The organism is Sporosarcina sp. E16_3 (assembly GCF_017347125.1).
Classification (GTDB): domain Bacteria; phylum Bacillota; class Bacilli; order Bacillales_A; family Planococcaceae; genus Sporosarcina.
The window spans coordinates 1-115343 of sequence record NZ_JADPRX010000002.1 but is presented as its reverse complement, the minus strand read 5'-3'; the positions used below and the strand labels follow the sequence as shown (position 1 = coordinate 115343).

General features: G+C 37.1%; 88 protein-coding genes and 1 pseudogene (1 of these 89 running past the window's edge). 77 read left to right on the top strand and 12 right to left on the bottom strand.

Annotation, left to right across the window (positions count from 1 at the left end):
• The 3 genes from I2483_RS03025 to I2483_RS03015 all read left to right on the top strand — a co-directional run.
• Positions 1 to 530, top strand: the 3' portion of a protein-coding gene (locus tag I2483_RS03025) for a Gfo/Idh/MocA family protein (protein WP_207173880.1). Its footprint begins 556 nt before the window's first position; only the last 530 of its 1086 coding nucleotides appear in the window; its start codon lies off the left edge, out of view; its stop codon occupies positions 528 to 530.
• 240 nt (positions 531 to 770) lie between these two features.
• The gene (locus I2483_RS03020; protein ID WP_207173879.1) at positions 771 to 1739 is read left to right on the top strand and encodes a sugar phosphate isomerase/epimerase family protein; all 969 of its coding nucleotides are present in this window, start codon (positions 771 to 773) and stop codon (positions 1737 to 1739) included.
• A gap of 673 nt (positions 1740 to 2412) precedes the next feature.
• Positions 2413 to 3279: a sugar phosphate isomerase/epimerase family protein gene (locus I2483_RS03015; protein ID WP_207173878.1), complete on the top strand. Its 867-nt coding sequence runs from the start codon at positions 2413 to 2415 to the stop codon at positions 3277 to 3279.
• Positions 3280 to 3494: 215 nt separating this feature from the next.
• On the opposite strand, the gene I2483_RS03010 is transcribed toward I2483_RS03015, so the two are convergent.
• Positions 3495 to 4433 (bottom strand): Gfo/Idh/MocA family protein, encoded by a 939-nt coding sequence (locus I2483_RS03010; RefSeq protein WP_207173877.1) that lies wholly within the window; start codon positions 4431 to 4433, stop codon positions 3495 to 3497.
• A 517-nt stretch (positions 4434 to 4950) separates the two neighbouring features.
• Complete coding sequence (locus I2483_RS03005) at positions 4951 to 5844, bottom strand: AraC family transcriptional regulator (RefSeq protein ID WP_207173876.1); 894 nt, start codon at positions 5842 to 5844, stop codon at positions 4951 to 4953.
• A gap of 196 nt (positions 5845 to 6040) precedes the next feature.
• On the opposite strand from I2483_RS03005, the gene melA reads away from it, so the two are divergent.
• The 35 genes from melA (at position 6041) to I2483_RS02830 (ending at position 59325) form a co-directional block, all read left to right on the top strand.
• Positions 6041 to 7342, top strand: coding sequence for an alpha-glucosidase/alpha-galactosidase (gene melA / locus I2483_RS03000; protein ID WP_207173875.1), 1302 nt, complete (start codon positions 6041 to 6043; stop codon positions 7340 to 7342).
• 264 nt (positions 7343 to 7606) lie between these two features.
• Positions 7607 to 12328 carry an Ig-like domain-containing protein gene (locus I2483_RS02995; protein WP_207173874.1) on the top strand — a complete coding sequence of 1574 codons (4722 nt, stop codon included), beginning with the start codon at positions 7607 to 7609 and terminating at the stop codon, positions 12326 to 12328.
• Positions 12329 to 12816: 488 nt separating this feature from the next.
• Positions 12817 to 14217 (top strand): sulfatase family protein, encoded by a 1401-nt coding sequence (locus I2483_RS02990; protein WP_255550251.1) that lies wholly within the window; start codon positions 12817 to 12819, stop codon positions 14215 to 14217.
• Positions 14218 to 14265: 48 nt separating this feature from the next.
• A complete protein-coding gene (locus I2483_RS02985; protein ID WP_207173872.1) occupies positions 14266 to 15228 on the top strand; it encodes a formylglycine-generating enzyme family protein in 963 nt (320 codons plus the stop codon).
• Between the two features lie 82 nt (positions 15229 to 15310).
• Positions 15311 to 16969, top strand: a complete 1659-nt coding sequence (locus I2483_RS02980) for a DUF4091 domain-containing protein (protein WP_207173871.1) — start codon at positions 15311 to 15313, stop codon at positions 16967 to 16969.
• Between the two features lie 285 nt (positions 16970 to 17254).
• Complete coding sequence (locus I2483_RS02975) at positions 17255 to 18523, top strand: alpha-L-fucosidase (protein ID WP_207173870.1); 1269 nt, start codon at positions 17255 to 17257, stop codon at positions 18521 to 18523.
• Positions 18524 to 18654: 131 nt separating this feature from the next.
• Positions 18655 to 19713 carry a Gfo/Idh/MocA family protein gene (locus I2483_RS02970; RefSeq protein WP_207173869.1) on the top strand — a complete coding sequence of 353 codons (1059 nt, stop codon included), beginning with the start codon at positions 18655 to 18657 and terminating at the stop codon, positions 19711 to 19713.
• A gap of 186 nt (positions 19714 to 19899) precedes the next feature.
• A complete protein-coding gene (locus tag I2483_RS02965; RefSeq protein WP_207173868.1) occupies positions 19900 to 20907 on the top strand; it encodes a Gfo/Idh/MocA family protein in 1008 nt (335 codons plus the stop codon).
• The gene (locus I2483_RS02960) at positions 20904 to 21887 is read left to right on the top strand and encodes a Gfo/Idh/MocA family protein (RefSeq protein WP_207173867.1); all 984 of its coding nucleotides are present in this window, start codon (positions 20904 to 20906) and stop codon (positions 21885 to 21887) included. The genes I2483_RS02965 and I2483_RS02960 overlap by 4 nt, the downstream gene beginning before the upstream one ends.
• A 24-nt stretch (positions 21888 to 21911) precedes the next feature.
• Complete coding sequence (locus I2483_RS02955) at positions 21912 to 22082, top strand: hypothetical protein (RefSeq protein WP_207173866.1); 171 nt, start codon at positions 21912 to 21914, stop codon at positions 22080 to 22082.
• Between the two features lie 282 nt (positions 22083 to 22364).
• Positions 22365 to 23357: an asparaginase gene (locus I2483_RS02950; protein WP_207173865.1), complete on the top strand. Its 993-nt coding sequence runs from the start codon at positions 22365 to 22367 to the stop codon at positions 23355 to 23357.
• A gap of 833 nt (positions 23358 to 24190) precedes the next feature.
• Positions 24191 to 26557 carry a glycoside hydrolase family 95 protein gene (locus I2483_RS02945; RefSeq protein ID WP_207173864.1) on the top strand — a complete coding sequence of 789 codons (2367 nt, stop codon included), beginning with the start codon at positions 24191 to 24193 and terminating at the stop codon, positions 26555 to 26557.
• A 36-nt stretch (positions 26558 to 26593) separates the two neighbouring features.
• The gene (locus I2483_RS02940) at positions 26594 to 27763 is read left to right on the top strand and encodes a Gfo/Idh/MocA family protein (RefSeq protein ID WP_207173863.1); all 1170 of its coding nucleotides are present in this window, start codon (positions 26594 to 26596) and stop codon (positions 27761 to 27763) included.
• A gap of 94 nt (positions 27764 to 27857) precedes the next feature.
• On the top strand, positions 27858 to 28412 hold the full coding sequence (locus I2483_RS02935) for a hypothetical protein (protein WP_255550250.1): 555 nt from the start codon (positions 27858 to 27860) through the stop codon (positions 28410 to 28412).
• Positions 28393 to 30138 carry a glycoside hydrolase family 35 protein gene (locus tag I2483_RS02930; RefSeq protein WP_207173862.1) on the top strand — a complete coding sequence of 582 codons (1746 nt, stop codon included), beginning with the start codon at positions 28393 to 28395 and terminating at the stop codon, positions 30136 to 30138. Before I2483_RS02935 ends, I2483_RS02930 begins: the two co-directional genes overlap by 20 nt.
• 130 nt (positions 30139 to 30268) lie before the next feature.
• Entirely contained in the window at positions 30269 to 31135 is an 867-nt protein-coding gene (locus I2483_RS02925) for a metallophosphoesterase family protein (protein ID WP_207173861.1), read from the top strand.
• A 192-nt stretch (positions 31136 to 31327) separates the two neighbouring features.
• Positions 31328 to 32836 carry a sulfatase family protein gene (locus tag I2483_RS02920; protein WP_207173860.1) on the top strand — a complete coding sequence of 503 codons (1509 nt, stop codon included), beginning with the start codon at positions 31328 to 31330 and terminating at the stop codon, positions 32834 to 32836.
• A 42-nt stretch (positions 32837 to 32878) separates the two neighbouring features.
• Complete coding sequence (locus I2483_RS02915) at positions 32879 to 33721, top strand: glycoside hydrolase family 16 protein (RefSeq protein ID WP_207173859.1); 843 nt, start codon at positions 32879 to 32881, stop codon at positions 33719 to 33721.
• 56 nt (positions 33722 to 33777) lie between these two features.
• Positions 33778 to 35118 carry a sialidase family protein gene (locus I2483_RS02910; RefSeq protein WP_207173858.1) on the top strand — a complete coding sequence of 447 codons (1341 nt, stop codon included), beginning with the start codon at positions 33778 to 33780 and terminating at the stop codon, positions 35116 to 35118.
• Between the two features lie 407 nt (positions 35119 to 35525).
• Positions 35526 to 36641, top strand: a complete 1116-nt coding sequence (locus tag I2483_RS02905; RefSeq protein WP_207173857.1) for an ABC transporter ATP-binding protein — start codon at positions 35526 to 35528, stop codon at positions 36639 to 36641.
• A 13-nt stretch (positions 36642 to 36654) separates the two neighbouring features.
• The gene (locus I2483_RS02900; protein WP_218624842.1) at positions 36655 to 39636 is read left to right on the top strand and encodes an extracellular solute-binding protein; all 2982 of its coding nucleotides are present in this window, start codon (positions 36655 to 36657) and stop codon (positions 39634 to 39636) included.
• A gap of 85 nt (positions 39637 to 39721) precedes the next feature.
• Positions 39722 to 40624, top strand: coding sequence for a carbohydrate ABC transporter permease (locus I2483_RS02895; protein ID WP_481886310.1), 903 nt, complete (start codon positions 39722 to 39724; stop codon positions 40622 to 40624).
• Positions 40625 to 40626: 2 nt separating this feature from the next.
• Entirely contained in the window at positions 40627 to 41535 is a 909-nt protein-coding gene (locus I2483_RS02890) for a carbohydrate ABC transporter permease (protein ID WP_207173855.1), read from the top strand.
• A gap of 24 nt (positions 41536 to 41559) precedes the next feature.
• Entirely contained in the window at positions 41560 to 43716 is a 2157-nt protein-coding gene (locus I2483_RS02885; protein ID WP_207173854.1) for a YIP1 family protein, read from the top strand.
• A complete protein-coding gene (locus tag I2483_RS02880) occupies positions 43716 to 45950 on the top strand; it encodes a DUF5696 domain-containing protein (RefSeq protein WP_207173853.1) in 2235 nt (744 codons plus the stop codon). The genes I2483_RS02885 and I2483_RS02880 overlap by 1 nt, the downstream gene beginning before the upstream one ends.
• 1 nt (position 45951) lies before the next feature.
• Complete coding sequence (locus tag I2483_RS02875; protein WP_207173852.1) at positions 45952 to 46821, top strand: carbohydrate ABC transporter permease; 870 nt, start codon at positions 45952 to 45954, stop codon at positions 46819 to 46821.
• Between the two features lie 12 nt (positions 46822 to 46833).
• Positions 46834 to 47883 carry a carbohydrate ABC transporter permease gene (locus I2483_RS02870; RefSeq protein ID WP_207173851.1) on the top strand — a complete coding sequence of 350 codons (1050 nt, stop codon included), beginning with the start codon at positions 46834 to 46836 and terminating at the stop codon, positions 47881 to 47883.
• Positions 47884 to 48470: 587 nt separating this feature from the next.
• Positions 48471 to 49178 (top strand): response regulator transcription factor, encoded by a 708-nt coding sequence (locus I2483_RS02865; RefSeq protein ID WP_207173849.1) that lies wholly within the window; start codon positions 48471 to 48473, stop codon positions 49176 to 49178.
• A complete protein-coding gene (locus tag I2483_RS02860) occupies positions 49168 to 50541 on the top strand; it encodes a sensor histidine kinase (RefSeq protein WP_207173847.1) in 1374 nt (457 codons plus the stop codon). The genes I2483_RS02865 and I2483_RS02860 overlap by 11 nt, the downstream gene beginning before the upstream one ends.
• A 22-nt stretch (positions 50542 to 50563) precedes the next feature.
• A complete protein-coding gene (locus I2483_RS02855; RefSeq protein WP_207173845.1) occupies positions 50564 to 51340 on the top strand; it encodes a hypothetical protein in 777 nt (258 codons plus the stop codon).
• Between the two features lie 662 nt (positions 51341 to 52002).
• Positions 52003 to 53334: an ABC transporter substrate-binding protein gene (locus I2483_RS02850; protein ID WP_207173843.1), complete on the top strand. Its 1332-nt coding sequence runs from the start codon at positions 52003 to 52005 to the stop codon at positions 53332 to 53334.
• 92 nt (positions 53335 to 53426) lie between these two features.
• Complete coding sequence (locus I2483_RS02845; RefSeq protein ID WP_207173841.1) at positions 53427 to 54437, top strand: family 20 glycosylhydrolase; 1011 nt, start codon at positions 53427 to 53429, stop codon at positions 54435 to 54437.
• 450 nt (positions 54438 to 54887) lie between these two features.
• Positions 54888 to 56819 carry an ABC transporter ATP-binding protein gene (locus tag I2483_RS02840; RefSeq protein WP_207173839.1) on the top strand — a complete coding sequence of 644 codons (1932 nt, stop codon included), beginning with the start codon at positions 54888 to 54890 and terminating at the stop codon, positions 56817 to 56819.
• Between the two features lie 301 nt (positions 56820 to 57120).
• Positions 57121 to 57741, top strand: a complete 621-nt coding sequence (locus I2483_RS02835; protein ID WP_207173837.1) for a YesL family protein — start codon at positions 57121 to 57123, stop codon at positions 57739 to 57741.
• A 117-nt stretch (positions 57742 to 57858) separates the two neighbouring features.
• A complete protein-coding gene (locus I2483_RS02830; protein ID WP_207173835.1) occupies positions 57859 to 59325 on the top strand; it encodes an arylsulfatase in 1467 nt (488 codons plus the stop codon).
• Positions 59326 to 59383: 58 nt separating this feature from the next.
• Here I2483_RS02830 and I2483_RS02825 read toward each other — a convergent pair whose 3' ends face one another.
• Positions 59384 to 61426, bottom strand: coding sequence for an endo-beta-N-acetylglucosaminidase (locus I2483_RS02825; protein ID WP_207173833.1), 2043 nt, complete (start codon positions 61424 to 61426; stop codon positions 59384 to 59386).
• A 524-nt stretch (positions 61427 to 61950) separates the two neighbouring features.
• On the opposite strand from I2483_RS02825, the gene I2483_RS02820 reads away from it, so the two are divergent.
• Positions 61951 to 62952, top strand: coding sequence for a Gfo/Idh/MocA family protein (locus I2483_RS02820; protein ID WP_346267684.1), 1002 nt, complete (start codon positions 61951 to 61953; stop codon positions 62950 to 62952).
• Between the two features lie 81 nt (positions 62953 to 63033).
• Here the strand turns inward: I2483_RS02820 and I2483_RS02815 are convergent, their stop codons facing one another.
• The gene (locus tag I2483_RS02815) at positions 63034 to 63900 is read right to left on the bottom strand and encodes a Cof-type HAD-IIB family hydrolase (RefSeq protein ID WP_207173829.1); all 867 of its coding nucleotides are present in this window, start codon (positions 63898 to 63900) and stop codon (positions 63034 to 63036) included.
• A gap of 241 nt (positions 63901 to 64141) precedes the next feature.
• On the opposite strand from I2483_RS02815, the gene I2483_RS02810 reads away from it, so the two are divergent.
• The 19 genes and pseudogenes from I2483_RS02810 to I2483_RS02725 form a co-directional block, all read left to right on the top strand.
• Positions 64142 to 64489, top strand: coding sequence for a beta-galactosidase small subunit-related protein (locus I2483_RS02810; RefSeq protein WP_207173827.1), 348 nt, complete (start codon positions 64142 to 64144; stop codon positions 64487 to 64489).
• 418 nt (positions 64490 to 64907) lie between these two features.
• The gene (locus I2483_RS02805) at positions 64908 to 66068 is read left to right on the top strand and encodes an ROK family transcriptional regulator (RefSeq protein ID WP_207173825.1); all 1161 of its coding nucleotides are present in this window, start codon (positions 64908 to 64910) and stop codon (positions 66066 to 66068) included.
• Between the two features lie 297 nt (positions 66069 to 66365).
• Positions 66366 to 67658, top strand: coding sequence for a peptide ABC transporter substrate-binding protein (locus tag I2483_RS02800; protein ID WP_346267683.1), 1293 nt, complete (start codon positions 66366 to 66368; stop codon positions 67656 to 67658).
• Entirely contained in the window at positions 67655 to 68062 is a 408-nt protein-coding gene (locus I2483_RS19595) for a periplasmic substrate-binding domain-containing protein (protein ID WP_346267682.1), read from the top strand. Before I2483_RS02800 ends, I2483_RS19595 begins: the two co-directional genes overlap by 4 nt.
• A gap of 306 nt (positions 68063 to 68368) precedes the next feature.
• Entirely contained in the window at positions 68369 to 69268 is a 900-nt protein-coding gene (locus I2483_RS02795) for an ROK family protein (protein ID WP_207173823.1), read from the top strand.
• Positions 69269 to 69302: 34 nt separating this feature from the next.
• The gene (locus tag I2483_RS02790) at positions 69303 to 70586 is read left to right on the top strand and encodes a Gfo/Idh/MocA family protein (protein WP_218624841.1); all 1284 of its coding nucleotides are present in this window, start codon (positions 69303 to 69305) and stop codon (positions 70584 to 70586) included.
• A 272-nt stretch (positions 70587 to 70858) separates the two neighbouring features.
• The gene (locus I2483_RS02785) at positions 70859 to 71851 is read left to right on the top strand and encodes a substrate-binding domain-containing protein (RefSeq protein WP_207173821.1); all 993 of its coding nucleotides are present in this window, start codon (positions 70859 to 70861) and stop codon (positions 71849 to 71851) included.
• Between the two features lie 35 nt (positions 71852 to 71886).
• The gene (locus I2483_RS02780; RefSeq protein ID WP_207173819.1) at positions 71887 to 73062 is read left to right on the top strand and encodes an SIS domain-containing protein; all 1176 of its coding nucleotides are present in this window, start codon (positions 71887 to 71889) and stop codon (positions 73060 to 73062) included.
• A 52-nt stretch (positions 73063 to 73114) separates the two neighbouring features.
• Complete coding sequence (gene gatY, locus I2483_RS02775; RefSeq protein WP_207173815.1) at positions 73115 to 73972, top strand: tagatose-bisphosphate aldolase subunit GatY; 858 nt, start codon at positions 73115 to 73117, stop codon at positions 73970 to 73972.
• Positions 73973 to 74059: 87 nt separating this feature from the next.
• Positions 74060 to 74995: a hexose kinase gene (locus tag I2483_RS02770; RefSeq protein ID WP_207173813.1), complete on the top strand. Its 936-nt coding sequence runs from the start codon at positions 74060 to 74062 to the stop codon at positions 74993 to 74995.
• A 78-nt stretch (positions 74996 to 75073) separates the two neighbouring features.
• Positions 75074 to 76267 (top strand): N-acetylglucosamine-6-phosphate deacetylase, encoded by a 1194-nt coding sequence (gene nagA / locus I2483_RS02765; RefSeq protein WP_207173811.1) that lies wholly within the window; start codon positions 75074 to 75076, stop codon positions 76265 to 76267.
• 21 nt (positions 76268 to 76288) lie between these two features.
• Positions 76289 to 78025 (top strand): phospho-sugar mutase, encoded by a 1737-nt coding sequence (locus I2483_RS02760; RefSeq protein ID WP_346267681.1) that lies wholly within the window; start codon positions 76289 to 76291, stop codon positions 78023 to 78025.
• An 809-nt stretch (positions 78026 to 78834) separates the two neighbouring features.
• The gene (locus tag I2483_RS02755) at positions 78835 to 79863 is read left to right on the top strand and encodes a LacI family DNA-binding transcriptional regulator (protein ID WP_207173809.1); all 1029 of its coding nucleotides are present in this window, start codon (positions 78835 to 78837) and stop codon (positions 79861 to 79863) included.
• 34 nt (positions 79864 to 79897) lie between these two features.
• Positions 79898 to 81133 (top strand): ABC transporter substrate-binding protein, encoded by a 1236-nt coding sequence (locus I2483_RS02750; RefSeq protein WP_207173807.1) that lies wholly within the window; start codon positions 79898 to 79900, stop codon positions 81131 to 81133.
• 125 nt (positions 81134 to 81258) lie between these two features.
• Positions 81259 to 82125 (top strand): carbohydrate ABC transporter permease, encoded by an 867-nt coding sequence (locus I2483_RS02745; protein ID WP_481886309.1) that lies wholly within the window; start codon positions 81259 to 81261, stop codon positions 82123 to 82125.
• On the top strand, positions 82125 to 82943 hold the full coding sequence (locus tag I2483_RS02740; protein WP_207173803.1) for a carbohydrate ABC transporter permease: 819 nt from the start codon (positions 82125 to 82127) through the stop codon (positions 82941 to 82943). The genes I2483_RS02745 and I2483_RS02740 overlap by 1 nt, the downstream gene beginning before the upstream one ends.
• A 32-nt stretch (positions 82944 to 82975) precedes the next feature.
• Positions 82976 to 85165, top strand: a complete 2190-nt coding sequence (locus I2483_RS02735; RefSeq protein WP_207173801.1) for an alpha-galactosidase — start codon at positions 82976 to 82978, stop codon at positions 85163 to 85165.
• Positions 85166 to 85302: 137 nt separating this feature from the next.
• Positions 85303 to 86802, top strand: coding sequence for a glycoside hydrolase family 32 protein (locus I2483_RS02730; protein WP_346267680.1), 1500 nt, complete (start codon positions 85303 to 85305; stop codon positions 86800 to 86802).
• A 51-nt stretch (positions 86803 to 86853) separates the two neighbouring features.
• Positions 86854 to 87093: pseudogene (locus I2483_RS02725) on the top strand (family 4 glycosyl hydrolase); the annotation flags it as partial.
• A gap of 75 nt (positions 87094 to 87168) precedes the next feature.
• On the opposite strand, the gene I2483_RS02720 reads toward I2483_RS02725, so the two are convergent.
• Complete coding sequence (locus I2483_RS02720; protein WP_207173799.1) at positions 87169 to 88101, bottom strand: aldo/keto reductase; 933 nt, start codon at positions 88099 to 88101, stop codon at positions 87169 to 87171.
• An 18-nt stretch (positions 88102 to 88119) separates the two neighbouring features.
• Positions 88120 to 89112, bottom strand: a complete 993-nt coding sequence (locus I2483_RS02715) for a Gfo/Idh/MocA family protein (protein ID WP_207173797.1) — start codon at positions 89110 to 89112, stop codon at positions 88120 to 88122.
• 231 nt (positions 89113 to 89343) lie between these two features.
• Here I2483_RS02715 and I2483_RS02710 point away from each other — a divergent pair, with 231 nt between their 5' ends.
• The 4 genes from I2483_RS02710 (at position 89344) to I2483_RS02695 (ending at position 92687) form a co-directional block, all read left to right on the top strand.
• Positions 89344 to 89484: a hypothetical protein gene (locus I2483_RS02710; RefSeq protein WP_207173795.1), complete on the top strand. Its 141-nt coding sequence runs from the start codon at positions 89344 to 89346 to the stop codon at positions 89482 to 89484.
• Positions 89485 to 90248: 764 nt separating this feature from the next.
• On the top strand, positions 90249 to 91133 hold the full coding sequence (locus I2483_RS02705; RefSeq protein WP_207173794.1) for a PucR family transcriptional regulator: 885 nt from the start codon (positions 90249 to 90251) through the stop codon (positions 91131 to 91133).
• Between the two features lie 168 nt (positions 91134 to 91301).
• A complete protein-coding gene (locus I2483_RS02700; RefSeq protein WP_207173792.1) occupies positions 91302 to 92399 on the top strand; it encodes an ABC transporter ATP-binding protein in 1098 nt (365 codons plus the stop codon).
• 135 nt (positions 92400 to 92534) lie between these two features.
• The gene (locus I2483_RS02695) at positions 92535 to 92687 is read left to right on the top strand and encodes a YfhE family protein (RefSeq protein WP_207173785.1); all 153 of its coding nucleotides are present in this window, start codon (positions 92535 to 92537) and stop codon (positions 92685 to 92687) included.
• A 117-nt stretch (positions 92688 to 92804) separates the two neighbouring features.
• On the opposite strand, the gene I2483_RS02690 is transcribed toward I2483_RS02695, so the two are convergent.
• Positions 92805 to 93620 carry a S1C family serine protease gene (locus tag I2483_RS02690; protein WP_207173783.1) on the bottom strand — a complete coding sequence of 272 codons (816 nt, stop codon included), beginning with the start codon at positions 93618 to 93620 and terminating at the stop codon, positions 92805 to 92807.
• A 206-nt stretch (positions 93621 to 93826) separates the two neighbouring features.
• On the opposite strand from I2483_RS02690, the gene I2483_RS02685 reads away from it, so the two are divergent.
• The 3 genes from I2483_RS02685 (at position 93827) to I2483_RS02675 (ending at position 97141) form a co-directional block, all read left to right on the top strand.
• On the top strand, positions 93827 to 94915 hold the full coding sequence (locus tag I2483_RS02685; RefSeq protein WP_207173782.1) for a hypothetical protein: 1089 nt from the start codon (positions 93827 to 93829) through the stop codon (positions 94913 to 94915).
• Between the two features lie 173 nt (positions 94916 to 95088).
• Positions 95089 to 96432 carry an AAA family ATPase gene (locus I2483_RS02680; protein ID WP_207173781.1) on the top strand — a complete coding sequence of 448 codons (1344 nt, stop codon included), beginning with the start codon at positions 95089 to 95091 and terminating at the stop codon, positions 96430 to 96432.
• Complete coding sequence (locus I2483_RS02675; RefSeq protein WP_207173777.1) at positions 96419 to 97141, top strand: hypothetical protein; 723 nt, start codon at positions 96419 to 96421, stop codon at positions 97139 to 97141. The genes I2483_RS02680 and I2483_RS02675 overlap by 14 nt, the downstream gene beginning before the upstream one ends.
• Positions 97142 to 97294: 153 nt before the next feature.
• On the opposite strand, the gene I2483_RS02670 is transcribed toward I2483_RS02675, so the two are convergent.
• Positions 97295 to 98197: a TIGR01777 family oxidoreductase gene (locus I2483_RS02670; RefSeq protein WP_207173775.1), complete on the bottom strand. Its 903-nt coding sequence runs from the start codon at positions 98195 to 98197 to the stop codon at positions 97295 to 97297.
• A gap of 284 nt (positions 98198 to 98481) precedes the next feature.
• On the opposite strand from I2483_RS02670, the gene I2483_RS02665 reads away from it, so the two are divergent.
• From I2483_RS02665 to I2483_RS02635, 7 genes are all read left to right on the top strand, one after another.
• Entirely contained in the window at positions 98482 to 98814 is a 333-nt protein-coding gene (locus I2483_RS02665) for a hypothetical protein (RefSeq protein WP_207173773.1), read from the top strand.
• Between the two features lie 20 nt (positions 98815 to 98834).
• Positions 98835 to 99143, top strand: a complete 309-nt coding sequence (locus tag I2483_RS02660; protein ID WP_346267679.1) for a cysteine-rich CWC family protein — start codon at positions 98835 to 98837, stop codon at positions 99141 to 99143.
• A gap of 21 nt (positions 99144 to 99164) precedes the next feature.
• Positions 99165 to 99590 (top strand): DUF1801 domain-containing protein, encoded by a 426-nt coding sequence (locus I2483_RS02655; protein ID WP_186670795.1) that lies wholly within the window; start codon positions 99165 to 99167, stop codon positions 99588 to 99590.
• A gap of 223 nt (positions 99591 to 99813) precedes the next feature.
• A complete protein-coding gene (locus I2483_RS02650; RefSeq protein ID WP_207173770.1) occupies positions 99814 to 101256 on the top strand; it encodes a PTS mannitol transporter subunit IIBC in 1443 nt (480 codons plus the stop codon).
• 55 nt (positions 101257 to 101311) lie between these two features.
• Positions 101312 to 103435, top strand: coding sequence for a BglG family transcription antiterminator (locus I2483_RS02645; protein ID WP_218624839.1), 2124 nt, complete (start codon positions 101312 to 101314; stop codon positions 103433 to 103435).
• A 17-nt stretch (positions 103436 to 103452) separates the two neighbouring features.
• On the top strand, positions 103453 to 103890 hold the full coding sequence (locus I2483_RS02640; RefSeq protein WP_207173768.1) for a PTS mannitol transporter subunit IIA: 438 nt from the start codon (positions 103453 to 103455) through the stop codon (positions 103888 to 103890).
• 1 nt (position 103891) lies between these two features.
• Positions 103892 to 105046, top strand: a complete 1155-nt coding sequence (locus I2483_RS02635; RefSeq protein WP_207173766.1) for a mannitol-1-phosphate 5-dehydrogenase — start codon at positions 103892 to 103894, stop codon at positions 105044 to 105046.
• Between the two features lie 375 nt (positions 105047 to 105421).
• Here the strand turns inward: I2483_RS02635 and fdhD are convergent, their stop codons facing one another.
• Positions 105422 to 106231 (bottom strand): formate dehydrogenase accessory sulfurtransferase FdhD, encoded by an 810-nt coding sequence (gene fdhD, locus I2483_RS02630; protein ID WP_207173765.1) that lies wholly within the window; start codon positions 106229 to 106231, stop codon positions 105422 to 105424.
• Positions 106232 to 106477: 246 nt separating this feature from the next.
• Between fdhD and fdhF the strand changes: the two genes are divergently transcribed.
• Complete coding sequence (fdhF, locus tag I2483_RS02625) at positions 106478 to 109414, top strand: formate dehydrogenase subunit alpha (RefSeq protein ID WP_207173764.1); 2937 nt, start codon at positions 106478 to 106480, stop codon at positions 109412 to 109414.
• 6 nt (positions 109415 to 109420) lie between these two features.
• Positions 109421 to 109897: a helical membrane plugin domain-containing protein gene (locus I2483_RS02620; RefSeq protein ID WP_207173762.1), complete on the top strand. Its 477-nt coding sequence runs from the start codon at positions 109421 to 109423 to the stop codon at positions 109895 to 109897.
• 119 nt (positions 109898 to 110016) lie between these two features.
• Here the strand turns inward: I2483_RS02620 and I2483_RS02615 are convergent, their stop codons facing one another.
• A complete protein-coding gene (locus I2483_RS02615; protein ID WP_207173758.1) occupies positions 110017 to 110424 on the bottom strand; it encodes a DUF4395 domain-containing protein in 408 nt (135 codons plus the stop codon).
• 437 nt (positions 110425 to 110861) lie between these two features.
• Positions 110862 to 111017, bottom strand: a complete 156-nt coding sequence (locus tag I2483_RS02610) for a DUF1540 domain-containing protein (protein WP_082786555.1) — start codon at positions 111015 to 111017, stop codon at positions 110862 to 110864.
• Positions 111018 to 111230: 213 nt separating this feature from the next.
• Between I2483_RS02610 and purU the strand changes: the two genes are divergently transcribed.
• Positions 111231 to 112115, top strand: a complete 885-nt coding sequence (purU, locus tag I2483_RS02605; protein ID WP_481886308.1) for a formyltetrahydrofolate deformylase — start codon at positions 111231 to 111233, stop codon at positions 112113 to 112115.
• Between the two features lie 180 nt (positions 112116 to 112295).
• On the opposite strand, the gene I2483_RS02600 is transcribed toward purU, so the two are convergent.
• Positions 112296 to 112655, bottom strand: coding sequence for a collagen-like protein (locus tag I2483_RS02600; RefSeq protein ID WP_207173753.1), 360 nt, complete (start codon positions 112653 to 112655; stop codon positions 112296 to 112298).
• A gap of 498 nt (positions 112656 to 113153) precedes the next feature.
• On the opposite strand from I2483_RS02600, the gene I2483_RS02595 reads away from it, so the two are divergent.
• Entirely contained in the window at positions 113154 to 113420 is a 267-nt protein-coding gene (locus I2483_RS02595; RefSeq protein ID WP_207173752.1) for a phosphocarrier protein HPr, read from the top strand.
• Entirely contained in the window at positions 113420 to 115135 is a 1716-nt protein-coding gene (gene ptsP / locus I2483_RS02590) for a phosphoenolpyruvate--protein phosphotransferase (RefSeq protein ID WP_207173747.1), read from the top strand. Before I2483_RS02595 ends, ptsP begins: the two co-directional genes overlap by 1 nt.
• Positions 115136 to 115343 lie beyond the last annotated feature (208 nt).

Here is a 115343-nt window from a genome sequence, read left to right as displayed (position 1 = left end):
ATTTAGCACTAAATGCATTAGGTCATCCGAAGCCGTTAACAGTCTCGGCATATACGTCAAATCATTTTGGTACAAATCCTAAATATCATCCGCAAGCAGATAAGTTTGAGGTAGAAGATTTTGGTGTTGCCATGATTCGTTTGGAAGGCGGAATAATTTTAAACTTTAAAATTTCATGGGCTATGCATATGGATACGCTTGGACCCACATTATTCCTTGGGAAAGATGCCGGGTTAAAGCTAACAGTATCAGGTAGTGGTCCATGGAGCGGGGCATGGGATGGGGGCCTTGAATCAATTAATATGTTCCATGATATCGATGGCCAGCATACTGAAACAGCGATTCCTATACAAAATCATGGTATTAATATATTCGATGCAAAAGTACGAGACTTTGTTGTCGCAGTTAAAGAAGGTAAACCTGCACCTATTCCAGGTGAAGAAATCCTATACAACCAAGCAATCCTTGATGGAATATTTCGATCTTCAGAAATAGGGAAAGAAGTAGATATTCATATTCCAATAATTTAAGCTTGGTTCATGACCAATTCTCTGTATGAAAATAGGTAAGAGCTTGAAGGGAAATAGATTGCTAGTAACCAATTAGTAAAAGGATATTAGTAGTCTATTTTTTTATGTATTTGAGCTGAGAATCTAAGGCATATGTTGACAAGTAATTGAATTACTATTAAGATTAATGTAATCGTTTACACCATTGTTCACTTTAAAGTGAACTGAAAATAATAATATAAAATTGGAGGGATATTAATTATGAAACTAGGTGTATTTACCGTACTATTTTCAGAGAAGACATTTGAAGAAATGCTGGATCATGTCCAATCGGCAGGATTGCAAGCGGTGGAGATTGGTACTGGGGGATATCCAGGGAATGCCCACTGTAATTTAGACGAACTACTAGCAAGTGAGGAAAAAAGAAAAAACTATCTCGATCAAGTCCACTCACGTGGTTTAACAATTAGCGCATTTAGTTGCCATGGTAACCCAATTACACCGGAAGTAGAGTTTGCAAGAACTTCTGATGAAACGCTGAGAAAGACGATTAAACTCGCAAGTCTATTGAATGTACCAGTAGTTAATGCATTTTCTGGAACACCTGGTGACCATGAAGAGGCAAAATATCCAAATTGGCCAGTAACTCCATGGCCAACGGAATATAGCGATATCCTAACATGGCAATGGGAAGAAAAACTTGTACCCTACTGGAAAGAAATTGGTCAACTTGCAACGGAAAGTAATGTTAAGATTGGCCTAGAACTGCATGGTGGATTTTTAGTTCATACACCACACACGCTGTTAAAGTTAAGGGAATTAACCTCTCCTGCTATTGGTGCAAACTTGGATCCTAGTCATTTATGGTGGCAGGGGATAGATCCTGTTGGAGCGATTAAGATTTTAGGTAGAGAAAATGCAATTCATCATTTCCATGCAAAGGATACATTTATTGATCAGGAAAATGTGAATATGTATGGTCTAACAGATATGCAGCCTTACGGAAATGTGCAAACACGTGCTTGGACATTCCGCTCTGTAGGGTGTGGGCATAGTATCCAGGAATGGTCAGATATGATGAGTGCTTTACGCACATATGGTTATGACCATGTTGTAAGTATTGAACATGAGGATCCATTAATGTCGATTGATGAAGGTTTTTTACGCGCAGTGAAGAACTTGAAGTCAGTATTAATTATCGATCAGCCTACTGGTATGTGGTGGGCATAAGTGATGCAGTATTTATCCCGCATTAACGGGCAGTAAGACCCCCCTTCAAGTCTTTAAGGACACAAGAAGAATAAGTGGGGGTCAACCGCCAGAATGTTAGGGCTAACGCGGAGGAATTGCAGTTCATTCCTACCTGTAGGTTACGTAGGCTTTGCCACAGGACGTGGTGTTCTTTATCCTAAGTTTTTTAAACAATCAGTGAGGTATGAAGAACCCACTCTGATTGAAGATCAACTTAATATCAACAACTGCGGTAGCATAGTTTTTTAACATGGAACAGGGATTATACTCCGGGCGTCAGTCGCTCGGAGCATCAGCAGGTGCAAGTCACGCAGATCATAGAGAGTTGAAACTTCATAATTCATAATTCTCACGTGTATTACAAATGCCTACTAAGAAATAGCGCTTTTCTAATTAATTTCAAGTATAGTGTGAATAGATGCAATTGCTTTTTTTCTATTTGTTTTATTAAATGATTAAATTAAATTAATTAACTATGTATGTTAAATTATTGAATACGGTGTACTAACTGTGCATAGGCGTCTTAAAAGGTGCGCCTGAAGTCCTGAAACTAGTACATATGCGAATTTAATGGGATAATTTAATTTAATACATATTATTCTTGTTCATGTGCTTAGAGTGAAATAAAAACCTAGAAAAGGAGACATGTATCATGAAACTTGGCTTAAGTTCGTATAGTTTATTTGGAGCGTTAAATAGTAAAGAAATCACTATCATAGAGGCAATCCAGTGGGTGGCAGATCAAGGTGGAGAACATATTGAGCTAGTTCCAAATCTTGGATTCAATTTTGATGAAAATCCTGAGTTAATAGATGAAATTCGGCAAAAAGCAAGTGAGGTCGGGATTGAAATTTCAAATTACGCAATTGGTGCTAACTTTATTACGAAGTCTGAAGAGGATTTTCAAACGGAAATTGTCCGTGTAAAAAAAGAAGTGGATATTGCCAACCGCCTCGGTGTAAAGTTCATGCGTCATGATGTAGCATCACGTCCTACTTCTGAAACAACAATCAAACAATTTGAATTTGACCTACCTAAGTTGGCAGCGGCTTGTAGAGAGATTGCAGATTATGCTGATAAATATGGGATAACAACAAGTGTTGAAAATCATGGCTATTATATTCAAGCTAGTGATAGGGTACAGTCATTAATTAATCATGTAGACCGTCCAAACTTTAAAACAACACTAGATGTAGGTAATTTTTTATGTGTAGATGAAGACCCAGTAGCAGCTGTTAAGAATAACATCGCATATGCTTCTGTAGTTCATTTTAAAGATTTTTTCTATCGACCATCACATCTTAATCCAGGGGTGGGTTGGATGCATACGACTGCAGGTAACTTTATCAGGGGTACGATTGTTGGTCACGGTGATATTAACATGAGAGAGATTATTAAAGTAATTAAAGAATCTGGTTTTAATGGTTATATATCAGTGGAGTTTGAAGGAATGGAAGAATGCAAACAAGCTTCGAAGATTGGCATGGATAATGTTCGACGACTATGGGATGAAGCTTAAAGGGAATCGGTAAGGAGACTAGTAATAGATAATCAAAAGATTCTTCCGGATTAATCGGCAGTAAGAACCCCACTTCAAGGACACGAGAAGTGGGGTTCTTACTGTGCGTAATAGTCTGATTGAAGATTAACTATATTACGTGTAATTACTATTTTTTAATTTCATAATGCTTAAAACCCTAGTTGCACCAAGAGTAATCGTGTTGATTATTTAATTTAGACTAGGAGTTTTATGACATTCCTGGAGATTTCATGCGTATTAATTGCAGATTCTACCTGCTTATTTTTCACGCAATTAATAAACTCTTCAACTTCATAGTACATCGAATCATATTTATGCGTTACAGAAATATCCTCGACTTGACCATTATTATATTTAATACTAATTTGTTTTGGATCACTAATTTTATCAATTTCAATGACACCATTTTCACCTTGTATTTCATTAGGTAAATGTGAATCTGAAATTTTAGAATACATAATAACTGCTTCGAATTCATCGTAATTTAGGATCATACTTCCTTGTCCATCAGCACCAGTGGATAGTATATAAGTATTTTTGAGCACCGATTTCGGTTCGCCGACAAGATGGATAATAGGTGCGATACAGTAAACACCTAAGTCTGCTTTTGCACCATTCCCTAATTCTGGTTTAAAAGCATTTTCAATAATACCTTCCTTGTATTTATCATAACGTGAAGAGTATTGATTAAAATGGAATACGATACGTCGAAGTGACCCAATTTTATCTAGGTTTTTTTTCAAGCTGAGAAATGTAGGTGTAACCGTAGATTTCATAGCTTCCATAAAGGTTATTTGATATTCTGCAGATGCTTTAATTACCAGGTCCATTTCATTTAGAGAGGTTACCGCAGGTTTTTCACATAGAACATGGATGCCATTTTTCATGGCTAAAATACTTTGTTCCGCATGGAATGCATTTGGTGATGCAATATAGACAGCCTCAATATCTCCGCTTTGAAACATTTCTGACATATCCGTATAAATACTTTTCACTTCATATTTATCTGCAAATGCTCTACCCGTTTCCTCGTTCCTTGAAAAAATTGCCCCGATACTGAATTCTGGATGCTCTTTTGCGGCCTTAATAAATCTATCTGTAATCCAATTCGTTCCGATAATACCAAACTTCATAGTAATAACCCCTTTTATTTATCAATTATTTTGTTTCTAGCCACCCGTAAATACTTTTCACTCTACATAAAATGAAAAAAATGTCTGCTTTTGTATGCTTCAGAAGCAATTAGATTCAACGTTTGAGAAGCTTCATGATGCAAGGAAACAGAAAAGGCTTGCGATTCAGGGCAGACGCCAACTAATTCAAGCCCTTATTAATTGTAACATGATGAGTATGGATTGTTTCATCGAAATGGCCACATAAAATGAAGTATGAATGATTGGTCATAGAAAGTGCAGTCATTTCATCGGTTTTACATTAGTGAATAACAATAGGTTTATTATTATTTGTAAATGTATGGTAACCGCGACAACAAGATTGCTAGGGTACTCACCATCCTATCTAGACTGGTATATGTAAAATTTACACCAACTGTATCTGCTGTTTGAAAGGGGATTGATTACTAGATAACTGGATGAAATCCTTCCGAGCTCCCTGGAAATGATGGAAAGAGTGAAATAGATTGAACAGTTATTAATCGAAAATAAGGTGATCTATGGGGATGAATGATTTACTGTTTCTATATTTTCCAGGGGGTAACCCAAGAGATGCACGAAACACTTTGGTAAAGTAATTTCCGTTAGAAAAACCTACTTGTAACGCAATATCTTCAATTGTTAAATTGTTATTTTTTAGGAGTTCAATTGATTTTTTTATTCTTATATTTGTAAGGTGTTGTATCGGTGTTACATGTGTTTTTTCATGGAAAGTTCTAGTGAAATGATATTTGGAAACCCCAGACGATTGTACGATGTCATCAAGGGTGATAGGCTCAGCATAATTATTATTGACAAAGTGAATCGCTTTTGAAATTGATTCTGGTATTTCTATATTACTTTTAAAATTTAATATATAGCGCTGTAGCTCCATTAGAAAAGAATAGGAAAGCGCAGATGCTTCGTAAGCATCGTTAATTTGATTAGTAGATACTCTATTTATGAGTTCAAAGATATGTGTAATAGGTGTAGAGTATATGTCCAGTTTTAGTATATGTCCTATATTATCTGTAATAGCGTTATAACATCGGATAGCCTCTTCTCCAAATAAAGTTAAATGAACAAATTCCCATTCAGGGCTATCTGCAGGTAAATAATAGCGGTGATTACCTGGAATCCTGACGAAAAAAGCATCCCCAATTCCAAGTCGATATAAGCAATCATTAATCCTAATTTCACCTGCGCCCTTTAAGGTGTATTGGAAGACAATCACATCCTTTTCAGTTCGGAATTGTCCGTCCCAGTCGTAGGACGTACTCATTTGCTTTTCCAACCCAAGGGAATGAATTCCAGCAATTCTTCTTTGTTGATTTGATTCTTTAAAGTGAAAACCATATATACCGTATTTTATTGAGCGGAAATTAGACAGCAATATATTACCCTTCTTTCAATAAATATTCCCATTGTTTAAATTAATCGGAAACCATATGATTATTATAGCAGTCATTTGTGAAGTTTAGGGGTATTCATTGAATGAATATATGTATAAAAGAAATAAACCTAAATTGCTAGTAAATATTATCTAGTAGCAAAAAATGACTAGTAAAATATAGTAGGGGGTTTTACTTTTGTCCAAAATTACATTTCTAGGTGCAGGTAGTGCAGTTTTTGCGAAAAATGTACTCGGAGACTGCATGACAGTTCCCGCTTTACAGGATTTTGAAATTGCCTTATTTGATATTAACCATGAACGACTCAAAGAATCTGAACAAATGCTTAACAATATTAAAAAGAATTTAGGGTCAACAATTAGTATCGTATCCTACACAAATCGAAAAGATGCATTAAGAGATGCGAAATATGTGATTAATGCGATTCAAGTTGGTGGTTATAAACCAAGTACAATTATAGACTTTGAAATCCCTAAGAAATATGGGATTCGTCAAACAATCGCAGATACAATTGGAATTGGCGGCATTTTCCGTAGCTTGCGCACGATTCCTGTTATGATGGATTTTGCTAAAGATATGGAAGAAGTTTGTCCCGACGCATTGTTCCTAAACTATACGAATCCAATGGCTACGCTAACAGGGAGTATGCTTAGGTATAGTGGCATCAAAACTGTCGGTTTATGTCATAGTGTTCAAGTGTGTGCAGATGAATTATTAAGAGGATTGGATATGCCTACAGACAATGTCCAATGGAAAATAGCTGGGATAAACCATTTAGCTTGGTTGCTTGAGATTAATCGGGATGGGCAAGATTTGTATCCAGAGATTAAGAAAAGAGCAGAGGAAAAACAAAAGACAAAACATCATGACATGGTACGTTACGAACTCATGTCGCGGTTTGGCTATTATATAACCGAGTCTTCTGAACATAACGCAGAATATCATCCATATTTCATCAAGGGTCGATATCCAGAGCTAATCGAACGTTTTAATATTCCATTGGATGAATATCCAAGACGTTGTGTCAACCAAATTGAAGGATGGAAAAAGATGCGAGATGATTTAGTAAATGACCGTAATTTATCTCATGGCCGCTCAAATGAATATGGATCTCGCATTTTAGAAGCTATGGAGACAAATGTTCCTATTAAAATTGGTGGAAATGTGTTGAACACAGGTGGTTTAATAAGTAACCTGCCAAGAAATGCTGTTGTTGAAGTTCCTTGTCTAGTTGACGCTAGTGGAGTTACACCTACATATGTAGGTGATTTACCTGAACAATTAGCTGCGTTAAATCGAACAAACATTAATACACAGTTGCTCACAATTGAAGCTGCTATGACAGGCAAGAAAGAGCATATTTACCATGCGGCGATGTTAGATCCACATACTTCCGCAGAACTATCTATCGATGACATCGTTGCTATGTGTGATGAATTGATTGAAGCACATGGGGATTGGTTGCCGAAGTATAAATAATGATATCAAATCTACTAGACTTATCAGTGGTCTTCTATTGGATAGCGTAAGATAGGGTCCCCCTATTTTACGTTTTTTATATACGTTCTCAAATGATTAATTTTGAAAATAATTAAGGGATAGATTGATAAACTAAATTAGTCACTGGAAAATCTAACTATTAATGGTACTATAATAGTTAGAAATATAAAATAACAATGTATTCAGTAATAACGGTGAGGAATATTCTTATCTAGTACTTAAAAAATAGGATGTGTATATATAATGAAAAGAGATGTTACTCTACTAGCATCAAGTATTAATCCATCTTTATCTGTCCCGGAAATTGAATGTTCTTTTGCTTACGCTGGCCAAAGGCGAATTAACTTCAATGATGAATGGCGATTTCAAAGGGAAACAAACGAAAGTATCGTAAGTGTGCCGAACCCTAAATTTGATGATTCATCATGGCGACAACTAAATTTACCACATGATTGGAGTATCGAGTTGGAGTTTAATCCGAATTCCCCTGCGACACATGAAGCGGGATATTTGGATGGTGGAATTGGTTGGTATCGGAAAACGTTTACAATTCCATTATCTATGGAAGGAAAAAAAGTTTTCATTGATTTTGATGGCGTTTACATGGACAGCACTGCCTATCTAAATGGAGAGCTATTAGGGATATATCCCTTTGGATACAATGCTTTTTCCTATGATATTACTGATAAACTTCATAAAGACGGTAGGGAAAATGTGCTAGTCATTAAAGTGAATAACAAACAACCAAGTAGTCGTTGGTATTCTGGAAGTGGGATCTTTAGGAATGTATATCTAACGGTAACAAGCCCTATTTATGTAGCGAGATATGGAGTTTTTGTGACTACCCCAGACCTTTGTACGGCTTATGAACTAGGTAATGCAATGGTAAATATTAAGACGAAAATTAATAATGAGTCAGGTTCAGCTAACTCAGTAATAGTGAAATCGACTATTTATGATACAAATAGAAAGTTCATTTCAACTGTATGCTCAGCTGAGAAAATTGCGGCAGAGGATAAATCAACGCATTTTGAGGAAAATATAGTAATCAATTATCCTGAGCTGTGGAGTACCGAGAATCCATACAGATATATTCTTGTTACAGAGGTCTTGGTAGATGGAAAAGTTGAGGATACTTATGAAAATCAGTTTGGCATCCGATACTTTGATTTTGATGCAAATGAAGGCTTCTCATTAAATGGTCAGTACATGAAACTACATGGTGTTTGTATGCATCATGATTTGGGAGCATTGGGATCGGCTACAAATGCACGTGCTATTGAAAGGCAATTGAAGATAATGAAAGATATGGGAGTTAATTCTATAAGAGTAACCCATAACCCCGCTTCACCTGAGCTCCTGGAGGTTGCGAATAATCTAGGTCTTTTAGTAGTGGATGAAGCCTTCGACAGTTGGGGGCAAGGAAAGAAAACGTATGATTATAGCAGATTTTTTTCCTCTTGGGCAGAGCATGATATTAAGGAAATGGTAGACAGAGGTAAGAACGAGCCTTGTATTATTATGTGGTCAATAGGCAACGAGATTTATGATACAACAACCGAAAGTGGAGTTGCAATAGCTAGGAATTTAGTTCGCTGGGTTAAAGAGATTGATACTACTAGACCTACTACAATTGGTGAGGATAAAACGAGAGCGGATAAAGTGAATGTCACACCAATCAATAAGCATATCAAGGAAATATTTGATACGGTTGATATTGTCGGTTTGAACTACAGTGAGAATAACTATGCGGGCTACCACGAGCAGAATCCAAACTGGAAAATCTATGGAGCTGAAACTTCCTCAGCTACCCGTTCTAGGGGGGTATACACACATCCATATGATTACAATCTAAGTACACAGTATGAAGATTTACAACAATCGTCTTATGACAATGATTATGTAGGGTGGGGAAGAACAGCAGAAGATGCATGGAAATATGATAGAGACTTAAAACATATTGCAGGTCAGTATATTTGGACTGGCTTTGATTATATTGGTGAACCAACCCCGTATTACAACGCTTTCCCAGCTAAGAGTTCTTATTTTGGTGCAGTTGATACTGCTGGATTTCCAAAGGATATATATTACTATTACCAGAGTCAATGGAAAGATGAACCGATGGTGCATATTTTGCCACACTGGAACTGGGGAAAAGATGAAACTGTGAGGGTCATAGCCTATACAAATGCTTATAAAGTTGAGTTAATTCTGAATGGAATATCATTAGGTGAGCGTAGTTACGTAGTTAAGAAAACGCTATGGGGTTCGACTTATAAAGAAACAGTCGCAGGCGATACTTACCTCGAATGGTCGGTTCCTTTTGAGCCTGGTGTCTTGACAGCGGTAGGCAAGGATGAAAATAATCATGTCATTGCCATAGATCACGTAATTACTGCTGGTGACCCTGCAGGAGTGCGATTAACGGCGGATCGGCGTGTTCTAAGTGCTGATGGTAAAAATTTATCCTTTATTACCGTTGATATTGTTGATAGCGTAGGAAATATAGTCCCTACTGCAGATAACCTTGTTCAGTTTAGTATATCTGGGAATGGTGAACTGGTTGGAGTTGACAATGGCAATGCGGCTAGTATTGAGAGGTTCAAAGACAGTAAAAGACAAGCATTCAGCGGAAAAGCCTTAGCAATCGTTCAATCCAGTAAAATAGCTGGGATTATAACTTTGAATGCATCAGGAGCAGGGGTTATCGGAGATTCTATCAGATTATTTACTGTTTCTGCAGTTGATGAGGGGAAGAAGTCAGTTGCTGGCGTTGATATGATATATAGTGTCGTTGATATGGATAATGGGATTGATCTGCCATCGAGAATTAAGGTATTTTATTGTGATTCTTCAATTGAAATAAGAAATGTGATATGGGATGAAATAGATCCAATGCTTTGTGCAACAGTAGGTAAATTTAGCGTCGAGGGTAGCATTGAAGGGATAACTATCAAGGCAAATGCGCTAGTCACTGTCAGAGAGATTGTAGCGATAAAGTCTTATGCAACGGCTTCAAAGATTGGTATATGTCCAGAATTACCTTCTGAAATAACACTTGTTTATAGTGATGGGACTACATCTACAGCACATGTCGTCTGGGATATAATTCCGAATGAGGAACTAGATAGGGTGGGAGTATTTATTGTAGATGGTCATGTTACTGAGACTGATTTAAAAGCAAAAGCCTATATTAGAATTACAAATGAAAGCGATATAGGTGGAATAGCAGATCTTAGCATGATTAGCGTTAATGGTGAAGCACTAGAAAACTTCAATGCTGCAACACATTACTATGAGCTATTATTACCATATGGTAGCAAACTTCCAAAAGTAAAGGCAGTAGGACTAGCCAATGCATCTGTAACTATATTACCCGCCTATACATTTGCAGATATTTGGAAAGTATTTGTTACATCTGAGGATGGATTAGTAAGCTCCGAGTATAGCATTCAGATGATAACCGAGGAACCTAAGTTGCAATCTTTAGTATTAGGCGCAGATAGACATGTCATTATTCAAGACGATGTTATGGGTCTTAAGATTACAGGTCAGCTTGAAAATAATGAGGTTGTTGATTTTACAAGTGGAAAGCCAATCTATAAATTTGATAATAAAATAATTAAAATTGACAATAACAGACTCTATGCTCTTGAGGAAGGACAAGTAAACATAACGGCAACAATCACCCATAATGGTTTAAGTGTAACGACACCAAAGTTAAACATAACGATAGAAAAGAACTTGACGAAGAAATCCATTGTGAGGTTGGAAGTAGTTTCTGTTATCGCTTCTAAAGGTGAAGAATTATTTCTACCAGAAACAATCAGTGCACAGTATAATAATGGGATTTCGCGGGATGTTACTGTTACATGGGAAAGTATCGATCCTATGAAAATGGAGGAATTAGGTGATTTCATCATAATCGGTGGAGTCGGGGGAACAACAATGAAAGCAATAGCAGAGGTCACTGTCAAAGGTGTAGTAGCCATTAAGAATATCACGAAGGGGGTATTACGCAATCAACTGCCGGAGTTACCGAATGAATTAGAAGTATATTACAGTGATGGAACGGAAGGTCTGTTAAAAGTTAAATGGGAAGAGATACCATTAGATAGAATTGACATAGAAGGTATATTTGACTTGGAAGGATCTGTAGAAACAACACAAATTAAAGCGAAAGCACAAATTAGGGTAACAGACGAAGTTGGTGGAGAACAGAATATTAGCAGGGCCAAAAACGGTTATGACTATCCTAAGGCAGAAGCATCCTATACTAACAAGGAATCAAATTCTAAAGACAGAATTGAAGCAATTAATGACGATCTTATCTCTTATGCCAATGAACCACATAACAGATGGACAAATTGGCAAGAAAAACATCGTACGAATGACTGGGTTTCGGTAACTTTCGGAGACTATGAACCAGTTGACTATTATTTGGATAATATTGAGCTTCATTGGTACGCTGATAACAGATCATCACATCCAGATTCCATAAAAATCCAATATAACTCTGGGGGTATCTGGTTAGATGTACTAGACCTTCAGAGTAATCCATCAGCAATGACATTATGTAAAGCTAACGTGCATACCTTTAAGCCAGTACGGACATCGGCAATTAGGATTGATATGACTGCACAGACTGGAATGGCTATAGCTTTAACTGAGTTAAAAATACAAACGAAGTGGCCAAAACTTTATACCGAACCAAAGATTTCTACTATTAAGGTAGGGGACAAAAATATTCTTGAAGACTTTGTTCAACGTAATGGAAATTATGAATTTGAAGTCGAGTTAGGTGTTTTTGAAGAAATGCCAGAGATTACAGCAACGGGAGAAGATAATACGGGTATTACCATAGTACCAACTGTAACTGTACCTTCAACAGCTAAGGTCTTGGTGGAATCAGAGGATGGTAAAAAAACTAGGGTATATACTATTCATTTCATTTTTGATAAATAGTAAACCAAGTGATGCAAACGAGTAGACTACGATAAACCCTACAGGATTATATTCTGTGGGGTTTTCTTCTGTTATTTCCAACGTAAAAGAAATAGCGACAAGGTGATTGTGAATATATTGAATCACTTTGAGTAAGAAGTATTGATTACAGGTAGTTATTAATTTAGATCTTTATTCTTTTTGTTTATTTGGCAACAAATACTTGCTATAGTCAATTCTAGGTGGTTATAATGTTAGCAGTAAATTAAGATAATTAAAAAAGTTTTTCTTCTATTTTTTGTTAGAAGAGACCTCATTAGAAAAATGTGCTTAATGAAAAATGATTAATTTTTATAGTCTTATTGCTATATTAAACAACAAGGTGATGTCAATAATGAAAGTATTCTAAAGTTAATAGACAAGATTTATGAGTAAGTAAAGCTAGCATGAATGCCATCTATATTCTATTTCATGATTCAGCTGAAGTAAATAACGGGGGGGGAATAAAATTGGATACTAAACAAAAAAGGCCTAATATTATTTTTATTATGAGCGATGATCATGCTGCACATGCGATTAGTAGTTATGCTAGTAAAATAAATAAGACACCAAATCTAGACCGAATTGCTGACGGGGGCATGCGTTTTGACAATTGCTTTTGTACAAATTCCATTTGCGCACCAAGTAGGGCGGCTATTTTGACAGGTCGCTATAATCATATGAATGGTGTTAAAACGCTTGGTGATAAATTTGACAGTAGGCAACAAACTGTTCAGAAAATAATGCAGGATAAGGGGTATCAGACGGCACTTATCGGAAAGTGGCATCTTGGGCATGGGGGTATTCATAATCCAACTGGTTTTGACTACTGGAACATACTACCGGGGCAAGGGGATTACCACGAGCCGAAGATGTTTGAAATGGGGGAAGAAAAAAATTACCAAGGATATGTAACAGATATACTTACTGATCTTTCTTTAGAATGGATGACAAAACGAAATAAAGATAAACCATTTATGCTGATGTGTCATCATAAAGCACCGCATCGTCCGTGGGATCCAGATGAAAAACATGCACATATGTATAAAGATGTAGACATTCTCGAACCAGAAACATTCAATGATGATTATTCAAATCGTTCAGCTGCTGCAAAAGAAGCAGCAATGAGAATTGATCGTGATCTTACAATACGTGATTTTAAAGACGCCCCACCTGAAAATTTATCAGGGCAAGAATTAAAAAGTTGGAAATACCAACGCTATATTAAAGATTATTTACGTGTAATTGCGTCTATTGATGACAATGTCGGCCGCGTGCTCGATTATCTTGATGAAGAAGGATTAACGGAAGATACAATGATTATATATACATCAGATCAAGGCTTTTTCCTTGGTGATCATGGATGGTTTGATAAACGCTTCATGTACGAAGAGTCGCTTAGAATGCCTTTTCTGGTTCGTTATCCAAGAGCAATTAAACCTGGATCTACTACAAAAGATTTTGCAATAAATGTTGATTTTGCGCAGACATTTCTTGATTATGCAGGAATAGCAATACCTGCAGACATGCAGGGGACAAGTTTACGTCCAGTCATGGAAGCAAAAACACCTGATGATTGGCAAACATCCATGTACTATAGATATTGGGAACATTTAAGCAGCGAACATAAGGTTGGAGCACATTATGGTGTACGCACAACGAGGTATAAGCTTATATATTATTATGGTGAAGCACTTGGATCATCAGATGCGGTCGATGAATCTAGAACACCAGAATGGGAATTATTTGATTTAGAAAAAGATCCATATGAAATGAATAATGTGTATCATGAATCAGGTTATTGCGAAACAGTGCGAATGTTAAAAACAGAACTATATCGTTTGAAAACGAAAGTTTTAGATGAAGAATAATAACGGTTGACCATTCTTATCCTATTTAGAAGGAAAGTGGTGAATACAATGTCTATCAATACCGGATTAGCTTGTTGCTCTGCGACTAGGCCATTACTAAAAGAGAACCCCAAAAAGTCACATGTGAATACAGTGATAAAAAAAGAAAACTCTACTTTTGAAATGGTTTATTTATCAGGCGGAGAGTTTCGAATGGGGACGAACAATACTGATGGATTCCCAGCAGATGGGGAAGGTCCAATTCGAGAAGTAAACTTACAACCATTTTATATGGATAAGTACGCAGTCACAAATGCAGAGTACCTTGAATTTGTGACTGCTACAAATTATAAGACGGAAGCAGAACATTTTGGCTGGTCCTTCGTCTTTTATAGTTTTTTATCCAAACAAATGGCGAAAGATGTAAAGCAAACTGTTGCAGGTACTCCTTGGTGGGCCGTAGTGGAAGGGGCATATTGGGGACAACCTGAAGGGGCGGATTCCTCTATTGCTAATCGCTTGGAACATCCAGTTGTCCATATTTCTTGGAATGATGCATTGGCGTATTGTAAATGGATAGGAAAGCGTCTTCCAACAGAAGCAGAGTGGGAATATGCTGCTCGGGGTGGGCTTGAGCAAAATACATTCCCTTGGGGTAACGAATTAACGCCTAATGGTGAGCATCAATGTAATATTTGGCAGGGGGAATTTCCAAATATGAATACATCAGAAGACGGATATGCTGGAACAGCGCCCGTTGATACATATAAACCAAATGACTTTGGACTATACAACATGTCTGGTAATGTTTGGGAATGGTGTTCTGATTGGTTTGCAACAAGCATTCATAACAAAGGAGGGCTCAATAATCCAAAAGGTCCTCAATTTGGGAAATCAAAGGTAATGAGAGGGGGATCTTATTTATGCCATAAATCTTATTGTAATCGTTATCGAGTAGCGGCACGTAGTTCAAATACAGCAGATAGTTCAACTGGGAATATTGGATTTAGATGTGTCGTAGGTGATTTGTAAATATAGATTAATTAATTTGAATGAAGGATCATGCTGAAGCGTAAAGCGAGGAAAGAAATATAATTGGGGAGAAATAGTGAAAATGAGGAAAGTTGATAAAAAGCTTGAAACGCGTTGTTTAAGTTCATTGGCAAAAGTGTTTGCAGACAAGAAGATTGTAGATCCATCATTTAGCAAAGCTTCAGCCCTTTTAAATGAAATATATTCTTTTCAGGTCGCATATAAAGTGAATGAAAAAAACCTGGAAAACTTAAAAATTAGTATTGAAAGTGATTTGCACAACCTAATAACTAGTAGGGCAGTGGGGCTCGTCCCATCAGAATTTCCTATTTATGATGACCATGATGATCACATACTTAGGTCTACTCCAGGATTGTACCCTGATCCACTTTATCCATTAAATGAGAATGAGATACCTGTGATATATCAAAAATGGCATTCAGTTTGGATCACAGTCAAGCTGAATGCTGCTGTTAAAACTGGTTTACATCAGATTAAAGTAGTCTTCGAAGTAGAAGAGGGAGAAAAAATTGGTGAAGAAACGTTTGAACTTGAAGTGATTGATGCTTTACTCCCTGAACAAGAACTCATTTGTACGCATTGGTTTCATAGTGATTGCTTGGCAACGCGGTATGATGTTGATGTTTTCAGTGATGAGCATTGGAAACTGATTGATCAATATGTAAAAACAGCTGCAGACCATGGTATGAATATGCTGTTAACACCATTATTTACCCCGCCCCTTGATACTGAAGTTGGTGGAGAACGTCCAACAGTACAATTAGTGGACGTGGAAAAAGATGGAGATATGTATTTATTTAGATTTGATAAATTACTTCGTTGGGTAAAAATGGCTTCATGTAGAAAAATTAAGTACTTTGAGTTTTCCCATCTATTTACACAATGGGGTGCAAATCACGCACCAAAGATTATTGCAAAAGAAAATGGTGAATCAAAGCAAATATTTGGATGGGAAACAGATGCACATGGAGAAGCGTATAAACAGTTCCTTTCACAATTCTTACCTAGTTTAGTTAATTTTATTAAAGAACATCAGCTTGAAAAAAGTGTTTATTTCCATGTGTCAGACGAACCTGACACAAGTTCATTGAGCTCCTATAAAAAAGCGAGTGATTTGATTCATCTTTATTTATCAGATTATCCTGTAATAGATGCTTTATCAGATTATCAATTTTATAAAGAAGGACTCGTGAAAAGGCCTATTCCTGCTAATAATCATATAGGGCCTTTTTTAGAAAATAATGTACCAAATTTATGGACATATTATTGCTGTGCGCAGTATAAAGAAGTGTCGAACCGTTTCTTTAATTTCCCATCTGCTCGTAACCGTATTAGTGGTATACAGTTCTATAAATTTAATATAGCTGGCTTTTTACACTGGGGTTATAACTTCTGGTATTCAAGATTATCAAAAAATCAAATAGATCCATTTACTAATACTGATTCTGATAAGGGTTTTCCCTCTGGGGATGCTTTTCTTGTTTACCCTGGAGAAGAAGGACCTATTGAATCGATTAGATTAGAAGTATTTTACGAAGTACTGCAGGATTTAAGAGCATTACAATTATTAGAGAAATTAGTGGGAAAAGCGAAAGTGATTGAACTACTAGAAGAATCACTAGAAAACCCAATCACTTTTAGTGAATATCCTCGTGACAGTGAATGGTTGCTGGCTAAACGAGAAGAAGTAAACAAAGCAATTTCAGAGCTTACTGAATAACTAAAATTAAAAAGTTTATTAACCAGGGACAACAGGTTAATAAACTCCAGAGTAAATAGGTTAATTTAATTAATTACAAGGTGAAAGTTCTAGCCCGTCTTGTCTATCCAATATCTTAGCCTGTGTTTTCAACTTTTGAAAATGGCTTACTTAATATGAAATTTCATTCATAACGATTGTAATAATTTAGAATAAGGGCCAAATGGTTTATTGTAGCTTGGCTGCAAATTTGATTTTTACAATACACATGATTTTTGAAAGCAATCCTACATTGGGGGCAAAAGGATGACAACAATACAACGAAGTAAACCAACAGCACGGCAACTTGAATTTCAACAATGGGAGTTTGGACTCTTTATTCATTTTGGATTGCGGACCTTTTACGAAGGATATGTTGATTTTGATAAAAGACCGATGTACCCAACCGAATTTAATCCAACAAATTTAGATTGTCAACAATGGGTTAAGACTGCGAAGCAAGCAGGAATGAAGTACGCTGTTTTGACAGCAAAGCATCATGACGGCTTTTCAAACTGGCCTTCAAAATACACGGACTTTTCAGTTGTGCAGTCACCATGGAAGGATGGAAAAGGTGATGTTGTTCAAGAATTTGTGAATGCATGCCATAACCATGATATAAAGCCGGGTATATACTATTCCCCTTACGATGGTGCAGCTGACTTTTACAGCAACAAAGATGCAAAAGCATATGATGATTATTTTATCAATCAAATAACAGAGTTGTTAACAAACTATGGAGATATTGAAATACTATGGTTTGATGGTGCTGGATCTGAAAATCATGAATATGACTGGAAGCGTATTATTGCAACAGTTCGTTCATTACAACCAAACATACTTATATTTAATATAGCCGATCCAGATTTTAGATGGGTTGGTAATGAAGATGGTATCGCACCAATACCATGCTGGAACTTAGTGGATAGTATTGACTATTCTGTTTACAGTGAAGAGCAAAATAAATTAGCAGATCTTCTATGGTTACCGGCTGAATGTGATGTGCAAATGAGGGCAAATTGGTTTTATAGTGAGAATGATGATCATACAGTGAAAAGCTTAGGCGAGCTAATGGGGATTTACAATTATTCTGTAGGTCGGGGTGCTAATTTATTACTAAATATTGGTCCGAACAGAGAAGGGTTAATTCCAAAAAAGGATGAGCAACGTTTACTAGAATTCGGTAAAGAAATTAGTAGACACTTTGACAATCCAATAGCAAAAATAGAGGACTGTGAGTTTCGGGATGGTAAGTGGATTTATGAGGCAAGGGAACCTCATTTGATAGATCAAATTGTTGTTCAAGAGGATTTAAAAAATGGCGAAAGTGTCCAGAAATTTAGGATTACAATTATTACTGCGAAAACACAGCGACACATTACAGTTTATGAAGGTATAAACATTGGGAATAAAGCAATTATAAAGATTCCGATGGTTAGAATTAAAAGTGTTATTCTTGAAGTTTTAAAAAGTAATGGGGAGCCAATTATTAAGGAGTTATCGTTTCACTGCGTAGGAGAGCAGTTGCAATACTAAGCCCTTAACTTTAAATAGTTTTGTGCTTCAATGTTAAATAAGCGTGTTAGGGATCGTGGATAGAATTCTCTTTAATATGTGTAACGTTTTGTAAAGTGCTTCAAAATAAGATTCTCTGGGGGCAGATAAAGATGCGTAAATTGAAAATTGGTATTGTGGGTGCAGGTTCATTATCAGAAAGTCATCTAGGTGCTTATGCGAAAAATCCCAATGTAGAGTTAATCGCAATTTGTGATTTGATTGAGGAACGTGCAATAGCTAAAGCCACAACTTATAATATTAAGCACGTGTATACGGATTATCATGAAATGTTTCAAAATCCTGAGTTGGACGCAATTAGCGTTGTTACTTGGAATAATACACATAAGGAAATTTCTATAGCCGCACTTGATGCAGGTAAACATGTCCTGTGTGAAAAACCACTTTGTATGAATCACGGGGAGGCTTTAGAAGTTAAAGCGGCTACTGAGCGAAGTGATAAGAAGTTTATGATTGGCTATGTTCGCAGACATGCTTCAAGTGCAGTGGCATTAAAAGATATTATTAACAGTGGAACTTTAGGAGAAATTTATTATGCAAAAGCATCGATATTAAGAAGATTAGGAAATCCTGGTGGATGGTTCTCAGATAAATCCCGTTCTGGTGGTGGGCCGCTTATTGATATCGGAGTACATGTTATTGACTTATCGTGGTATTTGATGGGCAGACCAAAAGTGAAATCAGTGAGTGCAAATACTTACCATAAATTAGGCAATCGTTCAAATGTTAAATCACTATCCTTTTATAAAGCCGCTGATTATTCCCCGGAAAATAATGTTGAGGATTTGGCAAATGCTTTAATTCGTTTTGAAAACGGTTCATCGTTAATGGTTGATGTGAGTTTTGCCTTGCACATAAAAAATGATCAAAGTGGTGTTACTATTTTTGGTGATAAAGGGGGGGCAGAAGTAGAACCAAATTTAGTTATCGTACATGAGTCTAATGATATTATACTAAATAGCTTTCCACAAATTGATAACGCATCATTTGATTTTGGAGAAGCTTTTCAAAGTGAAATCAATCATTTTGTCAATTGCTGTTTGACTGGAGATGAACCAATTGGCGGAATTGATGATGGTGTGGAAATGATGAAAATATTAACAGCTATTTATAAATCGGCAGAAGAACAACAGGAAATAGTATTTGAATAATTAATACCCTTGAATGGCGATGAAACTGATGGATACTATGAGGTATGAAACTTGAAAAGCTCCAAGTTTCAAAGAAGAAATCTAATGTGCAGTCGTTCGGCTACTCCTTTTAAGGAGCCAATATTCGGGTTGTATACCGAATACAATTAGTCAATATATAGCTTTAAAGAAATGAAATTGGAGGGGATGAATAAAGTGAAGGTTGCAGTTATTGGTATTGGAAAGTTAGGGCTTAGAAATTTAAATATTTGGTCCCGACTAAAAGGGATTGAAATTGTAGGGATTATTGGCCGTGATCAGGAAAGATTACAAGAAGTGGGGGAGCAATTCGGAGCCGCTACATTTACTAGTGTTGAAGACTTGTTGTCACAGGCAGAGGTAGATACGTTTGATATTTGTACGCCAACTGACACGCACGCAGCGTTTGTAAACCAAATTGCACAAGCTAAAAAACATATTATTTGTGCAAAGCCCCTTGCCTTAACGAGTATAGAAGCAGAGCAAATGATAGCTATCTGTGAACAAAATAACGTTCAATTACTTGTTGGCCATACGCTTCAATTCTTCCCGGAATATGTAAATGCAAAAGAACAGTTTGAAAAGGGTGCGATTGGCCGGCCTGGTGTTATTCGTATGTCAAGAGGGGTGCCCTATCCATCGAAGGATAGAGAGTGGTATACGGATGAACAAAGAAGTGGCGGACTTTTCCTTGATTTAGGTGTACATGAATTTGAATGGATTCAATCGACTTTTGGGGAAGTTCAAAGAGTTATGGCCAAGCATGTGAAACATACACAACCAAACGAAAAGCCGATTGAGTATGGACTTGTAACGTTGAGAATGACTGATGGAACAATCGTTCATATTGAACTTTCTTGGGCTGAAACAAAATTCCGCTCCTCCTTTGAATTAACGGGAAACAAGGGAATGATTACATATAATCATGAGGAGAGCAATCCGGTAACACTAGCTATTCATGGGGATGTATCATCAGTAGTTATGTCGAAAAGTATGCTAAGAAGAGATCCATTCGCACGCCAACTGGAACACTTTGTAGATTGTTTAACTGGGAAAAAAAATCCGATTGTTTCGAGTTTGGATGCGTTACTGGCAATCCGTATTTCCGAAGCCGCTATCAAATCTGCTGCTGTGGGACAACCTGTTACATTGATTGAAGGAGGGCAAGTTAAATGAAATTTGGCATGATAAGTTTTGCTCATATGCATGCGTTAAGTTATGCAGGAATACTTCACAATCATGAAGACGTGGAATTAGCCTATATTTGGGATGAGGATGAAACGAGAGGAAAAGCAATGGCTGACCAATATGATTGTGAATATATTGCTGATTTAGATGATTTTTTAACAAGTGATATAAATGCAGTCGTCATTTGCTCTGAAAATGTGAATCATATAGCACATGTGATAAAAGCAGCTAAGGCTAAAAAGCACATCTTATGTGAAAAACCATTAGCAATAGAAGTTAAAGATGCTGAAGTGATGATTCAAGCATGTGAAGAAGCAGGCGTGATTCTGCAAGTTGCTTATCCCGTTCGATTTGCCCCGGTAATGGGAAATGTAAAAGCTCTGATTCAAAACGGTGCGATTGGAGAAGTACTTGCTATCAATGCAACGAATCATGGACTGATGCCAGGTGGCTGGTTTATCGATAAGGAGCTATCTGGTGGTGGATCCGCAACAGATCATATTGTGCATATTATGGATGTGATTCGTTGGATATTCAAAGATGAAGTGAAAAGTGTATATGCAGAACTCGACACAAGATTTTATGATATCGATGTAGAGGACTGTGGCATGGTTACACTTGAGCTTGAATCCGGGATGATTGTTTCCATTGACCCAAGCTGGTCTAGACCCAAAACATATCCAACTTGGGGTAATGTGGTGATGCACTTTGTTGGTACAAAAGGGAACTTAAGTGTGGATGCATTTAAACAACATTCACTTTATTATAATGACGATGCAGATAAAATTCAGGAACTGTCATGGTCTGAGGATATGGATGAAGGGTTACTTGCTGACTTTATTGACTGTGTTAAGTCTAATGGAACACCATCAATCACGGGTATGGATGGATTGCGTACATTAGAGGTGGTAAAAGCTGCTTATCAATCGAATGAATTAAAAAAGGTTGTCATGCTTGATCGCGTGTAAACTGCTTTTCAGAGATTGAGATACTTGACTGACTGTCAAATAGACATGATTATGGGTTGTCTGAACCATCAGCTACAAGGAATTGTAAATAGTAATTCAAAGTATAGTGCAGAAAAGTTATTGTTAGAGGAAGCGTTCAAGACCAAGCCGACTGATAGTATCCAAGAATTAATTGATGAATCTAAAAGGATTTAAAGGTGAGCGATTGACATTATTGATAGGGCAATTACGATCAATAATGTCAATTTTGTATTCAATACAGATACTGTTGTTTTAACCAGGAGTTTAATAGAAAATAATCCTGGAAGAAAAGATTGGGTAATTGCAAAATGCGGGAATCAGATTTAGTCACCTGCATTGATTACTGTTAAATTGCAGACAAGCAAGATAGGGATAAATGGCGTTGTCATTGGTGCAGCAATAGATGTAAGAGGGAATTTTATTGAAAACATACATATAAACTGAGAGGTGTAAATTATGACATATGCAGTAATTGTTGAAGAACATAGAGGTGGAAGAATAGAAAATATCCACCAAGGAATTATTTGTGTAGTAAATGATAAAAAAGAAGTTATTTATGAAAAAGGAAATATCGGGAGTCATGTATATTATAGATCAGCAATGAAACCAATCCAAGCTATCCCAATATTTCAGACAACAATTATTGAAAAATACAAGCTTAGTCTAGAAGAAGCAGCATTGTTTACAGCATCACAGCGTGGTGAAAAGTACCACCAAGAAGCACTCGTTAAGTTGATTGGGAAATTGGGGTTATCAGAGGAAATGCTCATTTGCGGCGCTAGTTACCCTTTAAATGATAAGCCGAAAGAACAGTATATTTGGGATCACAAGCCAAAGCGGAAATTACTCCATAATTGTGCAGGTAAACATTTGGGATTCTTGGCTTATGCAAAAGAGAAGGGATATGAACTCAGTAGCTACGCTGATCCTGAACATCCATTGCAAAAGGAAATCTTGATGCAACTTGTCAATCTGTCTGAAACACCAATTGACAACATCAATAGCGGTGTAGATGGCTGTGGTGTTCCAGTTTACGGTGTTCCACTTAAAAATATGGCGATTTCGTATTTGAAATTTGTTGCTCCCGAATTAATCGCAGATAAGCATTTAGCGCAGGTAGTTACTCAAATTGGTGAAGTAATGAATGCACATCCTGAAATTGTTGCATCTCATAACTTTATCTGTACGGTGTTACTCGAGGACAAGAACATTATTGCCAAGGGTGGTGCACAGGGCGTATATTGTCTTGCACTAAAGAAAGAACGAATTAGTATCGCTATAAAAGTGTTAAGTGGTTCTGAACTGGTCTGGCCAGTTTTAGTTGCAGAGCTACTAGAAAAGTTAAACTATAGTAATAAGGAAACAATTTTCCGATTACTTGCAATTCGTCCAAAAGCGATTATTAACGACAATGGTAAACCTATAGGTGAAACAAGGGCTACCTTGTAAAACGTTATTATCTAATTGGGTAATGTTGCAAATGACTTCCCCAGATGGAAATTCATATTGATGACAACATATTATTGAGAAAATAGGATTTTCAATCACGATTCATGAAGTAGTGAAAAGTGAAGGGGGAGCCAATTATTAAAGAATAAGATTTGATCGTTTAAGGAATGTATGTAGTGGTTTTTTTGAATACCGGCGGGTTATGTTGGAGATTTGAAATGTATAAGTCCATCATCCCTGGGAATGGTGGGACTTACGTAATATAATGAAAATTCCGCTGATTCTACATGGCCAGTCATCTCGGTTTGTGGTAGGATAATTAGTAAATATTTTATTTGTAATTAATTCGAATTTTAACCAAACAATCTATTAATCTAATTCAATATTATGTTGTTATAGGGGATTTTATGAAATTAGAATGATCTAATTTTAATACATATTACTCTAACATCTTTATTAATTATATTAATTAATTACATTATATGCACTCACTTATATCTATTTTTGGGGAGCTCCTTTGTGTAAGAATCTTAATCGCTTTTGTATTGTTAAAACATGAAGGAGAAATGTATTTGATTTTACGGTTAATGAACGTCAGATAGTTACATTAAATTACTATAGTTAGCAATATTATAGTAATTTAATGAAATCTCATTGGATAGGAACCAATTAGAAATGTATACGCATACTAATTATTAACTCCGCACCTAAATATGGATAACGGTTCCAGTTTTCGGTTTTAAGTAAGTATTTATAGTCCGATTATTTCCGAAGTTCAATTTTTCGTGAGTACAGGACTTGAATACTATATTAGACGGTAGGGAGATAAAAAGATGAATATATTATCATATAAAAAAGCTGCTAAGAGATGGTCAGAAGCCCTACCTTTAGGTAACGGCAGAATTGGGGCGATGCATTTTGGTGGAATTGAGGTAGATCGATTTCAATTAAATGAAGATACATTATGGTCAGGTCCACCGAAAAGGATAGTGAAAAAAAAAGATGAAGAATCTCTTCATAAGGTTAGAAAGTTAATAGAACAAGGACAGTATGAAGAGGCAACCCACGAAACCAAAAATATGCTTGGTCCTTATACGCAGGGCTATATGCCATTAGGGGATTTAACGATAAATTATCTTCACGGGAATGTTGCCAAGGAATATAAGAGAGAATTAAATATTGAGAAAGCCCTTTCTTCTGTCAAATATACTGTTGGTAAAGTTGAATATACGAGGGAAGCTTTCATATCCCATAAACACCAAGTACTTGCCATTAAATTAACAAGTTCAGTAGAAAAAGAACTTAATGTAAGGATTACATTAGATAGCTTATTGAAAAGTAAAACGGTACACATGAAGGAAGAATTGACGTTACAAGGAATCTGTCCTGAAAGTAGTGCGCCAGTTTATCATAATGGAAATGCACAACCGATTAGATATGGGGAGATTGGCAAAACCAAAGCCATTCATTTCGAAGGTAGATTAGGTGTTGTTGTTGAAAGTGGTCAAGTAGAATCGCTGAACGGGAAACTCACAATACAATATGCTACAAAAGCTGTAATCTATTTAGCTGTTGCGACATCATTTAATGGTTTTGATAAGTTGCCTGGTCGAGATATGAATGTTTTAACAGACCAAAATGTTATGTGTTTATCAAATGCGATGAGCATACCCTATGACCATTTAAAAGATGATCACATTCGAGATTATCAGAGCCTCTTCAATCGTGTTGGATTATCCCTTGGGAAAGAACGCGCAAAGGTATTCCTTGATACAGATGAAAGGGTTAGGAAATTTGGAAGAGATGATTTAGGTATGGTGGAACTATTATTTCAATACGGTCGCTATTTAATGATTGCTTCTTCCCGAGAAGGTACACAACCAACAAATTTACAAGGAATATGGAATGACTCGACACGTCCCCCTTGGTCTTCTAATTATACAATAAATATTAATACTGAAATGAATTACTGGCCTGCAGAAGTAACCAATTTAGGCGAGTGTCACCGCCCATTATTGAAGTTGATAAAAGAGTTAGCAGTGAACGGCGAGAGAATGGTTAGTGAACGTTATGGCAGAAAAGGATGGACAGCACACCATAACACAGATTTATGGAGACATGCTGAACCAGTTGGTGATAGGGATGGTAATCCAATTTGGGCTTTTTGGCCAATGTCAGGACCATGGCTGTGTCGCCATTTATGGGAGCACTTCGAATTCTCAATGGATAAAGTTTATCTAGCAGAAGAGGCATTTCCACTCATGAAAGGAGCAGTAGAATTTTGCCTTGATTGGTTAGTTGAACATGAAAATGGCTATTTAATTACATCACCGTCAACTTCTCCGGAACATACATTTATATCGGAGGATGGACAAGTTGGATCAGTGACTAAAGGTGCAATGATGGATCTACAAATCATTTGGGATTTGTTCACAAACAGTATAGATGCAGCAACTGTTCTTGGTGTTGATGATGATTGGGTTAATCAAATGAGAGAAGCTAAAGAACGTTTGCATCCGTTAAAAATTGGTAAATATGGGCAGTTGCAAGAATGGCTGATTGACTATGAAGATGTTGAACCTCAACATCGACATGTATCCCATCTGTATGGTGTCTATCCAGGAAATCAAATTTTAGAGGGGCCATTGTTAGATGCTGCCCGGCAAACGTTAAATATTCGCGGAGATTCGGGTACTGGCTGGAGTCTGGGCTGGAAAATGAATCTATGGGCTAGGCTGAAAGACGGTGAACGGATAAATAAACTACTCCATGAATTATTTAATATTGTCGATGACAATAAAGAATATGTCACAGGTGGAGGATTGTATCCCAATCTTTTAGGAGCACATCCCCCATTTCAAATTGATGGTAATTTCGGCTATACCTCAGGTGTTATTGAAATGATTATCCAATCTCATAAAGGATATATTGAATTACTACCGGCACTTCCATCGACATGGTTAATAGGAACTTTAGCTGGTGTTCGTGTAAGAGGCGGATTTGAAATCGATATTTCCTGGGATTGTATGAAAGTTAGTGAATTAACTGTAACTTGTAAGTGTGATAATAATTTGGTAATTAAAACAAATGAAGCAATCATACTCCGTGAAGAAGGAAAAGAAGATACTCAAATAAGTGCTGTGGATGGATTTATATCACTGGAGATGAGTGAAGATCAAAAGTGTAAAATTTTATTTTAAAGGACCATATTTGCTAAAAAAACAGGGGTGATAGTTATGGCACAGGTAAGAATGGGTATTATCGGACTTGGTGGAAGAAGCTCTATTATACATTATTGGCATAAACCGAGCGGGGATTCAGTTGTGGTAGCAGGTGCGGATGTGTCGCTAGATAAGTTAGAAAAATTTAAAAATGATATTAATGATGAAGTATTTATTACAACAGATTATCTACAACTACTAGCGCGAGAAGATATTGATGCGGTTGCTATTTTTACGCCTGATTATTTACATGAAGAACATGCAATCGCTGCGTTACGAGCAGGTAAGCATGTTTATTGCGAAAAGCCACTAGCAATAACTGCTGAGGGATGCGACCGGATTTTAGATGAAGAAAAGAAATCAGGCAAGCATTTAATGATTGGATTCAATATGCGTTATATGAGTATGTATCAAACAATGAAAGAGATTATCGATTCTGGTCTGATTGGTGATATTAAAGCGGTCTGGGTTAGACATTTTGTGGGACTAGGTGGCTACTTTTATTATCATGATTGGCATGGTACTGCGGCAAACACAACATCACTGTTACTACAGAAAGCATCACATGACTTCGATGTTATTCACTGGTTAACAGGCAACTATGCAAAAAGAGTCTCTGCAATTGGGAGTCTAGATTACTATGGTGGTAATAAGCCTAATGATCTGCATTGTCCGGATTGTGGTATTAAAGATACTTGCCCAGAAGTTAGTTTAACAGGTCTTACGCAATGTGCATTTAGAAAAGAAATCGATGTGGAAGATAATAACATGGTCATCATGGAATTAGAAGGCGGCATTAAAGCATCATACTTGCAATGTCATTTTACACCAGACTATTCCCGAAACTATACATTTATCGGGACAAAAGGTCGCCTCGAAAATGACGATGTGAATGATAAAGTTCATGTGAAAACAAGGAAGTCTGGATCATGGCATGAAATGAGTGATATTACGTATGACATTAAGAACATGTCAGGATCACATGGTGGTGCAGATCCCCGTATCTGTCAAGATTTCATTTCACTTATTTTATATGATAAAGCACCATTAACAACTACTTTTGCAGCCCGAATGAGTGTTGCGGTAGGATGTGCAGCAACAGAATCAATTAGGTCTGGTGGTAAAGTATTGGAAATCGACCAAGGAAGACATAAATTTGTGTCATCAGTTGGCGAAAAAGTGTGAACGCGTAAGTTCATATGGATCACTCATGCATTTTCGTGAAGAAAATAGTCCAGAGGGTGCCCCGTAGAGATGCTTGGATGGATGTCCTGCAGAATTGACTTGTCCGTTCCATGCCGGACTGTATTATCTTGGAGAAGGAAAAGGCTGGGCAAGAAAGTTTACCGAAGATGATTCACGTGAAGGTATTATCAAAGCACTTAATGAAACATCTTATGGGAAGTGTGTGTTCAGATCAAATAATGATGTTGTTGATCACCAAGTTGACAATATGGAGTTTGAAGACGGGGCAACAGCTACATTTAGTATGTCTGGATTTACCCGTGAACAAACACGTATGGTGCAAATTATGGGGACAAAAAGCGAAATACGTGGAAATATGGAGGGAAACAGTATTTCGATTTATGATTTCCTAACGAAACATGAAACCATTATTAGGTTTGATAACCCAGTTGGAGGCCATGGTGGTGGCGATAATGGAATTGTCCGCTCTTTCTTACGGGGTATTGATAATGTAGGGGTAAATGAGAATATATCCTCTGCCGCTGTTTCATTTAGAAGTCATTTAATGGCGTTCGCAGCTGAAGAATCTAGAGTAAATAAAGGGAAATCACTAAAAGGAGTTGTTTTTCTTGTCGAATTTAAAAGTTGAGGATGGCCAATTTATTATTAACAATGAACCAATCCAATTTATTTCCGGAGCTATTCATTATTTTAGGGTTGTACCAGAGTACTGGGAAGATCGTTTACTAAAATTAAAGGCTTGTGGTTTTAATGCGGTTGAAACATATGTACCGTGGAATTTACATGAGCCGAAAGAAGGTAAATTCAGTTTTGAAGGTATTGCAAATATTGAAGAATTTATCCAAATCGCAGGTCGTATCGGACTGCATGTAATTGTTAGACCAAGTCCATATATTTGTGCGGAATGGGAGTTCGGTGGTTTACCATCATGGTTAATCGCTGACAGTAATATGAGGCTTAGATCACATTATGAACCCTTTTTAGAAAAAGTGGACAATTATTTTGATGTTTTGTTGGCGAAACTAAAGCCACTTTTACAAACAAATGGTGGACCAGTTGTTGCGATGCAAATAGAAAATGAGTATGGTAGTTTCGGCAATGATAAACAGTATTTAAATCATATAAAAGAAGCAATGATCGCTAGAGGAATAGATGTCCTATTATTTACTTCTGATGGTCCTTCTGATTTAATGTTCCAGGGCGGCACAGTTGATAATGTATTAGCAACAGCTAATTTCGGTTCAAATCCTGCTGGTGCATTTGAAGTACTACAGAAAAACTTCCCTAACTCACCAAATATGTGTATGGAATTCTGGAATGGTTGGTTTGACCACTGGGGGGAAGAACATCATCAGCGGGACCCAGGTGATACGGCTGCAACATTAGCAGAAATGCTTGAACGTGGTGATTCCGTTAACTTCTATATGTTCCATGGTGGTACGAATTTTGGTTTTTACAATGGTGCTAACTATGGTAATGACTATCAACCAACAGTTACGAGTTATGATTATGACTGTCCGGTGAGCGAAGTTGGTGATATAACGCCTAAATATCTTGCAGTACGTGAGGTAATTGCCAAACACAAAGATATTGGTGAATTAATATTGCCTGAGCCGATTCCGAAAATGAATTATGGGGCAGTTGCAATGACTGAGTCGATTCAATTATTTGATGCTTTAGGAATGATTAGTGAACCAATACAAAGAGCAAACCCAGAAACAATGGAGAAGATTGGCCAAGATTATGGTTTCACACTTTATCGTACATTTTTAAAAGGACCTCATGGTGAGGCCCCGTTAAGTATTCAAAATGTTCATGATCGTGCACTTGTTTTTGTAAATAAGGAATATAAAGGTGTAATTGATCGTTGGGAAAACCAAACAATTTCCTTTGCAGTACCTGAAGAAGGCGTTCAGATTGATATTTTAGTTGAAAATATGGGGCGCATTAATTATGGACCAAGGATGATGAATGATCCAAAAGGTATTACCGAAGGTGTTCGATTCCAGTATCAATTTTTATTCAATTGGGAAATCTATCCGTTGCCGATGGACAATCTTCAATCTCTATCATTTAACGAGAACAACGGAGAAAACAGTGGACCTGCATTTTACAAAGGAGCATTCAATGTAGATGAAGTTGGCGATACATTTGTTGAATTGCCAAACTGGGTAAAAGGTTTTGTCGTTGTGAATGGTTTCAATATCGGTAGGTACTGGGAGATAGGGCCGCAAGAAACATTGTATTTGCCTGGCCCGTTATTGAAAAAAGGTGAAAATGAGATTGTTGTTTTTGAACTACATGGAACAAAACTGCCCAAAATTTCGTTGATCGATACCCACAAGCTAGGTTAAATGATAGGGCAGTTCTAGAACTGCCCTATCACAATTTATGTTTAAAAACTAGGTATTGCAATGGTTATAGCAAATGATAAAGCAAAAAAGTAGCGGGTACCAACTATAACTAGTTTAGGAGTGGTTATTAATGACTAAACCAATATTTTCTTTTCCGGTAATCAGTGATGTTCACATAACAAATACCGATGAAAAATCACATCATAAACTTGAGAAAGCTTTAAAAGATTTGCATGAAGTATCACCTGATTATGATGTAATCATTTTTAATGGAGATATGATCAGCGACGGTAGGCAAGAAAGCTACAATAAACTGAAAGAATTAGTAAATAATAATCTTCAGAAGGAAGCTTTTTTTACAATCGGAAATCATGAATTTTTCAAGAATGATGGGAATGAAGCAGCAATCAATCGATTCCTGGATTTTTCGGATGAAAATAACGTGTTTTACGAAAAAAGTATAAATGGCTATCCCTTCATTTTCCTAGGTACTGAGAGTTGGGGACCAATTGGTGCACCTACAAAGGACTCTGCCGTGCTATCAAAGGAACAATTAGACTGGTTGGAAGAAAGTTTAATAAAGCATGCTAAGTCAAGATGTCCTATTTTTGTGTTCCTACACCAGCCAATCCCATATACATTAACAGGGACAGATATCCGGTATTATGAAAATTGTATAATTCAATCTAAAGAATTGATGGATATATTGAACAGATTCCCACAAGTTTTCTATTTTTCTGGACATACACATTGGGATTTACGTATGCAAGGAATGTTTCTTCAAAATAATTTTACGATGGCAAACACTGGAAGCGTTTATAATACATGGGGGCCTGATGAACAAGGTCATGAAACTGTAATCGATCCAGATGGCAGCCAGGGGTTGCTTGTTCAGGTTTATGAGGACAAGGTTGTCATTAAAGGACGTGACTTTGCAAAACAACAGTGGTTGGATGAGTTTGTTAATACGGTTAATCCAACTGAACAAGTGAACTAAAGCCTTTATGTGCAAAAATGTAGTGTTACTGTTTTGTCTTTTATAATGAAACGGGTTAAGTTCAAATTCATCACAACAAAACCGATCACAATGTAAAAGCTATATACGGTTTTATTTACTAGTGTCCTATTAGGATTCCGTAAAATTAGTTGAAATCACAGCTTTTAACATAAAAAGGAGTGATTAATTGAAATGAAAAAGCCCAATATACTATTGATAACAAGTGACCAACAGCATTTTGACACAATCGGGGCATTTAATTCAGAAATAGAAACCCCCAATATTGATAGATTAGTAAAAGAAGGAACAACTTTTAAGCGGGCCTACTGTCCAAACCCTACTTGTACACCGACACGTGCATCAATTATTACTGGGCAATATCCAAGTCAGCATGGAGCCTGGACATTAGGAACGAAATTGCTTGAGGGGCAACATACTGTGGGTCAAGATTTTACTATGAATGGGTATCGTACTGCCCTTATTGGAAAGGCACATTTTCAACCTTTGTATGAAACTGAGGAATACACTTCACTCGAGTCGTATCCGATTCTACAAGATTTGGATTTTTGGAAACAGTTCTCAGATGAATTTTATGGCTTCGAACATGTAGAATTAGCCAGAAATCACACAAATGAAGCGCATGTTGGACAACATTATGCATTATGGCTAGAAGAAAAGGGCTGTTCAAATTGGCGTGACTATTTTGTTGGACCAACCGGAACAATGGACAATGCAGTTGAACATACATGGGCGATTCCAGAAAAATATCATTATAATACATGGATTGCTGAACGAACCAATCTCAAGTTGACTGAGTATGTTAAAAATAACGAAAACTTCTTTATGTGGTCCAGTTTCTTTGATCCACATCCACCATATTTGGTATCAGAACCGTGGGACAGTATGTATGAACCAGATCAGTTAACGATTCCAAAAGGTATTGAAGGGGAGCACAAAAATAATCCACCACATTTTCAACTGACACAAGAAAAGGCTCCGGACTTTTCGGGATATAAAGAAACTGGCTTTGGAGTACATGGCTATCATTCACATCATATTTCAGAAGACCGTCATAAAAAAATAACGGCAACTTATTATGCAATGGTCAGTATGATGGATAAATATATTGGACAAATTCTCGATAAACTAGATGAGCTTGGCATTGCAGATGAGACTATTATTGTCTTTACAAGTGATCATGGACATTTCTTTGGACAACATGGATTGCAATATAAAGGTGGTTTTCATTACGAAGACTTACTAAAAGTCCCATTTGTCGTCCGTTATCCTGATAAAGTACCAGCAGGCCATGTTTCACAGTCAATGCAGTCATTAGTCGATTTGGCACCAACTTTTTTAAAATTTGTGGATATTCCTATTCCTACCTCGATGACAGGGGTTGATCAGAGTAAAGTATGGATGCGAGAAATAGAGGCAGCTAGAGATCATATAATTTGTGAGTTTCATCATGAACCAACAACGATTCACCAAAAGACATATGTAAATGATCGCTATAAAATTACCGTTTATTTTAATCAAACTTACGGTGAAATTTTTGATTTGAAAAGTGATCCAGAAGAATATAACAACCTGTGGCATCAACCCGAACATCAAGCATTAAAACAGGGATTACTATTAAAGTATATTTGGGCGGAATTAGGTAAAGAGCCAATGGTAATGCCGAGAATTTCTGGCGCTTAATAAATAAACAATGGTGAGTAAATACGAATAGAGGAAAAAATCATGAAAAGAAAAAATAGCCTTACTCATGGCGGCGTATGGCTAAGACTAATCACTTGTTTAGTAATTATCGGAATACTTCCCGCTTGTTCAAGTGAAAAAAATGTTCAACCTATTCATGATGGAGGAGAAGAGTTGATAGTGGTTGATGCACCAAAAAGTAGTGAGAGAGAAGGCTGGACGCTAACATTTGAAGATACATTTACTGGTGAAAAGCTGGATGATAAAAAATGGGGACATGCACCTGAATGGAAGAGACATAATGGTCAATGGTCTGATAAGGATGCCTACTTAGATGGTGATGGTCAATTAATTATTCAAATCAGTGAAAAAGAAGGTAATTATTATTCAGGTGCAATACGCTCGATTGGATTATTTGAACAAGCGTACGGCTATTATGAAATCCGTGCTCAATTACCAATTGAAGAAGGATATTGGACTGCATTTTGGTTAATGTCTGACTCTGTTCATCAAGTAGGTGGTGAAGGAAAAGATGGCACAGAAATTGATATTTTTGAAACACCTTTTGCTAGGTATAACAAAATAGATCATGCTTTGCATTGGGATGGGTATGAAAAGGACCATAGAAGTGTAGGTAAATCTACTATTATCCCTGAAGCTTACAAAGGTTTTACTACATTCGGATTAGAGTGGAATGAAGATGAGTATATATTCTATGTAGATGATGTTGAAACATGGCGAACTTCTGCGGGAGGAGTCTCACAAGTACCCGCTTATCTAAAAATTACTGCAGAAGTTGGTGACTGGGCTGGCGATATAAGGAGTGCGAAACTCCCGGCTCAAATGGTAGTCGATTATGTACGCGTGTATGAAAAGAAAGATTAGTAGGGTTATTTGTCAGAATAGAAAGTACAATATTGGAAATGTGAGGAGTTTTACAAATGGCGAACATTGAGACACAAGCAATTTTTTACCCAAACTATGGAGGTTCAAAAGCGTTTCGAATTCCGTCTATGATTACAACGAGTAAGGGAACAGTTATTGCAGGAATTGATGCAAGAATAGTTGATCAAACAGACAATCCTAACCAAATTGAGATGGCAATTAGACGAAGTGTGGACAACGGTCAGACATGGAATCCAATCCAAAACTTAGTGGCATTTGCTGGGGAAGGGTTAGACGGTGCAGCAGCGATTGATTCGGCATTACTAGAAGATAAAGTAACAGGCACCATTTACATGCTTTACATGCATACGCCAGGTGGAATTGGTTTATGGGCAAGTGAAGTCGGAATGGGTTTCAGCGCAGATGGACGCAGAAAACTCTTTGACAACAAAGGGAATACTTATTTGTTGTCTGAAGATGGAAAAGTACGGGACGTGGAAGGGAATATTACGGGTTACACGGTTGATAGAAAAGGCTATGTATTCGAAGGTGATAAAGGATGTGGCAATATTTATTACAAAAAGGGTATTGACCCAAATGAAAGTTTGCTAGAAGCTAGAACTTCATTTTTGCAAGTGATTCAAAGTAAAGACGATGGCCTTACATGGTCAGAGCCAAGAGAATTAAATCCAATGGTAAAAGAAGAATGGATGCGTTTTATTGGGTCAGGTCCTGGCTGTGGTATTCAGTTAATGCATGGAGAAAAAGCGGGTAGATTACTATTCCCCATCTATTTTTCAAATGCAACAGGACATATGTCTTGTGCTTTGATTTATAGCGATGACTTTGGTGTTACTTGGCACCGTGGCGAATCACCGAATGATGGAAGAGTTATAAACGAAGAAACATTATGTGCAGAAACACTTTCTGAGCATAATCATATGTTAACTGAGTCACAGGTCATTGAGCTACCGACTGGGGAACTTCGTTATTATTTACGAAATCATTTCGGAATTCAACGAACAGCAGTTGCAACGAGTACTGATGGAGGAGAAACTTGGGGAGAAGTAACATTTGATATGACTTTACTAGATCCGATTTGTCAATCGAGTGTTGTTTTATATCCTGATCAAGGGGATGGGAAAGTCCGAGTGCTTTTCGCAAACCCTGCTGATGAAAAAACAAGGGAGAAAGGAATGGTTCGTTTAAGCGAAGATGGCGGAAAAACGTGGCCATTTAGTAAAGTGATTGAAGAAGGCCATTACGGTTATTCTTGTTTAACTGTACTAGCAAATGGTGAAATAGGTGTCCTCTATGAACGTGTTTATGATTATTCGGATTGGAATAACATGGATATTCAATTTGGGACATTTACGTTAGATTGGTTGAAACTATAATTAATTTGGACAGCAGTTTTGGATGGAATCTTAGTACATTTTCCTAAAGGACCATCTATAATTTAGATGGTCTTTTGTCGTTGTTTTTATAATAAGTGGCATTAGGGATCTGAGGTTTAATCCATTTTACTTTATAAATGTTAGATTAAATAGTAATCTTCACACTAAATTCATAGGCAAACAGGTAAAGTGTTATAAAGAGGTAAAGAAACTCTAACTTAGATATTGAGGAATCGCCGACGAAATAACAGTTTTTAATTAATTTTGGAAAGGGCTATGAAGAATTGTACAACAAGATATATTTCTCGAATACTTGTATGCGCTTCCACATTGGAACTAATGAAGCATATCAAAAGAGTAGGAAATCGCAATGTAAACTAAAATATTGAACCCTAGGAGGCAACCCAATGGCTGGAATAATGTTAAATAATGTCGCAAAACGCTACGGTAAAGAGTTGGAATACTCGGTGAAAAATTTCAATTTAGACATTGATGACCGGGAGTTTTTAGTTTTTTTAGGTCCATCTGGCTGTGGAAAGTCTACAACTCTAAGAATGGTTGCTGGCCTTGAAGATATTACTGAAGGTGAGATTTATATAGGTGATACGCTAATAAATGATCAACCACCAAAAGATCGTGATATTTCAATGGTATTTCAAAACTATGCTTTATATCCAAATCTAACGGTTTATGAAAACATTGCGTTTGGGTTACGTATTAGAAAAGTTCCAAAGCATGAAATTGATATTGCAGTGAGAAAGGCAGCAAAAGTACTTGAAATCGGGAACTTCCTTGAACGTAAACCAAGTGATTTAAGTGGTGGTCAAAGACAGCGTGTTGCCCTAGGAAGAGCGATAGTTCGAAGCCCAAAGGCATTTTTACTGGATGAGCCACTATCAAATCTTGATGCTAAGCTTAGAGGGCAAATGAGAGAAGAAATTGTTAATATTCATCGAAGAATGGAGGTAACCTCCATATATGTTACACACGATCAAATAGAAGCAATGACAATGGGAGACCGAATAGTTGTAATGGAAAAAGGAGAAATCCAACAAGTAGATACTCCAGAAATGATTTATAGCAGGCCACGGAATATGTTTGTTGCAAAGTTTATTGGTAATCACCCAATGAATCTATTTGAAGGCAGGATTGTAGAAGAACAAGGAATTCTTCTATTTATATCTGAAACGTTTAAATTACAACTAACCGAGAGACAAGCAAAAATGATGAAAAAGCAGCGAGTTAAGCCAACTGTCTATATAGGTTTCAGACCAGAAAACGTAAGTTATGAACCAAGTTTTCTAGATAGTTCTCCACTTACAACAATTAATGGAGTTTTAGATTTTGATGAATTTGTAGGTTCAGATCGTTATTATCATCTACTATCACATAACAAACAGAAGCTATCTGTTCGTGCAAATCTTAGATACCGTTTCGAAGAAGGTGATAAAGTATCTGTGGGAATTGATATGGAACAGGCTTTGTTTTTTGACAGAGATACTAAGGAACTAATGGAAGATTGAATGGAGGGAGAGAATGAAACGTCAAATTGGAAAGAGACAATTTAAAAAAATAATAAATACTTCACTAATTTTCATTCTAGTTAGTAGCATGGTGTTAGTCGGTGGGGAAAAGCATAATACAATTTATGCGGAAGAAAGTAAATCTAAAAATGCTGAAACGGAAACAACACATGATAGAGCACTTGAGCCCTACTTCTATGAAACGCATGAAAAGTGGAAAGATGAAGATATAAATTATGGTGTAGAAAGTATAGAGTTTGCTGCAAGTGATTTTACAAAGAAGTCAGCAGAATCGAATATTAAAATCGGTTCATATGCTGGTGAAGAAAATGCTTTACTTTGGTCAAACCCAGGTGGTTGGGTTGAATATGAGGTGGATTTAGAGAATGAGGGGCTATATCAAATCAACGTTGATTATTTTCCGTTTTTACAAGAAGACGGAGGTAGTAGACAGTCTGTAATCCTAGGAGCAGAAATTAATGGTTCTTATCAATACAGAGAAGCCCGCTCAATAGAATTAAAAAGAGAGTTTATTGATCAAGACGTTCAATATGATGAAAGTGGAAACCAAATTCGCTCGTTGGTTCAAGAATTAACTGATTGGAAAACCGATGCCTTTCGTGATTCTGGAGGTGCATCTGTTGAGCCACTATTATTCCACTTTAAAAAAGGAACTAACAAAATCAGGTTATTTGTGTTAAGGGAAGCGGTGGCACTTAAATCATTATCTATTAATAAATCAAAAAACTTTGAATTCTATGAAGATGTAAAAGAGGGGTACCCTACCGCATCATTAGGTACAGATGAAGTAATAATGATTGAAGCTGAGGATTTTATAAAGAAAAACACTACTTCAATTCAAGTGCAATATGACCGTGATCCTATAACGACGCCAGAATCACTTAAAAAGATCAAATTCAACACGTTGGGCGGGATGAGTTGGTTTGAAGGTGGACAAGCTGTTACATGGGAATTTGAAGTTCCAAAAGACGGTGAATACAAAGTAGCATTTAGAGGGCTACAAAACTACCGTAAAAATCTATCCATCTTTAGGACATTTTATGTTGATGGTGAAATTCCGTTTGAGGAAATGAAAAACTATCAAATTCCATATGCATCCGGATGGCAGGAAATAGTTCTAAAAGACGTAAGTGAAAAACCATTTTCATTTTACTTAAAGAAAGGAAAGCACACAATTACTTCGGAAGTGACGTACGAACCTTTTGTACCTTTGATTATCCAAATTGATAGCATATCAAGGGAAATTGGAGCAATTGCGAAAGAACTTCGAATTGCTTCAGGTGATCGTGAGGATAGTTTTAGGGTTTGGAATGTGAAAAAGGAATTGCCAGGACTAATTGAAAAACTAGAGAACATGCACAATGATTTTGAGGGTATGGCAAAACAAATGATAAAAATAAACGTAGAAACTAGTAATGTTTCACAGGCGTTTAATTCATTAGCTCGTGATATTGATACACTACTTAAAAAGCCAAACGAGATACCTAATAAACAAGTTAGTATTGGAACATTACAAGAAAGAGTTGAAAGTCAAAGACGCGAACTAATGAATGGTCCATTACAAATTGATAAATATTATTTGACATCCGACAAAAGCGAATTTCCCCGTATGACTGCAAATGGCCCAGAAAAAATTAAAGGAATGTTTAATTCTTTAATGTATTCCTTTTCAGGTCAAAATGAATTAGCAGGACAAGAGGAAGAGGAACTAAATGTTTGGATGATGTGGGGAAGAGATTATGCTGAAGAACTACAGCAGCTAGCAGATCAACAATTCACTCCAAAACATGGGATTAAAGTTAATGTAAACTTAATTCAAGATAAAAATTTATTGATATTAGCTAAAGCCGCTGGGATAATGCCGGACGTTGCTTTAGGAGTCCCTGCTGATATGCCATTTGAGATGGCGCTGCGTGGAGTTGCAAAAGACCTAACGACATTACCAGGATCGAAAGATGTACTGAATAATTATGCACCAGGTGCATTACTACCTTTTTATTATGACGGTGGATACTTTGGCGTTCCCGAAACAATTAATTTCAAAGTGCTATTTTATAGAAAAGACATTTTAGATCAATTGGATTTAGACGTACCTGATACATGGGAAGATGTTTACAATATGATGCCGACTTTATTACAGAATCAAAATAACTTTTTTGTGGATCCTAAAGATTTCTCGTATATGCTCTATCAAAATGATATCGATTTATATACGGACGACGGTTTGGCTTCTGGATTAGATCAAACGAATGCGGTTAAGGCATTTGAAGAATGGACAAATCTATTCAATCTTCATGGAATGGATTTACAAGTTCAAAGCTTTTATCAACAATTCAGAAAAGGCGAATACCCGATTGGTATAGCTGATTTTAATCAATATATGCAACTTCTTGTTGCTGCCCCAGAAATTCTAGATGTTTGGGGTATAGCTCCGATTCCGGGACATGTAAATGAGTCGGGTGAAGTGGTCCGCTGGGCTGGTGCCACAAGTTTTGATACAACAAGTATGATGCTTTTCAACGATACAATAGCCGAAAAGCAAGATACAGCTTGGGAATTTGTAAAGTGGTATGCATCTGCTGATACGCAAGCTGAGTATGGTTTAAACTTGGAGCAGTTCAGAGGGGAAACGTTTCGGTGGAACTCGGCAAACATTGATGCATTTTCCAAAATGCCATGGAGACAAGCCGATTTGGATGTGATTTTAGATCAATGGCAATGGATAAAAGATATTGCAAATGTACCAGGAGGTTACATGTCGATTAGGCAGTTAGAGTTTGCTTGGAACCAGACAATCTTAGAAGGAGGGAACCCAAGAATAGAACTTGAAAAGGCCGTGAAAGAAATTAATCGTGAGTTAAAGAGAAAACAAAATGAATTTAATATACTAGGAAAAGATGGTACTACAAAACATTCTTTAGATCTTCCAGTGATTAAAGAACCATGGGAAGGAGCAAAACGCTTTGAACAATAGTCTTGTGAAGGAAGAGTCAACTATCAATAGACAAAAAGTAGAGAAAGAGAATGGTTTTAAAGAAAAAATACTGAAATGGTCTAAAATGAAAATGAAGAATATTTGGAAATTCCGTTTATCCTATCTATTCATAGCTCCATTTTTAATACTTTTTACAATATTTATTGTCATTCCAGTCGTTACTGCGATTGGTTTAAGTTTCACTTATTTTAACTCGATTCAATTTCCAACGTGGGTAGGCTGGCTAAACTATCAAACGTTATTTTCACAAGATATTGTGTTATTACAAAATGTATTACCAAATACATTTAAGTTTTCTTTGTTTGTAGGCCCAGTTGCCTTTGTTTTTTCTTTTTTACTTGCATGGTTCATTTCGCAACTTCCAAATACATTACGAATGGGTTATGCGCTAGCGATGTACGCTCCATCGCTAGCAGCTGGAGTTGCAATGACTGTAGTTTGGCAGGTTATGTTTACTGGTGATAGAACGGGTTATGTTAATAGCTTCTTATTAAAATGGGGTTTTCTAACCGAACCAATTATTTTCTTACAGGATCAAGCATGGCTTTTAAATATTATGATTCTTGTCGCTATATGGTCAAGTATGGGTATTGGTTTTTTAGCAATGTTGGCAGGATTACTAGGTGTTGATAAGGAACTGTATGATGCAGGAAAAATGGATGGTATATCTAGTAGATTACAAGAAATCTGGTATATTACTGTCCCTTTAATGAAACCACAATTGTTATTTGCCGCTATTATGTCGATTGTACATACATTGCAATCTGGTAGTTTGGGTGTACAACTATCCGGGTCTAACCCAACCCCTAACTATGCGGGTCAAATCATGCTCAGTCATATAGAAGATTATGGTTTTATACGTTATGAATTAGGTTATGCAAGCGCAATTTCTGTAGTTCTATTAATAATGATGTTTTTCTTAAGCCGTATCTTTACTTATATTTTAGAGGAAAAAGGTGAAAACTAAATATGGAGACTCTTAAAAAAATAGGCTCAAATCTAAATTGGAAATTAGCTAACTTTATGCGGGAGTTTAAGCATATGGATCGGGCTCAATATGTAATTTTATTTTTTCTAACATTATTGTCCATTTTTATGCTTTTGCCAATTGTTTATATAATAAATCATGCTTTTAAACCATTACATGAGTTATTTCTCTTTCCTCCAACATTTATTGTACGTGAGCCAACAACTCAAAACTTTGTTGAGCTATTATCTTTAACGCAAAGCACTTTTGTACCAGTAACTCGATACATCTTTAATAGTGTTGTAGTTACCGTCATAACAACGGTTTCAATGGTAATGACCAGTGCTTTTTGTGCATACGCCTTATCAAAACATAAATTCCCAGGAGCAAATTTTGTTTTTTCAGCGATCATGTTGTCACTACTTTTTGTTCCGACTGTTATACAAATCCCTAGATTTGTAGTTATACAAAACTTGGGTATTATGAATACGTATTGGGGACATGTACTTCCACTAATCGCTATGCCTGTAGGAGTATTTCTAATGAAGCAGTTTATGGACCAAGTACCAAACGAAATAATGGAAGCATCTAAAATAGATGGTGCTTCAGAAATACGGACCTTTCTACAAATCGTTATTCCTTTAGTAACACCAGCAGTTGCAACTATATCCATTATAGCTTTTCAAACAGTATGGGGTAACGTTGAAACTTCACAATTATTCATGCAGGATGAGTCAATGAAGACATTGCCTTACTATATGATGTCCTTAACAGCCAATTTATCGAATTCTGTTGCACGACAAGGAGCTGCTGCGGCAGGCGCACTTATCATGTTTTTGCCTCAGCTATTAATCTTTTTATTCTTCCAGAGGAAAGTAATTGCTACAATGGCTCATTCTGGGATTAAATAAGATGGAAAAAAGGGAGGGATATTTATGGGAGAAATAAGGGAAAAATGGCAAAAGTATATAGCCACGTTTATCCTTATTACCTTATTCCTATCATTTTCGACAACGGTCAAAGCAGAAAGTCCTTTTGATACGTTCAGCGTAAATGGTTTTGGACAAACAATTTTTACCCAGCCAGCATTTGAACCTCATGGAGTACTGGCAGATGATATTTATATAGAAGATGAAAATGGTGAAAGTGTGTATTCACCACTAAATCAACCAAAGGATTTCTTTGTTGCCAACAATGATGAAATATATATTGCTGATACAGGCAATAATCGAATTGTTCATTTAGACGAGAATGGTGAACTGGTAAGGATACTATTAGTTCCAGACAGCCCATTGAGTAAACCTTCAGGCCTGTTCGTAACAGAAAAAAATGAAATATATGTTGCCGATACAGGTAATCGAAGAGTATTACATCTAGATAAAGATGGTGGAATAATTAAAGAGTATTTACGCCCAGTATCTAAGTATATTGATGAGTCTTTTGTATATGAACCAACGAACATGATTGTAGATAGTAGAGGATTTGTTTATGTTGTCTCCCGTGGAACGTTTCAGGGTATTATCCAGTTCAATCCCGAGGGTGAGTTTTATGGGTTTTATGGTACGAATATAACTGAAGTCACTTTAATGGATAGGATTCGAAATACATTTTATACAAAAGAACAGTTAAGTAGGCAAGTTCGATTACTCCCAAATCCAATTACGAATATTTCTATTGATAACACTGGTTATATCCATACAGTATCAAATGATGGGGCAGAGCAAATTAAAAAGTTGAATATTCGCGGTGAAAATCAATGGAAAGATTTTCAGTATGAAGAAAATATAAATTTAAAATTTCTAAGTAGGACAACTAGTCAAGAAGAACCAGCTACAGGTAGCAGTACAAATCTAACCGATATTTCGGTCGATGGAAATGGAATTGTCACGGTTGCAGACAAAGCTAGCTCTATTATTGCTCAATTTGACAAAAATGGTGAAATTATTTTTTTCTGGGGTGCCCCAGTACTATCTGGATCAAGACAAAAGGGTGTTCCAATTAGCCCAGTTGCTGTTGAAACAAATAGCCGCAAGCAAATACTTGTATTGGACGACTCTTTAAACCTAATTCAAGTGCTAAAACCAACTGAGTTTGGTGAAACGGTTCAAACAGCCTTTATTTTAACGGAACAAGGGGAATATGACAAGAGCGAAAAGTATTGGAAAGAAGTGGCGAGACAAAATGCTTTATTCACCCCAGCGTATACCGGCCTTGCAAGGTCTGCATTTTATAAAGAAGAATATGAAGAAGCAAGGGAACTATATAAACGTGCTGGAGATGAGAATGGATATTCAGATTCATTTTGGCAAATTCGTTTAAATTGGTTCCAAAATAAATTTCCTTATTTCGCAAACGGATTTGTATTATTCGGAACGATATTCCTTATTTGGATCCAAGTTCAAAAGATAAGATTAAAGAAAAATAAAAATGCGCTAACTACAAAAAAGAGGAGGGAAACAATTAATAAGCCGCAACCAACTCTTTTTGATCAATTAAAACACGCATTTTATATTTTAAGACATCCAATCGATGGTTTTGATGATATTAGATTTAGAAATATGGGAGGATATTTAAGTTCACTAATCATACTAGTACTTGTTATTTTTATAGCATTTTCAAGAATATTTTTAACTAGCTTTACTTTCCAGCCTGTTCAAGAAGGAACGATAAATGTCACTTCGATTTTGACAATATCGATTGCCATATGGATTTCATGGGTGATTTGCCACTATTTAATAGGGGCAATAAAACAGGGACAAGCAAGGTTTAAAGATATATTTGTAGGTAGTGCATATGCACTTTTTCCGATTTTTGTTCTGGGTCTACCGTTAGCATTTCTATCCAATATCATGACAATAAGTGAAGTATCAATTTACAGTACGATTAGTGGATTCATGACATTATGGTGTGTTGTATTATTCTTTTGGATGATTATGACATTGCAAAATTACTCTGTCGGAGAAACAGTTGTAAGTATATTATTATCTTTATTTTCAATGATTATACTATGGGTATTGATATTTATAATTATAGGTCTTACTTCTGAGACAATAGACTTCATTATGACACTATACCGGGAGTTGACAATGTAATGAAATTTTGGAAGAAGTTTTTGGCAAACCTAACAATCCTGACTCTATTATTATCATTTATTACAACAACTTCTTTTGCGGAAAACAATGATAAAAAAGGCGTTGTGGTAAAGAATAATAGCAAAACGCTTGTATTTCCAGATGCAGAAGATTTTCAAAAAATTGCAGAAAATGATGGGTTTATATTAAGAGCTGACCCTAAGACTGGTCATTTCACAGTGGAAAATAAAAAAATAGGGGATGTGTTAAAATCATTTCCTAATCCAGACAAATGGGATGAAGAGAAAACAGCAGCTTCATGGCAATCACATTTAAAGTCACCATTTATGTTTTCTTACGTCGAAACGAAAGAGAGAAAGGATCAAGTTAAAGAGTCCAATTATTTCAGTAGTAAATCAAATATAACGTTTGAAAAGATAGAAAATGGTTACAGAGTAACGTATGAAATACCAGATTTAGGATTTGTCATACCTATTGAGGTTCGGTTGGAAGAAGATTTTGTAGAAACAATAGTTTTGGCTGATGATATTCAAGAAAACGTAAATGCGAAAAAAGATAATGGGGCTCACCTAGTATCTCTTCGACTATTTCCATTTTTAGGTGCCGATAATTCAGATGATGAAGAGGGTTTCTTATTTTTACCGGATGGCTCTGGAGTTCTAGTTGATTTTAAAAAGAACCGAGCGAGTACTAACAGTCTTTATAGCGAAAGAATTTATGGTTTTGACCAAGCTTTTGCTACAAAAGCCAGTCTCTCATCAAGGTTACCAATAAAAATGCCGGTATTTGGAATAAAGGCCAATAACCAAGCAATATTAGGGGTTGTTCATGAAGGTGACACGTATACGAATATTGTATCGGCACCATCAGAATCATATAGCCAGTATAACTGGGTTACGGGTGAACATCTGTTTCGATTTAAAGTTTTTCAGCCAACAAATAAACAAAAGACCGATGGTTTCTATATTTATAGCAAAGATATGCAGCGAACTAAGCGTGCAATTCGGTACTATATGATTGATGAAGCAGATTATGTCAATATGGCTGGAAGATATCGACAGTATTTAATGGAGGAACAAGGTTTAAAACGGAAGGAATCTGATGATAAAAACCTAGAACTATCTTTACATATACTTGGCGGGGGTATGAAAAGTGGTTTTATCTGGGATTCATATCTTCCATTAACAACCACTGAACAAGCGATTGATATTGTTAAAGATTTAGGCAGCTTAGGTGTCAATGATATGTCCATTACCTACCACGGATGGGAAAAAAGTGGCTATGGAAAGTATGGGAGTCATTTTCCGATAGCAAAAAAACTTGGCGGTAATGATGAAATGAAAGAGTTCACTGACTTTGCTCGTGAAAAAGGTCATTCAGTCTATCTTGATGCTAGCACCTATACTTATAATAGCACTGGTGCGAATGGCTTCAGAGCAAATAGAGATGGGTTACGTGATTTAGGATCAAATGTCATGGAGTTTAAAAAGAGGGATAATAATACTGTTTTAGTCAGTCCACGATTTATGCAAGGCATTATCTTCAAAGAGCTCGAAAAAGCAAAGGAACTAGGTGTTCAGGGTTATTTATTTGGTGAAGGAATTGGATCTTCATTACCATCTGATTATAATGAAAATCATATTGCAGAACGCCATGAAGTTAAGGAAATCCAAAAAGATATAATTAAGAAGACAAAAGAAGAATTTGGGGATGTACGAATCACCTCAGGAAACTTTTATACACTACAAGATAGTAGTCATATAGAACAGATGCATAATGACTATTCTTACGATTTATTTGTCGATCGTACGATTCCATTTGCACAAATTGCACTTCACGGGTTGGTAAGTTACTCCTTTAACTACGGGAATATGAGTGGTAATGTAAAAGAATCATTACTAAAAGGGATAGAGTACGGTGCGACACCATCTTTCTTAGTAACATATGAAGAGTCACATCGCTTACTTGAATCTAGGTCAATGTACCGATTTTATAGTACGTACTATAAAGACTGGGAAGCGGAAATAGCTTCACAATATCAACTGTTTAATGAAGCACTTGCCGATGTTCAGGATCAGTTTATCGTAGACCATCGCGAGATTACCAAAGGTGTATTTGAAACCAAGTACGAAAATAAGAAAAGAATTATCGTTAATTATAATGAACACTCCTACACCTATGATGGAAATAAAGTAGGCGCGGAGGGCTTTATTATTTTGGAAGGGGGGGACTGATATGCTGAAAAAAAGAACACTAAGTCCAGTAATAGGACGAAACATTGAAGGAATCTTATTCATCGCTCCATGGCTAATTGGGTTCCTTACCTTTCTAGCCTTTCCGCTAGGGTTTTCACTCTTTATGAGTTTCCATAAAGTTAAAGTATTGCCTAGTGGTATGCAGTATGACTTTAATGGACTTAATTACTATCGAGAAATCTTATTAAATGGATCTATATTTTATGACAAATTGATCCCTTATTTTCAAGAAGTTCTAATCATGGTTCCTATAATCATAATATTTTCATTTTTAATAGCAATATCACTTAATCAAAAACTAAAAGGAAGATTTATATTCCGAGCAATATTTTTCCTTCCTGTTATATTTTCTACTGGATATTTATTAACTGAATTTGTAAATCAAGGAGAAGGTAGTTTAGGCTTCTTGGATCGCTTTGCATTAGGAGCGTACTTAGATTCATTTCTGGGAGATAGTTCCTGGGGGCAACCAATAAAAACGTTGCTTAATCGTTTTGTTCTTGTTTTGTGGTACTCAGGAGTTCAAATTCTAATATTCCTAGCCGGTAGACAAACAATCCCGATATCAGCATATGAATCTGCAAGGATTGATGGCGCTTCTCCTTGGGAAATCTTTTGGAAAATAACATTACCAGCAATGTCACCATTTATTTTCTTGAATTTAATTTACACTGTTGTTGATATGTTTACATTTCCATTTAATCCTGTCATTGAGCTTATAGGGACAGGCAACTATGGCTATAGTAGTGCACTTTCATGGATTTATTTTGTGATTATTATCCTATTTTTACTAATCGTTATGCTGACATTTATGAGGGTGAATAGAACTCAAAAGTTAGGTAAACATTAAGGAGTGTTGTAAATGAACACAAATATCCAAACAGTAGAAAAAGAAAATAAATCAAAGATTAAAAAAGAACCTAGGAAAGAAAAAACACATAAAAATCCAATTGTTCCTAGTGGCGAAAATAGACCAAAAGACAAACGATATTATACGGGTAAATTAAATTCAATGCGCTATATGATACTTGGAAGAGAAGTGAATGAGGGACTTCTCTTTAAGACTTTTTTATACATTGTTTTCATAGCAACCTCCTATATCTTTTTAAACCCAATAATAAAAATGATGGTCAATATGGTGAAAACGACAAGCGATTTGATGAATCCTACAATTACATGGATTCCTAGTAAAATTTATCTAGGACAACTGAAAACGGCTTGGGAAATGCTGGACTATCCTCAAGCGGTTATGATAAGTCTACTTATTGCTTTGTCTACCTCTGTTTTTCATGTTATTTCTTGTGGACTTGCGGGTTATGCGTTAGCACGATTACAATTTCCTTTTAAAAAGTTAGTTTTTGGGTTACTATTATTATCATTTATTATTCCTCCACAAGTAATTATTTTACCTACAATAATTGCTTATACAAATTTAGGACTTAATAACTCGATCATCTCACTAATCATTCCATCAGTATTGGGTTTTGGAGTTAAAGGAGCATTGTTCGTTATTATTTTCCGGCAGTTTTTTGCGACGCAGCCAAAAGAACTAGAGGAGGCTGCAAAGATTGATGGTGCAACCGCAATCAAATTTTATTTTAAGGTTATGCTTCCATTGGCAAAACCTGCAATCTTGGTAGTGTTCCTGTTTTCATTTGTTTGGACATGGAATGACACGTATTTCCCACAAATGTTCCTATCGGATTCACAATTTTTACCTTTAGCAAGTGAAACTCTTCAATTAGATAAACTAATCACTAGTCTCGTTGAAACGCAACAAATTTCATCCTTGGATGCCGGGGCAATTAAGATGGCAGCGAGCTTCTTAGTTATTTTACCGCCATTACTAATCTTCTTGATATTCCAAAAACATTTTGTAGAAAGTGTTGAAAGAACAGGATTAGTTGAGTGATTATTAGTGTATAAATCACCAAACCAAAAACGTTATGAATAAATCCGCATAACGATAAAAGGCATCATTCGCTTGGGAAAACAAGCAATTGGTGCTTTTTATCGTTATGAAAAATTTCAAATGAATAATCACTCGAACGATTCCTAGTTTTCCAACTTGAAACCTACAAACAACAATGCGCTACACGTAGCAATATCAGTTTCATTCAAGCACGCGATGAGTAAAATTAAATAGTTTTGGTTTATGGGAAAGATTTGACTGTTATTTTCACATAAGTTTTAATACTCCCATTTGTGTAACCAATATAAATGATATTTATGTGAAGTATAGACAAATGTTGGTTGAAATGATAAAGTTGTCGTATAGATTGAATTTTATGAATCGGTAAGGTGTTTGTATTTAAGTGAAATTGCATTAAATGAAATCGATTACACTTTTTTAATGCCAATATTTCCGTTTTTTAATTACATTAGTTAGTTAACCTAATAAAGTAAGGAAATGAATGGATTTATACTTTAAGTTAATTGAAAGTTATGTCCACATTTCCGGAATTATGTTTCAGGAAATTATTAGGGAGGAGATTAATTTTGCATATTCTACTTGTTGAGGATGAATCTTCTATTCGTGATGTACTTAAGTCATATTTAATAAAAGAAGGATGGGATGTTTTGACTTCCTGCGATGGATTGGATGCTTTGAAAAAAGTCAAGAAAATTAAATTCGACTTAATTATTTTAGATTTAATGATACCCAAATTGTCTGGTGAAGAAGTTTGTAAAGCAATAAGAACTACTTCAAACGTTCCCATATTAATAATTTCGTCCAAGTCAAAAGAAGAAGATATGATCAAAGGGTTGAATATTGGTGCAGATGATTATATCACAAAGCCTTTTAGAATAAAAGAAGTACTAGCTCGTATTAATGCATTGCAAAGAAGAATAGAAATGTTTACCCAGAAAACGAATCCAATAATGAGCTTTAATAGAAATAGTTTAGTAATAAACTTTGAATCAAAAGAAGTTTTCAAAGATGGTAAATTAATCAGGTTAACGGTAACAGAGTTTAAATTGCTAGATGCACTTTTAAAGAAACCAGGTAAAGTATTAAGTAGGGAAGACTTATCCTATCAAGTCCAAGGATATCGATTTATTGGTGATGGCCGTACAATGGATGCACATATAAAAAACTTACGTAAAAAAATTGAAGAAGATCCAAAAAATCCGTTGTATATTACTACACGGATCGGATCTGGTTATCAATTTAACTTTGAGTCGGATAAAATTTATGTTGTCTAAGAATTTTTTTAAAAAAACGAAAGTAATCCTTTTTTTGCTCTTAATGATAACTTCTTTACTTACAGTTGGAGTTATTTATATCACTAGTATAGTTTATTCAGATAACAGGTTAAAGAATGATAAAATAGAATACTACAAAGAGCAAACTTATAGAATGAGTAACTATTTGAGTTCCAACATAGTTGGTGGTCTAAACTCAATTGAAAACATAGGGTTATATGAGGATCTTACAAAAAAATTTTCTATTCAATATGAATTAGTAAGTATTGAATCTGGTGATAAAGTTTATAAAAATGGTCTATTAAATGAGAAGGATGCTAAACTCTATTATTTTGATGTTCCAGTTCTGTCGAAAGGGACTATATTAGGTAATATACGCACTTATTATGATTTGAATAATAAGGCAATATCGCTACCTTTGGAAACCTATCAAAGAGGTTTAGAAGATCAACATGCTTTTGTTGCAAAGTTCACAATAATATTCTTAACTATTAGTAGCTTTTTAATTTCTGGATTACTTACAAGTCCCATGAAATCGACATATTCTGCGACAATAAAGGTATTGCAGGGTAAACGGGATATAATTGTACCGAAAAGTGGAACATTGGAAATGGCATATCTAGTCGATACTATTAACAGTGTGTTGGTTGAGTTTAGTAATATGGAAAATTGGCGTAAGCAGATGATGGAAGATTTAACGCATGAAATACGGACACCCCTTACATCGGTGCTACTAATGATGGAGGCTATTATTGATGGCATCTATCCAACTAATGAAGAAAATTTGCAGGACATTTACGAAGAAGTCGATCGATTATCAAGACTGATTTTTGATGTGCAAAATCTTTCTGAAGCAGAAGGCGCGAGATTTAAATTAAATATTAGAAGAGTTAATATGATACCTTTAATTAAAAGTACATATGATGGTTTTTTATTTGTTGCTAAACAAAAAAATATTAAATTGCACTTTAGCCATCCCAATAGGCCGTGCTTAGCTGCTGTAGATTCTGACCGTTTTATACAGGTCATTACGAACTTCATTTCAAATGCAATTAAATATACTCCCGACGGGGGGGCAGTTGAAATAGGCATTAAAATTTATCCAGATGAAATGGTTTTTTATTGTCTAGATAATGGGAGTGGTATTTCGGAGGAGGATCAAGTATTGGTTTTCAATCGTTTTTACAGGGTTGAAAAGTCACGCTCCCGTGAAAATGGAGGATTAGGAATTGGGTTAAATATTTGCAATGCATTAGCTAAAGCGCATGGTTGGGAAATTGGGCTTGAAAGTAAATTGAACGAAGGATCAAGATTTTGGGTAAAGATACCGATTCAACATGAAGCACTCACTACATCTACTTAAAATAGTAACCTGGAGGTTCTTTGTGATAGTTTTTGAAGCATTTAAGAAGTTACATAGAAATATAATACTTATTATATATCCAATAATATATGATTTAGTTTCTTTAGCTATAGGAATGTCCATTGTTGGTTTCTACGGAAAAAATTTAGTATCAATTCGAATGATACTAGAAATGGGGATTCCTTCAGTTAGTAACTTGTCAAATATTCCATTACTGGTGAATGATATAGGCTTTTTAACTATACCAGTTGAGATTCCTCCAATTACATTGGCTATAACAATTACTGCGATTATGATTGGGGCTTTTCTACAAGGTTGCTATATTGGCTATTTATCATTTATTGCAAAAGATGTGAAATTTAACTTTAAACAGTTATTTAAGACTGGTATGGGAAGTTGGATCCAATTCATTATCCTAGAAGTTATTATATTTTTGGGGAAGATTGGCGTCACAGCTTTTTTAGCGATTTTCTTCGGCATTATTGGTGTATTTGCCTCTTTAGTCTTTTTTATAACCTTACGCATACTATTTATTTATTTAGAGTTTACAATGGTGGTAGATCGTACAGGTTTAGTTCCAGCAATCAAGTCTAGTAGAAACTATTTAATGAATTCCCTTATGATCACCTTGCCACTTGTTTTAGTCATGTACATTGTTTCAAGCTTAATCAGTCTGTTTTTACATTATTTCTGGTCACCTCTTGTAGTAATTGGATTGATTTTTGTATACGCTTATATAATGACAGCTATCCAATTAGCGCTTATGATGGTACTTTGTAAAAGTAAAGAAATGACATGAGTTTTCTGAAGAGTAACTGCTTGTATAAGGAATGATGATATGAATATAAGCAGGATTTAAAACAATAACTTCAACCTTTGTTACATTTGCATATATACAGGATAAATGAAAAGGCATAACTTTGTGGTGTATAGGGAAACTAGGAAACTAAGTATTACGATTATGAATCTGTTTTAAAATATTTTTTCTTTAGGATTAGGTCCAAATGGATCTAATCCTGATTAATTTTGTGTCCCAAATCTTGTCTCATTATCTATTAACTATAGGATAATACAGAAAATTGCAGGAAGAGATTTGGTGGTTATTAACATCGGCATGCAGATTAGATACTTAAAGAGAATAATAAATCTACAAGATATAATAGATAACGAATTGCCTGTTTGTGAAATGAAAATTCCTTCACACCAAATTCATATCATATATGAGATTATAAGTACAAGCACTTATGCTGTTTTACATGCTAATAGTAGCCCGTTTGTATTGTAACAAGACGAAAGGAGGATGGTTGTAAAGTTAGTTAACTATTTATTCGGTCAACCGTTTGTAAGCGCTTATATTTAATTTGCGTACAAAACAGCATTAAGTTCCTTTATATTATTTAGAAGCATTAAATCGAAGTAATGAGAAAATTCGACACTACAAAAACATAGGGGGTTTTACAAATGATAAAGAATTTTAAGTTTTGGCTGATGTTACTTGTGTCTGTTTTCATACTCTCAGTAATTGCTGGTTGTAGCTCTGATAATGATTCTAATGCAAATGCAGATACTGATGAAAAGGACAATAATAAGGAAGAAGCTACCACAGATAAGGATGAGGAAATTACGATTAGATGGGCTCACCAGTGGGGGGCAGACCATTTTTGGAATGGAATTGGGAAAGATTTAGGGGAGAAGTTTCCACATATAACGATTGAAGTTCAAGAGGCCGGAACTGATCATACGGAGGATTTAGAAAGATTAATTGCCGCGAAGAAAAGCCCTGACATTGTATCGATGGGTGTATTGACACATACGAATTTCTTGGAAGACCTTGGGTTAGCGTATAATATGGATGAATTAATTAAGGAATCAGGTTTTGACTTAGATCGACTTGAGCCGTCAATTGTACAGTACGCTCGTAATCAAGACCCAAATAAAGAAGATGGATTATATGAAATTCCAAATTCTCGTCCGACTTGGTCATTACATTACAACAAAGATGTGTTTGACACGCTAGGAGTAGAATATCCAACAGATGGTATGACATGGGAAGAAGTCCTTGAGCTTGCCAAAGCGCTAACACGAGAAGTAGGCGGCGTTCAGTATCGTGGATTAGACCTAGATGTCCCATACGATGCTTATACACAGTTTAGTCAAAACTCTATTGATCCTGAAACAAACGAAGTACTAATCGCTGAATCTGAAGCATATAGAAGACATTTAGAGTTTGTTGGAGATGTTGTTGCTATCCCAGGAAACTACCCTACGGATAACCCAGCGAGTCTACTTCATAATTGGGGATCATTATTCGGTGAAGGTAATATTGCGATGGCAGCTGACAAAACCAACTGGATGGACCACGAAAACGTTGGTATTGCAACATATCCAGTGTGGGAGGGGTATGAAGGTTTGAATCCTGTACCAAATGGTGGAGCATTTGCAATCACAGAACCGAGTGAGCACAAGGAAGCGGCAATGGAGATTATTAAATATTTATTATCTGATGAGTATCAAATGAAAGTATCCAAAGCAGGTGGAGCATCAATATTAGTAAGTCCAGAAATTCATGCGGTATTTGGTGTGGATAATCCGGACTTAGATAACAAAAATACAGAATCTCTCTTTAAGAATGATTATGCAACTGGCCCTGCTAAGAAAGCACGCTACGGAGACGGTGTACTTTGGACTGCACCAATCAAGTTTATTGAGTCAGGTAAAGATATAAATGAGTTCCTACGAATTCTTCAAGAAGAAGCAGAAGAAAATGTACGTACCGCAATCGAGTCTGAGTAATCAACTAGTTATTAATTTTTTTAGACATTAAGACATATTAAGCCTGTGGGAATTTTAAATTTTCACGGGTTCTTTACAGTGAGGGGTGTGAAATGACGTCTAATAAACCAGTAAGAGCATTCCATTTAAGGTTTGGTTCACATGAAGATGTAGAGCCATTTAAGAACTTTATTCAAAAAGTTTTAGTCCCCAAAGGTATTAATCAGATTATTCTGGAGTGTAATATGTCATTTAAGTTTGAATCACATCCAGAATTATCGGAGGGTACGCTAAATAAGACTGACGCCAAGGAACTTGCAGCATTGTGTAAACGTAATGGCATTCGCCTTATCCCATTGTTTCAATGTCTTGGACATCAAGGTTGGGGTGGCGCAAGAAACAGCATATTAAAGCATTACCCTGAATTTGATGAGACACCTCATATTCCTGTAGATGCGGAATGGCCAGAATTCTTTTGTCCAAGCTGGTGTCCACTCCATCCAGATGTAAATGCACTCGCATTCGATTTAATGGATGAACTTATTAATGCTTTTGATGCAGATGCATTTCATATCGGAATGGATGAGGTATTCGCACTAGCAGATGACCAATGTCCACGTTGTAAAGGTAAAGACAGAGCCGAATTATTTGCAAAAGCTGTTAACGATATGTACGACCATCTCGTAAATAAACGAGGAGTCCAAATGTATATGTGGGGAGATCGATTAATCGATAGTGATGAGACTGGATACAATAATAAATTTGAAGCTGATACATTTGGAACATCTAAAGCAGTCGATCTTATCCCAAAAGATATCATAATAACTGACTGGCATTATTTAAAACATGAAATATTCCCGTCAATTGGGATTTTTCTAGAGAAAGGATTTACCGTCATTCCTGCATGTTGGTTCGATACGGAATCGGCAGTGAATTTTCTTGCGGATAGTCAACGTCAGGCGAGAGAACTAGGTGCAGATGACCGCATGCCAGGCATGGTTATGACTACTTGGCATCACTGGAATAAGGAAGAGTTTGAGCGTTTTGCTAGCCCAGAGAAACTTGATGGGGAAATGCGAGAATTAGCTGAAACAATTGACATTATCTCAAGTAAATTAATATAAGTGTACTAAACGCACGTATGTTGATTAATCGCTTTCTTGCTTAAGATACTGGTAAGGTTGGCACAAAGTTTTCATATAGACCAGTACGTTTTCGGGTAGCTTCGGGCTAAATTATCCACGACAATTTTACTGAGGGGGGGGTGGCTCGTAGTGACTTCGTCACTTCGAGCCATCCCCCTTTTGATGAGGAATTACAGTTCAATCCTCACCGATTTATAGTTACCAATTTAGCAATTTTGAATAGGTCCAATCCTAATAGTTTTGAAATAATAATACGACTATTAATTTATTTTATTACTTAATATCACTATATTTTAGCACTGTTTGAATATGGTGTGAATTTCTAATTAAATTCCATAAATTACTTTTAATTTGAATTTGAAATTTTTGGGTCTATACTATGTTATAAAACAATCGATTAATAATTGAAATAATGTTAGGCGGGGAGAAATGGATAATCATAAACCTAGTCATAATAAGGAATTAATTAAACGGTATTTAGAGTTTGTTAGACCCTATAAATTTGTTGTTTCACTAATAATTGTGTTAGGAATAATGAATTTTGCCATACCACTTGCAGTACCATGGTTAATTAAAATCATGATTGATGAGGTATTACCAGGTAAAGAAGGTTTTTGGACGCTTCAAAAAGTGATATCCGTTATGGGTGGAGTCTTTGTATTCGGTGTTATTGTCAATTTTATTCGCAATTATGTTACTGCTAAGTTGGGTAATACAATGGCACTTGATCTCAAAGAACAGTTATATAAGCACTTGCAAACGCTCTCACCGCAATACTATGATAATCGTCAGGTTGGAACGATTGTTTCACGTGTCCAAAATGATGTTAATGGAGCTCAAAACTTAGTTCAAAGTGGTGTGATAAATCTAATTATAGACTTGTTTTTAGTTTTCTTTGCAGGCATTATGTTATTTAGCCTGAACTGGAAGCTTGCCTTATTATCACTATGGATATTACCCTTGTATTATTTAACTTTTGCTAACTTAAATGTCCATATTCGATTTGCTTGGCGATCTGTTCATCGGCAGATGGCTCGGATTTCAGGAGTATTATTTGAACGTATATCTGGCATGAAGATAGTCCAGTCATTTAACCGTGAGCAGGAAGAAATGAAACGATTCAAAAAGCAAATTAAACACCATTTCGATTATTCCATGTCTGCTCATATTTTTTCAAATTTACTTGGAAGCATAACTCAAGCCTTTAATCATGCTGGAAATTTAATTATTTGGTTTATTGGTGGAATGTTTGTTATCAACGGCAATTTTACAATTGGTGCTTTGATTGCTTTTCAGCAGTATTTACAGCAATTGTATGGACCTATTCAGCAATTAGCCAATATTAATGTAACCATTCAAAACTCGATGGCTAATATTGAACGTATATTTGAAGTGTTTGATATTGACCCAGAGATTGAAAGTAAAAAAGATGCGATTTCTCTTGATCAGTCCCAGGGGGGAATTACATTTAGAGATGTTTCATTTACTTATGTAATTGAACGTGAGGAACTACCTGCAAGTGAGCACAAAGATGGGGATCCAGATAAAGTGGAGGAATTTAAACCTGAAAAGAGGTTTTATTGGATTTCGCCTCGGACAAAGCCACCACTCGCCCCAGTTAAGATTGAAGAAGCGCAGGCATTGTTTGATATCTCTTTTCAGGCTAAGCCAGGGGAAGTAGTCGCACTTGTGGGACCAAGTGGTTCAGGCAAATCAACATTGATTAATTTGATTCCGCGTTTTTATGATCCGGATAAAGGAAGTGTTCTTCTGGATGGTATCGACCTTAAAGACTATGATGTATCAGATTTAAGAAAACAAACCGCACTAGTTTTACAAGACAATATTTTATTCTCTGGTACAGTATTTGAAAATATTGCCTATGCAGATCCGAAAGCAACGTATGACCAAGTGATTGAAGCTGCAAAAGCTGCATTTGCACATGAATTCATTATGGAATGGTCCAAGGGGTATGAGACTTTGCTGGGCGAACGTGGTGTTCGTTTGTCAGGTGGGCAAAAACAGCGGATTTCTATTGCTAGGGCATTATTAAAGGACCCACAAATACTAATTTTAGATGAAGCCACTTCTGCCTTAGACGCAGATTCAGAAGCTTATGTTACTGCTGCTTTGGATAGGCTTATGGTAAACCGTACAACATTTATTGTCGCTCACCGCTTAGCGACAGTTGTCCGTGCTGATCAAATATTAGTAATGGATAAAGGAAGAATTGTTGAATGCGGCTCACATGAAAAATTGTTAGTTAATAATGGGTTATATCGTGGTCTTTTTGAAAAACAATTGAAAGCAATGCGACCCGAAGAATTGCTTAAATTACAAAAAACAGATCCTGAAATTTGACAATCAAAGTAGAGTTAACTAATCTGATTTGAGCAAGATATCACTTGGAAAGACAGGCGTGACAGACTTATGGGGACACTTGTAAAGCGAATTGGAGATATACGTTTGCATCAGTTAATCTGTAAATAACAGTTAGCATAATGAAATCGATTCATTTAATATTGTTAAGATTGGATATGGAGCCTCAAAAACAATTAAATTGGGTGGTGAATCGTAAGAAGTTACTTTTGGAGAACTTAAATTAGTATAAATCACTAATATGATTTTGCTGTTTTCATTGCATGTGAAATGAGGAGAAGAAATGTTCAATATTGATGGTAAATTAATGCAAGTGATGAACTGGATTACAAGACTTCTTTATCTACAACTAATTTGGGTTGTATTCTGTTTAGTGGGGCTGGTGATCTGTGGTATATTCCCAGCGACCTTTACGATGTTTGGAATTTCAAGAAAGTGGATTCGTGGAAACACCGATTTTCCTGTGTTTACGACATTTAAACAAATGTATAAAGAATCATTTATCAAAGCAAATATACTTGGATGGTGGATTGTTCTCTTAGCATTTAGTCTCTACTATTATTTTGATCTAATTAGTAATTTTACTGGAATGATTTCAATCATATTAATCGCAATACTTATTACGATATCACTTCTCTTTTTAGTGACAAGTCTATTTATTATTCCAGTTTATGTTCATTTCGATGTTCGTTTGTTAATGGTTATTAGACATGCAGTAACGATTGCAATATCACATCCATTACACGTGTTGTTCATGTTGGCAACAGTGATTACGTTTTATTCTTTAATGTTAATTGTGCCTGGTGTATTTATACTTATTGGTATAAGCTCTTTTACATTAGTTTTAATGATAATTGCCAATTTAGCATTTAATAATATAGAACGAAAATTAAATAAAATATAACTTAAAGATACATTGGTGGAATATTCAGAAAAAATTGAGTAACGAATTAGGTATTGATTCCTACGGTCTTAGTTATCTAGGATAGGGCAAAAAATAAAAAATGAGAGGACATCAATTATGAAACCAAATGTATTGTTAATTATGGTTGATCAAATGCGTGCAGATTGTTTAAGTATTGCAGGTCATCCAGTTGTGGACACTCCAAATCTAGATCAACTTGCACGGGATGGCGCATTGTTTACAAATGCCTATGCCGCTACACCGTCATGTGTGCCTGCGAGGGCAAGTGTTTTGACTGGTATGTCACAAACATCGACTGGACGTGTAGGTTATCAGGATAAAGTGCCATGGAACTATGAAAATACAATTGCTGATGAATTTTCAAAGGCAGGATACCATACACAAAGTATTGGGAAAATGCATGTTTACCCAACTCGAAGTTTATGTGGATTTCATAATGTGATATTACATGATGGGTATATGCATTATAATCGCTTTAAGTTCAACACGAGAACAATAGAATCAGCTGATAATGCTGATGATTATTTGAACTGGATGCGTGAAAGATTGACCGGAAATGTAGATTTGACTGATCTTGGTATTGATTGTAATTCATCGACAGTTGCAAGACCATGGCATTTAGCAGAAGAACTACATCCGACAAACTGGTTAACAACACAGTCAATTGATTTTCTTAGAAGGCGTGATCCTTCCAAGCCATTCTTTTTGAAAATGTCGTATGTGAGGCCACATCCACCATTTGATCCGCCATCGGCATTTTACGATATGTATCGTGATTTGGATTTACCTGATCCTTCAATTGGGGATTGGGCAGATACAGATGACCAGGCACGCGAAGGGTTGAGTCCAATTACAGCTAAGGGACTTGTTCCAAAACAGCGATTAAAGCGAGCGCAAGCAGCTTATTATGCATTAATTACGCAAATAGATCATCAAATTGGTCGGTTTTTAAATGCAATGCAGGAGTATGGTATTTATCAGAATACAATTATATTATTCGTATCTGATCATGGTGAAATGCTGGGTGATCACAATTTATTTAAAAAAAGCCTTCCGTATGAAGGAAGTGCTAACGTGCCTTTCATACTTGCTGATCCAGGTAATCTATTACAAATGAAGAAAAATACTAAAGTAGAAGAAGTTATCGAACTAAGAGACATTATGCCAACATTGTTGGATGCTGCAAATATCGCTATTCCTGATTCTGTCGAAGGAAAAAGTGTTATACCTTTAGTGAAAAAAGAAAAAAATAAAAATCTTATTTGGAGAGAATACATTCATGGAGAGCATACACTCGGTAACCAATCATACCAATGCATTACAGATGGAAAAGAGAAATACATTTGGTATTCTCAAACCGGGGAAGAACAGTTTTTTGATTTAGTCCAAGATCCTAAAGAATTGAGAAATCTAATAAATGTAGCTAAGTATGAAGAAAGAATTCATTTACGTAGAGAACAGTTGATCCAAGAGTTAAAGGAGCGTGAAGAAGGATATTCTGACGGAAAGTCGTTGTTAAGTGGAAAGGCAGCTAGACCAACTTTAAAGCATGCATTATCCTAGAAAGGATAAATTCCCCTGGCCATTAAAGATGGCAGGGGAATTTTAGTCTTTACTACTATCATGGCCAGTTTAGTGTAGTCGTAGTAGAGCTACTGTTGATGCCAGAAAAATCGACGGCTATAAGTTGAAGCGTAGAAATTACCTCGTTACTTAGACGAGTGAATGATTTTACATAATACACTTCATCATAAATGCGGCCAAGGATTTTTTTTTCACCATTAGCTTTAATTCGATAGATGTCATAAAACCAAACATTCGTTTCGTTGAAATCCCATGAAAGAAGTAACTCAGCTGTGTTACCTTCAAAATATGCTTTATCAATTGTAAATCCTGTTGGTACTTGAGGTGTATTTTGGAACTCGTTGGTTAGTGCTAGTTCGCCTATATGAACTTCAAGTTCTGTTTCAGTAGCAGAAGAGAATCTTAAACCAATCGTAGCAATGGTTCTGTCTACGTATCTATCAAGTTGGAAAGTTTGTGTATTCCAGTCTGTACTTTTGCTGACCTCAATGCTCAACCATACAAATTGATTTGGATCATCTTCAAAGATAAGACCTATTTCCATATTGCTTGAAACAGTATCCTTACCTATTTTATAAGTTATTGATAATTTTACATCATCAGTAATAGCTAACTTTGTTTTAAATAATCTGAGCTCGGTTGTTTCTTCTGGCCTAAGATGTCCTGAAACTTTGAGAGATGATCCACCATCATAAGCAATACTGTCGTCATAACTTGGAATAATAGGACGTTCAGAGACGGAAACTGTCTCAGCTACTGGATTGTTCGTTGAGTCGTATTGTTGTATCCACCATTGCCAGCTGGGCAAGATATCCTGTATGCTCGCATTATTCCATTCATTTTCGTTAGAAAGTTTTCCGTTTAAAAAGAACTTCTTTCCATGACCTGTATTAAATCGAGTAACAAAAGGATACGAGCCAATGACTGATCGTTCGGGAATGTAATGTGCAACACCATCCCATTTTCTATATTCTTCACGATCAACAGCATGAAATGGGTCTTTAAATGGCTTATACAAAGTCCGTCCGATTCGGTCGGTTGGATCTTCTAAAGGACCAGACCAGTATCTTCTTTCTCTTTTATATACTTCTTCTTGATCATTAAGGTCGAATTTATTTTCATATCTATTCCAGACGAAATCAGTTCCAAATAAACCCCATCCAGTACGTGGTGGTTCGTTTTCAGGGAAAATCAATCTGGTGTCATAGGGTGGGTTATACCCATATTTATCATTCTCGGTACCTGGAAATAACGAGCGATATGGATCCAAGCCTATCTCTTTTGCGTACTGTTGTGAATTAATTATTCTCTCATCATTAAAAGCATAGTTAATAAACATACTATCAATAATTTTATTACCGTTAGCGTCTAAGAGCCATGGTGCATTTTGTTCGTTAAACTGATTTTGGTAACGTAATTTTCCATTGATAAGAATAGTGTCATACCATTGTAAATGAAAATAAGCTGGCGCTTTTTCACGGAAGTATTTCATCATTTCTAATAACTTATGGGAATCTTCTTCGGAAATAGTATCTTCCTGGTTAATAAAGTATCCGTCGAATCCGAAGTATAATGCCATCTCAATCATCTTGTCAGCAACTGGAAACGAACCATCAGATTTCTGTTCGACCATATCAGAAAAGTTTTCTTCTCTAGGCCAGAACCAACAACCAAGACTTAGTACCCCATTCCGATGAGCTGCATCTGTATAAGCGGGATTCGGTAAATTAATGACGCCATATACAGGTTCCCCTGTTGGCGATTTTTCAATGGGTAAACCTTGCCAGGAGCCATATAAATCAGTATACTGCCAAAATTTGAGTAGATTTCTGCAAAAAGAATCACTATATTTGAAACTTGTTGTTTCTTTATCATAATCGGCAGAGAGATTTATTACCTGTGGCTCAGCACTCAATTTTGGATTAGCTTGTGTTGCTGAAAAAGAAGGAATCCGCTTTGCTAATGGAACTCTGGAACGGAAATACTTCGCATGTTTGTCTGTTTGCGGGGTCCAATTCTTAAGTTCATTAGCATTGTAGCCATGCAAATTCGGTTGATGTGATATAGCCTGTTTAATCATTACAATTCCCCATTCTATTTGAAGTTATCATCATAACAACACTACTTGAATTGATGTGAAGATGGTGTGAAATGATAGCGCTTTATTATTAAATAACATTGCCTTAATATATCTTTTTTTAGAGCGTATTGCTGTTATTTTCGTTTACCTAAATATATACTTCTACGTGGATACTATTAGTTTTGAATGTTTAAATAACTGGTTGGTTTAGAATATAGAGCTCAAAAAATAATTGATAAGAAAAAGTTGGTTTAATGGTATTGGGAATTTGTACAGCCGTACCGTTTTGTCATTTTTCTTGTAATCACGTAGGGCAATAAGAGTTTGATGGATATTGTCACATCTGGATAAAATGTATTTTTGTGTTTACAAAAAGCTGACCTTTATTACTGAGGGAGGGGATGTAATCGCTATTGATGGCCCAAATGGTTCAGTAAAGTAAACAATTATTAATTTGATTAATAAGGAAATTAGAGATTGCTTTATAGAAGAAATAATCTGACGTTATTGGAGGTGTCACATTGATGATAAAAGTAGGGATTATAGGAACAGGTTATTTCAGTATGTTCCATGCAAAGATTCTATCGGAAATAGTAGGTGTCGAACTGATTGCCATATACGGGACGAGTATAGAAAAAGCGAAGTCAATGGCATCCAAGTTTACTAATGCGAGGGGCTATGACAAGTTGGAAGATATGCTGGACTCAAATCTCTTGGATGCCGTTTATATTTGCGTCCCACCAATGGCGCATGGTGAGATAGAGCTTGCGTTAATCAAGCGAGGAATTCCATTTTTCGTGGAGAAACCATTGAGTCAAGACATTGAAACTCCATTAACTATAGTAACTGAGATTAAGCAAAAGTCTTTGCTTACATCAGTAGGCTATCATTATCGTTATAGTGATTCGATTAGGCATCTAAAAAGCATACTAAATGACCAGAATATCGGTATTGTCCTTGGGCAATTTATGGGGAGTATGCCCAAAGTACCGTGGTGGAGAAATCAAGCTAGTTCCGGGGGACAATTTATTGAACAGACAACTCATATTGTCGATTTACTTCGGTATCTTTGTGGGGAGGTAGATGAGGTCTATGGGGTATTTGGTAACCAGATTCTTTCTGCACAAGATAAATCTGTTACTGTAGCAGATGTAGGAACGGTAACTATGAAACTCAGTAACGGGATTATCGCGAATATAACAAATACTTGCATACTCCCAGAAAGTGTTGGGAAATCTGGAATAACCTTATTTACAGATCAAGGTATGCTCGATTGGACATCAAAACGTTTGGAAATCACGACAAAAGATTCAACATCTGAATATATTGATAGAGTTAATCCCTATCAAACAGAAAGCGAAGTATTTATTCATGCGGTACGCACAGGTGACTCAACCAGGATTCTATCTGACTATGAAGATGCTTATAAGACGCATGAAGTAACTTCCGCTGCATTAGAATCAGCAATGATTAGTACCCCTGTCAAATTGCGCTTAAAGGGATGGAACAGCTTAGTAAACAATTGAAATTGCTAATTAAATAAAACTATCAATAAAAAAACCTTCCTGATTTGAGGGGTCGGTCAAATCAGGGAGGCTTATTTTTCATTAAATCTGATGTTGCAGGATTGCTTCAATAGCCAATCCAACGCCATCATGTTCATTTGTCGTTGTAATCTCGGTGCAAGCAGCTTTAATTTCTGCAGGGGCATTACCCATTGCAACAGAGCGTCCTGCACGTTCCATCATTGATAAATCATTATAGCTATCACCTATTACCATGACATTAGCCATTGAAATCCATTTACTTTTAGCAAAATTTTCAACTGCTATTCCTTTTTGCGCATTGATATCTGTAATTTCTAGATTTCCCGCTCCTGAAGAACTGATAGCAAGTCCAGGTATTAGTTGAAGTGCTTTTCTAGCGTTATCCAAATTCACTCTATTAAAAGACGTTCCAAAGACTTTATAAATTTCACTTCCGCGTTGGTTAATGAGCTCATTATAAGAATCAACTTGGCGGATATAGCCTTGTTCTACTCTATCCATAACTTCTTGTCGGATTTTATCCAATGCGGGTGTCTGGTTAGCTGCTTCAGCAAGTTGAATGAAGGTATCGATTTGATCTTCAATACTATTAATATAAATTAGCTTATCAATGAATAATTGATAATCTATTGTGTGAGCATCTAAAATAGATGTGATTTTTGTGATGTTATTTTCGACTATATGGGTTGCAGAAATCAAATTCCCAAATGTATCTCTAATTTCTGCTCCATTAAGACAAATGTATGAAAGATTCAAACCACTATCACTAATAGGACCATAAGCCTCCGAGAAACCTCTTCCAGTAGCGATTACAACCTCAATTCCATTGGACTGTGCAGCTAAAATCGCTAGTTTGTTTTTAGTACTGATGGTGTGGTCAGGACTCAATATTGTTCCATCCATGTCTATTGCAATTAGGCGTATCATAATTGTCTCCTTTCTTCTACATAGAGACTGATAATACCAATGAATGCGATAAATATCAACTTGACAGTTCGACAGTGCACGTTCCAGAGTCATTATCAAACCAGATTAAAAACAAAACGTATTTTTATGAATTGGTGTCGGTGTACTATCAATCTCCCTTTTTTACCAGATGCTCGTTGATGCAACACTTCCTTCAGGAAAGTTGTTAAGTGTACCTCCAAACTTATTACCAGGGAATGACTTGCTTGAAAACGCTGAGATGCCAACTGAATCATTGAATGTTGTTGAAATCATGTGGAATTCTATATTTATTGCCATTGAAAATGCAGTTACTAGTGTACTTTTATGTACAATGTCAGGTTATGCTTTTTCTAAATTAAAATTTAGAAAAAAGAGCTATAGTGATTCTAAACAAGCCAACTTAACCGTTTTATTTGAAAAGACCGTTGATGAACTGTATACAAACAATGTTTATCCGCAAGAAAATGTAAATCGTACAGATAATCACTGGCCGAGTTTCGTCAATCGATATGGTCTTGGTTTAATGGCAGCTGGCGCAGGGTCTACATTCAATTTTGAAGGTTCTTAATTATAAGGTGACTGATTTATAGAAAGCTAAACACACGATTGATTTACAGAAAAGAGATTATATTGTCCGGCATTTGGAAGAATAGCGGAACGGAATAGGCTTGAATTCATGCGACCAAAGTCAATTGCAAAAGTGTCAATGCAAATTTGAACTTTTCACACTAAAGCGAAACTGTCTGTCTACTCAACTAAAGAAATAAGTGGTAGTATTAAAGCTAAAGAGAGATTCGTGTAATTGCAACAATGGTTCCAGTAAGTTTAATATCTTAAGTAAAGATGGAGAAACTAATAAGTATTGACTAGTTAAAGCGGTTTCCTGCCAGGAAAAAACACTTTGAATAGTAGTGTTGATCATTGTATTAGTAGCAAAATAGGGATGACCTTTATCTATCATTTTTATTATAAAAGGGGGCTTTAATATGCGACAAGGCACATTCCAGTGGATGAAATCAGTAAATAAATCAATTATATTAAATAAAATACGAACAGATGCACCAATCTCGAGAGCGCAAATTGCCAAAGACACAAAATTAACGCCACCAACAGTTAGTAGTAATGTGAAAGAGTTGATTGAACAAGGAATTGTGATAGAAAGCAAGCTGGGTGAGTCTCAAGGCGGGCGAAAGCCAACAATGCTCTTAATCAATAACCAAGGATTCAATGTTGTTGGAGTAGACGTTGGACCGGAAATTATAGAGTGTGTCCTAACTGATTTATCGGGAAAAATTATGACGCGGACTTCAAGAAAGTTGACCATGCCATTAACGAATTCCGAATTTCTCATCATTTTAAAAGACTGTATTCGTGCTTGTATAACAGACATCCCTACTACTAGTAAAAAAATTATTGGCATAGGCGTAGCGATGCATGGGGTTGTGGATGTAGAAACAGGTACATCATTGTATGCTCCAATTTTAAGTCTGACAAATATTCCAATCAAAGAAGAGCTAGAAAAAGAATTTGAACTAGAAGTTAAAGTAGAAAATGATGCACGAGCAATGGCGTTGGGTGAATCCTGGTTTGGAGAGCACGGAGAATTAACTAGTATGTTAGTTGTGAATATTGGTCGTGGTGTTGGTGCCGGGCTTGTAATTAATGGAAAGTTATACCACGGTGCACAAGATATTGCAGGCGAAGTGGGACATATGACAATCGATTTGCACGGAGAAATTTGTGAATGTGGTAATCGTGGATGTTTGCAAACATTTGCAACGGGTCCAGCAATTGCTAGACGAGCAATGAAGGGGGGGGCGACTGATTCAATCACCGCTGAAAAAGTCTATGAATTAGCTAGAGGTGGTAATGAAGAGTTTTCGACGATATTAAAGGAAACTGGTAGAGTAATTGGGATAGGTTTAACAAATTTAATACATATTATTAACCCGCAAAAAATTGTGCTTGGTGGTGGGGTTACAAAAGCCAAGGAGCTTATTTTTCCAGTTGTACTTAAAACGATTGAAGAGTGTGCATTGACACCACGTGCAAAACAGACTGAAGTAACCGTAACTAAACTAGGTGATGATGCGACACTCATTGGTGCTGTCTCTTTACTATTAGTTGATGTATTTGATCCAAATTGAACTTTTAACTTATATTCCTTATGCCCTTTACGGTATAGGGTTTTTTTTATGGCGGTGTTTCTACTTTTTTGTTTTCTATGTAGACAGAATACTATGCTTATGGTAATGTTTAAAAATGTTAGTAAACTTTTTACTGATTAAATTTACTTCTATTTTACTTAGCTCTAAAAGTGTATAAAATACGCAACTAGAGAGACTGTGTGGTGAACGATCCTTTTGGCGTTGATATTGACTGTGTAAATCAGGAAACAATATTCTTATACTAATTTCCTGAACAACTTTAAGGAGGTAATTGAATTGAGGAATTACAAGTTTATGTGGTTGATTGGTATTATGCTTGTACTAAGTGTGTTTTTAGTAGCATGCGGTGGCGAAAAAGAAAGTGCTGACATAACTGCTGAAGTTAAAAAAGAGGCGACAGAAGGATCAGGAGAAGATGTATCACAAGTTTTAAGTTTGGTTGAAATAGCAGAAATTGCATCTGCTGACTCAGCAATTGCTGAAGATGCTGTAAGCACGAAGTTACTGAATAACGTAATGGAAGGACTTTATCGTGTGAACCAAGAAGGTTTACTAGCACCAGCTATTGCTGAAGCTGAGCCTAAAGTCAGTGCGGATGGAATGACGTATACGTTCAGAATTCGTGACGCGCAATGGTCAAATGGAACACCTGTAACTGCTCATGACTTCGTATATGCTTGGCAGCGCGCTATCGATCCTGACATGGCTTCACCTTACGGACCGTATTTGATGGGGGGGATGATTAAAAATGCGACCGATATTGGTGAAGGAGAAGCGGAAGTTGCGGATCTTGGCATTAAAGCTGAAGATGATAAAACACTTGTCGTTGAACTTGAACGTCCAGTACCTTACTTCCTATCACTTACTTCATTCGCGACATTCTTACCACTTAACGAAGAATTCGTAACCGCACAGGGGGATAAGTATGCTGATAACTCTGATGCAATGATTTATAACGGTCCATTTACATTAACAGATTGGGATGGTACAGGTAACTGGAAATACGTAAAAAACGACAAATATTGGGATGCAACTGCTGTGAAACTCGATGAAATCATCGTAGATGTTGTTAAAGAAACATCTACGGCTGTAAAATTATATGAACAAGGCAAGAAAGATCGTGTAATACTAACTGCTGAGTATGCAATGCAATATGCCGATGATCCAAACATTATTAATGAAGTTGAAACGGCTGTATTCTATTTAAAAATGAACCAATTGCGTGGTGGTAAACCAACGCCGCTTGCCAACGCTGACATTCGTAAAGCCGTCGCTAGAGCGTTTGATAAAGAAGAACTTGCAAATCTAGTCTTAGCTAATGGAGCTAAGGAGGCTAACTTCATCGTAGCAAATGACTTTGTACTCGATGGAAATGGTAAAGACTTCCGCGATTATAGTGGGGATTACACTGTTTACGATGTTAAAGAAGCGAAAGTATTTTGGGAAAAAGGGCTGAAAGAACTCGGGAAAGACAACTTAACAATTGAGCTTCTTGGCGGAGACACTGAAAATGCTAAGAAACAACAGAATGGTTCAAGTCGGAACTTGAAAGAAATCTACCGGGGTTGACGATTAACTTGAAAGAAGTTCCTTCGGCTGTGCGCTTTGAACTTGACGACACTAGTAATTATGATCTCCAGGCGACAGGATGGGGCCCTGACTTCCAGGATCCAATATCATTCATGGAGTTATTTATAACTGGAAGCCCGCAGAATAAAATGGGTTACTCAAACTCGGCATATGACGCACTTATTGAATCTACAAAAACACAGTATGCAAATGATCCGATCAAACGCTTTGAAGTATTTGCGGAAGCTGAAAAAATCCTTCTTGAAGATGATGCGGCTATCGCGCCTACGTATCAACGTGGAGGAATGTTCCTTAGGAACCCAGCTGTAAAAGGTATTGCCATCAATCCATTCGGCAGTGATTTTAGCTATAAATGGATGTATATAGAAGCGGATGGGAAGTAAAAAAGTCTGAATTTGAAGCTTAGAAGCGTGTATTAAGAGGGTTTATAGGGGTCGTGACCGAACTGTATTCAGTTGAAATATCTCCTATGTTAAATTTCTATGCAATAGCGAATGAAGAAGTGTCTTAGTTCTTGATGCTTATTGCTTTGTAGGATATTTATGTAGGGGATTATTCACTGAGGGTATACTATCTAGACGAAATAATGAGCGTGTGATAATGTTGAAACATATTAGTAATTGTTTTACTGAACGAATAAAAGTGAATTGGATTAAATACTAGATAAAGAGATTGTGTGGTGAATATATGTGGCATATGCATTGGGTGTAGATATTGGTGGTACAAAAATTGCGACTGTACTAATTGATCAAAATGGAGAAATATATAATCGTTCAGAAGTTGCGAGTGATCCGTCGGACAAAGAAAAGATGTTTACACAAGTTATTAAAAGCATTGAAAAGGTATTAAAAGATTCGCAAGTACACCTTAATGATATAAAAGGCATGGGGGTAGGGATACCTGGAAAAGTAGATCGTGAGAATGGGATAGCGGTTTTTCAAAACAATTTGCCTTGGAGGAACTTTCCAATTGTGAGCCGTTTACAAGACTACTTTTCAATTAAAAATATTGTGATTGACAATGATGTCTACATGGCCACATTTGCAGAATGGAAAGTATCGAACATAAATAGGTTAGACACTTTTGTCTATGTAACAGTTAGTACAGGTATTTCCTGTTCGATTATTCATCAGGGTTCATTTATTCGTGGCAATGGCTTTGCGGGTGAACTTGGTTTGTTTCCAGTGTTGGCAAAGTCGTCAGTAAATGGAGTCGACAACTTGGAAAAATCAGCTTCAGGCCCTGCAATAAAAAAACTTGCTGAAAAACGATTCAACAACCCTGCTGTAACAACAAGTGAATTTTTCGCGAAATATGAAGTGAATGATGAAGAGGCCAAAGCGTTAATGAATGAAGTGGTCGAATCATTAGCACATGGTATTTATTCAATTATATGTTTGTTAGATCCGCACAGGATTGTTCTTGGCGGTGGCGTTATTAATAATAATCCTTATTTAGTAGATTTACTAAAAGATTCATTGAAACAATATCTAATTCCTGAACAACAACAAAGCTTAGAGCGCTTATTTACAAGTGAATTAAAAGGTGATTCGGGAATTATTGGTGCAGGTTTAAAAGGGATTGAATAATAAATCACGAGATTTACGGGGAGGAAATAAGATTTTGAAACACTCTATAGATGAGAAAACCTTTAAGAAAACCAAGGCAGTTTTAATTGGTGCGGGTGATAGAGGAGCTAATGCATATGCCCCTTATGCCAATGATTATCCACACGAGTTAGAGTTTGTAGCTGTTGCCGAGTTGAATCCTGAGAGACGGGAAGCATTTTCACAACAATACTCGCTTTCGGAAGACCAGTGCTATGCCTCATGGGAAGAGATGTTTGACGATGACATTGATGCGGATGTTGCTTTCATTTGTACATTGGATCGGGAGCACTATGAGCCAACAGTAAAAGCGATTGAAAAGGGATACCACGTTTTACTTGAGAAGCCGATGTCTCCAGATCCAAAGGAATGTATTTCCATGGTGGAGGTTGCTAAGGAAAATGATAAACTGCTAACCATCTGCCATGTTCTAAGATATACACCATTTTGGCAAACTATCAAAGGTATTATTAAAGAAGGTAAAATAGGAGATATAGTATCCATTCAATTAAATGAAAATGTTGAAGTTATGCATATGTCACATAGCTTTGTACGTGGAAACTGGAATAATAGTGATGTATCAAGCCCTATGATCTTGCAAAAATCATGCCATGATATGGATATCTTAATGTATTTGATGGACCAGAAATGTAAGCATGTCAGTTCGTTCGGATCATTGATGCATTTTAAGGAATCAAATGCACCTGAAAATGGACCATTACGCTGCTTGGATGGATGCCCAATCGAAAACGACTGTGCTTTCCATGCAGGGAAATACTACTTAGGTGAAGGAAAAGGGTGGGCGAAAAAGTTCACTACTGATCACTCACGAGAAGGTATTATTCATGCGTTAAACACAACACCTTATGGAAAATGTGTTTATCGTTCTGATAATAACGTTGTCGATCATCAAGTAGTTAATCTGGAATTTGAAAACGGGGCTACAGCTACATTTAGTATGTGTGGATTTACAAGAGAACAAACGCGCATTGTGCAAATCATGGGTACAAAAGGTGAAATTAGAGGGAAAATGGATGAGAACTCTATCTCTGTTTTCGATTTTCTAACAAAAAATGAAACAGTTACTAAGTTAAATGAACCCAAAAGTGGCCATGGTGGTGGTGATGAAGCAATCGTCAGGGACTTCTTACATGAGGCAAGAAACTATGGTGGAAATGAAAGTAGATCATCTGCTGCTGTATCACTTGAAAGTCACCTTTTGGCATTTGGTGCTGAGGCTTCAAGGCGGCAAAATGGTAAAGTCATTAATATCGTTAATTTCGCCAATGGAGTTCTTTAATTCGAAATCTACTGTATAAGCTGAACAACTGAATACTTATATTAATTGAGCGAAGACGCCCTACAAGGGGTAACCAAAGAAGATTCAAGGTGGTTCTTTATTTCAACAACTATATATTTTGGACCAAAGACCCATAAAGTCTCGCTAATCGACACATATAGACTAGGCAAAATCAGAGGGCAGTTGCTAATCTGTCCGATGACTATGAATACTGTATACTGTAGGTAATCTACTAAATACGGTAATTATAGAAATGGAAAAGGTGATTGAGAGTGGCAACAATTAAAGATATTGCAGAAAAAGCTGGTGTTTCTTCTGCGACAGTTTCTAGGGTGCTCAATTATGATGCAACTTTATCGGTAGCAGATGAAACGAAGAAAAAAATATTTGAAGTAGCAGAAGAGTTATCATACAGAAAAACTTCTTCAAAGAGGTATGTAGACAAAAAAGTTGCTATTGTGCATTGGTATACTGAAAAAGAAGAATTATATGACCTTTATTATTTATCAATAAGGCTTGGAATCGAAAAACGATGCAAAGAAATTGGTATGAAGCCAGAAGTATATTTTTTCGATAATATTAAAGACATTAAGGCAACTGAAATAGAAGGTATTATTGCTGTTGGTAAATTTAGCGAACAACAGGTTAAGGAATTAACAACTATTAATCCAATGGTTGTCTTTGTCGATTACAGTCCTAATGAAGATAAATATGATGCAGTTGTCATTGATTTTGAAAAAGCAACGAAGAAAATAATCGATTTTTTCCTGTCCACGGATCATCGGGAAATAGGGTTTATTGGCGGGAGAGAGCTACTGAAAGGTCAAACTGAACCTATAGAAGATTTGCGGGAAAAGACTTTTCAATCATATATGTGGCAAAATGGGTTATTTGATGAACGATTTGTTTATGTAGGTTCATTTTCAGTTGAAGATGGATACAATTTAATGAAACAAGCTATAGAAGACTTAGGAGATGACTTACCAACCGCATTTTTTATGAGTAGTGATGTCATGGCGATTGGCAGTTTAAGGGCACTCCATGAGGCCAATATAGCAATTCCGGACCGGGTAAGTATCATAGGAATAAATGATATGACAGTTTCGAAATATATGTACCCATCATTAAGTACGGTTAGAGTCTATACGGAAGTTATGGGAGAAACAGCTGTAGATACATTATTAGAACGTTTAAAAGGTAGAAAAATAGCGAAGAAGATACTTATTTCTACCAAACTTATTGTCCGTGATAGTGTGAAGAAGTAAGGGAAGTATCTATTGAAAACTGGAGGATGTTAAAATTGTTTAATCTAACTGCAGAACAAATTAATGCCAGCAATGCGGTATATACTGCAAGGGAAATACATCAACAACCATCTGTATGGCAGGAATTAGTTACAGGTTTACTAGAGCAGCAAGAAGCATTCAAAGGATTCCTAACATCTATCTATAAAAAACATGATGCTGTTCGAGTTATTTTAACGGGAGCCGGTACATCTGCGTTTGTTGGTGACACGTTAGTTCCAGAATTAGCGCGACATAATCAACAAAATCTCCAGTTCGTATCAATTCCGACAACAGATATCGTTTCAAATCCAACGGCTTATCTGTTTAAAGATATACCAACCATATTAGTGTCATTTGCACGGTCTGGAAATAGTCCGGAAAGCGTTGCAACTGTCACATTAGGACAAGAATTTGTTACTGACTTTTATCAAGTTGTTATCACATGTAATAAAGACGGGCAACTAGCAAAAAATATTCAAGGTGATGCCAACAGCATTACACTGTTAATGCCTGAAAAAGCTAATGACCAATCATTAGCAATGACAAGTAGCTTTACGAGTATGATTATCGCTGCATATGCGTTGTTTACTGAAGACGTCTTTACGACAGATGTAGCACAACAAGTGATTGCTAGAGCCGAACAACTAATTGAAATAGTTGGTGACCCAATTGATGAATTACTGGATTTTGATTTTGAACGAATTGCTTATTTAGGTTCAGGTTTACTTGCTCAACTGTCACATGAAGCGGCATTAAAAATGCTTGAACTCTCCGGTGGACAAGTTGTTGCAATTCACGAATCATCACTCGGATTCCGTCATGGTCCGAAATCAATTTTGAATGACAAATCAGCAGTGGTTTTGTTCATGTCACAAGATCCATATACGAGAAAATACGATCTAGATATTTTGCGGGAATTAGCGGCAGCAAAATCAGGTATGAAAATTGTAGCTCTTACTGAAACGAAGGATGAAGAAGTTGAAAAACTAGCTGACTACGTTATTTCAGTAAATACTGGAACAGAATCACTTTCAAGCGACTTCCATCTTGCACTATTGTATATCATTTTCGCTCAAGTGCTTGCATTGAAAAAATCAATCCAATTAGGGATTACGCCAGATAATCCAAGTCCAGACGGAGCGATAAGTCGTGTCGTAAAAGGGGTAACTATTTACGACTATAAAAATTAAAAAATGCAGAAATCAAATCGATTCATTAATGGAATAACTAGGGGGAAAAGTGATGGGATACGTACAAAATACGAAGGAAATGCTCATTAAAGCTAGAAAAGAAGGCTATGCTGTACCTGCTTTTAATATTCATAACCTAGAAACAATTCAAGTAGTCATTGAGGCGGCAGTTGAATTAAGATCTCCTGTAATCCTAGCGGCGACTCCGGGAACGATGGCTTATGGAGGGCGCGAGTACATTCAAGCAATTGCTGAAGTAGCAGCAAAGAGCAATGATATTCCAATTGCATTACACTTAGATCATCATGAAACAGTAGAATCGATTGTAGAATCGCTTGAGTTAGGCGTAAAAGCTGTCATGGTGGATGGATCTCATGGTACTTTCGAAGAAAATATTGAGCTCTCTAAAAAAGTAGTCGATGAAGCTCATAAATATGGTGCGACTGTCGAAGCTGAACTAGGGAAATTAGTTGGACAAGAAGACGATATCATTGTTGAAGCAGCAGATGCAGCGTATACAGATCCAGATACTGTAGAAGAATTTGTTGAGCGAACAGGTATTGACTCACTAGCCGTTGCCATTGGTACAGGTCATGGTCTTTACGAAACTGTACCGAATCTTGACTTTGATCGATTAGAAAAGATAAAAAACTTAGTAGATATTCCACTCGTGCTTCATGGTGCTTCAGGTATTTCCAAAGAGGATGTCCGAAAATGTATTTCGCTTGGTTGTGCCAAAGTAAATATCTCGACGGAGCTAAAGATCCCATTCTCTGATGCATTGCGTACGTATTTAATAGAAAATCCAAACGAAACAGATACAAGAAAGTATATGAAACCAGCTAAAGACGCTATGAGGAACGCAGTTAAAGAGAAAATAATAATGTGTATGAGTGACGGAAAAGCATAACAACGTGGAGTGAGGGAATATTCTCACTCCATTTGAGTATACAGAGTTAAATTTGGAGATGTACTATTGAGATTGGGGTGACTTACGGTGATATTAACGATTACATTAAATCCAGCAGTAGATATTAGTTATAAGCTTGATTACTTTTCACTTGATTCGGTAAACCGGGTTGAAGATGTTTCTAAAACTGCAGGCGGCAAAGGACTGAATGTTGCACGAGTATTGCATCAGCTTGGGGAAGATGTTGCGGTGTCGGGCTTTTTAGGTGGTAGTTTAGGAGGTTTTATTCGTACACAGCTTTCAGCAATAGGAATTCAAGACTTTTTTGTTCCAATAGATGGTGAAACACGCAACTGCATAGCTATTATCCATGAAGGAAAACAGACAGAAATACTAGAAAGTGGCCCAGTAGTCTCGGCAAGTGAAGCGGAACTTTTTGTAGAGAAATTTACTGAATACGCACCCAAAGTTAAGATAGTAGCGATATCTGGAAGTTTGCCAAAAGGTCTGCCATCTGACTTTTATTTGAGATTATTGGAAATTTCTAATAAGTATGATATCCTAGTTCTACTAGATTCGAATGGTGCCCTGTTAACCTCAATAGTAGCAAGTGAGCATAAGCCTTATTTAATCAAACCAAATGAGGAAGAACTTGCAGATTTGCTTGGTCAAAAGTCTGTTGACAAAACTCAAATAATTGAGGCGTTAGGATCGTCTCTGTTTGCAGATGTTCCTTGGGTGGTTGTCACACTTGGAGCAGATGGAGCGATTGTGAAACATAACAAGACCCTATACAGAGCAAGGACACCAAAAATTGACGCTGTTAATCCGGTGGGGTCAGGTGATTCCGTTGTAGCGGGATTCGCTGCGGGAATCGCTCGTGGTTTAGCAGATGAAGAATTGATCAAATTTGGATTATCAATGGGTGTTCTAAATGCGCTGGAAGAAAAAACTGGTCATATTAATGTAGAAAAAATAGAGTGGGCTGTTGGTCAGATGTTGGTTTATAGAATCGAAAGATGATAAGCGCGATTGTGCGTATTTGAATGGGTGATGATTTATATTCTTATAAGGGATTAAACGTATGGAAGGAAGTTATTCTTGGGGAATCTATATTTAATTAACGCTATAATTGTTATGGAAGATAGAGTCTTGCACGAAGGGTTTATACATATCAAAGAGGAGAAAATCGAGTCTATTGGTGAGATGGAAAGTTGTCCATTATTGGCTACTGCTGATCGGGTAATTGATTGTATAGGGAAGCAATATGTGATTCCGGGCATGATTGATATTCACGTTCACGGTGCGGCTGGCTTCGATTTTATGGATGGGAAACGGGAAGCTTTTGAGGGAATTGCGCTTGCATTAGCGAAAGAGGGGACTACCTCATTCCTTGCAACGACAATAACTAACCCAGTTTCTTATACAAGTGATACGCTAAAAAGTCTTGGAAGATATAGAACTGACAGTAATGGCCCAGGGTCCGCGGAAATGATAGGCATTCATTTAGAAGGACCATTTATTAATAAACAACAAAAAGGGGCTCAGCCAGAGAGTGCCATTATTTTGCCGAATGCTAATCTATTTAAAGAATGGCAGGAGTTATCTGGAGATGCGATTAAAATCATCACATATGCTCCAGAGTTGGACAATGATTTTGAACTTCTAACTGAACTTAAAAAAAACAATGTGATTCCATCGATGGGTCATACAAATGCAACCTACGATGAATCTATTCATGCGATAACTAACGGGGTTACCCACGCAACACATTTGTTTAATGGAATGAAAGGAATGCACCACCGAGATCCCGGAGTTGTTGGGGCGGTTCTTTTGCATGACGATGTCCATGTTGAAATCATTCCGGATGGCATTCATTTTCATCCCGATTTATTGAAACTCATTGTAAGAATGAAAGGGCTTGATAAAGTACTAGCAATAACTGATGGGATGCGTGCGAAAGGGATGCCAGATGGCGAGTATGATTTGGGTGGCCAGCAAGTTACCGTGCGTGACGGAACATGTTTATTAACGTCATCTGGTTCTTTGGCCGGAAGTATAGTGACGATGAATAGTGCTAGAATGAATCTTGCAAATTGGCTTGAACTATCTATACATGAACAAATACAAATTACTTCAACAAACCAAGCGAATCGTTTAGGACTGTCGAGCAGAAAAGGCTCTATAAAAATTGGTAAAGATGCTGATATTGTTGTTCTAAGTCAAGATGGTTCAGTAGAGTTGACAATCTGTAGGGGTTCTGTAGCCTATGAACGTATTGGTGCATTTAAATAACATTTTAGGGAGGTTTTTCATGTGGTGTGGAAAGTTGAAGCAGAAAAGTGGCTTAATCAAGAGGATCTAGAAGTTACATTAAAACGACAACTTATGATTGAAGAAAAAAACCAAGGGTTATTGGAAGACAGTTTTTATAGAAATCTCTCATTTGGAACGGCAGGCCTGCGCGGGGAACTCGGGTTTGGTACGAATCGGATGAATATCTATACTGTAAGGAAGGCGGCACTTGGGCTTGCATTATATATAAAAAGCTGTGGTGAAGTTGCTGGAAATAGAGGCGTTGTAATTGCCTATGATTCAAGGCATCAATCTGCGGAATTTGGCCTTGAAGTGGCGAAAGTCCTTGGATTTAATGGCATTCGTAGTTATTTGTTTGACGAACTACAATCGACTCCATTGTTATCTTTTGCAGTACGAGAGTTAAATACGTTCTCGGGCATCGTCATTACAGCAAGCCATAATCCGTCAGAATACAACGGTCTGAAGGTGTACGGAGAAGACGGTGGACAAGTCACTTTAGAAGCCGCAAATGCGATTACTGCTCATACGGAGAGTATTGATGATTTATTTTCGGTAGAGGTTGCGGAAGAGGCTTATCTTTTAGAGGAGGGGCTACTTACTTATTTGAATCATGAAATGAGTGACCGTTATGTATTGCATTTAGATGAACTATTTTTAAGTGGGCCGCTTGATAAAAATCTCTCGATTGTTTATTCTCCACTTCACGGGGCAGGTGGAAAATTAGTTTGTAGAGGACTAAAGGTAGCCGGCTTCTCGAATGTAACCATCGTCAGTGAACAGGCAATTCCAGATCCGGAATTTACGACCGTCAAGTATCCAAACCCTGAAGATCCACAAGCTTTTGAAATGGCGCTTACATATGGTCATAAAGTGAAAGCGGATATACTCATAGCTACTGATCCAGATGCGGACCGAATGGGTGTTGCGGTACGGGATTCAGAAGGCGAATATGTTTTTTTAACAGGCAATCAGATTGGCGCATTACTATTAAATACATTGTTGGAAGATAAGTCGGACCGCGATGCAATGCCTGAAAATGGTGTTGTGTTAAAAACAATTGTCACATCAGAACTTGGTAGGGTGATTGCAGACAAGTACGGTGTTAAAACGATGGACGTACTTACAGGTTTTAAATTTATCAGTGAGAAAATCTTAGAATTTGAAAAAACTCCAGACTCAACTTTCTTATTTGGTTATGAGGAGAGCTATGGCTACTTGATTGGCGATTTCGTACGGGATAAAGATGCTGTCCAAGCATCGGTATTAATTGCTGAAGTAGCCGCTCGTTATAAAGCAAACGGCCAAACATTATTGGATGGGCTACATGCATTGTATGAAGAGCACGGCTTTTATCAAGAAAGTTTGGAATCGATCACGCTAAGAGGGAAGACTGGAATGGCGAAAATTGATGAAATCGTGAATTATTTCCGGTCGTCATCATTTGTAAAAGAGTTTACCCAATCCCTTTCAACCATTGAAGACTATTCATCTGGACATTCTATTGTCGTTGAAACTGGTGATCGGCGTCCACTCGATTTACCTATTGCTAATGCACTTAAATTTATATTGTCTGATGGTACATGGTTCGCCATCCGCCCATCTGGAACAGAACCGAAAATCAAGTTCTACTTCGGAGTGCAAGGCGAGACAAAATTTGGAAGTGATGCGCTTTTAGTAGTATTAAAAACAGCTGTCATGACGGTTGTTGAAAGGTTAACTTCTAACCTATTATAAGAAAACTTATAAATGAGGAATGTTGAAGAGGAATAAGAATGACAATAAAGTGAGTCCCTTTCCACCATAATTGGTGGAAAGGGACTCACTTTATTGTCTAGGAAATTATAAAATCTCGTACAGTGCGTAAGTTGTATCTTTGAAATTTTACGTCTAGACTCCAGCGGATAGCCCTGGGCCCACATGACGTGGGTCATGCAGCTATTGCGACAGGATGTCGCGATCCTAACCTGAACTGCATCGCTCCTACTTGTCAGGCCTGAACAAGGCGGTTGCGCTTTTTTTCTTTAGGTATCGAAAGTGATTTTTGTCTTCAACTACCTGTGTTTACAAACAAGTTAGAAGTTAATAATCAACAATAAGATGATCTAAAGTGGTAAAGGGCTTAGTATTTCTATATTCTCCAGGGGTATGCCGAGAGAAGCGCGAAATAATTTCCTCAAGAGTTCCCATTAGAAAATCCTACTCCCTCGAAAAAAGTAATTTAGTAAACAAATTTATATGTTAACTAAACAAACATCTAATAAACCCTTTAACACTGAAAATATAGGTTGAAGTATTTAATTTCATATTGAACCTAGCATAGGTGCATTACAACGTAACCGAAGCCATATATTGGTGGAAAATCTCGCGAAAGGTATAACCCTAGCGCTAAATTGGTGTTCAATGGAATTAGATAACTAATATATATTCTTATTAAAACGCTTTAATCCTATTAATTCTCAATAAAACGCTTGCAAATAGTTAGATTAGTTGATATATTACTTTTAATACGTTTAGTTAACTTTACTAAAAAGAGAAGGTGAATCATGGCGACGATGAGGGATATAGCAACAAAAGCTGAGGTTTCAACAGCTACCGTGTCTAGAGTTATCAATGGAGACCCTACATTATCGGTAACTGCTGAAACAAGAAAAAGGATAATGGAGGTCGTTGATGAACTCCATTACAAGCTACCAAGAAAAAAAAGTGGCAAAACTTCTGAATCGGTCCAAGTGAAAAATATCGGGCTCGTTATAACCAATGACGAAACTATTGACCCGTATTTCCTTTCTATTCGGCTAGGGGTAGAAAGTGTCTGTGAAAAGTACTCAATGAATATTTCTTCTGTATTAACGGTCGGTAAAAGTGATTTTACAGCTGTAACACTCAGCCGCTTTGATGGGTTAATCATATTCGGGGACGTGATCATTGAAGAATTACGAGATGTATATTATCACAATGACAATATTGTGATCGTTGACTTTTTACCCGAAGAAAATAGCTACGATGTAGTTCTATCTGATTTTGAAACAGCTACCGGTCAAGTAATGGATTATCTGTTCAACCTTGGTCATACGGATATTGCTTACATTGGCGGACAAGGTGCAATTAGAGGTATTACAACTGAACAAATAATTTCAAAAGAAGACACCCGCAAGCAAATATATGAAAAGAAAATGAAGGAAAAAGGTCTATACAATCCTGAAGCAATTCTTTTAGGTGAATTTGGTTCCAATAGTGGTTATTTGTTAACAAAGGAGTTGATTGAATCTGCTGCAAAACCAACAGCAGTTGTCGTTGCTAGTGATCCGATGGCGATTGGAGTTATGCGCGCCCTGCATGAAGCAGGAATAAAGGTGCCAGATGAAATTTCAGTTTTCAGCTTTGATGATATTGAATCTGCCGCCTATTTAAATCCATCATTATCGACCGTTAAAATTCATACCGAAGAAATGGGACGGACTGCAGTTAAGCTGTTGTATGATCGCATACATGGTGAGCGAGTATTGCCGCTCAAAGTCGTACTCCCGACCGAATTAGTCGTTAGAGACAGCGTAGACATTAAAAAAGCGTAGAAGTAAAAAGATATTGAATTGGAGGAGCTTATATATGAAAAAAATGACTTTATTACTCGTAGCAGGTGTCCTATCCGTTGTTCTACTTGCCGGTTGTTCAAGTGTTAGTAGCTCTAGTTCCAAAAGTGATGAAGTAAAGATTGAGTTCTTTCAATATAAAAGTGAAGCCATTCCTACTTTTGCTAAATTAATTGCGAAGTTCGAGGAAGAAAATCCAACGATTAAAGTCGAACAAGTAAGTCCGCCAGAAGCAGAAGTTGTATTAAAAACGAGAGTCATGAAAAGTGATATTCCCGATATCATTGGAATTGGCGCTAACAATAACTTTAAAGAACTATCAAAAGCAGGCGTTTACAAAGATATGACAAATGATGAAAACCTAGATAAAGTTCAACCTGCTTACTTGCAAATGTTGAATGATGTCACAGGATTAGACGGAATTTATGCAGTTCCTTATGTAGCTAATGCGGTAGGTGTTATTTATAACAAAGCGATTTTTAAAGAGTTAGGACTCGAGATTCCAACAACATGGTATGAATTTATTGCGGTTGCAGAAAAGGTGAAAGAATCAGGACAAACTCCTTTCTATTTCACATTTAAAGATGCGTGGACAACACTCCCAGTCTTTAATGTACTAGCAGCAAATACGCAAGGCGATGATTTTTATGATGAATTAAATAAAGGTAATGTGCTCGTTGGAACAAGATATAAGGAAGCAACGGAAAAGTTTGTACAGTTGCTCGATTATGGACATAAAAACCAACAAGGTCTCGCTTACAATGATGGGAATACCGCTTTCGCAAACGGAGAAAGTGCCATGTACTTACAAGGTATTTGGGCGATTCCTGAAATCAAAAAAGCGAATCCTGAAATTGATCTAGGCGTTTTCCCTTATCCAATAACAAATAAGCCTGGGGAAAGTAAAGTAGTTTCTGGTATCGATTTACTTCTAAGCATAGGCGCATCATCGAAGCATCCTGAAGAATCGCAGAAATTTATCGATTTTCTATTAAAAGAAGAAAATTTGACAATGTATATTCAAGAACAAAATGCATTCCCAGCGCTAAAAGGAATCTCACAAGAGGAGCCATCACTTGAAGGCTTGAAAGAAAGCTTTGAACAAGGGGCACTCGTTGATTTTCCTGACCATTATATACCGGTAGGTGTCCCGGCTGATAAGTACCTACAAATATTAGTCCAAAATAAAGATGTAGCTGCATTTTTAGATTCGATGCAAAAAGACTGGGAAAAAGTTGAGGATCGAAAGTAATGTCATAAGAGAAACTGTGTAATTCCAGTTTCTCTTCCTTTTATAAGGAAGGAGGAATAATAATGGGGAAATCTAGTCCTACTTTGACTCCCGCCGTGGATTCAAGCAAAAAGAGGAAGCAGAAGATTACTAAAAAAGATTGGGCTTTTTATGCAATGGTAATACCCGCGGTTTTACTTTTCGCTACTTTCCATACCTTTCCCGCTTTACAAGGAATCTACTATTCTTTTACAAACTGGAACGGAATCAATTTAGAGTATGACTTTGTTGGCTTTAAAAATTATATACATTTGTTTAAAGATAAAGTTGTGAAAGATTCGTACATATTTACGTTTTCATTCGCCATTATGGCCACAGCTCTTGTAAACGCAATTAGTTTAGTGGTTGCGATAGGCTTAAATGCGAAAATAAAAGGGCGTAACTTTTTCAGAGCCATTTACTTCCTTCCTAACATATTGGGCGTATTAATTGTTGGGTTTATTTTCAACTTCTTTTTCACGAATATTCTCCCGACAATTGGCGAGCGATTAGATATCCAATTTTTGATGGTCAATATTCTTGGCTCAGAAAAGTATGCATGGATGGGTATCTTGCTTGTTGTCGTTTGGCAAGCCTGCGCATTTAACATCATTCTTTACCTTGCAGGATTACAGACCGTGCCAGGTGAATTATATGAAGCAGCAGGTTTAGATGGCGCAAACTACTGGCAGCAGTTTTCGAAAATCACATTCCCGATGATTGCCCCATTCTTTACAATTAATATGGTTTTGTCGATGAAGAACTTCTTAATGGTGTTTGACCAGATTGTCGCTATGACAGCTGGAGGACCAGGTCACTCGACGACATCCATTTCCCTACTTATTTATAAAGGGGGATTCCAAGGTGGGGAATTTGCATTCCAATCAGCGAACGCCGTTATTTACTTCCTACTGATTATGTTTGTCTCTATTTTTCAACTTAAAATCTTGCAAAAAAGAGAGGTGGATATGTAATGAAACAGCGAACAAACTGGCCTGTCACAATTCTGATTACACTCGGCTCGTTAATCATCCTTTTTCCATTATATATGTCCTTCTCAATTGCCTTGAAAAACCCACAGGAACTCGCTAAATCAGCACTGGCATTTCCAACCGTATTTCGCTGGGAAAACTTTACGAGAGCAATCGAGGCAACGAACTTTTTTAATGCGTTAAAAAACAGTGTGCTTATTACAGGTGTTACACTTATGTTGACAATTTTATCTAATTCGCTTGTAGCCTATGCAGTGGCAAGAAATATGCATAAGAAATTCTTTAAAGGCTTATATTTCTATTTTGTCAGTGCGTTATTTATTCCATTTCCAATTATCATGCTACCCATTGTAAAGCAAACATCCGCACTCGGGCTAAATAATCCAGGTGGACTTATCTTACTGTATGTTGTATACGGTATGGCTATAAATATTTTCATCTATGTCGGGTATATCCGATCAATTCCCAAGGAGTTGGAAGAGGCTGCCATTATCGACGGATGCAATACATGGCAAGTATTTTGGAAAGTCATCTTCCCGCTATTAATGCCGATTAATGCGACGATTGGTATTTTGACATGTTTATGGGCGTGGAATGATTTTTTGTTGCCGTTAATTATATTAAGTGATTCGGCTCACGCCACACTCCCACTTGTTCAATATGTGTTCCAATCAGAATTTGGGACTGATTACAACTTAGCCTTCGCCTCTTATTTAATGGCATTGGCACCGATGGTTATTGTCTATCTTTTTGCGCAGAAATGGATCATCGGCGGCGTTGTAAAAGGGTCGGTTAAGTAAAACTATAATATATTTTTGGAGCTGATTTTAGTATGGCTATACATTTTGATTCGAAGAAAAAAACATTTCATTTACAAGCAAACGATACAAGCTATGTCATGGAAATTGTGCGTGACGGCTATTTACTCCACTTGTATTGGGGAAGAAAAATAAATGACTTTAACCATTCAAATGAAATCCAACTTGTAGACCGTGGATTCTCCGGGAATCCCTACAAGGAAGACCGTACGTTTTCGCTGGATACATTACCACAGGAATACCCGCAGTTCGGGAATACGGACTATCGCAAGCCGGCTTATCAGGTTCAACTTGAAAACGGCTCTACCATTAGTGATTTGCGCTATGAGTCGCATGTCATTCGAAAAGGAAAACCCGGATTACAGGGACTCCCGGCTACTTATGTGGAAGAAGATTATGAAGCCGAGACGTTAGAAATTGTTATGCGGGATGCGCTAACAAATTTAAAAGTTGTGCTCTGTTATACCGTCTTTGAACAGTTTAATGTCATTACGCGATCTGTAAAATTCCTCAATGAAGGAACAGCGTCATTCAGCCTTTTACGCGCTTTAAGTGTAAGTGTTGATTTTAGGGATGCAGATTTCGATTTCATGCATCTTCATGGTGGTCATGTCAAAGAAAATCATATCGAGCGTCAGCCACTTAGACACGGGGTTCAATCCATTGAAAGTGCAAGAGGTGGAAGCAGTCACCAGCATAATCCCTTTATGGCATTGCTAAGAAAAGGCGCCAATGAGCATACAGGTGATATATATGCGTTCAGTTTTGTTTATAGTGGAAACTTCCTTGCGCAGGCAGAAGTCGATCAATTTAACAATACTAGAGTAACGATGGGCATTAACCCATTCGACTTTAATTGGAAGCTTGAACCAGGAGAGGCGTTCCAAACACCTGAAGCAGTAATGGTGTTTTCAGCGACCGGGCTTGGAGGTATGTCGAGAACGTTTCATGAGTTATACAGAACTAGGTTAATGAGAGGGATGTATAAAGAGAAAGAACGTCCGATTCTAGTCAATAATTGGGAAGCAACTTACTTTGATTTTAATGCTGACAAAATTCTTGATATTGCCAAAACAGGTCTGGAGCTTGGAATGGAGCTAGTTGTTTTGGATGACGGTTGGTTTGAAAAAAGAAATAGTGACCACTCTTCACTTGGTGATTGGTTCGTAGACACTGAGAAGCTGCCGAACGGACTGGATGATTTGGCTGGTCAGGTAACGGACATGGGTTTGAAGTTCGGTCTGTGGTTTGAGCCGGAAATGATTTCAGTTGACAGTAATCTTTACCGCGAGCATCCCGACTGGTGCCTGCATGTTCCGGTGCGCAACCGCTCCGAAAGCCGCAATCAGCTAGTCCTTGATTTTTCGAGGGCGGATGTTTGTGAGGAAATCACGAAACGTGTTTGTGCGATTTTGGAAAGTGTGCCGATTTCTTATGTGAAATGGGATATGAACCTCTCCATGACGGAAATTGGTTCCGCATTACTTCCAGCTGAGAGGCAAAGAGAAACGGCTCACCGTTACATGCTTGGTCTGTATAAAGTCATGGAGACCATCACTTCTCGTTTCCCTGAAATTCTTTTTGAAAGTTGTTCTGGTGGGGGTGGTCGTTTTGACCCTGGTATGCTTTACTATATGCCCCAAACATGGACAAGCGACAATACAGATGCAATTTCACGCTTGAAAATTCAGTACGGTACAAGTATGGTTTACCCAATTATTTCAATGGGTTCACATGTATCAGCTGTTCCGAATCATCAAGTTGACCGGATAACGTCGCTCGCTATGCGTGGAGATGTTGCGATGTCAGGGAATCTTGGCTATGAGCTTGATTTAACGAAGCTGACGGAAGTGGAAAAGATTGCGGTTAAAGCACAAGTCGCACGATATAAAGAAATTCGCAAGCTTACCCAGTTTGGTGAATTTTATCGTTTGAAGAGTCCTTTTGAAGGCAATGAGACGGCTTGGCTGTTTGTCAATAAAGATAAAACAGAAGTCATCGTGTACTTGTTCCGTGAGCTTGCGGAGGCGAATGCAGTCATTGGAAGTGTACGCTTGGCTGGCATTGATACAACGAAGAAGTATGAATTGCTTGGAACGGATAAAGTGTATGGCGGCGATGAACTCACTTTTTCCGGTTTAAGCATTCCAATCGAAATGAAGGGCGACTTCCAAAGTCAGGTCTGGCATTTTAAAGCGTTATAAGTAAGAAAAAAACGATGAGTATTCCCTGTTCAATGAAATAGGGGCCATCGTTTTCTTTCTACCTAGGTTGAATAACGCTAGTTTGTATGACGTATTCAAGACTTCAACTTATTATTATATAGAAGTGGGGGATTGTAGTGGTTACAAATCATCAAGAACGAATCAGGAAGGCTGAACAGGCTATACAAGTGGCAAGTGAAAAAGTGAGAGATACGCCATACCGACTTGGCTATCACATCATGGCTCCTGCTCACTGGATTAATGATCCGAATGGATTAATTCAATGGAATGGGGACTATCATGTATTCTTTCAGCATCATCCGTTCGGTCCGAAGGGAGGGCCAATGCACTGGGGACATGTGAAAAGTAAAGATCTTGTACATTGGGAACTTCTCCCCGTTGCACTCGCACCAGGAGACGAGTTTGATAAAAGTGGGTGCTTTTCAGGAAGTGCCATTGAACATGATGGCCAATTGCTCCTTTTCTATACAGGGCATAACAATTTGAATGAAGATGGCTCTGATTTTTTTGAAGTGCAATGTGTTGCGAAAAGTAATGACGGAATTCATTTCGAAAAGCTGGCGAGTAATCCAATTATTTCGAAATCACCAGAAAATGGTTCTCCACATTTTAGAGACCCAAAAGTTTGGAAACACGAAGATACATGGTATATGGTGCTGGGGAATCAAGTCGACGAGTTAGGCAATGTACTTTTATATGAATCCAATGATTTGTCTACGTGGGTCTATCAAGGCGTCATCGCACAGAGTGAAGGGGAAATGGGCTATATGTTTGAATGCCCGGACTTTTTCGAACTTGAAGGAAAGCATGTACTGCTTTTCTCACCCCAAGGAATTGAGCCAGAAGGGGATTTATATCAGAATCTGTATCAGAACGGGACTTATATTGGTGATTTTGATTATAAGACAAAACAGTTTTCGCATGGTCAATTTACTGAGCTTGATAAGGGCTTTGATTTTTATGCAGGACAAACCTTACTCGATGATCGTGGAAGACGAATTTTGTTAGGTTGGATGAGCATGTGGGAAACTGCAATGCCAGAACTAGAACATGGTTGGGCTGGGGCCCTAACATTACCGAGAGAGTTGAAGTTCAATGATTATGGTGAACTTTCAATGATCCCAATTGAGGAACTGCAAAAATTAAGAACGGTAAAAAATGTGGTTGAGCCAACAATGATTAATAATAACATTCGATTATCAGCTATAAAAGGTGATCAGCTTGAAATTATTGCTGAGTTTTCTTTAAAGAATAGCTCAGCTGAAAAATTCGGTCTTAATATTCGATGCTCAGCAGATGGGAAGCAGAAAACAGAGATATTTTATCATGCGGCTGAAGGTAAAATTGGAATTGACCGTAATCATTCAGGGCATGGAGAGGGTGGAATTAGACAGAGTATCATTCATGGCCGAGACCGTGAAACTCTCAAACTACATCTGTTTATAGACCGATCTTCTCTTGAATTATTTGTCAATGATGGAGAAACAGTGATGACTGCCCGTATCTATCCAGATCAAACGAGCATCTCTGTTGAATTATTCAGTGATAGGGGAGAAACAAAACTAATTAAGCTCGACGCGTGGGAATTAAAGAATAGTTGGATGGGTATTTCTTAACTGACAAGTGGCCAAGTGTTTTAACCGTATTGATCATACTTCTATTTCCATGCCTCGTTGACACCGACGTATGTCGGGGATCTACCTGAGCAATTAGCGGCGTTAAATCGAACAAATATTGATATGCAATTACTCACAATTGAAGCAGCAGTAACGGGTAAGAAAGAACATACTTATCATGCGGTTATGCTGGACCCACGTACTTCAGCCGAATTGTCCATTGATGATATTGTTTCATTATGTGATGAGCTTATTGAAGCACATGGAGATTGGTTACCGAAGTATAAATAAAAAAGTGCTTCAAATAAACTAAAGAAAACCTGGACATTGAATGAAAGAATTCAATGTCCAGGTCTTTTGATTTTTTTATATGGTACGAAGGTCAAGCCACTTAATTTCATCTTCTGTTAAGGATATATCAGCAGCAGCTCTACATGAAAGCATCTCTGCATAATTTTGGGGTCCAATAATTGCTGCTGTTGGAAATGGTTGATTTAAGACATATGCTAAGCTGATTTGAATTGTTTCCACATTCTTTTCTTTGGCCAATTGCTCTGCTCTACGGTAGCGTTCCCAGTTTTCGTCATTGTAGAATACTCGAACCAAATCTTCGTTAGTTCGGTCTTCTGGCGTAAAACGACCGGTGAAAAATCCGCGTGCTTGTGATGACCAAGAAAGAATAGGTAGTTTTGATTTGTCGTGCCAAGCAAGAATTGAATCATCGACTGATACACAATCTGGCCAATAAGGTGACTGTGCTTTTGCTAGGCTTAAGTTAGGACTACTAAAGGAAAAACCTATTAAACCATGACTCTCTGCATAGTCATTTGCTTCTTGAAGTCGCTCAACAGACCAATTGGAACCTCCAAAAGTACCAATCCTACCTGCTTCTACATGCTCATTTAAAATTTCTAGTATTTCGCCGACATGCACTGATGGGTCATCACGATGAAGTGCATAGAGCTCAACATAGTCTGTTCTAAGTCTTTCCAAGCTGATTTTTAGTTCTTCACCGATTGCTTTTTTATTTATTCGTGAGCCTTCTTGATTAGGGTGACCACCTTTTGTTAGTAGCAAGACATCGTCACGACGTTTGTTTTCTTCCATCCAGATGCCTATAGCTTGTTCACTTTTTCCACCAGCATATACAAATGCTGTGTCGAGAATATTTCCGCCGATAGTAATATAATTTTCTAGTACCTCAGTAACTTTATCAATAATTTCTGGTGTGAAGTAATCAGTTCCCATTACGAGCCCAGTTGGAGTTTTCTCTAGTTTACCAATTTGGATATTTTTCATTTAAAATCCCCCTATCTTTTATAATAATAGAATTCTCTTTTGTTTTTCTGCCGAATCTAGTGCACCTTTTATTGCTTTAATATTACTAATAATATCATCGTATGGGAATTTAATGGGTTTACCGTCAAGTACACTTTCTGCAAAACTGTCAGCCTGTAATGCATATGGATTAATGTTATCATCAAGGATTATGTTGGTTTGTCCATCTTTGACAATTTCATATGATTGGTCTCCAATGAATGCAGCCTTCATCACGATTCTTCCCTTTGAACCTAGTATCTCAAGCTCATTCCGAAATTCAGCCCACATACCACAATCAAAAGTCAAGGCAACGCCATTGGAATACTCCATTATGCCAGAAGCCATCATATCCACGTTCCCATGATCTGGCGAGAAGAAGGCATGCGTAGTAACTGCTGAAGGCTCCTCATCTAACAAGAATCTAGCAGCACTAATTGGATAACATCCTACATCATAAATTGATCCTCCACCCCATTCCTTTGTAAAACGAATGTTACCTGTATTTTCAGCCCCATTAAATGTGAATACACCATGAATACCACGTATATCTCCAATTTCACCATTATCAATCCTGATTTTAATATCTTCATATCTTTTTTGATGACGATACATATATGCTTCTGCTAGAATAACTTCCGCCTTTTTACAAGCATCTACCATTTCTTGGGCTTCTGTTACATTTAACGCAATTGGCTTTTCACATAAAATATGCTTTCCAGCCTTGGCGGCTTTAAGTGTCCACTCTCTATGTAAGTGATTTGGAAGAGGAATGTATATTGCATCAATTGAGGGATCATTTAGTAATTCTTCATAGCTACCATATGCTTTTTGAATTCCTAATTCATCAGCAAAAGCTTGTGCATTTTCTAAAGAACGACTAGCAACTGCCGCGACAACATTTCTTTTTGACTCCTGTATACCGGGTATTACAGAACGCTTTCCAATACTTGCAGTGCTCATAATGCCCCAACGAACTTTCTTTTCTTCCATTATTTAACGCCTCCTCAGATTAAAAATAGTATAGCATTAGTTTTATAAAATGAAAGAGTGAATATCACAAATATTCAGGTTTTCGTTTCAGGAGATAAATTCCCGATAAATAATCTTGTTTAGAGAAGTAAGTGTTGTATGTACTTGGCAGAAATTTTAGACATAGATGAAATGGTTGAGTAGGTATAAAAATAATATCATGTTGTTTCTATGACAGAGGGGGGATAGATTATGACGGTACAAAAATGGTGTAAAGTATTGATTGTTGACGATGAACTGCAAATTAGAAAGGGGATTAAATATTCTATTAATTGGGAGCGGAGAATAACAAGAGAAGATTGGAAGTGGAAAAGTATTCGTATATATCCTTAATTAAGAGAGCATCGTATTTAAAAGTGGCCTATCACTATTAGATGAATTTTTAACTGAAGCAAAGGCTGTGATTGAACTAGGACTAACTTAAATAAACCAGAGCGATTTGAAGAATCTATTAGAATGTATTAATGACTATTACACAGAATCACTTAATTTAACACGGATGGGGAAAAATTTCATCACACTGTTTTAGTGAATAATTAAAACAAGTGCGGATTGAAAACTCTATTGAACTATTGCAAAAGTAAGAGGTTTCAATTGCTGAAATTAGTAAACTAGTGGGCTACATTAAAACAAATAAGGTGGGAAACATACACCGCATATCATTGACCATTTTACATCAGCAATCGTGAATGATACAGAGATGCCCGTTTCTGGAGAAGAATGATAAAATCATAAGAAGTTGATTTGGCAGTATTAAGGTCTAGTGAAAGTAAAAAGATTGTAAGTGTTTGAAGTATATCTAGACAAATTACATTCGAGTGATTTAACAATCAGTGCCTAATGGTTTCAATTTAATCCAGTTTCATCAAATCGTAAAAAATGCGCTTAACACAGTTATAAAAATGAATAAGTAGGTGTGACAAATGAATTTATTCTCATATGTCACAACCTTTTTTATGGATATAGTACAGAAAGTGTTGTTATGCCAGTGAATGTTGTCTAAGAGCAAGCCGCATATAAGTATTAATGTGGTATTATTGTTTTGGACACAATAAACTAAATTGAAAATTCTTTTGTAAAAAGAAAGAGGTGTTTTGATGATCAATCAATTACGTAAAATTTATACTACACTCCTTGTGTATTCAGAGGGACAAGATAACTTAGACTCTACGTATAAGTGGTTTGTGACAAGTGAAAATGAGATTATTGGTATCAATGAGGAAGAATTAACTTCCAAAGATGAATCATTATTAGCAACCTTTTTATTACCATATAATACGAATTTACCAATACCTACTGATGAAGAACAAAAATGGAGAAATGCGATACATTATACTGATTCAACTACTAACTTTGAAATGAAAAATCCCTATCGTTTTATCTATTTTTCCATTAAGAAGAACCAAATTGACCCAATTGTATTTAAAGATGCCATTCATGAGCTTTTTGCTAATCCTGTACCCATTCTATGGGGAAATGGACATGAAGGGATTATTATAGAAGAACAGAAGATCTATGAAGAAAGTATCATATTTGAAGATATTAAAGATTTACTCATGAGCGATTTATATGTGAAAATCAACTTCTTTATTGGATCTTACAAGGAAAGTTTAGAGGATATCGCTCAGTATTATCACTTATTAATAAATGCCGCTAAAAAAGTATTTATTTATACGAATAAGACTGTAGTAACGTATATTGATGCTGTACCCTATTTACTCATTAATCAAACAGAACCAGGCCTACGTTCCGATATTGGCAAAACTGTTTTACAAGAATACATAAACGATGAAGAAACACTGAAAACGATTGAAACGTTTCTTCAATGTAATTTAAATATATCGGAGACTGCAAAAGTATTGCATATGCACCGCAACAGTCTCCAATATCGATTGGATCGTTTTTTTGAAAGGACGGGAATAGATGTCCGCCAGTTTCACCATGCAATGACAGTATACCTGGCGCTTTTAACCAAAAAGTAACGCCTTTTTTCGGTAAAACTAGCTACTGTTTTATTGTGAAATCATTCATAGTAAATATGCACGAAGACTGTCAAGATTTTTGTGCATATTCACCATTACTTAAATAGTATAAATATTGTATTCTATTATTAGTAGATGAAAGCACTTACATACTCTGGAGGGAATAAAATGGCAGACTTGAAATTAGTAAATATTAGAAAAGTATATGACAAAGACGTTGTTTCTGTAAAAGATTTTAGTTTGGAAATTAGAGATAAAGAATTTTTAGTATTGGTAGGTCCATCTGGCTGTGGAAAATCAACAACACTTAGAATGATTGCCGGTTTGGAAGAAATATCAGGAGGCGATCTTTTCATCGGGGGTAAAAGAGTGAACGATGTTCCACCAAAAGATCGTGACATCGCTATGGTTTTCCAAAACTATGCATTATATCCACATATGGATGTTTACAATAATATGGCATTTGGTTTAAAGCTTCGTAAATTTAAAAAAGACGAAATAAAAAAACGTGTTGATAATGCAGCTAAAATTTTGGGACTTGAGGACCTGTTAACGCGTAAACCTAAAGCCCTTTCAGGTGGTCAGCGTCAGCGTGTTGCTTTAGGACGTGCAATTGTACGGGATGCCGAAGTATTCTTAATGGATGAGCCATTGTCTAACTTAGATGCTAAGCTACGTGTACAAATGCGTGCAGAGATTCAAAAACTACACAGACGCCTACAAACAACAACCGTGTATGTAACACATGATCAAACGGAAGCAATGACAATGGCGACGCGTCTTGTTGTCATGAAAGATGGATATATCCAACAAGTAGGGGCTCCTAAAGAAGTTTACGATGAACCTAATAATGTTTTTGTTGGTGGTTTTATCGGTTCTCCTGCAATGAACTTCTTAAATGGTAGATTAGAAGAGAATTATTTTGTTATGGACGATGTGAAAATTCTTGTACCTGAAGGGAAGATGAAATATCTTCGTGAGCAAGGTTATGTCGGTAAAGAGATCATTCTTGGAGTTCGTCCAGAGGATATTCATGATGAACCGCTATTCCTTGATTTCTCTCCTGAAACAAAAATCAATGCCTCGATTGAAGTTGCTGAATTAATGGGAGCAGAAATTATTCTTTATTCTAAAGTAAATGACCAAGATTTCGTTGCTCGAGTTGATGCGCGTTTCAGCGTTGTAGCAGGTGAAACAGTCGACTTAGCGTTCGATCTAAATAAAGCACACTTTTTCGATAAGGAATCAGAACTGCGAATTAAATAGGACTATACAATAAAGCCGCTAAGGAAATTAATTTTCCTTTGGCGGTTTTGTATTTAGGTGCTTTGATGTGTAAAATCTAAAAGACTTGGGCAAACTTAGTAATCAGGATATAAACAGGGAAAGGAGAGGATGCAAATGAATGAGAAAAAGCTTCCACACGAACAATTGACTGATAAAAATAATGGATTAAGCTCAGCACAAGAAGTACTGTATCAAGAAGAATTTAAAAAAGCGGATAAAGTCGGCGAAAAAGAAGATAAAGATAGGGATAATAACAAAAAAGGCTGAAGTATGCGAAAAAAATAATCCTACAGCAAAGCAAAACTTTTCTGGTACTGATATGATTTTTTCTGGTGAAAACGGTTGCATAATACATGCAACCGTTTTCGATATTGAAAAATAATTTTATTGTTGATTGTAAAAGTCATCTATCGGAATAAATAACCCTACTTTTCCATGTGTTTCATGATCTAACGTTGCGAACACAATGCCAATCACCAACCCCTTACTATTTAGTACGGGGCTACCGCTATTTCCTCGATAAACGGGTGCTTTCATCATAACCACAGGTTCATCCCAATCCGGTAGCTGGATATAATCAATAATTAAGCCTTCATTTGCAATGCCCTTAAAACTTAAAGGATTGCCAATAAAATGAATGGCTTCATTAGCTGTGAAACTCGTTTTTTTAGCGAGTGTTAAATAGGGAAGTTTTTGTCTATTGACTTTTAGTACAGCTAGATCAACTGAAGGATATGTTTGGACAACGTCTGCCGTAAAACGCCCTTCTTCTGGGAAGTAGACATTTACAGTATCGCTTCCTTCGATAACATGATAGTTCGTTAGAATAGTTCCGTCACCCGAAATGGAGAAACCTGTGCCTTTGCTTTCAGCTGACTGAATAACAACGACAGACTTCTTATAAGTAGCAATGTTTTTTTGTTTCGATAATTTCGAGGAAGTCTTTAAGAATTCAATTGCTGGAATTGAATACACTTCAAAAATAACCGCAAATGTATTGAAAACCATCACAATCGAGATAAGCCAAAATAGCCATTTGGGAAACGGATGTTTCGTTTTGCGATTTGTTTTTTCTTGCGGCTCTTTATAAAGGGCCTCCTGTTGTGCTTCTAATACCAGTTCTTGCAGTTTTTCATCATCAATTTCTTCATTTGAATCAACGTCACTTAAATCATGTGATTGTTTTTCATTCGACTCCATGCACCCACACCCTAACTAATAAATACATATCGTTATAGTTCAATTATAGCAAAGGAAAGAATACAAGGTTTTCTTCTTTTATTTTTTTGTCATAATTATTTAGTCAGCGCATATAATGAATAGTTCAATGACATTTAGATGGAAGAATGAATATTGTCCAAGCGTCTTCTTATTACACTATTATTTTTTAAAAAGGGGAATGAACCATGAGTAGGGAAAAGCTGAGGATGTTTGTCGTTTCAATTGCGTTGGCACTTGGGATTGGTGGAGTGATGCCTTCTTATACTTCCGCGGCAGTGGAACAAACTAAATCACAAATTCAAATTGGACAGATTGTCAAAGGGACAGTCGTTGAAAATTGGGGTAATGAAATAATCGTTAAAGGTGATAGCGGTGAACGCTACCATGTTGGATTGCATACTTTTTCTGAGGAGCAAATCCAGGCGATGAATTTCTCAGTTGGAGCTTTGGTGCAAATCGAAGGAGAAGTCTTAGAAAGCATAGCCGATTTTTATAGCGTTGACTACTATGTTAAAAATCTACCACTCGGCGTGACAGAAGATGAAATTAAAAAGCTTGAACTTCTTTACAATGAGGCAATGACTTTAGAAAAGAATGAGTTATGGGAGGAGGCAGGAGAATTATGGGCACAAATAAATCGAATAACAAATCCGTATTATCTTGCCAATTGGGAACCTGAACCATTTGACGTTTATATAAGTATGTTTGACTATCCATTTACGAGTGATGACCTGCTGCAAATGGAAGAACTTTATAATCAATGGATTTCACTTTCAAAAAGTGGAGATGAGAAAGAATCTGGCGTAAAGATAGATCGTTTTTTTGAGATTGTCAATAACTATTATGTAGAGCCGACATTTGATGAGTATATTATAGACTTAGGTACGACTATTTCCAAAGTGGATTACCCGGTGATTAAGAAATTATATGAGGACGCTCACCAAGCTAGTAGCGACGGGGACGACCAACTCGCGATGGATAAATGGGAGGCATTTGACTTGGTGATGCGCCCGTATTATCGTGCTGCCTATCCAATGCCAACATTTAATGAACAAATGGCTTATTATGATTTCGAAGTATCTAAGGAAGATCTTTCTAAACTACAAAAAGTTTACACGGGCATCATTGATTTAGAGCTGAACGGTAAATATGAGCAAGTAGATAGTCAATGGGAGTCATTTTATAGCATTTTAGAGCCGTATTTTTCAATGAATCTAAATATCCCATTTCGAGCCTCGCAAGTCATAATAAATGGGAAGACTTATCTTAAATAAAGCTTATGTTAGAATGCCTATTATTTTGATAGGCATTTTTGTGTTGTATTAAATGCATCGCTAAACTGAATAATTAAAGGTTGGCAAGCCCATATTGATAAGTACATTTACTTTTTACATGAATTACCGTAAAGGAAGTTGTTATTTTAAGAAGTATTCATAGGGGGACCTTCATGAAGAGTATAGTCAGGGTAACCAAAGTAGAAATAGCCAATTTGAAAAACGTGAAAAATGGTGCGTTTCACACAAATTCAACTTTCAATACGTTAGAGAAAGCGGATGTCATAGGGTTTTATGGTCAAAATGGCTCCGGGAAAACTGCGGCAGTGGAAGCGTTCAATCTTCTAAAGACTTTATTATCAGCCAATCTTGATGCGCCCCTTCCTAAGCTCACATCTAACTTGCTGTATTTTAATGAAAAGGCTATTCGCTTATTGTTTCAATTTATTGTTGAAAATCAATTCGGAGAATTCTTCGTTAACTACTCAGTTTCTTTGTCGGCGGGAAAAGGAAGGTATCAAGTTGTAGAAGAGCAAGTAGTATATCGTGAAAATAAGGAAAATGAGCAATTCAAAGTTCTAATTTCAAAAACTGCTAAAGGCTTAACGATAGGTGTTAATGAATCACATGAAATGAATGAATCTGCAAGAGTTTCAGTCATGGTAGGCAACCGAATGGCTGCTAGTAACACAACTTCTTTTGTTTTTAGAGAAGAATTAAAGGAAGTATTTGAAGAAATCTTAGAAGAAAATGAAATTGAAATCATGAAGAATCTTTCAGATGACCTTAATCGTGATTTACACGTCATTGATACGGTTCAATATGGTCTATTAGTTGCCAATCTTGTTATGCCTTTTAGTGTTCATTTGGAAAAAAAGCGTGGACATATACCTTATGAGATGCAAGATACAATGGTGTTGCCGTTGGATTTATTTGAAACGATTGACCAAGTGGTTAGTCAGACGAATATTGTCTTGCAGACCATTATCCCAGGTCTTCTAATAAAAATCAGAAAAATCAATAAGCAAAAATTGAGTGACGGCAGTGAGGGAATTCGCTTTGAGTTTCTATCGAAAAAAAGGAATATCGAACTTCCTTTACGAAGTGAGTCTGAAGGTACGTTAAAAATCATTTCTATATTAAGTACACTTATTGCAGTATATAATAATCCGAACGCTTGCGTTGTAATTGATGAGCTCGATGCAGGGATTTTTGAATACTTACTTGGCGAAATATTAGAAGTTCTTGACGAAAATGCACAAGGTCAACTTTTTTTCACTTCTCATAACTTGCGGATATTGGAAGTGCTTCCAATTCGGAACTTATGGTTTACTACTCTAAATGAAGAGGACAGATACCATCAATTAAAAGGGGTTGAAAAGCTAAGTAATGCGCGGGATATCTATCTACGTGCTGTACAGCTGGGTGGACAAGATGAAGAAATCTATGCGGAAACTAATTTATATGATATTAAGACGGCATTCCGAAAAGCAGGGATCTCACATGACAATTACTAAAAAGAAGGTCGTGTTATTACTTGTCGAGGGAAGCTGCGAAGAGGTATTGCTATACAATCGGTTACGTAGTCTTTTCGAACAGCATAATATACGTTTCCATATTCAGTACGGCGATATTTTATATGACTTGGACAGGCCTGACGAACCTATTAAGTCTGTGATTGGAAATGCAGTAAATGAATTTATGATAAAAAGTAAATTTCGTCCGGAAGATGTATTCTGTGTACTACATATTATTGATATGGATGGCTGTTTCATCCCAGAAGATGCGATTGTTATTGACGATACCCAAAAAGAATTAACACTTTACCATGATGATCGAATAACTGTTCCGCACGAAAAACAAAAGCAACAAATAGCAGCTAGAAATGCGGATAGAAGTACAAATATCAATATAATGAAGGCATTAGGTAAGATACTATCTAGTGAGATTGATTACCGTATGTATTATTTTTCAAGAAATTTAGAACATGTACTATTTAAAGAACCCAATCCAGAAAAGGAAGGGAAGTTTCCACAGGTAGAACGATTCATAGAACAGTTAGAGATGCCGATTGAAGACTTTTTACAGGAATCCATGCCATTGTTAACCGGAGCAGATCCTTATACGGAAAGCTGGGATAGGATTTCAGAAAGCTCAGCTTCCTTACAACAATACAGTAATGTGCCGTTGTTATTTGAATTTGTAAAATTGCAGTCCGGATCTTAGAATTCCTAAAATAGTAGATAGTCAAGGTGTTTGTTTTCGGTTATATAAAAAGCAAAGAAATCACTTTATTAACAAAGTGGTTTCTTTGCTATGTCTTTTTATTCGTTAGTGGGGGGTCGCCATTAATGGTCCAGATTTAGCATTGGTTTCCCACTATATCTTACTCGAACTCTTCAAAATTTGGTGAAGTGCCTTCTCGATTGTATCAAATGTAAAATGAAACCCTTCCTTTTCCAATCTATCAGGAACAACCCAGCGGCTTTTTAAAATCAGTTCTGTTTCGGTTTTCATAAAAGTAGCCCCCATTTCGAGCATCCATTTCGGTGAAGGTAATCCAAACTTTCGGTCCATTGTTTTCCGCAGTTGTGTCATGAATACTCGATTCGTAATCGGCTGTGGGGCCGAACAATTGAATATCCCATCCAAATCGTTATTCTTTTGAAGAAAAAGGACGATTCGAAATAGGTCTTCCATATGAATCCAGCTAAACATTTGGTTGCCCGATCCTTGAACACCGCCAAGCCCATAGCGTACCAAGTTGAGGTAGGGATCCATCACTCCACCATCCTCACCGAGTACAATTGCAATTCTTAATGCGACTTTCCGTGTCTGAGGAAGCTGGAAAGCAAATAGGGATTTCTCCCATGCTTGTGCCACCTCAACGGAGAAACCAGTTCCAATCTCGCCACTAGCCTCCGTCATAGGTCGATCTTCCGCATGTCGATAAATCGTAGCCGTACTTGAATTGATCCATAATGACGGCGGATTTTTACAGGCTAACAAAGCGTTTCCAAGTATTTCTGTAGTTTCTGTTCTGGAAACTAGAATTTCTTTTTTATTTTTCTCGTTATAGCGGCAGTTGACGGATTTCCCAGCAAGATTGATGAGCATCTCAGCACCCTCCAAGGCCTCTACAATACCTACGTTATCTGTCCAAAGAAGTTGGTCAGACCGTCTTGAAATAATGATTATTTCGTAGCCTAAATTCGTAAACATCTCTTCAAAGTGTTGACCTACAAAACCCGATCCGCCAGCTATGACTATCTTTTTTTTCATATCATTCACCCGTTTCCAGTAGTTCTTACTAATTGGACGATTGATTGCATAATTATGTTGCAAAGTGAGCTTATAACTTAGAGAGCCAAGGGCATTTTTGTTAGTATGGAACAAGCGATGAAAAGTAATGAAACCGATGTTCTTATTGTGATACAATACATGCAAAGCAATTGTGTAGAAACTGTAGTATGGTAAATATCTTATCTATATCTGAATCAATTTATTGAAAATTTCACTCGCGATATAGAAATCTATCTTCCCAACTTAAGCTGGAGGCAAATAGAATGATTTATGTAAAAGGAATTGTATCTTTTCTGTCAAATAAAAAATTACCAAAATCAAAAACATATATGAAAAATAAATTTGTAAGTATGAAGATTATTGAAGTAACCAAACGGTTTTCAACTACTGGGGAAGAATATGTAGTGATCACATGCAATTTTACTGTTTCTATGGACGAAGACTATGCATGCAAATCACTTGAGGATTACAACGGAAAAGTTAAACCTTTTTTACAGAAATATATAAAAAGTTTAATTTACAGAGTAGAAATTCATCACTTGAATTATTTAAGGAACACTGAAATGAAATCAACTTCTCGAATGTCTTCATATTAAATAATCAGAAATTTCTTCTGATGTGCAAGCAATACAAATCATTCATTCTTTTTACTTTTAAAATGTGTGAAACAGATGTCATAAGCTCTGAAATAACCTGCGAAGTTAAGGGAGGCAAAACCATGGTCCAAGCATTCGATACAGCAGAAAGTTACCAATGTCCTATTTGCAAAGGCAACAATAATTGCTGTAATTCCACAGAAAAATCTTTAGGTATATGTTGGTGTAGTGGAGAATTCTTTCCGAAAGCTATTTTCGAACTAGTACCTTATGATCAATTGAGAAAATCATGCATATGTAAAAAATGTCTAGACGAGTTCGTAGTATGATGGAAGAGGGGGTAATGGAATATGTATGAACAAAAAACGAAGGAAACAGACAATGACGTTATTGAATTTATTGAGAATGTAGAAAATCCCAAAAAACGTGCGGATGCTTACACGCTACTCGATATATTTAAAGAGGCGACTGGCCTTGAAGCAAAAATGTGGGGGCCAAGCATTATTGGCTTTGGATCGTATCATTATGTATACAAAACGGGTCACGAAGGTGACGCACCGTTGGCAGGCTTCTCTCCGCGCAAAGCAAAAACTAGTTTGTATTTTGCACCCGGAGATAGCGAACGCGATGCATTGCTGGCGACGTTTGGAAAACATACCTCTGGCAAATCATGCGTGTATATTAATAAAGTCGATGATATCGACACGAATGTATTAAAACAGTTAATTACTCAATCGGTTACGTTTTTGCAAACACAATACCAGGATAATCAATAACGCATTACCTAAAGAGAGGTTTGCAGTAGTCCATTAATTAGATGGTAGACTGTAAATTCCAATAATTAAGTAGAGCCATGTGTATACTGAGTTCCGTCAAGTATACACATGGCAACAATAGAAGTGACAAAGTAGCGTTTACATTCGATTGCCTTACGAATGTAAACGCTTTATTATTGGGAGTAATCAAACAGTTGTCGCTTTAAAAAAAGGAAGGGAGTGTATGATTGTGGAAAATGAACAGCAAAATAATTCCGGATTCAAAATGAAAGTGCAACGTTTTGGAAGCTTTTTGAGTGGGATGATCATGCCGAATATTGGTGCTTTCATCGCTTGGGGAATCATCACAGCGCTATTTATTCCAACAGGTTGGATTCCAAACGAAGGTTTTGCAGAACTTGTAGGACCTATGATTACTTACTTACTGCCAATTTTAATCGGATTTACGGGTGGACGTCTTGTCCATGGCATCCGTGGAGGAGTCGTCGGTGCAACGGTCACTATGGGGGTCATTGTCGGGGCAGATATTCCAATGTTCCTCGGTGCGATGATTGTAGGACCCTTAGGCGGATGGGCAATTAAGCAGTTCGATAAATTAATAGAAGGGAAAATTAAGGCAGGCTTTGAAATGCTAGTCAATAACTTTTCATCAGGTATTATTGGGTTCATACTAGCATTGTTTGCTTTTAAAGGAATTGGTCCGGTAGTAGAAGCGTTGAATAAATCACTTGGAGCAGGTGTTCAAGCGATTGTTGATGCTAATCTTTTGCCAATTGCAAGTATATTGATTGAGCCAGCAAAAGTATTGTTTTTAAATAATGCCATTAACCACGGTGTTTTAGGTCCAATTGGAATTGAACAAGCTACACAAACAGGAAAATCAATACTCTTCCTATTGGAAGCCAATCCAGGACCTGGTTTTGGGATATTACTAGCGTATATGATTTTCGGCAAAGGTATGGCGAAACAAACAGCTTCAGGTGCAGGAATCATCCATTTCCTTGGGGGGATTCATGAAATTTATTTCCCTTATATTTTAATGAGACCATTGCTGTTGGTCGCAGCGATTGCGGGAGGCGCAACGGGCGTGTTTACACTTCAACTACTTGGTGGAGGTTTAGTCGCGGCGGCATCACCTGGTAGTATTTTTGCCATCCTTGCGATGACACCAAAAGGAAGTTATGTAGCTGTCATTGCAGGTGTCTTCTTTGCAACGCTCGTATCATTCATTATTGCATCCATTATATTGAAAACAGGAAAACAAACGGATGAAGACGATTTATTGAAAGCAACGGAAAAAACGTCCGCGTTAAAAGGAAAAGAGAGCCGTGCAACAGACTTCATGCAACAATCGATTGCTAAAGAAGCTGTTCAAGAAGTGTCATTTGCAGATGTCAAAAGTATTATTTTTGCATGTGATGCAGGTATGGGTTCTAGCGCAATGGGTGCGTCAATTTTGAGGAATAAAGTGAAAAAAGCTGATATTGATGTTGCTGTTTCGAATATGGCTATCAGTAATTTACCATCCGATGCGGAAGTGGTAATCACTCATAAAGATCTAACAGAACGTGCGAAAGCAAAATCACCAAACGCATACCATATTTCAGTTGAAAACTTTTTAAATAGTCCGAGATACGATGAACTTCTTGAAAAACTGAAAAAGTAATGAGTGTACACTTAAACTCAGCCTAATTCGAAAGAAATTAGGCTGAGTTTTACCAATGATTACAAAGTATTTCAATGGGGTGTTTAACATAGATATTTCAGCTCGGGAAAAAGTTATCTTGGATGAATTGATCGACAGAAATGAAGAAGTGACAATTAAAGAATTATCGGAGAAAATAGCTGTCAGCCCCCGGACCATTCACCGCGATTTGAAAACGATAGAAAAGTTATTGCGTGCGTACAACCTTAAACTTGTACGGAAAACTGGGGTTGGCATTAAGATTGTAGGGGGAGAAACAAATAAGGCAGCCTTAAAACAAAAGTTAAACACTTTCACATCTCGAGAGTATACGCTGGACGAAAGGCAAACCCTGATTTTGTGCACATTGTATGAATCATCAGAGCCTGTGAAGCTATTTGCACTTGCCAATGAACTAGGAGTGGCAATTGCGACAATCAGTTCAGATTTACTTAAACTAGAGGAACAATTAAAATCCTTTAAGCTATTAATCGTGAAAAAAAGAGGGTATGGAATTGAAATAAGCGGATCAGAAAAAGCAAAACGACGAGCAATGAGTTACGTGATTGCCAAGACATTAAAAGAAGACGAGCTGTTTTCGTTTACCACAGAACGTATTCAGAAGAAGTCTGGGAATCGAGAGAATCCTATATCCAAACGGTTATTGCATCTTGTTGATCGGGAAAAAATACTTATTATTGAAGATGTCATGCAACAATTAAATCGAGTACTCCCATTTCCAATTACGGATAATGCTTATGTCGGACTTATAGTTCATCTAACCCTGGCAATTGAACGTATTATCTTAGGTGAAAATATTCAGATGGATTTGGTGTATTTGGAGCAGTTAACAAAGGAACCTGAATACAACATCGCACATGAAATTATTGCCAAATTATCGGCTCGTTTCCAGATTGAAATACCTAAAGCTGAAATTGGGTATATTACGATGCATCTTCAAGGTGCCAAGCTTCGTCATAATGAAGGACAATTATTTGAAGCCTCCAATTTGGAAACATTCATGCAAGCGAAGAAACTGGTTCAGTGCATGGAAGATGCGACGGGTGAGGAATTAATGGATAACGCGCCCCTGTTAGAAGGTCTTGTTACGCATTTGAAGCCTGCAATTTATCGTATTCGACAGGATATGGGTATCACCAATCCTTTGTTGAAGAGTATTCGTAAAGATTATGAAGAGTTGTTTCAGATTGTCAAGGATGCCGTTGGACAAGTTTTTCCGGAGCTACGAATACCTGACGAAGAGATAGGTTACTTAGTGATGCATTTCGGATCTGTCCTACTTGGTTTGAAGGGTGAAAAGGATTTAAAAGCCTATATTGTTTGTTCCAGCGGCATTGGAACATCGAAAATGCTTGTATCGCGACTTCAACGCGAAATACCGGAAATTGCAGAAATAACGAATGTATCTCTTTTTGAATTAAATGAACTTCAAATCACTGATAGAGACTTAGTTATTTCTACTATTTACTTACAAGATTTCAGCAAGGAATATTTGATCGTCAGTCCATTTATGACACAAGAAGAAATTAAACAAGTACAGCTGTATGCAAGAAGACAGATGCTTATTAAAAAACCGGTTACCTTGTTAAACCATGGTAATTCCACTATTGAAGAAATAACTAACGGAATGAAAAATATTCATTTATACACGGGAACAGTAGCCGAGTTATTATCGGGTTTTCAGCATTCATCACAAAAAGAACATATGTCAGTAGAAAAATGTATACGAGCAGCGTGTAACCAATTAGAAAAGAAAGAAATTATCAAAAATGCTGAAGTTGTAGCAGATGCTCTATTTGCAAGAGAAGCTATCGGAGGAATAGGAATTCCTGAAACAAAGCTAGCTTTATTCCACACCCGTCACGAACAAGTTCTTAAGCCTTCGTTTACGATTCAAACACTTGTGGATCCAATCGTAATGGCAGCGATGGACGGAACGGATAGCGAAGTCAGTCATTTATTACTTTTATTAGCCCCTCATACATACCATGAACAGGGTTTAGAAGTACTAAGTTTCATTAGTTCACTCATTATCGAAAACGAAAAAAGTATTGAATTATTTGAATCAAATCAGGGCGCACTAATCCATTCCTATTTGGCACAGAATTTTAAGCAGTTCATAGATGAAAAAATTAAATGACTAAAGGAGTTTTTACAATGACATTACCTATTTTATCAATTGAAAACATTGTGTTGAATCAAGTACTTGCAACAAAAGAAGAAGCAATCCGCCTAACAGGGAAAATCCTTTTTGACAGAGGTTATGTTGAGTCAAGTTATATAGAAAAAATGCTTGAACGCGAAGAAATGACAACTACGTATATGGGGAATTTTGTAGCCATTCCACATGGTACAGACGATGCAAAACAAGAAGTAAAGAAGTCAGGAATTGCGATTATTCAAGTGCCACAGGGTGTAGATTTCGGAGATGGGAATATCGTTAAATTGATCTTTGGAATTGCTGGAAAAGGGGACGAGCATTTAGAAATCCTGTCGAATATTGCAATTGTAGTTTCTGAGGAAGAAAATGTAGAGGCAATTGTGAATGCATCGTCTAAAGATGAAGTTTTATCCTTCTTTGAAGGAGTGAACTAACATGATCGCTGTTCATTTTGGCGCTGGAAATATAGGTAGAGGCTTCATTGGAAACTTATTGTATCAATCCGGATTTGAAACATGCTTTGTAGATGTGAACAGCGAGCTTGTTAAATTGATAAACGAAAAAAAACAATACCGTGTTGAACTTGCAAATGCAGCTCACGATGGACTGCTTGTGAAAAATGTTCGAGCCATTAATAGTGCGTCAGATCCGGAATTAGTAATCGAAACGATTGCCAAATCCGATCTTGTTACAGCGGCGGTTGGGCCTAATATACTGCCCTTTATTGCGGGTTTACTTGCTGAAGGGCTTAAAGAGCGTCTCATTCGAACGGGACATCCGTTAACAATCATCGCTTGTGAAAATATGATAGGCGGAAGTGCTTTTCTTAAAGAAAAAGTATATGAAAAATTAACTGAAGACGAAAAGTTACGATTTGATGACTGTTTTAGCTTTCCGAATGCAGCGGTTGATCGGATCGTCCCAAATCAAGTAAATGAAGATAAGACAGCGGTTCAAGTGGAGCCGTTTTACGAATGGGTAGTTGACGAATCGGAGATCATTGGCGAAAATCCACCTGTTAAAGGGATTACGTTCGTTAAAGATTTGGAACCATATATTGAAAGGAAATTGTATACGGTGAACACAGGTCATGCAGCCGTTGCCTACTTTGGTTATTTGGCAGGTATCAGTAGAATGGACGATGCACTTGCAAGTGAAGAAATCAAGACGATGACTGAGAATGTCTTGCAAGAAACCGGCAAATTACTCATTGCTAAATATCAATTTAATGAGCAAGAGCATGGCGATTATATCCAAAAAATTATGGGGCGATTTGCAAATCCATTTATTACTGATGATGTAACTCGTGTCGGTCGCTCACCTATACGTAAACTTAAATTCAATGATCGGCTTGTTGGACCAGCAACACAATACCTAGAGTTATTTGGTGAGACACCGACTTATTTGGCGATGGGAATTGCAGCAGCATTACGTTATGATTATCTGGAAGATCCAGAAGCAAAGCTGATTCAAGAGACGATTCAACAGCAAGGTATCCGCCATGCAATTGAAACATTTACCGGGTTAAAAACTGGAACAGCTCTGTTTACAGCTGTTGAAGAGGAATATCGAAAACTTAAGAAAAATTGACTTGTAGTAATGATGGTTGTAAGTTTAAGTGTTTTTAATCTTAAGAACAAAAGCGCAAGCGGTGTTCTTTGCTGCACAGCAGGACTGACAAATTAGGGAACACGGCCAAAGTACGCCGCGTCCTGAGGCAATGTCTGCGTGACCCACATCCTGTGGGCCTTCGAGCATCTGGGGGCTAGAGTCAGGCCGTGAAATCACTATGCTGCAACTTATCCACAGTCCGTAATTTTTAGTTACCTAAGCCACTTAAAAGGCCTACCTAAATGCACTTCGCATATAGGTAGGCCTTTTAAGTGAGAATTTGAATACGCCCAGGACGGTGCTTAGCAATTATTTTACAGACTAAATATATCGGTCCAGTTTTGATCATTTGCTCTATTTATTATCTATGATTTCTTCGCTAATGATTCGCTGTGGATGAGTGTACAGATTAAAGGAACTTTTCCGTATAAATCCAACAGTGGTAATGCCAAGTTCTTCTGCAAGTGACAGTGCCAATTCCGTAGGGGCTGATTTTGATAGGACAATTTCACAGCCGATTTTTGCCACTTTCAATAAGATTTCCGATGAAATACGACCACTGAACACAATTACTTTGTCTCTGACTGGAATCGTATGTTTCAAACAATGACCATAGATTTTATCCAAAGCATTATGCCTACCGATATCCATCCTCGACAGAATAATGTTTGTAGGCGTGCAGAGTGCTGCATTATGGACGCCGCCAGTTTGACGGAAAATGTTTGCTGATTGTTCCATCTGCTCCATTAGGAAAAAGCATTCTTTCGGAGTAAGTGAGACATGAGTTTTCGTCATTTTTTTTGCCGTCAATGCATCGTTAGCGAACACAAATCCTTGTCGACTCATACCACAACAAGAGGTGATATAACGTTTGTTTAGCAATTTTTCGTAAAAAGGATACATTTTGTCCGTTTTGATATGGACAATCCCCAATTCTTCCTGTACGGAAATAGCTTTGATATCTTCATAGTTTGGAATGACGCCTTCAGATGCAAGAAAACCGACGGCCATGTCTTCGATGTACTCGGGTGAACAAACGATTGTTGCAAATTCTTGGTTGTTGATTTTGATAGTGACAGGATGTTCGACGACAATTTGGTCCTCTTTTATCGTGAAATTTCCATTTGAATATCGAAAAATAGTCCGTTTCTTATCTTGTTCCATCCATTATTCCTCCTTTGTTAGTAAAAGAAATACCTTTATATTAATTGTTTATTTATACGAGTTAGAATATACTAATACCTAGTAGCGTTAGTGCATAAATTGCTGTGGAGTTATCAAACTTTAACTGGAAATATAGAATGTTAATTTAACATGTTCTGTTAGAAGACTATTTCACTATGAAAGTGCACTTGTCAAGTCGGTGTATTAATTCATGGTGGTTTTTTATATATAAAAGGAGGCGCCTACATGCCAATCAAAATTGACGGTTCCAATTATTACTTCGTCGAAGGCAAGACAATTCTTGAGGTGATCAATGACCATGAAATTACTCATTCGCAAATTTGTTACTTACCGGAAGTGGACCCAATTGAGACATGTGATACGTGTATCTTGGAAGTGGATGGTCGTCTAATGCGTGCCTGTTCCACAAAAGCTGTCTCTGGAATGCATATAGCGCTTTCTTCGACGCGTGCCAAAGAAGCTCAGACGGAAGCGATGGATCGCATTCTCGAAAATCATTTGCTGTATTGTACAGTATGTGACAACAACAATGGCAACTGTAAAATACATAATACCGTGGATATGATGGAAATTGAACATCAGAAATATCCGTATGAACCAAAATGTACACAAGAAAGTGTGGATTTTACACACCCATTTTACCGTTACGACCCAAATCAATGCATTGCTTGTGGTCAGTGTGTAGAGGTATGTCAAAACTTACAGGTAAATGAAACCTTGTCGATTGATTGGGAGAGGGATCGTCCAATTGTGCTGTGGGATGGGGGCGCGAAAATCAATGACTCTTCATGTGTAGGCTGTGGCCACTGTGTTACCGTATGTCCATGTAATGCACTAATGGAAAAATCAATGCTTGGAGAAGCGGGATTCATGACCGGGCTAAAAGAGGAAATCCTGTCACCGATGATTGAACTTGTCAAAGACGTTGAGCCGGGATATAGCGGAATCATGGCTATTTCAGATGTTGAATCGGCAATGCGCGATACGAGGACGAAGAAAACGAAAACAGTCTGTACATTTTGCGGAGTAGGCTGTTCGTTTGAAGTGTGGACGAAAGAGCGGAAGATTTTAAAGATCCAGCCCGTTTCGGATGCACCAGTCAATGCGATTTCAACGTGTATTAAAGGGAAATTCGGTTGGGATTTCGTCAACAGCGAAGAACGAATTACGAAACCACTTATACGAAAAGACGATTCATTTGTTGAAGCTACATGGGAAGAAGCGCTTGACCTTGTTGCTCTGAAACTCGGTACAATAAAGAAAGAGTATGGTAAAGAAGCTGTCGGCTTCATTTCATCTTCGAAAATCACAAATGAAGAGAACTATGTTATTCAAAAGTTAGCACGCCAAGTATTTGAAACAAATAACGTTGATAACTGTTCCCGCTATTGTCAGTCTCCAGCGACAGAGGGGTTATTCCGTACAGTTGGAATGGGTGGAGACGCTGGAACAATTAAAGATATTGCTAAAGCGGGTCTAGTTATTATAGTCGGAGCTAATCCAGCGGAAGGACATCCAGTTCTCGCAACTCGCGTAAAACGTGCGCATAAACTGCACGGGCAGAAATTAATTGTCGCCGACTTGCGGAAAAATGAAATGGCTGAACGATCCGATATCTTTATAAGTCCGAAGCAAGGAACTGATCAAGTCTGGCTCATGGCAGTGACAAAATACATGATTGATAAAGGATGGCATGATCAGTCGTTTATTGATAATAATGTCCATTACTTGGATGAGTTCAAAGAAGTTCTTGAGAAATATACACTTGATTATGCTGAAAAAACATGTGGTGTAGCGAAGGAGATGCTAATTAAGACAGCGGAAATGATTCGTGATGCAGACGGTACTTGTATTCTGTGGGGAATGGGTGTGACACAAAATACCGGAGGCTCAGACACTTCTGCCGCGATATCCAATTTGTTGCTTGCAACAGGTAATTACCGTCGCCCTGGAGCAGGGGCCTATCCCCTACGTGGGCATAATAACGTACAGGGGGCGTGTGATATGGGATCTCTACCTGGATGGCTTCCAGGCTATCAACACGTTTCTGATGGAAAGGCACGTCAGAAATTCGAGAAGGCATACGGTGTGAAAATCGCTAGTAAGCCTGGGCTTGATAATATCCAGATGCTGCGATCCGTCGATGATGGAATTATGAAGGCTATGTACATCGTAGGGGAGGATATGGCACTTGTCGATTCTAATGCGAACTATGTACATGATGTCTTGTCTAAACTCGATTTTCTCGTTGTACAGGATATTTTTTTCTCAAGAACGGCGCAATATGCGGATGTCATTTTACCAGCGGTTCCATCGCTTGAAAAAGACGGTACATTTACAAATACAGAAAGACGTGTACAGCGTTTATACAAAGCACTTCCAGAATTGGGCGATGCACGCGCGGATTGGTGGATTGTCCAGGAAATCGCCAAACGTCTTGGCGCCAACTGGAACTACAGTCATCCGAGTGAGATTTTTGCGGAAATGGCAAGCCTTTCACCGTTATTCAGTCAAGCGGATTATAGCGTTATGGAAGATTGGGACAGCTTTTTATGGGGCAGTTTAGATGGTGCAAGCACACCGTTATTGTACGTGGACGGATTTAATTTCCCTGATAAAAAGGCACGTTTCGCTCTGTCTGACTGGGTGGAACCTGTAGCGTTTCCGGTAGAATATGATCTCCACATTAATAACGGGCGCTTGCTGGAACATTTTCACGAAGGCAATATGACGAATAAATCGGATGGGATTCAGGAGAAAGTACCGGAGGTTTTCGTTGAAGTTTCGCCGGAACTTGCGAAAGAGCGAGGTGTGTTAAGTGGTTCTCTTGTACGTCTGATTTCGCCATACGGCGCATTAAAGCTGCCGGCACTTGTAACGGATCGAGTGAAGAAAAATGAATTATTCTTACCGATGAATTCGGTTGAAAAAGATTCAGCCATTAATTTTCTAACCGGTCCTGCTGTCGATAAGCGCACGAATACACCTGCGTATAAACAGACGATGGTACGAATGGAAGTACTTCGAAAAGAAGGAGAAAACCCGTTACCGAAATCGAACCATCGCAATAAAGAGCGTCATCCGCAAAATGGTGTGGAAGTAGAGCGGAAATGGGCGCGTCCAGGATACCTGCAATTAGCAGAAGATAAGAAAGAAAGGTGATCTACGATGGCGGTACCCATTACTTCTATTAAAAAGAAAGTACTGACTCCCGAAGAAATCAAACAGAATAAACTGGAGGAGCTGCAGTCGTTAATTGCCGAACAAGATCAGGCTCTCAATAAAATATTAGAAATCACTGGAGAGTTGGATGGTGCAGGAGTCTTAGATGCGCTGAAGGCAATGGTGAAAGCAAAGGATGATATTGCAAAAATTGCGGTGGACCAAGCATCGCGTGACCCAGTGACCAATATCATCAACCATGTGATAAATGCAACCGGTGTGATTTCATCTATTGACCCTGATGTAACAGCGAAACTTGCAGCGAGTGTCAAAACTGGGCTCCATGAAGCGGAACTTTATAGTGGTAATGGGCAAAAAGTAAGTGTTTTTCAATTGATAACCGCGCTAAATGACCCTGATACGAACCGTGCTGTAAAATTCGGGTTGAATTTTCTGAAAGGGATGGGGAAAGGGTTAGAATAAGCTATCATGTAGGAGAAGGTTCAAAAAAATACTAGCGATAAGTCTCGATTACACACAAATAAAATAAAAATCAGCCATGAATGTTTTATGGCTGATTTTTATTTTGTGTTCCATAGTATTTAATTACGTCGATAACTCCATTGTTGGTATCGAAAGCGTACAAAGCAACCTATGCAAAAACCTAGAATTGCGATGAGTGCAGCTATGCCAACCATCAACGTAGCGATATTAAATAATATAGTCCAATTCAATAAAAAGCTTAGGCTTGCAACGAATAAAAATCCAACAGCTAACCATTGGTTAAATCTTAACTGCGCGTAGTCTTCTTGAATATATTGATTTGCCGGTTTAGCCAAGAGTCGTTTAACAAGAACTAAAATTGGATGGAATCCCGTCAATAAACTTGAGAGATTTGCGATTAATGGAATGAATAGAATCCAAGCTGACTGTGTTAGAAGTGCAATAATTACAGTTAAAACAATCGTCCATTGATTCGCCATTACTAAAGGTTTTGGAATTGTTTTCATATTAAAACCTACTATTCTAATTGGATTTAATATTATTATATGTTATGGCGACCGGAATGTACATGAGTAAGAAGAAAAAAATAGTGTAAAGGGGACTTCCACAACTTCTTAATAAAAAAGTAGGGCCTATTTTCAGTATTTATCTATAGATGTACATAGGCGGAAATTGTTAGCAGGAAAGGATTAATGTATGAAAATAAATGATTTTTTATCGCATCTAGCGTTTTCGTCGTTTATTTGACCTGGTCTGGGGCTACATTCCGGTAAGAAAAGAGGTTATTCTTAATATAGGTAAACTTGGATTAATTAACGTCATAAAAGGTGCCAGATTCCAAAACAGCTCAAAGTTGTTTTAGAATCTGGCGTTTTCATTGTGTCTGATACTAAAACTTAACAAAGTAATGAATAATCGAAACTGGTTCGAAATACACCGTTATTTAATCTCTAGGCACAAATGTTTTACAATCCGTTTCTTCGCTACTTGTTGCCTTTTTACCCTTTTGACTGACTACGTAGATAGAATTCGCTTTACATTTATTGCCCGGACCCCAAAACTTACAGTTACTCACTTCACAAAGAATTTCTTGAGCCATAGTATCACACCTCCTTTTTGTTATGATGAACAGAAACAGGAGGATTGATACTTTAATTCTTTAACAAGCACCTATTTATAGAACTATCCTGATTTTTAAAATGTTAGTTGAAGTTGCAAACATTGCGTAGTCGTGTAGAATGACGGATACTATATAACGAGCACGATTAATAGTAGGAGATGTTCAGAAATGACTATAAAAAAAGAAGTTGAAATGAAATTAAAACAACATGGAAATAAAAGAGTAAACCGTGGGCGACTGTTAGTGAAATGTCCGGATAAACCGGGAATTGTATCAATGTTGTCGACGTTTTTGCTTAATCACGATTCAAATATTATTGAATCTAGTCAGTATTCAAATGATCCGGAAAAGGGTAACTTTTTTATTCGAATCGAATTTTACTGTGAAAACTTAAAAGAAAAGTCTGCACAATTGGAAAGTGATTTTGAGGAAATCGCTACCAGGCATTCTATGGATTACCACTTTGCTTATGAAAACGAGCGGAAGCGGACAGCTATTTTTGTTTCAAAAGAAACCCATTGTTTAATGGAACTTTTGTGGGAATGGCAAAATGGCGATTTAGACACAGATATTGTTGTCGTTGTTAGTAATCATGAGGACGCGCGAGGGGTGGTCGAATCTTTAGGAATTCCTTTTCATTATATACCGGCCAATAAAGATATCCGGAAACAAGTTGAAAAAGAACAGATTCGCCTAATGGAGGAATATGATGTTGATTTACTAATACTTGCTCGTTATATGCAAATTCTTACGTCTGATTTTGTCGATCATTTTCAGCATCGGATCATCAATATTCACCACTCTTTCTTGCCAGCGTTTATCGGAGCCCGCCCATATGAACGTGCATATGAACGTGGTGTGAAGCTGATAGGGGCTACATCCCACTATGTTACGAATGATCTTGACGAAGGTCCAATAATTGAACAGGATATCGAGCGGGTGGATCATCGTGATGACGTAATTGATTTGAAAAAAATCGGTAGTCGAATCGAGCGGCGCGTTCTTGTAAAGGCGGTAAAGTGGCATCTTGAAAATCGGATTATTGTTGAAGGTAACAAAACGATTGTGTTTCATTAATAAGAGTTTAGCTTTTGGTACAGTTTTGAATAGTTAAGAAACTAGATTGCTTAGCACGGTTAATCCGTATTTAAGTAAATGGGAAGACAAAATTAATAAGGCCAATTTCTTAATTAAACACGAATGATTACAACATCGTGTTTAATGGAAATTGGGCCTTTTTTGTTTTTTTAGTGATTACTATGTGCACTGAAAAGATATGATTCTATCCAAGTCTATTCTCCATGGAATCCACGCATTGCCATCCCATTTAAAACCAGTTGTTGTAATATAATCGATGTATGTTGGATGAAACCAAAAAGACGTCCGGTTTACGAGCCGTAGGTAAGTATTTCGATATAAGCAACCACGTAACGCGCCTGGATCTATAGAAAGTGGCCCCGTTTGTTGTTTTGGAATAATAGATGGCGGTGCTTTAGTCGGTGCAGCACCTTGTTTTGTAAATTGAACTGGTTCTTGATTTTTTGGATAATGTGGCTGTCCAAAGGGTAACTCCGAGTTCTTGGGATTGTGCGGGACTGGAAATTGATCATCAGACATAATTGAACACCTCCTTTTTCGATAGACACCTAGTAATATATGTGGGAATTGTATATTAGGAACCAGTTAGAATAGTGGTCAAGGTGTTGATGTAGCAATCGGATCGGCAGGTTCACCAAATCGTTCTGTACAAGTACTTGCTTTACCTAAAAAGGCTGGGGAAGTCGTCTTTATTGGTATTCTATATTGAGATGTTCTAATTGAATACTTATAATGCGAAAAAATAGTTAGAAATGAATTAACTGTATTGGGTTCATGGAATGCCATTTCTGCCCCATTCCCAGGTAATGAGTGGAGTACGTCCGTTCATTATATGAGTACAGGGCAAATAAACGTGAAACCGATGATAACACATCGATTACAATTAAATGAAGGGCCAGTAATATTTAATAAAATTGTCAAAAGATACGGTTTTTTTTGGAAAGATCCTTTTCTATCCCGACTCAAAATGATAAGCTGAGTAGGTAAGTATTAATTTAGTGAAGGAGTTTGATGAAAATGGTTGAAAAACAGTTTATAATTACGGATGAACAGGGAATTCATGCACGACCTGCATCAATATTAGTAAGTACAGCAACCAAATTCAAATCCGAAATAAACTTGATTTACAATGACAAAAATGTCAATTTAAAATCAATTCTGGGCGTAATGTCTTTAGGGATTGGTCTAGGGGCAGAATTTATAATTAGCGCCACTGGAATCGATGAACAGGATGCACTGAACGAACTTGAAGAAGCATTGAAAAACGGAGGACTGACTAACTAATGAGCCTACTTCATGGAATTTCAGCATCAAATGGAATTGCAATAGCAAAAGCATACCGTTTTGTTGAGCCAGATCTATCTTTCAGAAAAAAAACTGTTGAAGATATTCCGGAAGAACTTGCACGCTTTAAGTCAGCTGTCTCTATTTCAAAAAGTGAGTTAGAGTCGATTCGTGATACCGCTGCAAAAGGACTTGGCGCAGATGAAGCAGCTATCTTTGACGCACATATATTAGTTTTACTTGATCCGGAGCTACTGACTTCGATTGAAGATAAAATTAAAACGGATCATGTAAATGCTGAACACGCACTTAAAGAAACATCAGATATGTTTATTACAATGTTTGAGCAAATGGATAATGAATATATGAGAGAACGGGCTGCGGATATTCGTGATGTTGCGAAGCGTTTGCTGTCCCATTTGCTAAATGTTGAAATTGTGAATCCGAGCATGATTACTGAAAAGGTAATTATTATCGCAGAAGATTTAACTCCATCAGACACGGCCCAGTTAAATCGTGAATTTGTAAAAGGCTTTACAACTAATATTGGTGGGAAGACTTCCCATTCTGCGATTATGGCGCGCACATTGGAAATCCCTGCTGTTGTAGGCACGAAGGAAGCGACAAAGCTGATTCAGGACGGTGACATCATCATTGTTGATGGGTTTAAAGGAGAGGTCCATATTAATCCTACTCCGGATGTCATTGCTACATACGAAAATGAACAATTGAAATATGAGCAACAAAAGACAGAATGGACAAAGCTAGTGGATGAGAAAACAACCACTGCTGATGGACACCTTGTTGAGTTAGCAGCAAATATTGGCACCCCGGAAGACTTAGAGGGAGTCATTAATAATGGTGGAGAAGGAATCGGATTATACAGAACTGAATTTTTGTATATGGGTAGAAACCAACTCCCAACTGAAGAAGAGCAGTTTGAGGCTTATAAGAAGGTTTTACAGGGAATGGAAGGTAAGCCGGTCGTTGTACGGACCCTTGATATTGGTGGGGATAAAGAACTCCCTTATTTAAACCTCCCTAAAGAAATGAATCCATTTCTAGGGCTTCGTGCCATTCGTTTGTGTTTGGAAGAGCAGGATATTTTCCGTACGCAATTAAGGGCACTATTAAGAGCAAGTTCATATGGGAATCTGAAAATCATGTTCCCGATGATTGCAACTCTTGATGAATTCCGCCAGGCGAAAACCATCTTGGAGGAAGAGAAACAACAACTGATAGCTAACAATATTAATGTTGCTACTACTATTGAGGTTGGTATCATGGTAGAAATCCCTTCCACTGCAATTCTGGCAGATCAGTTTGCGAAGGAAGTTGATTTCTTTAGTATTGGAACAAACGATTTAATCCAATATACTATGGCTGCTGATCGCATGAATGAACGTGTTGCATATTTATATCAACCTTATAATCCAGCAATTCTACGATTAGTCAAGATGGTTATTGATGCCTCACATAATGAAGGGAAATGGACTGGAATGTGTGGGGAAATGGCGGGGGATGAAATCGCTATTCCTTTACTTTTAGGCCTTGGTCTCGATGAATTCTCCATGAGTGCCACTTCGATTTTAAAGGCCCGTACTCAAATTCTGAAATTGAACAAGAGTGAAATGGAAGAACTTGCGAATGAAGCCCTGCAGATGTCAACAGCTGAGGATGTAGTTCAAGCAGTTACGACTCGCTGCAAATTGTAATTCAAAAGAATAAATGAAAACAGTCATTCATATATGAATGGCTGTTTTTTTGTTTTTAATAGAGTATCTTGAACATTGTGAAAGCGGGTCGGGTCGCTTAATCGATAATAAAGGTTCTAAGTCAAATGTTGGGGTGATGTGATTTGCACGTCACCCTTTATCCTAAATGAACCCCGATTTCTTTATACTTAATGTTCAATAATATCTT

Bases quoted from the DNA above. Each gene is read 5' to 3' on its own strand.
- I2483_RS03020 (WP_207173879.1), top strand. From the start codon at position 771: ATGAAACTAGGTGTATTTACCGTACTATTTTCAGAGAAGACATTTGAA.
- I2483_RS03015 (WP_207173878.1), top strand. From the start codon at position 2,413: ATGAAACTTGGCTTAAGTTCGTATAGTTTATTTGGAGCGTTAAATAGT.
- I2483_RS03010 (WP_207173877.1), bottom strand. From the start codon at position 4,433: ATGAAGTTTGGTATTATCGGAACGAATTGGATTACAGATAGATTTATT.
- I2483_RS02995 (WP_207173874.1), top strand. From the start codon at position 7,607: ATGAAAAGAGATGTTACTCTACTAGCATCAAGTATTAATCCATCTTTA.
- I2483_RS02985 (WP_207173872.1), top strand. From the start codon at position 14,266: ATGTCTATCAATACCGGATTAGCTTGTTGCTCTGCGACTAGGCCATTA.
- I2483_RS02980 (WP_207173871.1), top strand. From the start codon at position 15,311: ATGAGGAAAGTTGATAAAAAGCTTGAAACGCGTTGTTTAAGTTCATTG.
- I2483_RS02975 (WP_207173870.1), top strand. From the start codon at position 17,255: ATGACAACAATACAACGAAGTAAACCAACAGCACGGCAACTTGAATTT.
- I2483_RS02970 (WP_207173869.1), top strand. From the start codon at position 18,655: ATGCGTAAATTGAAAATTGGTATTGTGGGTGCAGGTTCATTATCAGAA.
- I2483_RS02965 (WP_207173868.1), top strand. From the start codon at position 19,900: ATGAATAAAGTGAAGGTTGCAGTTATTGGTATTGGAAAGTTAGGGCTT.
- I2483_RS02960 (WP_207173867.1), top strand. From the start codon at position 20,904: ATGAAATTTGGCATGATAAGTTTTGCTCATATGCATGCGTTAAGTTAT.
- I2483_RS02950 (WP_207173865.1), top strand. From the start codon at position 22,365: ATGACATATGCAGTAATTGTTGAAGAACATAGAGGTGGAAGAATAGAA.
- I2483_RS02945 (WP_207173864.1), top strand. From the start codon at position 24,191: ATGAATATATTATCATATAAAAAAGCTGCTAAGAGATGGTCAGAAGCC.
- I2483_RS02940 (WP_207173863.1), top strand. From the start codon at position 26,594: ATGGCACAGGTAAGAATGGGTATTATCGGACTTGGTGGAAGAAGCTCT.
- I2483_RS02925 (WP_207173861.1), top strand. From the start codon at position 30,269: ATGACTAAACCAATATTTTCTTTTCCGGTAATCAGTGATGTTCACATA.
- I2483_RS02920 (WP_207173860.1), top strand. From the start codon at position 31,328: ATGAAAAAGCCCAATATACTATTGATAACAAGTGACCAACAGCATTTT.
- I2483_RS02915 (WP_207173859.1), top strand. From the start codon at position 32,879: ATGAAAAGAAAAAATAGCCTTACTCATGGCGGCGTATGGCTAAGACTA.
- I2483_RS02910 (WP_207173858.1), top strand. From the start codon at position 33,778: ATGGCGAACATTGAGACACAAGCAATTTTTTACCCAAACTATGGAGGT.
- I2483_RS02905 (WP_207173857.1), top strand. From the start codon at position 35,526: ATGGCTGGAATAATGTTAAATAATGTCGCAAAACGCTACGGTAAAGAG.
- I2483_RS02900 (WP_218624842.1), top strand. From the start codon at position 36,655: ATGAAACGTCAAATTGGAAAGAGACAATTTAAAAAAATAATAAATACT.
- I2483_RS02895 (WP_481886310.1), top strand. From the start codon at position 39,722: ATGAAAATGAAGAATATTTGGAAATTCCGTTTATCCTATCTATTCATA.
- I2483_RS02890 (WP_207173855.1), top strand. From the start codon at position 40,627: ATGGAGACTCTTAAAAAAATAGGCTCAAATCTAAATTGGAAATTAGCT.
- I2483_RS02885 (WP_207173854.1), top strand. From the start codon at position 41,560: ATGGGAGAAATAAGGGAAAAATGGCAAAAGTATATAGCCACGTTTATC.
- I2483_RS02880 (WP_207173853.1), top strand. From the start codon at position 43,716: ATGAAATTTTGGAAGAAGTTTTTGGCAAACCTAACAATCCTGACTCTA.
- I2483_RS02875 (WP_207173852.1), top strand. From the start codon at position 45,952: ATGCTGAAAAAAAGAACACTAAGTCCAGTAATAGGACGAAACATTGAA.
- I2483_RS02870 (WP_207173851.1), top strand. From the start codon at position 46,834: ATGAACACAAATATCCAAACAGTAGAAAAAGAAAATAAATCAAAGATT.
- I2483_RS02860 (WP_207173847.1), top strand. From the start codon at position 49,168: ATGTTGTCTAAGAATTTTTTTAAAAAAACGAAAGTAATCCTTTTTTTG.
- I2483_RS02850 (WP_207173843.1), top strand. From the start codon at position 52,003: ATGATAAAGAATTTTAAGTTTTGGCTGATGTTACTTGTGTCTGTTTTC.
- I2483_RS02845 (WP_207173841.1), top strand. From the start codon at position 53,427: ATGACGTCTAATAAACCAGTAAGAGCATTCCATTTAAGGTTTGGTTCA.
- I2483_RS02840 (WP_207173839.1), top strand. From the start codon at position 54,888: ATGGATAATCATAAACCTAGTCATAATAAGGAATTAATTAAACGGTAT.
- I2483_RS02835 (WP_207173837.1), top strand. From the start codon at position 57,121: ATGTTCAATATTGATGGTAAATTAATGCAAGTGATGAACTGGATTACA.
- I2483_RS02830 (WP_207173835.1), top strand. From the start codon at position 57,859: ATGAAACCAAATGTATTGTTAATTATGGTTGATCAAATGCGTGCAGAT.
- I2483_RS02825 (WP_207173833.1), bottom strand. From the start codon at position 61,426: ATGATTAAACAGGCTATATCACATCAACCGAATTTGCATGGCTACAAT.
- I2483_RS02820 (WP_346267684.1), top strand. From the start codon at position 61,951: ATGATAAAAGTAGGGATTATAGGAACAGGTTATTTCAGTATGTTCCAT.
- I2483_RS02815 (WP_207173829.1), bottom strand. From the start codon at position 63,900: ATGATACGCCTAATTGCAATAGACATGGATGGAACAATATTGAGTCCT.
- I2483_RS02805 (WP_207173825.1), top strand. From the start codon at position 64,908: ATGCGACAAGGCACATTCCAGTGGATGAAATCAGTAAATAAATCAATT.
- gatY (WP_207173815.1), top strand. From the start codon at position 73,115: ATGGGATACGTACAAAATACGAAGGAAATGCTCATTAAAGCTAGAAAA.
- I2483_RS02755 (WP_207173809.1), top strand. From the start codon at position 78,835: ATGGCGACGATGAGGGATATAGCAACAAAAGCTGAGGTTTCAACAGCT.
- I2483_RS02750 (WP_207173807.1), top strand. From the start codon at position 79,898: ATGAAAAAAATGACTTTATTACTCGTAGCAGGTGTCCTATCCGTTGTT.
- I2483_RS02740 (WP_207173803.1), top strand. From the start codon at position 82,125: ATGAAACAGCGAACAAACTGGCCTGTCACAATTCTGATTACACTCGGC.
- I2483_RS02735 (WP_207173801.1), top strand. From the start codon at position 82,976: ATGGCTATACATTTTGATTCGAAGAAAAAAACATTTCATTTACAAGCA.
- I2483_RS02720 (WP_207173799.1), bottom strand. From the start codon at position 88,101: ATGAAAAATATCCAAATTGGTAAACTAGAGAAAACTCCAACTGGGCTC.
- I2483_RS02715 (WP_207173797.1), bottom strand. From the start codon at position 89,112: ATGGAAGAAAAGAAAGTTCGTTGGGGCATTATGAGCACTGCAAGTATT.
- I2483_RS02710 (WP_207173795.1), top strand. From the start codon at position 89,344: ATGACGGTACAAAAATGGTGTAAAGTATTGATTGTTGACGATGAACTG.
- I2483_RS02705 (WP_207173794.1), top strand. From the start codon at position 90,249: ATGATCAATCAATTACGTAAAATTTATACTACACTCCTTGTGTATTCA.
- I2483_RS02700 (WP_207173792.1), top strand. From the start codon at position 91,302: ATGGCAGACTTGAAATTAGTAAATATTAGAAAAGTATATGACAAAGAC.
- I2483_RS02695 (WP_207173785.1), top strand. From the start codon at position 92,535: ATGAATGAGAAAAAGCTTCCACACGAACAATTGACTGATAAAAATAAT.
- I2483_RS02690 (WP_207173783.1), bottom strand. From the start codon at position 93,620: ATGGAGTCGAATGAAAAACAATCACATGATTTAAGTGACGTTGATTCA.
- I2483_RS02685 (WP_207173782.1), top strand. From the start codon at position 93,827: ATGAGTAGGGAAAAGCTGAGGATGTTTGTCGTTTCAATTGCGTTGGCA.
- I2483_RS02680 (WP_207173781.1), top strand. From the start codon at position 95,089: ATGAAGAGTATAGTCAGGGTAACCAAAGTAGAAATAGCCAATTTGAAA.
- I2483_RS02675 (WP_207173777.1), top strand. From the start codon at position 96,419: ATGACAATTACTAAAAAGAAGGTCGTGTTATTACTTGTCGAGGGAAGC.
- I2483_RS02670 (WP_207173775.1), bottom strand. From the start codon at position 98,197: ATGAAAAAAAAGATAGTCATAGCTGGCGGATCGGGTTTTGTAGGTCAA.
- I2483_RS02665 (WP_207173773.1), top strand. From the start codon at position 98,482: ATGATTTATGTAAAAGGAATTGTATCTTTTCTGTCAAATAAAAAATTA.
- I2483_RS02660 (WP_346267679.1), top strand. From the start codon at position 98,835: ATGTGCAAGCAATACAAATCATTCATTCTTTTTACTTTTAAAATGTGT.
- I2483_RS02655 (WP_186670795.1), top strand. From the start codon at position 99,165: ATGTATGAACAAAAAACGAAGGAAACAGACAATGACGTTATTGAATTT.
- I2483_RS02650 (WP_207173770.1), top strand. From the start codon at position 99,814: ATGATTGTGGAAAATGAACAGCAAAATAATTCCGGATTCAAAATGAAA.
- I2483_RS02645 (WP_218624839.1), top strand. From the start codon at position 101,312: ATGATTACAAAGTATTTCAATGGGGTGTTTAACATAGATATTTCAGCT.
- I2483_RS02640 (WP_207173768.1), top strand. From the start codon at position 103,453: ATGACATTACCTATTTTATCAATTGAAAACATTGTGTTGAATCAAGTA.
- I2483_RS02635 (WP_207173766.1), top strand. From the start codon at position 103,892: ATGATCGCTGTTCATTTTGGCGCTGGAAATATAGGTAGAGGCTTCATT.
- fdhD (WP_207173765.1), bottom strand. From the start codon at position 106,231: ATGGAACAAGATAAGAAACGGACTATTTTTCGATATTCAAATGGAAAT.
- fdhF (WP_207173764.1), top strand. From the start codon at position 106,478: ATGCCAATCAAAATTGACGGTTCCAATTATTACTTCGTCGAAGGCAAG.
- I2483_RS02620 (WP_207173762.1), top strand. From the start codon at position 109,421: ATGGCGGTACCCATTACTTCTATTAAAAAGAAAGTACTGACTCCCGAA.
- I2483_RS02615 (WP_207173758.1), bottom strand. From the start codon at position 110,424: ATGAAAACAATTCCAAAACCTTTAGTAATGGCGAATCAATGGACGATT.
- I2483_RS02610 (WP_082786555.1), bottom strand. From the start codon at position 111,017: ATGGCTCAAGAAATTCTTTGTGAAGTGAGTAACTGTAAGTTTTGGGGT.
- purU (WP_481886308.1), top strand. From the start codon at position 111,231: ATGAAATTAAAACAACATGGAAATAAAAGAGTAAACCGTGGGCGACTG.
- I2483_RS02600 (WP_207173753.1), bottom strand. From the start codon at position 112,655: ATGTCTGATGATCAATTTCCAGTCCCGCACAATCCCAAGAACTCGGAG.
- I2483_RS02595 (WP_207173752.1), top strand. From the start codon at position 113,154: ATGGTTGAAAAACAGTTTATAATTACGGATGAACAGGGAATTCATGCA.
- ptsP (WP_207173747.1), top strand. From the start codon at position 113,420: ATGAGCCTACTTCATGGAATTTCAGCATCAAATGGAATTGCAATAGCA.